The 102,603-nt window shown below is 66.5% G+C and carries 91 protein-coding genes, 2 tRNA genes and 1 pseudogene; 34 read left to right on the forward strand and 60 right to left on the reverse strand.

Annotation, left to right across the window (positions count from 1 at the left end):
• The coding region (locus ACM6JT_RS15780; protein ID WP_414856807.1) for a hypothetical protein at positions 1-357 on the reverse strand (357 nt) is incomplete at its 3' end.
• Between the two features lie 323 nt (positions 358-680).
• The gene (locus tag ACM6JT_RS15785; RefSeq protein WP_414856808.1) at positions 681-2,159 is read right to left on the reverse strand and encodes a diguanylate cyclase; all 1,479 of its coding nucleotides are present in this window, start codon (positions 2,157-2,159) and stop codon (positions 681-683) included.
• A 293-nt stretch (positions 2,160-2,452) separates the two neighbouring features.
• Here ACM6JT_RS15785 and ACM6JT_RS15790 point away from each other — a divergent pair, with 293 nt between their 5' ends.
• The 5 genes from ACM6JT_RS15790 to ACM6JT_RS15810 are packed head-to-tail and all read left to right on the forward strand — an operon-like array spanning position 2,453 to position 5,055.
• Positions 2,453-2,869: a PAAR domain-containing protein gene (locus ACM6JT_RS15790; protein ID WP_414856809.1), complete on the forward strand. Its 417-nt coding sequence runs from the start codon at positions 2,453-2,455 to the stop codon at positions 2,867-2,869.
• A gap of 3 nt (positions 2,870-2,872) precedes the next feature.
• A complete protein-coding gene (locus ACM6JT_RS15795) occupies positions 2,873-3,376 on the forward strand; it encodes a DUF4123 domain-containing protein (RefSeq protein WP_414856810.1) in 504 nt (167 codons plus the stop codon).
• Positions 3,369-3,845, forward strand: a complete 477-nt coding sequence (locus ACM6JT_RS15800) for a hypothetical protein (RefSeq protein WP_414856811.1) — start codon at positions 3,369-3,371, stop codon at positions 3,843-3,845. Before ACM6JT_RS15795 ends, ACM6JT_RS15800 begins: the two co-directional genes overlap by 8 nt.
• The gene (locus tag ACM6JT_RS15805; RefSeq protein WP_414856839.1) at positions 3,802-4,332 is read left to right on the forward strand and encodes a restriction endonuclease fold toxin 5 domain-containing protein; all 531 of its coding nucleotides are present in this window, start codon (positions 3,802-3,804) and stop codon (positions 4,330-4,332) included. The genes ACM6JT_RS15800 and ACM6JT_RS15805 overlap by 44 nt, the downstream gene beginning before the upstream one ends.
• Before the next feature lie 12 nt (positions 4,333-4,344).
• Positions 4,345-5,055, forward strand: a complete 711-nt coding sequence (locus tag ACM6JT_RS15810; RefSeq protein ID WP_414856812.1) for an immunity 52 family protein — start codon at positions 4,345-4,347, stop codon at positions 5,053-5,055.
• A 42-nt stretch (positions 5,056-5,097) separates the two neighbouring features.
• Here the strand turns inward: ACM6JT_RS15810 and ACM6JT_RS15815 are convergent.
• Positions 5,098-5,265: pseudogene (locus ACM6JT_RS15815) on the reverse strand (DNA adenine methylase); the annotation flags it as partial.
• A gap of 203 nt (positions 5,266-5,468) precedes the next feature.
• Between ACM6JT_RS15815 and mutS the strand changes: the two are divergent.
• Positions 5,469-8,126 carry a DNA mismatch repair protein MutS gene (gene mutS, locus ACM6JT_RS15820; RefSeq protein WP_414856813.1) on the forward strand — a complete coding sequence of 886 codons (2,658 nt, stop codon included), beginning with the start codon at positions 5,469-5,471 and terminating at the stop codon, positions 8,124-8,126.
• On the forward strand, positions 8,107-9,378 hold the full coding sequence (locus ACM6JT_RS15825; RefSeq protein WP_407970704.1) for a hypothetical protein: 1,272 nt from the start codon (positions 8,107-8,109) through the stop codon (positions 9,376-9,378). Before mutS ends, ACM6JT_RS15825 begins: the two co-directional genes overlap by 20 nt.
• Here ACM6JT_RS15825 and ACM6JT_RS15830 read toward each other — a convergent pair.
• Positions 9,358-9,900: an FKBP-type peptidyl-prolyl cis-trans isomerase gene (locus ACM6JT_RS15830; protein ID WP_034183585.1), complete on the reverse strand. Its 543-nt coding sequence runs from the start codon at positions 9,898-9,900 to the stop codon at positions 9,358-9,360. The genes ACM6JT_RS15825 and ACM6JT_RS15830 overlap by 21 nt on opposite strands.
• 32 nt (positions 9,901-9,932) lie before the next feature.
• On the opposite strand from ACM6JT_RS15830, the gene ACM6JT_RS15835 reads away from it, so the two are divergent.
• The gene (locus ACM6JT_RS15835; protein ID WP_034183584.1) at positions 9,933-11,153 is read left to right on the forward strand and encodes a cupin domain-containing protein; all 1,221 of its coding nucleotides are present in this window, start codon (positions 9,933-9,935) and stop codon (positions 11,151-11,153) included.
• A 56-nt stretch (positions 11,154-11,209) separates the two neighbouring features.
• Positions 11,210-11,455 (forward strand): hypothetical protein, encoded by a 246-nt coding sequence (locus ACM6JT_RS15840; protein ID WP_011657350.1) that lies wholly within the window; start codon positions 11,210-11,212, stop codon positions 11,453-11,455.
• Positions 11,456-11,761: 306 nt separating this feature from the next.
• Here the strand turns inward: ACM6JT_RS15840 and ACM6JT_RS15845 are convergent, their stop codons facing one another.
• From ACM6JT_RS15845 to ACM6JT_RS15890, 10 genes are all read right to left on the reverse strand, one after another.
• Positions 11,762-12,538: an MBL fold metallo-hydrolase gene (locus tag ACM6JT_RS15845; protein WP_414856814.1), complete on the reverse strand. Its 777-nt coding sequence runs from the start codon at positions 12,536-12,538 to the stop codon at positions 11,762-11,764.
• A gap of 4 nt (positions 12,539-12,542) precedes the next feature.
• The gene (gene bamC, locus ACM6JT_RS15850) at positions 12,543-13,685 is read right to left on the reverse strand and encodes an outer membrane protein assembly factor BamC (RefSeq protein ID WP_034183582.1); all 1,143 of its coding nucleotides are present in this window, start codon (positions 13,683-13,685) and stop codon (positions 12,543-12,545) included.
• Positions 13,686-13,796: 111 nt separating this feature from the next.
• A complete protein-coding gene (dapA, locus tag ACM6JT_RS15855; RefSeq protein ID WP_034183581.1) occupies positions 13,797-14,702 on the reverse strand; it encodes a 4-hydroxy-tetrahydrodipicolinate synthase in 906 nt (301 codons plus the stop codon).
• A 46-nt stretch (positions 14,703-14,748) separates the two neighbouring features.
• A complete protein-coding gene (locus ACM6JT_RS15860) occupies positions 14,749-15,351 on the reverse strand; it encodes a class I SAM-dependent methyltransferase (protein ID WP_414856815.1) in 603 nt (200 codons plus the stop codon).
• A gap of 14 nt (positions 15,352-15,365) precedes the next feature.
• Positions 15,366-16,568 carry a tryptophan--tRNA ligase gene (locus ACM6JT_RS15865; protein ID WP_012328807.1) on the reverse strand — a complete coding sequence of 401 codons (1,203 nt, stop codon included), beginning with the start codon at positions 16,566-16,568 and terminating at the stop codon, positions 15,366-15,368.
• Positions 16,569-16,576: 8 nt separating this feature from the next.
• Positions 16,577-17,239, reverse strand: a complete 663-nt coding sequence (locus ACM6JT_RS15870) for a site-2 protease family protein (protein ID WP_034183579.1) — start codon at positions 17,237-17,239, stop codon at positions 16,577-16,579.
• Positions 17,240-17,290: 51 nt separating this feature from the next.
• The gene (locus ACM6JT_RS15875; protein WP_034183578.1) at positions 17,291-17,923 is read right to left on the reverse strand and encodes an L-threonylcarbamoyladenylate synthase; all 633 of its coding nucleotides are present in this window, start codon (positions 17,921-17,923) and stop codon (positions 17,291-17,293) included.
• 72 nt (positions 17,924-17,995) lie between these two features.
• Positions 17,996-18,826 carry a 3',5'-nucleoside bisphosphate phosphatase gene (locus tag ACM6JT_RS15880; RefSeq protein WP_034183603.1) on the reverse strand — a complete coding sequence of 277 codons (831 nt, stop codon included), beginning with the start codon at positions 18,824-18,826 and terminating at the stop codon, positions 17,996-17,998.
• Between the two features lie 82 nt (positions 18,827-18,908).
• Positions 18,909-19,799, reverse strand: a complete 891-nt coding sequence (locus tag ACM6JT_RS15885) for an alpha/beta fold hydrolase (protein WP_217589375.1) — start codon at positions 19,797-19,799, stop codon at positions 18,909-18,911.
• 216 nt (positions 19,800-20,015) lie between these two features.
• The gene (locus tag ACM6JT_RS15890) at positions 20,016-20,873 is read right to left on the reverse strand and encodes a ferritin-like domain-containing protein (RefSeq protein WP_034183576.1); all 858 of its coding nucleotides are present in this window, start codon (positions 20,871-20,873) and stop codon (positions 20,016-20,018) included.
• 143 nt (positions 20,874-21,016) lie between these two features.
• Here ACM6JT_RS15890 and ACM6JT_RS15895 point away from each other — a divergent pair, with 143 nt between their 5' ends.
• The 3 genes from ACM6JT_RS15895 (at position 21,017) to ACM6JT_RS15905 (ending at position 22,997) form a co-directional block, all read left to right on the forward strand.
• Positions 21,017-21,541 carry a gamma carbonic anhydrase family protein gene (locus ACM6JT_RS15895; RefSeq protein ID WP_034183575.1) on the forward strand — a complete coding sequence of 175 codons (525 nt, stop codon included), beginning with the start codon at positions 21,017-21,019 and terminating at the stop codon, positions 21,539-21,541.
• Between the two features lie 25 nt (positions 21,542-21,566).
• The gene (gene hslO, locus ACM6JT_RS15900; protein WP_034183574.1) at positions 21,567-22,517 is read left to right on the forward strand and encodes an Hsp33 family molecular chaperone HslO; all 951 of its coding nucleotides are present in this window, start codon (positions 21,567-21,569) and stop codon (positions 22,515-22,517) included.
• Between the two features lie 129 nt (positions 22,518-22,646).
• Complete coding sequence (locus ACM6JT_RS15905) at positions 22,647-22,997, forward strand: hypothetical protein (protein ID WP_243564700.1); 351 nt, start codon at positions 22,647-22,649, stop codon at positions 22,995-22,997.
• Between the two features lie 86 nt (positions 22,998-23,083).
• On the opposite strand, the gene ftsB is transcribed toward ACM6JT_RS15905, so the two are convergent.
• The 9 genes from ftsB to ACM6JT_RS15950 form a co-directional block, all read right to left on the reverse strand.
• A complete protein-coding gene (gene ftsB / locus ACM6JT_RS15910; RefSeq protein WP_034183572.1) occupies positions 23,084-23,509 on the reverse strand; it encodes a cell division protein FtsB in 426 nt (141 codons plus the stop codon).
• Positions 23,510-23,590: 81 nt separating this feature from the next.
• Positions 23,591-24,874, reverse strand: a complete 1,284-nt coding sequence (gene eno / locus ACM6JT_RS15915; RefSeq protein ID WP_011352544.1) for a phosphopyruvate hydratase — start codon at positions 24,872-24,874, stop codon at positions 23,591-23,593.
• 106 nt (positions 24,875-24,980) lie between these two features.
• Positions 24,981-25,835 carry a 3-deoxy-8-phosphooctulonate synthase gene (gene kdsA, locus ACM6JT_RS15920; protein WP_034183571.1) on the reverse strand — a complete coding sequence of 285 codons (855 nt, stop codon included), beginning with the start codon at positions 25,833-25,835 and terminating at the stop codon, positions 24,981-24,983.
• Positions 25,832-27,490, reverse strand: coding sequence for a CTP synthase (locus ACM6JT_RS15925; RefSeq protein ID WP_034183570.1), 1,659 nt, complete (start codon positions 27,488-27,490; stop codon positions 25,832-25,834). Before ACM6JT_RS15925 ends, kdsA begins: the two co-directional genes overlap by 4 nt.
• A gap of 180 nt (positions 27,491-27,670) precedes the next feature.
• A complete protein-coding gene (locus ACM6JT_RS15930) occupies positions 27,671-28,516 on the reverse strand; it encodes an alpha/beta fold hydrolase (protein WP_034183569.1) in 846 nt (281 codons plus the stop codon).
• 137 nt (positions 28,517-28,653) lie between these two features.
• Positions 28,654-31,137, reverse strand: a complete 2,484-nt coding sequence (locus ACM6JT_RS15935) for a DNA internalization-related competence protein ComEC/Rec2 (RefSeq protein WP_414856816.1) — start codon at positions 31,135-31,137, stop codon at positions 28,654-28,656.
• Positions 31,138-31,194: 57 nt separating this feature from the next.
• The gene (locus tag ACM6JT_RS15940) at positions 31,195-31,983 is read right to left on the reverse strand and encodes a TatD family hydrolase (protein WP_407970711.1); all 789 of its coding nucleotides are present in this window, start codon (positions 31,981-31,983) and stop codon (positions 31,195-31,197) included.
• A gap of 66 nt (positions 31,984-32,049) precedes the next feature.
• Positions 32,050-32,808, reverse strand: a complete 759-nt coding sequence (gene lolD / locus ACM6JT_RS15945; protein ID WP_371287048.1) for a lipoprotein-releasing ABC transporter ATP-binding protein LolD — start codon at positions 32,806-32,808, stop codon at positions 32,050-32,052.
• Positions 32,801-34,054: a lipoprotein-releasing ABC transporter permease subunit gene (locus ACM6JT_RS15950; RefSeq protein WP_034183566.1), complete on the reverse strand. Its 1,254-nt coding sequence runs from the start codon at positions 34,052-34,054 to the stop codon at positions 32,801-32,803. The genes lolD and ACM6JT_RS15950 overlap by 8 nt, the downstream gene beginning before the upstream one ends.
• A 162-nt stretch (positions 34,055-34,216) precedes the next feature.
• Between ACM6JT_RS15950 and ACM6JT_RS15955 the strand changes: the two genes are divergently transcribed.
• The 5 genes from ACM6JT_RS15955 to ACM6JT_RS15975 all read left to right on the forward strand — a co-directional run bounded on the left by ACM6JT_RS15955 (position 34,217) and on the right by ACM6JT_RS15975 (position 40,936).
• On the forward strand, positions 34,217-35,281 hold the full coding sequence (locus tag ACM6JT_RS15955; protein ID WP_152603989.1) for a regulator: 1,065 nt from the start codon (positions 34,217-34,219) through the stop codon (positions 35,279-35,281).
• Positions 35,282-35,295: 14 nt separating this feature from the next.
• Positions 35,296-36,993 (forward strand): single-stranded-DNA-specific exonuclease RecJ, encoded by a 1,698-nt coding sequence (recJ, locus tag ACM6JT_RS15960; RefSeq protein WP_414856817.1) that lies wholly within the window; start codon positions 35,296-35,298, stop codon positions 36,991-36,993.
• 152 nt (positions 36,994-37,145) lie between these two features.
• Positions 37,146-38,250, forward strand: a protein-coding gene (gene prfB / locus ACM6JT_RS15965) for a peptide chain release factor 2 (protein ID WP_105392842.1) whose coding sequence is annotated in 2 segments (ribosomal slippage) — positions 37,146-37,226 and positions 37,228-38,250 — 1,104 coding nt in all. Because the reading frame shifts where the segments join, the coding sequence is not laid out codon by codon here.
• An 84-nt stretch (positions 38,251-38,334) separates the two neighbouring features.
• Positions 38,335-39,861, forward strand: coding sequence for a lysine--tRNA ligase (lysS, locus tag ACM6JT_RS15970; RefSeq protein WP_414856818.1), 1,527 nt, complete (start codon positions 38,335-38,337; stop codon positions 39,859-39,861).
• A gap of 346 nt (positions 39,862-40,207) precedes the next feature.
• Positions 40,208-40,936: a glycine zipper 2TM domain-containing protein gene (locus ACM6JT_RS15975; protein ID WP_034183562.1), complete on the forward strand. Its 729-nt coding sequence runs from the start codon at positions 40,208-40,210 to the stop codon at positions 40,934-40,936.
• Positions 40,937-41,058: 122 nt separating this feature from the next.
• Here the strand turns inward: ACM6JT_RS15975 and iscX are convergent, their stop codons facing one another.
• The 12 genes from iscX to ACM6JT_RS16035 all read right to left on the reverse strand — a co-directional run bounded on the left by iscX (position 41,059) and on the right by ACM6JT_RS16035 (position 50,181).
• Positions 41,059-41,268 (reverse strand): Fe-S cluster assembly protein IscX, encoded by a 210-nt coding sequence (gene iscX, locus ACM6JT_RS15980; RefSeq protein ID WP_034183561.1) that lies wholly within the window; start codon positions 41,266-41,268, stop codon positions 41,059-41,061.
• 17 nt (positions 41,269-41,285) lie between these two features.
• On the reverse strand, positions 41,286-41,627 hold the full coding sequence (fdx, locus tag ACM6JT_RS15985; RefSeq protein WP_034183560.1) for an ISC system 2Fe-2S type ferredoxin: 342 nt from the start codon (positions 41,625-41,627) through the stop codon (positions 41,286-41,288).
• A gap of 88 nt (positions 41,628-41,715) precedes the next feature.
• Complete coding sequence (gene hscA / locus ACM6JT_RS15990; protein ID WP_034183559.1) at positions 41,716-43,584, reverse strand: Fe-S protein assembly chaperone HscA; 1,869 nt, start codon at positions 43,582-43,584, stop codon at positions 41,716-41,718.
• 54 nt (positions 43,585-43,638) lie between these two features.
• Positions 43,639-44,166, reverse strand: a complete 528-nt coding sequence (gene hscB, locus ACM6JT_RS15995; RefSeq protein WP_105392859.1) for a Fe-S protein assembly co-chaperone HscB — start codon at positions 44,164-44,166, stop codon at positions 43,639-43,641.
• A gap of 94 nt (positions 44,167-44,260) precedes the next feature.
• Positions 44,261-44,584, reverse strand: coding sequence for an iron-sulfur cluster assembly protein IscA (iscA, locus tag ACM6JT_RS16000; RefSeq protein ID WP_011885413.1), 324 nt, complete (start codon positions 44,582-44,584; stop codon positions 44,261-44,263).
• Positions 44,585-44,652: 68 nt separating this feature from the next.
• On the reverse strand, positions 44,653-45,060 hold the full coding sequence (iscU, locus tag ACM6JT_RS16005; RefSeq protein WP_006481982.1) for a Fe-S cluster assembly scaffold IscU: 408 nt from the start codon (positions 45,058-45,060) through the stop codon (positions 44,653-44,655).
• A 68-nt stretch (positions 45,061-45,128) separates the two neighbouring features.
• Positions 45,129-46,352, reverse strand: a complete 1,224-nt coding sequence (locus tag ACM6JT_RS16010; RefSeq protein ID WP_034183558.1) for an IscS subfamily cysteine desulfurase — start codon at positions 46,350-46,352, stop codon at positions 45,129-45,131.
• A gap of 65 nt (positions 46,353-46,417) precedes the next feature.
• Positions 46,418-46,957 (reverse strand): Fe-S cluster assembly transcriptional regulator IscR, encoded by a 540-nt coding sequence (iscR, locus tag ACM6JT_RS16015; RefSeq protein ID WP_009691731.1) that lies wholly within the window; start codon positions 46,955-46,957, stop codon positions 46,418-46,420.
• 112 nt (positions 46,958-47,069) lie between these two features.
• Positions 47,070-47,552 carry a low molecular weight protein-tyrosine-phosphatase gene (locus ACM6JT_RS16020; protein WP_414856819.1) on the reverse strand — a complete coding sequence of 161 codons (483 nt, stop codon included), beginning with the start codon at positions 47,550-47,552 and terminating at the stop codon, positions 47,070-47,072.
• Positions 47,553-47,653: 101 nt separating this feature from the next.
• Positions 47,654-47,881 carry a hypothetical protein gene (locus ACM6JT_RS16025; RefSeq protein WP_034183556.1) on the reverse strand — a complete coding sequence of 76 codons (228 nt, stop codon included), beginning with the start codon at positions 47,879-47,881 and terminating at the stop codon, positions 47,654-47,656.
• A gap of 129 nt (positions 47,882-48,010) precedes the next feature.
• Complete coding sequence (locus ACM6JT_RS16030) at positions 48,011-49,423, reverse strand: lactate utilization protein B (RefSeq protein WP_034183555.1); 1,413 nt, start codon at positions 49,421-49,423, stop codon at positions 48,011-48,013.
• Between the two features lie 35 nt (positions 49,424-49,458).
• Positions 49,459-50,181 (reverse strand): (Fe-S)-binding protein, encoded by a 723-nt coding sequence (locus ACM6JT_RS16035; protein WP_034183554.1) that lies wholly within the window; start codon positions 50,179-50,181, stop codon positions 49,459-49,461.
• Positions 50,182-50,363: 182 nt separating this feature from the next.
• Between ACM6JT_RS16035 and ACM6JT_RS16040 the strand changes: the two genes are divergently transcribed.
• A complete protein-coding gene (locus ACM6JT_RS16040) occupies positions 50,364-51,173 on the forward strand; it encodes an IclR family transcriptional regulator (RefSeq protein WP_034183553.1) in 810 nt (269 codons plus the stop codon).
• A 100-nt stretch (positions 51,174-51,273) separates the two neighbouring features.
• Here ACM6JT_RS16040 and pbpG read toward each other — a convergent pair whose 3' ends face one another.
• A complete protein-coding gene (gene pbpG, locus ACM6JT_RS16045; RefSeq protein WP_105392836.1) occupies positions 51,274-52,440 on the reverse strand; it encodes a D-alanyl-D-alanine endopeptidase in 1,167 nt (388 codons plus the stop codon).
• Positions 52,441-53,094: 654 nt separating this feature from the next.
• Between pbpG and ACM6JT_RS16050 the strand changes: the two genes are divergently transcribed.
• Positions 53,095-53,661: a phasin family protein gene (locus ACM6JT_RS16050; protein ID WP_034183551.1), complete on the forward strand. Its 567-nt coding sequence runs from the start codon at positions 53,095-53,097 to the stop codon at positions 53,659-53,661.
• Positions 53,662-53,867: 206 nt separating this feature from the next.
• On the opposite strand, the gene lpdA is transcribed toward ACM6JT_RS16050, so the two are convergent.
• The 3 genes from lpdA to aceE form a co-directional block, all read right to left on the reverse strand.
• On the reverse strand, positions 53,868-55,634 hold the full coding sequence (gene lpdA / locus ACM6JT_RS16055) for a dihydrolipoyl dehydrogenase (RefSeq protein ID WP_407970715.1): 1,767 nt from the start codon (positions 55,632-55,634) through the stop codon (positions 53,868-53,870).
• Positions 55,635-55,908: 274 nt separating this feature from the next.
• The gene (gene aceF / locus ACM6JT_RS16060; RefSeq protein ID WP_414856820.1) at positions 55,909-57,555 is read right to left on the reverse strand and encodes a dihydrolipoyllysine-residue acetyltransferase; all 1,647 of its coding nucleotides are present in this window, start codon (positions 57,553-57,555) and stop codon (positions 55,909-55,911) included.
• Positions 57,556-57,623: 68 nt separating this feature from the next.
• Positions 57,624-60,320 carry a pyruvate dehydrogenase (acetyl-transferring), homodimeric type gene (gene aceE, locus ACM6JT_RS16065; protein ID WP_034183548.1) on the reverse strand — a complete coding sequence of 899 codons (2,697 nt, stop codon included), beginning with the start codon at positions 60,318-60,320 and terminating at the stop codon, positions 57,624-57,626.
• A 273-nt stretch (positions 60,321-60,593) separates the two neighbouring features.
• Here aceE and fixL point away from each other — a divergent pair, with 273 nt between their 5' ends.
• The 4 genes from fixL (at position 60,594) to ACM6JT_RS16085 (ending at position 67,168) form a co-directional block, all read left to right on the forward strand.
• Complete coding sequence (gene fixL, locus ACM6JT_RS16070) at positions 60,594-63,110, forward strand: oxygen sensor histidine kinase FixL (protein ID WP_414856821.1); 2,517 nt, start codon at positions 60,594-60,596, stop codon at positions 63,108-63,110.
• Positions 63,107-63,745: an oxygen response regulator transcription factor FixJ gene (fixJ, locus tag ACM6JT_RS16075; protein WP_006493245.1), complete on the forward strand. Its 639-nt coding sequence runs from the start codon at positions 63,107-63,109 to the stop codon at positions 63,743-63,745. Before fixL ends, fixJ begins: the two co-directional genes overlap by 4 nt.
• A 229-nt stretch (positions 63,746-63,974) precedes the next feature.
• Complete coding sequence (gene folD, locus ACM6JT_RS16080) at positions 63,975-64,835, forward strand: bifunctional methylenetetrahydrofolate dehydrogenase/methenyltetrahydrofolate cyclohydrolase FolD (RefSeq protein ID WP_414856822.1); 861 nt, start codon at positions 63,975-63,977, stop codon at positions 64,833-64,835.
• Between the two features lie 245 nt (positions 64,836-65,080).
• A complete protein-coding gene (locus ACM6JT_RS16085) occupies positions 65,081-67,168 on the forward strand; it encodes a M3 family metallopeptidase (protein ID WP_407970716.1) in 2,088 nt (695 codons plus the stop codon).
• Positions 67,169-67,231: 63 nt separating this feature from the next.
• On the opposite strand, the gene dinB is transcribed toward ACM6JT_RS16085, so the two are convergent.
• Complete coding sequence (dinB, locus tag ACM6JT_RS16090) at positions 67,232-68,395, reverse strand: DNA polymerase IV (protein WP_414856823.1); 1,164 nt, start codon at positions 68,393-68,395, stop codon at positions 67,232-67,234.
• A gap of 137 nt (positions 68,396-68,532) precedes the next feature.
• On the opposite strand from dinB, the gene ACM6JT_RS16095 reads away from it, so the two are divergent.
• Entirely contained in the window at positions 68,533-69,225 is a 693-nt protein-coding gene (locus ACM6JT_RS16095) for an aspartate/glutamate racemase family protein (protein WP_217589365.1), read from the forward strand.
• 107 nt (positions 69,226-69,332) lie between these two features.
• On the opposite strand, the gene ACM6JT_RS16100 is transcribed toward ACM6JT_RS16095, so the two are convergent.
• Positions 69,333-69,409: transfer RNA gene (locus tag ACM6JT_RS16100), tRNA-Met, on the reverse strand.
• Positions 69,410-69,714: 305 nt separating this feature from the next.
• Between ACM6JT_RS16100 and ACM6JT_RS16105 the strand changes: the two genes are divergently transcribed.
• Positions 69,715-71,064 carry a tyrosine-type recombinase/integrase gene (locus tag ACM6JT_RS16105; protein WP_414856824.1) on the forward strand — a complete coding sequence of 450 codons (1,350 nt, stop codon included), beginning with the start codon at positions 69,715-69,717 and terminating at the stop codon, positions 71,062-71,064.
• 65 nt (positions 71,065-71,129) lie between these two features.
• On the forward strand, positions 71,130-73,196 hold the full coding sequence (locus ACM6JT_RS16110) for an acyltransferase family protein (RefSeq protein WP_414856825.1): 2,067 nt from the start codon (positions 71,130-71,132) through the stop codon (positions 73,194-73,196).
• Here ACM6JT_RS16110 and ACM6JT_RS16115 read toward each other — a convergent pair.
• From ACM6JT_RS16115 to ACM6JT_RS16140, 6 genes are read right to left on the reverse strand one after another with little or no spacing between them, the layout of a single operon-like run.
• Positions 73,162-74,187 (reverse strand): hypothetical protein, encoded by a 1,026-nt coding sequence (locus ACM6JT_RS16115; protein ID WP_414856826.1) that lies wholly within the window; start codon positions 74,185-74,187, stop codon positions 73,162-73,164. The genes ACM6JT_RS16110 and ACM6JT_RS16115 overlap by 35 nt on opposite strands.
• Positions 74,184-74,678, reverse strand: coding sequence for a DUF2514 family protein (locus tag ACM6JT_RS16120; RefSeq protein ID WP_414856827.1), 495 nt, complete (start codon positions 74,676-74,678; stop codon positions 74,184-74,186). The genes ACM6JT_RS16115 and ACM6JT_RS16120 overlap by 4 nt, the downstream gene beginning before the upstream one ends.
• Positions 74,675-75,094 (reverse strand): lysozyme, encoded by a 420-nt coding sequence (locus ACM6JT_RS16125; protein ID WP_414856828.1) that lies wholly within the window; start codon positions 75,092-75,094, stop codon positions 74,675-74,677. The genes ACM6JT_RS16120 and ACM6JT_RS16125 overlap by 4 nt, the downstream gene beginning before the upstream one ends.
• Positions 75,081-75,359: a holin gene (locus tag ACM6JT_RS16130; RefSeq protein ID WP_414856829.1), complete on the reverse strand. Its 279-nt coding sequence runs from the start codon at positions 75,357-75,359 to the stop codon at positions 75,081-75,083. The genes ACM6JT_RS16125 and ACM6JT_RS16130 overlap by 14 nt, the downstream gene beginning before the upstream one ends.
• Entirely contained in the window at positions 75,356-75,688 is a 333-nt protein-coding gene (locus ACM6JT_RS16135) for a holin (protein WP_414856830.1), read from the reverse strand. Before ACM6JT_RS16135 ends, ACM6JT_RS16130 begins: the two co-directional genes overlap by 4 nt.
• A gap of 25 nt (positions 75,689-75,713) precedes the next feature.
• Positions 75,714-76,793 (reverse strand): hypothetical protein, encoded by a 1,080-nt coding sequence (locus tag ACM6JT_RS16140; RefSeq protein WP_414856831.1) that lies wholly within the window; start codon positions 76,791-76,793, stop codon positions 75,714-75,716.
• A gap of 61 nt (positions 76,794-76,854) precedes the next feature.
• On the opposite strand from ACM6JT_RS16140, the gene ACM6JT_RS16145 reads away from it, so the two are divergent.
• The 3 genes from ACM6JT_RS16145 (at position 76,855) to xth (ending at position 78,738) form a co-directional block, all read left to right on the forward strand.
• Positions 76,855-77,637, forward strand: coding sequence for a hypothetical protein (locus tag ACM6JT_RS16145; RefSeq protein WP_414856832.1), 783 nt, complete (start codon positions 76,855-76,857; stop codon positions 77,635-77,637).
• Positions 77,638-77,660: 23 nt separating this feature from the next.
• Positions 77,661-77,885: a helix-turn-helix transcriptional regulator gene (locus tag ACM6JT_RS16150; protein WP_414856833.1), complete on the forward strand. Its 225-nt coding sequence runs from the start codon at positions 77,661-77,663 to the stop codon at positions 77,883-77,885.
• 76 nt (positions 77,886-77,961) lie between these two features.
• Positions 77,962-78,738 (forward strand): exodeoxyribonuclease III, encoded by a 777-nt coding sequence (xth, locus tag ACM6JT_RS16155; protein ID WP_034183542.1) that lies wholly within the window; start codon positions 77,962-77,964, stop codon positions 78,736-78,738.
• Positions 78,739-78,760: 22 nt separating this feature from the next.
• On the opposite strand, the gene ACM6JT_RS16160 is transcribed toward xth, so the two are convergent.
• From ACM6JT_RS16160 to glnA, 4 genes are all read right to left on the reverse strand, one after another.
• The gene (locus ACM6JT_RS16160) at positions 78,761-80,878 is read right to left on the reverse strand and encodes a prolyl oligopeptidase family serine peptidase (protein ID WP_217589364.1); all 2,118 of its coding nucleotides are present in this window, start codon (positions 80,876-80,878) and stop codon (positions 78,761-78,763) included.
• Between the two features lie 89 nt (positions 80,879-80,967).
• A complete protein-coding gene (gene ntrC, locus ACM6JT_RS16165; RefSeq protein ID WP_243564711.1) occupies positions 80,968-82,485 on the reverse strand; it encodes a nitrogen regulation protein NR(I) in 1,518 nt (505 codons plus the stop codon).
• A gap of 46 nt (positions 82,486-82,531) precedes the next feature.
• Positions 82,532-83,674 carry a nitrogen regulation protein NR(II) gene (gene glnL / locus ACM6JT_RS16170; RefSeq protein WP_034183539.1) on the reverse strand — a complete coding sequence of 381 codons (1,143 nt, stop codon included), beginning with the start codon at positions 83,672-83,674 and terminating at the stop codon, positions 82,532-82,534.
• A 160-nt stretch (positions 83,675-83,834) separates the two neighbouring features.
• Complete coding sequence (glnA, locus tag ACM6JT_RS16175; RefSeq protein WP_034183538.1) at positions 83,835-85,250, reverse strand: type I glutamate--ammonia ligase; 1,416 nt, start codon at positions 85,248-85,250, stop codon at positions 83,835-83,837.
• 405 nt (positions 85,251-85,655) lie between these two features.
• On the opposite strand from glnA, the gene ACM6JT_RS16180 reads away from it, so the two are divergent.
• On the forward strand, positions 85,656-86,120 hold the full coding sequence (locus ACM6JT_RS16180; RefSeq protein WP_414856834.1) for a rhodanese-like domain-containing protein: 465 nt from the start codon (positions 85,656-85,658) through the stop codon (positions 86,118-86,120).
• Positions 86,121-86,230: 110 nt separating this feature from the next.
• On the opposite strand, the gene ACM6JT_RS16185 is transcribed toward ACM6JT_RS16180, so the two are convergent.
• From ACM6JT_RS16185 to hrpA, 5 genes are all read right to left on the reverse strand, one after another.
• Positions 86,231-87,046 (reverse strand): competence/damage-inducible protein A, encoded by an 816-nt coding sequence (locus ACM6JT_RS16185; protein ID WP_034183536.1) that lies wholly within the window; start codon positions 87,044-87,046, stop codon positions 86,231-86,233.
• A complete protein-coding gene (locus ACM6JT_RS16190; RefSeq protein WP_034183535.1) occupies positions 87,043-87,870 on the reverse strand; it encodes an EI24 domain-containing protein in 828 nt (275 codons plus the stop codon). Before ACM6JT_RS16190 ends, ACM6JT_RS16185 begins: the two co-directional genes overlap by 4 nt.
• A 111-nt stretch (positions 87,871-87,981) precedes the next feature.
• On the reverse strand, positions 87,982-88,956 hold the full coding sequence (locus ACM6JT_RS16195; protein WP_105391895.1) for a sterol desaturase family protein: 975 nt from the start codon (positions 88,954-88,956) through the stop codon (positions 87,982-87,984).
• A 16-nt stretch (positions 88,957-88,972) separates the two neighbouring features.
• Positions 88,973-89,962, reverse strand: coding sequence for a beta-propeller fold lactonase family protein (locus tag ACM6JT_RS16200; RefSeq protein ID WP_034183533.1), 990 nt, complete (start codon positions 89,960-89,962; stop codon positions 88,973-88,975).
• A 180-nt stretch (positions 89,963-90,142) separates the two neighbouring features.
• Positions 90,143-94,342: an ATP-dependent RNA helicase HrpA gene (gene hrpA / locus ACM6JT_RS16205; protein WP_131946356.1), complete on the reverse strand. Its 4,200-nt coding sequence runs from the start codon at positions 94,340-94,342 to the stop codon at positions 90,143-90,145.
• A 23-nt stretch (positions 94,343-94,365) separates the two neighbouring features.
• Here hrpA and argA point away from each other — a divergent pair, with 23 nt between their 5' ends.
• Positions 94,366-95,745 carry an amino-acid N-acetyltransferase gene (gene argA, locus ACM6JT_RS16210; RefSeq protein ID WP_034183531.1) on the forward strand — a complete coding sequence of 460 codons (1,380 nt, stop codon included), beginning with the start codon at positions 94,366-94,368 and terminating at the stop codon, positions 95,743-95,745.
• 51 nt (positions 95,746-95,796) lie between these two features.
• Entirely contained in the window at positions 95,797-96,072 is a 276-nt protein-coding gene (locus ACM6JT_RS16215) for an oxidative damage protection protein (protein ID WP_006478357.1), read from the forward strand.
• Positions 96,073-96,180: 108 nt separating this feature from the next.
• Here ACM6JT_RS16215 and ACM6JT_RS16220 read toward each other — a convergent pair whose 3' ends face one another.
• The 3 genes from ACM6JT_RS16220 to ACM6JT_RS16230 all read right to left on the reverse strand — a co-directional run bounded on the left by ACM6JT_RS16220 (position 96,181) and on the right by ACM6JT_RS16230 (position 100,658).
• Positions 96,181-97,599, reverse strand: coding sequence for an MFS transporter (locus tag ACM6JT_RS16220; protein WP_105391893.1), 1,419 nt, complete (start codon positions 97,597-97,599; stop codon positions 96,181-96,183).
• A gap of 102 nt (positions 97,600-97,701) precedes the next feature.
• A complete protein-coding gene (locus ACM6JT_RS16225; RefSeq protein WP_414856835.1) occupies positions 97,702-98,910 on the reverse strand; it encodes a CaiB/BaiF CoA transferase family protein in 1,209 nt (402 codons plus the stop codon).
• On the reverse strand, positions 98,907-100,658 hold the full coding sequence (locus tag ACM6JT_RS16230; RefSeq protein ID WP_414856836.1) for an acyl-CoA dehydrogenase family protein: 1,752 nt from the start codon (positions 100,656-100,658) through the stop codon (positions 98,907-98,909). The genes ACM6JT_RS16225 and ACM6JT_RS16230 overlap by 4 nt, the downstream gene beginning before the upstream one ends.
• A 173-nt stretch (positions 100,659-100,831) precedes the next feature.
• Between ACM6JT_RS16230 and ACM6JT_RS16235 the strand changes: the two genes are divergently transcribed.
• Positions 100,832-101,734, forward strand: coding sequence for a LysR family transcriptional regulator (locus tag ACM6JT_RS16235; protein WP_414856837.1), 903 nt, complete (start codon positions 100,832-100,834; stop codon positions 101,732-101,734).
• A gap of 194 nt (positions 101,735-101,928) precedes the next feature.
• A tRNA-Val gene (locus tag ACM6JT_RS16240) sits at positions 101,929-102,003 on the forward strand.
• 119 nt (positions 102,004-102,122) lie between these two features.
• Here the strand turns inward: ACM6JT_RS16240 and ACM6JT_RS16245 are convergent.
• Positions 102,123-102,603, reverse strand: a 481-nt coding sequence (locus ACM6JT_RS16245; protein ID WP_414856838.1) for an aminotransferase class III-fold pyridoxal phosphate-dependent enzyme, incomplete at its 5' end; no start/stop codon positions are given.

The following is a 102,603-nucleotide window of genomic DNA, read 5'->3' on the forward strand; positions in this document are numbered from 1 at the left end:
GCCATGCGTGCCAATATTGGAGTTCCAGTCGACGGTCATCTGCACCTGCTGCCAATTGACAGCTGCTTGGATAATCGTGCCGAATCGCATGTTGGGAAACACCCGCTCAAGCTCATGCCACGGGACGGCCTGATGGGTTACCGGATGCATCGGATTTACCAAAATGAGCACTTGCTCCGGACTGCCTTGTGGCTCGAACGGAACTATTCGCCCTATCGTGATCGCGCCAGCGCTCCCTCTCCCCGGAAACAACGAGACACTACCACCGACCTTGCTAGCATCAACACGTTCTGCGTCGATAGTAACCCTTCCATACCAGCCCATTGCCGCAAAATCCCCTATCCATTGCCCGAGCATTCGAATCCTCGATGGTTGGTTGCCTCAAATCGTGATTGCCAACTACCTGTCAACTATGGCAACTAGTGTAAGTCGGCGGCAACCATGGCAGTCAAGTTAGGACGTCGCGCATGGAAACGCGGTACGGCGACCAAAGCGACTTTCCCGCCACCACCATCAGGTCGGTTGCCATCGTCCAATGCGCCCCATAGTTCAGGGGATGGAATGATAAGCGTAAGGCTTGTCCAGCAAGGCTTCCGCCCCTTGCTGTAGCAAATCTGTAGCACACAAAAAAGCCCGCTCGACGCGGGCTTTCGTATTCTTGAACCTACCAAATCGCCCCATCAAGCTGCTACGTGCGACGTAGCGACCTTGTTCCGCCCGGTTAACTTTGCGTAGTACAGCGCCTCGTCTGCCACCTTGATCACCGCGCTTGGCTCACCATCTTGATCCGACGTCCACGTCGCCAGGCCAATGCTGGCCGTCACGCGTCCATATTCGCTGCCGGCGTGCTCAAGTGCCAGATCGTCGATCGCTGCACGAATCCGTTCGGCAATCTGCGCGGCTCCGGTCTGCGGCGTGTCTGGGAGCAGCACGACGAATTCCTCCCCGCCATAGCGAGCCGCTGTATCGACCGGGCGTCGGATGCTCTCGCCGATACAACGGGCGACCGCAGCCAGCGCATCATCCCCTGCCTGATGGCCGTAAGTATCGTTGTAAGCCTTAAAGCGGTCGACGTCGACGAACAGCAGCGAGAAGACAGAATGCGCGCGTCTGGCGCGACGCCACTCCCGGTCCAACACCTCCCCGAAGCTGCGGCGATTGTTCAGGCCAGTGAGCCCGTCGGTGCGTGCAAGCAGCACCAGTTCGGACTCAGCACGCATACGACGCCGCAGTTGCCCACTGAGCAAGATCGACAGCGCGATGAAAGCAGCGCCGAAGGTGGCTACTAATGCGCCGATTGTTACGGCGCGGTGCCGCCACGCGGCATAGATGTCCTGCTCGGCTTCTGCCACCATGATGATCAGCGGCAGCTTGGGCAGGTGCTTGAAGTAGTAGAGCCGGCGCACGCCGTCGATTGAGGCGGTCTCCGAGAACACCCCCTCTGGTGCGGACTTGAACCGCTGGAAAGTCGCGGCCTTGCTGATGTCGCGGCCGACGATACCCTCTTTGTACGGTTGACGCATCACCATGATGCCGTCCGTGCCGATCAGTGAAATCGAACCGTGCTGTCCGAGCGACAGGCCAGAGAACAGTTGGTGGAAGTACTCAAGGTTGAGGCCGATCAGCGCGATGCCGGCAAACGAGCCATCCGGGTTCGAGATGCGCCGCGACAGTGCAATGCTCGGCGTGCCGCCGCGCAGGCGCGATGCAAACGGATCGCTGACATAAAGACCAATATTCGGGTTATCGCGATGCACCGTGAAGTACTTCCGATCGGCGAAATTCCCCTTGCGCGGCACGTCGTTGGCCGAGTCCAGGATGATGTTGCCCCCTGCATCGAGCACCAGCATTGAACCGATGAATTTGGCACTCATTGCGTGGTCGAACAGCACGGCTCGGCGCACCGCGGGCGCTGCCGCCATCACGTCAGGCCGCTGGAAGCCATGGATCACCTGCTGCAAGGACAGGTCGTAGAGTTCGAAGTTACGCTCAATGTCGCGCTCGGCCATGAGGCCGAGATTGCGCGATGTTTCGCTGGCGCGTTCGAGCGCGTCGTGGCGACTCTGGAACAGCTGCAGCACGCACAGGCCCATCAGCGCGCAGGCGATCACGATGCCGACTGGCACGATCAAATAGGGGGCCGCCTTCCGAGAATGCATGGTCTCCTCATCGCAAAATGAGCCTCGCCGGACGCTGGGCCTTTTCCGCATACTAAATTGGACGGGCATATTTGCAAGCGCGGCGTGAAACAGACCGGAAATCCCAACTCATGCAATGCCGTCGAAGCTACGAGGAAAACCCGACCAGCGAATAACAACTATATGTCTGAGCGATGACAACACGTTCAGCAGGCTCCGTTAACACGAGTTGACGGGCCCCGCCCCTCCCTGACGATCGACTGTTCTCCCGAAAATGGTAAATTCATACGAAAACCAGACCTACGAGAGAACATATGGCCCGAGCCATGATCTGCGTCGGCGATACGACGACGCATGGCGGCCGCGTGCTGGAGGGCACCGCGACCGCAACCATTGACGGGAAACCCATTGCCGGCGTCGGGCACAAGGTACTTTGCCCGCAGTGCAAGGGGGTCTTTCCGATCCTGCCCGCGACAGGTCGGCGATATCCACACACTTTTGACGGGCGCGAAACCGCCATCGAGGGCATGAAGACCGCGTGCGGGGCGACACTGATCGCATCGCAGTCGTCCGCCACGCTCGACGACGTCGGATCTGGCGAAGCGACGACTGGCGGCGCAGTCGCGGCCGTCGCCGCTACTGCAGCAGCGCTCACCCCCTCGCCAACGCTCTGCCTCGAATGCCTGAAAGCTGCGGCCGAGAATGCCGCGACGATGATCGCGCGCGGGTAGCACATGACCGGAAATTCGATCGAAGCATTCTTCTTCAAGCGGCAACAGCAGTTGACCATGCAGGTGCACCTGTACGCGCTTGTCGACGGCCTTCTTTACGCCGACGCGGCCGACGGTTCATCCCTGCAACGATCACAGTCGGCCGCCGCTCTGTTCGACAGCACACCCGACGCGTCGCTGGCCGATGCCGGACCGTGGCTAGTCGACTACGAGCGCGCATCCGGCAATACCCGCCGGACGCTTTCTGCCATGGCCGGCAGCTCCACGGGCGTGTCCTGGCTGATCAGCGCATATCCGATTGAATCGCTCGCCGACGAGCTGCGCCACCATCTCGACGTACGCTTGCCGGATGGGCGCACCGCCCTGCTCCGCTTCTACGATGCCCGCATCATGGCCGACGTCGCGTCGCTGATGGAATTCACGCAGCGCATGCAATTCTTCGTGCCGACGTTCAACTGGCTCGTCGAAGTGAATGGAAAACTAAGGGGAGTACACCCGCATGCTTGAGCTGACAAGCGAACAGGTCGCCGGCCTTGCCGAGATCGACGCGCGCGGATACGTCGAGCGCGTCAGGCAGGATCTCGTCAAAGCTGATCCAAAACTCGCCGACGACAGCACACTGCCCACGCGGCTTTGGAACGCATACGTAGCTGCGCGTCAGCTCGGCATCCATGCAGACGAAAACGTCGAGGCGTTTCTGCGAATCGAAGCGTACGCGCCGAGCTTCTACACGAAGCCAGCCACGCGAGCGTGGCTCATGCGGCCCGGCCGATCACCAGACGAACGGTTTCACGATTACCTTCGCGTCATAAAGTGGCGTGTCGAACATCCGGAATACAACGGGGGACTTGAGAATGGCAGCAGCACTTCCACTACTGGAGGGGGTATTGGCGGAACTTGGGCCGGTCTTGGCGCGAGCTGGCGCCGCCTTGTTGGGTGGGGTAGGACTGGCGGGGACAGCGAGCCTGTCAAGTGACACGCCGAAGGACGAGAGCAAGGCAAAGACCGACGCCAAGGCCGTACCGCGTACCGGAGAGAAGTGCAAGAAGTGCCCGCCGGAGGAAACGGGCAAGGCAGAGAACAAGAGGCACCATATGTCCAACCACGCTCGCGAGTATCAAGGTCGCATCACGGGACGGCCGTACAGCAACGAGGGTGGATGGAACGAAGAATGGCTGTTCCAAGGCGTTTATTTCGACGGCTTTTTGCCAGCAGACTGCATGCTCCAAGAAGCCAAGTCGCGCTATGCCAGGTTCCTTCAGCGCGATGACGACGGCGAACTTGAACCCGCCGATTGGTTCAAAGGCTGGCCCACGACCATCTCGGACATTTCGCGACAGGCCAACGCGATCAAGCCGTTCCCGCCAACGCGATTGACGTGGTACTTTGAAGAATCAGAGGTGCGAGAGTTTCTGCTCAAAGAGTTGATGCGAAACTCGGTCCTTTCCGTTGTACAACCGTAACCCGATATCAAGATGGACTTCAGCCTTCAGTTCAGGGACGCTTCACTTGCCCCGACAGACTTCGAACAGATTCTGTCGCGCATTCACGTAGTCACCTCCACGATGGGTGCAATCGATCCGAACCTAGGGACATGGTTTGCGCAAGGCGAGAGCGTAGACGAAGCACTACTCTACCCGGCGTTCGAAGACGGCAAGCCGTCGACTGCCCTCCTCGCGGTCCTAAAGCATGAGTTTTCAGCCGATCCGTCGCTCACGTTCGTTGCGCTGTGGAATGGGAATCAGAACAAGGGGCAAGGTGCGTCCCTCGCGTGCCACGTCGGCGAGAATGTCGGCCCAAACTCATTCGATGCAAAAATTTCCGATGCTGCGGTGCTAACGAACATTGCATCAGTTCAGCAAATTGTTAAAGCCACGGTGGTTGCATTCAATCCCGCTTACGTTTCCGTCTCACCACGGAGCTACGCCACTAAGCAGGTATTCGACGACAAGCCGGGAGTCGGGTGGATGATCTATTTGCCAAAGGTCATCACGCAACAGCAGGTGCCAGAAGCCCGCGATCTCATCCCGGTTCCGGAGGCAGGAAAACTGCAGACCGGCACCATCATCGTCAGCACAACCGATGCCCCGTTCTCGATGAAGAACCCCGAGCACATCGAGACGGCAAACCGGATCGAGATCCGACTCGTTGAGCAAGATCTCCTCCCCGCCTTCAAGGATCTGTAAGCGCGATGCCGGTGCGATCCGTTGCGCCGGCATCATCGGTGAGAACAACCCTACAGGCTGCGCCGCGTCATCCCAACTGAAGATAATCGACTCGTTTCGTTCAGCAGTCCGCCCCCCTCCGCCAACGGTGTACTGGCTCGGTACAGTCTCGATATGGAATTCATCGAACGTCCACCGAATGTCGGGATGATCGTTCAGACTCGCGATCGCACTCCTCGTGTCGCCGCGGGGTGCTTGTGCCCCGCCCCACCCCATGCACCCGGTCTCGCATCTCGCCCTCGGACGGGTCATCTTGTCAAAGGACGCACATAGTCGTATCGAGCGATCCACAGGCCGATCGGCCAACTTCGAGCGTAATCGTCGGGGCCACTGGTAAACTCGGGCAACCCAAGCAACAACTTCATGCCTGACCTATGACCACGCTGTCGCCCGAGGCCTTTGCAGGCCACACTCCAATGATGCAGCAGTACCTGCGCATCAAGGCCGACCATCCCGACACCCTCGTGTTCTACCGGATGGGCGACTTCTACGAGTTGTTTTTCGAAGATGCCGAAAAGGCCTCGCGCCTGCTCGACCTGACCCTCACGCAGCGCGGCGCCACAGCCGGCACGCCGATCAAGATGGCCGGCGTGCCGCATCACGCGGTCGAGCAGTATCTTGCGAAGCTCGTGAAGATGGGCGAATCGGTCGCGATCTGCGAGCAGATCGGCGATCCGGCCACGTCGAAGGGCCCCGTCGAGCGCAAGGTCGTGCGCGTCGTCACGCCCGGCACGCTGACCGATGCCGCGCTGCTGTCCGACAAGAACGACGTCTACCTGCTCGCGATGTGCACGGGCCACAACAAGCGCGGCGTCGCGGTCAACATCGGCCTCGCGTGGCTGAACCTCGCAAGCGGTGCGCTGCGGCTCGCCGAAATCGAACCCGAGCAGCTCGGCGCCGCGCTCGAGCGCATCCGGCCGGCCGAAATCCTGACGGCGGACGGCGCAACCGACGCCGTGCCGGCAGGCACGGGCGCAACCAAGCGCGTGCCGGCGTGGCACTTCGACATCGCGTCGGGCACGCAACGCCTGTGCGACCAGCTCGATGTCGCGAGCCTCGACGGTTTCGGTGCGCATTCGCTGACGAGCGCCTGCGGCGCGGCCGGTGCGCTGCTGCTCTACGCAGCAGCCACGCAAGGCCAGCAACTGCGGCATGTGCGCAGTCTGAAGGTCGAGAACGAAACCGAATACATCGGGCTCGATCCGGCCACGCGCCGCAACCTCGAACTGACCGAGACGCTGCGCGGCACCGAGTCGCCGACGCTGTATTCGCTGCTCGACACCTGCTGCACGACGATGGGCAGCCGCCTGCTGCGTCACTGGCTGCATCACCCGCCGCGCGCGTCGGTCGCCGCGCAGTCGCGCCAGCAGGCGATCGGCGCGCTGCTCGATGCGCCGGCGAATGCAAGCCTCGACGCACTGCGCAGCGCGCTGCGCCAGATCGCCGACGTCGAACGGATCACCGGGCGTCTCGCGCTGCTGTCCGCGCGCCCGCGGGACCTGTCGAGCCTGCGCGACACGTTCGCCGCGCTGCCGGCGCTGCGCGAGCGCATCGGCGCGATCGTCGCGAATGCGGATGCGCTCACCCGTGTCGACGCGGCGCTCGCGCCGCCCGCCGAATGCCTCGACCTGCTGACGAGCGCGATTGCGCCCGAGCCGGCCGCCATGGTGCGCGACGGCGGCGTGATCGCGCGCGGCTACGACGCCGAGCTCGACGAGCTGCGCGACATCTCGGAGAACTGCGGGCAATTCCTGATCGATCTCGAAGCGCGCGAACGCACGCGCACCGGCATCGCGAACCTGCGCGTCGAATACAACAAGGTGCACGGCTTCTACATCGAGGTCACGCGCGGCCAGACCGACAAGGTGCCCGACGACTACCGCCGCCGCCAGACGCTGAAGAACGCCGAGCGCTACATCACGCCCGAACTGAAGACCTTCGAGGACAAGGCACTGTCCGCGCAGGAACGCGCGCTGGCGCGCGAGCGCGCGCTGTACGACGCGGTGCTGCAGGCGCTGCTGCCGTTCATCCCCGAGTGCCAGCGCGTCGCGTCGGCACTCGCCGAGCTCGACCTGCTCGCCGCATTCGCAGAACGCGCACGCGCGCTCGACTGGGTCGCGCCGACCTTCACCGACGAGATCGGCATCGAAATCGAACAAGGCCGCCACCCGGTCGTCGAAGCGCAGGTCGAGCAGTTCATCGCGAACGACTGCCGGTTCGGCACCGAACGCAAGCTGCTGCTGATCACCGGTCCGAACATGGGCGGTAAGTCGACGTTCATGCGGCAGACCGCACTGATCGCGCTGATGGCTTACGTCGGCAGCTACGTGCCGGCGAAGTCCGCATGCTTCGGTCCGATCGACCGGATCTTCACGCGCATCGGCGCGGCCGACGATCTCGCGGGCGGCCGTTCGACGTTCATGGTCGAGATGACCGAGGCCGCGGCGATCCTCAACGACGCGACCCCGCAAAGCCTCGTGCTGATGGACGAGATCGGCCGCGGCACGTCGACGTTCGACGGCCTGGCGCTCGCATGGGCCATCGCGCGCCACCTGCTTGCGCACAACGCCTGCTACACGCTGTTCGCGACGCACTACTTCGAGCTGACGCAACTGCCGGCCGAATTCCCGCACGCAGCCAACGTGCACCTGTCGGCCGTCGAGCATGGCCACGGCATCGTGTTCCTGCACGCGGTCAACGAAGGCCCGGCGAACCAGAGTTACGGCCTGCAGGTCGCGCAGCTCGCGGGCGTCCCGGCGCCCGTGATCCGCGCCGCGCGCAAGCACCTCGCCTATCTCGAACAGCAGTCGGCGGTACAGCACACGCCGCAACTCGACCTGTTCAGCGCGCAGCCGGTGGTCGCCGACGATTTCGAATGCGCGGACGCGCCGGCGCTGCCCGACACACCGCATCCGGCGCTCGAGAAGCTGCGCGACATCGACCCCGACGATCTCAAGCCGCGCGAAGCGCTCGACCTGCTGTACGAGCTGCGCACGCTGGTCCGGTCGCACGATGCCGACGGGCACGCGTAAGCGCATCCCGCGGCGCCTGCCGGCCCGCGCCGCCGCCACGCTCGCCGCGGCGGTACTGGCGCTCGCGCAGGCCGGCGCGCTGGCAGCGCCGCCGAAGCGTGCCACCGCGCCCTACTCGTTCGCGGTCGTGTCGGGCGTCATCAACGTACCGGCGGACGAACCGGCGACCCAGCGGCTGCTCGATTCGATCGCGCGCGAGCGCAACCTCGCTTTCGTCGTCTATGCGGGCGATCTCAAGGGCTCGAAGGAAGCGTGCCGCGATGCGCTGTATTCGCAGCGCGGCGCGATCCTGGACGCCGCACGCGTGCCGCTCGTCTTCATCCCCGGCCACGACGACTGGGTAACGTGCAACACCGTGGCCGGCGGCAACTACGATCCGGTCGAACGGCTCGACTTCCTGCGGCAGACGCTGCTCGCCGATTCGGCGCTGCCCGACCCGGGCGCGCTGCAGATCACGCGGGAAAGCGAGATCGCCCGGTTCCGGCCGTATCGCGAAAACGCACGCTGGATGCGCGACGACATCGTCTATGTCGCACTCAACGCACCGGCGCCGAACAACCACTTCCTGACGGCCGGCGGCCGCAACGGCGAATTCGAGGACCGCGTCATCGCGAACGGGTTCTGGATCGATCACGCAGCCGAATACGCGAAGCGGCGCGAAGCGCGTGCGATGGTGGTGATTTTCGAAGGCGATCCGCAATTCGAACGCTATGAACGCTCGGAGCGGTTCGCGTGGCTGCGTTTCAACCGGCCGCGCGTGCGCGACGGCTTCCGCGAGTTGAAACGAACGCTGGTGAAGGCGGCGACGACGTTCCGCGGCCCGATACTGGTGCTGCACGCGAGCGGCGAACCGCTCGCGAACGGCTTTCTGATCGATCGACCGCTGCGGACCGACGACGGCGACCTGGTGGGAAACGTGACGCGCGTCGCGATCGGACCGCGCCATCCGGTGAATCAGTGGGTAAAGGTGAGCGTGTCGCCGGCACGGCAGACGATCTTCAACGTGAGCCTGCAGGAGGTACCGAAGAACCTGCCTGTGCCGCCCGCGCTGCCGCTCGTGCCGCACGACGATGTCCCGCTGCCGCAGATGCCGGAAATCCCCGCGTTGCCGGCGCTGCCCGACTCGTCGGCGGTCGCGCCGCCGCTGCAGGGTGACGGCGCCGCACCCGGCGGCGCGTCGTGGCCGGCACCGCCCCCTGCATCGGGGTCGGCGCCCGGCCTGCCTGCGAGCTCAGTGCAGGGTGCGCCCTGACGGCGATTCGCCGTCTTCGTCTTCGTCCTCGTCGACGATCTCGAGCCCTTCCGCGCCATGCGCGTGCTCGTGCTCGATTTCGTCTTCGGTTGCTTCGCGGACGTCCTTCACCGTGAGTGCGAAACGCAGCGCCATGCCTGCCAGCGGGTGATTGCCGTCGAGCACGACCTTGTCTTCGGCGACGTCGGTGACCGTATAGATCAGCGAATCGACGTCCTCGTCGCCGTCTTCCGGCGTGCCTTCGAACTGCATGCCCACTTCGAGCGGCTCGGGGAAGCGATCGCGCGGCTCGATCTTCACGAGTTCGGGATCGTAGTCGCCGAACGCGTCCTGCGGCTCGAGCTGAATCTGCGCCTGGTAACCCGGCTCGTGCCCGTCGAGCTGTTCCTCGATCTTGGGGAACGTGCCATCATAGCCGCCGTGCAGATAGACCATCGGCTCGTCGCTTTCCTCGATCAGATTGCCCTGTGCATCCGACAGCTTGTAAGTGACCGATACGACGGTGTTTTTTGCGATTTTCATCCAATTCTCCCAAATACAAGTCTCATTATACGATGCGCAACCGGTCTCAAGCCGAACCGCGGGATGCCGCTGCCGCCCCGCTCGGCGCGCCGCCTTCCGATCTTCCCACACCATTGCTCGGCGGTCTCACGCCGGCGCAATTCATGCGCGGCTACTGGCAAAAGAAGCCGCTCCTGATCCGCCAGGCGATCCCCGGCGTTGCGTCGCCGGTCACGCGCGATGCGCTGTTCGAGCTCGCATCCGACTATGACGCGGAATCGCGACTGATCACCCATTTTCGTAACAAGTGGCAACTGGCGCACGGGCCGTTCGAGCCCGACTCGCTGCCGGCCGTCACGCGCAAGTCCTGGACCCTGCTCGTGCAGGGGCTCGACCTGCATGTCGACGCGGCACGCGCGTTGCTCGACCGCTTCCGCTTCATCCCGGACGCGCGGCTGGACGACCTGATGATCTCGTATGCGACCGACGGCGGTGGCGTCGGCCCGCACTTCGATTCATACGACGTATTCCTGCTGCAGGTCGAAGGCCGGCGCCGCTGGCGCGTCGGTGCGCAGAAAGACCTGTCGCTGCAACCGGACGTGCCGCTGAAGATTCTCGAAAACTTCGAACCGAGCGACGAATGGGTGCTGGAGCCCGGCGACATGCTGTATCTGCCGCCGCACATCGCGCACGACGGCGTCGCAGAAGGCGAATGCATGACCTGCTCGATCGGCTTCCGGGCCCCGTCCGCGGGCGAGCTGGGCGCCCAGTTCCTGTACTACCTCGCGGAGCGCGGCGGCCTGCGCGACGGGAACGGCGACGACCTCTACCGCGATCCGAAGCAGCCGGCCGTCGACACGCCCGCGCAGCTGCCTCCGGCGATGGTCGAACGCGTCGCCGAGATCGTCGACGCAATCCGCTGGCGCAAGCGCGACGTCGCCGAATTCCTCGGCTGCTACCTGAGCGAGCCCAAGCCGAACGTCGTATTCGATCCACCCGCACGTCCGCTGACCGAGGCCGCGTTCGTCGCGCAAGCGTCACGCCGCGGCGTATGTCTCGACAGAAGGGCCGCATTGATGTATAACGCGCGATCGTACTTCATTAATGGCGAGGAAGGACCGCTCGAGCAGGCCGGCGAATGGCTGCCCGAACTGGCCAATCAACGCCAGGTGGAGGCGAAACGGTTTGTAACACTATCTCAGGTTCCCTCGATGACAGCCTTGTTGCACGAGTGGTATCGTGCGGGCTGGATACGGGTCGGAAGCCGGAATTAGTGTGAGTCGCCCCGTATGCCCATACAGATCAAATTCTGTATGGGAAAGACAACGTATTGACCCCGCATTTGTCGACGGTCGATAGGAAAGTGCATATAATTTCCGCCCAAGCCGTAGGGAAGATTCACGCTCTAGAAGTGCGTCTCCACCAGCGGCCCAGGTCGGTGTTGGAGCACATTACCGGTATTGTTTCGCGCTGTTGCTTACCTTTAACCATAAAAGGACGTGATCATGAAGAAATCCCTCCTCGTAGCTTCCCTGTTGGCTGCTGTTGCACTGGCTGCTTGCAACAAGAGCGCTGATCAAGCTGCTTCGTCGGCTGCAAGCGACGCAGCTGCTGCTGCTTCGTCGGCTGCTTCGGCAGTTGCTGGTGCTGCGAGCGACGCTTCGGCTGCTGCTTCGTCGGCAACGGCTGCTGCGAGCGACGCTGCTGCTGCAGTGGCGTCGGCTGCTTCGGCAGCGACGGCTGCTCCGGCTTCGGGCGCAAGCCAGTAAGCCTCAGCGTCAGCTGAAAAAAAACCGGCCCGAGGGCCGGTTTTTTTACGTCTGCAGGTTCCGGATCGATCGCCCGTCCGCCGCACCGGGCCGCCGCAGCGGCCCTGCCCCGCTCATCCGAGCATCAGCCAGTCGAATCCCGCGTCCTGCGTGGCCACGACCACCTCCTCCCCGCTCGTCCCCAGCACGCCGGCAAACGCCCGGCGCGCCAGTTCCGGCAGGTTGTTCTGCTGGCTCAGGTGCGCCGCGACCAGGTGCTTGAGGCGGCTGCGTTCGAGCGACGCGAGGATGTCGGCCGCCGCGTCGTTGCTCAGGTGGCCGTGGTTGCCGCCGATCCGCGCCTTCAGCGACTGCGGATAGCGGCTCGCGGCCAGCATCGCGGGGTCATGGTTGGATTCGAGCACCAGCGCGTCACAGCCGCTCAGGACGGCCGTGATGTGCGGCGTGGCCATTCCGACGTCCGTCAGCACGCCGAGCCGGCTGCAGCCGTCCATGAAGACGAACTGGAGCGGTTCGCGCGCATCGTGAGGGACCGTATAGGGCATGACGGCCAGATCGCGTATCGCGGCCGTCTCGTCGCCCCACAGCACGTGGAGATCGACATCGGCCTCGTCCGCGCCGACCGCGCGCGCGGTGCCCCAGCTCATGTAGAGCGGCAGCGACGCACGCCGGGCGAGCGTCAGCGCGCTGCCGACGTGGTCGCTGTGTTCATGGGTGATGAGGATCGCATCGAGATCATCGATGCCGAGATTCAGTCGGCCGAGCCGACGCTCGACCTCCTTGGCAGAAAAGCCGCAGTCGAGCAGCACGCGGGTGGTCGTCGTGCCGCTCGAGGCCTCGACGACCAGCGCGTTGCCTTCGCTGCCGCTTCCGAGGCTGGCGAATCGCACGCGCTCAGTTCAGCTGCGCATGCAGCAGCGAAATGATCCGCTGCGCGTCCGACGAGTTGTCGACCTGCCCGTTTGCGCCGACCACCGCGACCTGTGTACCGCCGCCTTGCGCGCGCACGTTGACCAGGAATTCCCGGCCCGGCTTCGCCGCCGACGGACCGCCGTAGAACAGCTTGCCGAACAGGCCGTCGCGCTTGAGCTCTTCCATCGAATTCGCATAGCGCACGGTATATACGCCCTTCTCGCGGTCGCGATTGTCGACCGTGAAGTTCGTACGGTCGAGCGCGAGGCCCACGCGCAGCCACGCACGGTCGAACGACTCGGCCAGCTGCAGCGTCGCTGCGCCGCTGCTCGTGTCGCCGACCTGCGCCGGCGCCGTCGCGGGACGTGCATCGGTCAGCAGTTGCTTCGCCTGCGCGTCGGTCAAGCCGAACTTCTGCATCAGCTTCGACAGGAACACGGCTTCGAGCACCGGGTTGCGCGGACGCTCTTCCCAGCGCGACGACGTGCCGCCCTGCGGGCCGACCATCATTTCTTCCATCGCGCTATGCGTGATCGAGATGTCGGTATTGCCGTCCGACGTGCGGTTCACGAGCGTACGGAAACGGTCGCGCGTGCCGGACGAGTACGCGAAATCGATGACCTTGCCGATCGTGCGGCGGAACCAGTCGTCGGGAATGTTCGCGCGGTTCTCGGCCCAGTCGGTGGCCATGATGCCCGTCGACGGCGCGTCGGTCTTCAGCGAGAAGCCGTTCTCCTGCCAGAACTCCTTCAGGATCGGCCACAGCTGCTCGGGCGTCCGGCCATCGACGACGAGCCAGCGGCGATCGCCGTCGCGCTCGATGTGCATGCCGAGAGGATCCTGCGCGCTCGGGATGCCGTCGGTCGCGTTGCCGGCCTGCGTCGTGGCCCGCGGCGGCAGCGTGCCGAGCCCCGCGTTGGTCGGCGGCGCGACGAACTGCTGGGTCGTCGGCACCGGCTTCAGGTCGCTCGGCACCGCGAGCGGCGGCGCCGAACCGGTGTTCTTGTAGTTGACCCGGTCGGGAGCCAGGTAGTCGTTCAGCGTATCGCAGCCAGCGAGCGCGCCCAGCGCCAGCGCCACCATCGACATCTGGATGGCGCGAGAGGAAAAGGCGAAACGTTTCATGAAATCCTTCGTCTTGCTTGAACGCTCGTCAGGAGCGGCGCCGGACGGAGCCGGCCGGTGCGGGTTGATCAGGGGTCGAGCCGGCGGCCGCAGGACGCGGCCGCCTCGGCATCAGGCGAGGACGCCGGCCTCGACGAGGGCCGAACGCACGGCGTCGTGGTAGCGCTCGTCGAGCGCCGTGAGCGGCAGCCGGATGCCGCCCTGCATCTTGCCCATCGCCTGCAGTGCCCACTTCACCGGAATCGGGTTCGCCTCGATGAACAGGTTCTTGTGCAGCGACAGCAGCTTCATGTGCAGTTCGCGGGCCGTCTGCACGTCGCCGGCCAGCGCCGCGCGGCACAGCTCGCTCATCGCGCGCGGCGCGACGTTCGCCGTCACCGAGATGTTGCCGTGGCCGCCGAGCAGCATCAGCGCGATCGCGGTCGGATCGTCGCCGCTGTAGATCGCGAAATGCTTCGGCGCGGCCTTGATCAGGTGCGCGGCGCGATCGATGTTGCCGGTCGCTTCCTTCACGCCGATGATGCCCGGCACCTGCGCGAGACGCAGCATCGTCTCGTTCGCCATATCGGCGACCGTGCGGCCCGGCACGTTGTACAGGATCACCGGCAGGTCGACCGCTTCGGCGATCGTCTTGAAGTGACGGTACATGCCCTCCTGCGTCGGCTTGTTGTAGTACGGCACGACCTGCAGCGTCGCGTCCGCACCGACCGATTTCGCGTGCTTCGTCAGCTCGATCGCCTCGGCGGTCGAGTTGCCGCCCGCGCCCGCGATGATCGGGATGCGTTTCGCCGCATGCTCGACCGCCGTGCGGATCATCAGGATGTGCTCTTCGACGTTGAGCGTTGCCGACTCGCCGCTCGTACCGACGACGACGAGCGCATCGGTGCCTTCCGCGATGTGCCAGTCGATCAGTTTGCGAAACGCCGGCAGGTCGAGACTGCCGTCTTCGAGCATCGGGGTGACGATCGCGGGGATGCTGCCGCGGATTTGAATGCCGTCTTGGGTGCCGTTAGCCATGAAACGCGATTGAATGTGTACCGGTAAACGTTGAGATTGTAGCGGATTAGCCGGGCAGTTCGTAACGTGGAATTCCCGCCCCCGCCTTCGGGGTCGCGCCCTCGCGCACCGCGCAGAGACGCTGGACGAACGCCTCGCGCGGCGCGGCGACGAAACCGTCCTCGTACGCGACCACCCGCAGGCGGCCGTGCACGGCGTCCAGCAGCTCGCCCGGGGCGAGCAGGAACGCGGGGTTGGACGGTTTGCCGACCGTTTCGTTTCCTTGCGCGAAAGTTTCGTAGATGAGCACGCCGCCCGGCGCAACCGCATCGAGCAGATGGGGCCAGAGCGGACGATGCAGATAATGGGTGACGATCACGGCGGCAAACCGCTCGTCGGCCGGCAGCGGCCACGGCGCGCCTTCGAGATCGGCGTCGCGCGCATCGACGCCCACGATTGTGCGCAACGCGGCCAGCGCGGCCGGGTCGCGGTCGAGCGCGACGACCGGATGCCCGTGCGACGCGAACCAGCGCGCATGGCGGCCGCCGCCCGCAGCGACGTCGAGCACCGCGCCGCCCGTCGGAACGAGCGTCGACCACCGGGCGACCCAGCGCGACGGCTCGGCCTGTGCGACGTGGCCGCCCGCGGCGGCGATGACGGATTCGTTCATGCGCGCGGACCGGATCAGTTGTACGACAGGCCCATCGCGTCGCGCACGTCGCGCATCGTTTCCGTCGCGTACTTGCGCGCCTTGTCGCAACCGTCCGCGACGATCGCGCGCAGCAGCGACGGATCGTCCATGTACTTCTGCGCGCGCTCGAGCATCGGCTGCTGCTCACGCAGGATGCCTTCGACGACCGGTTGCTTGCAGTCGAGGCAGCCGATGCCCGCCGAGCGGCAGCCCTTCTGCACCCACTCGTGCGTCGCTTCGTCCGTGTAGACCTGGTGCAGCTGCCACACCGGGCACTTGTCGGGATCACCCGGATCGGTGCGGCGCACGCGCGCCGGATCGGTCGGCATCGTGCGGACCTTCTTCGTGATCGTGTCGGCGTCTTCACGCAGGCCGATCGTGTTGCCGTACGACTTGGACATCTTCTGGCCGTCGAGGCCCGGCATCCGGGACGCTTCGGTCAGGAGCGCCTGCGGCTCGACGAGGATGATCTTGCGCGCGCCTTCGAGATAGCCGAACAGGCGCTCGCGGTCGCTCATCGACAGGCTCTGCGATTCCTGCAGCATCGCACGCGCCTGTTCGAGCGCCTCGTCGTCGCCTTCCTGCTGATACGCGTTGCGCAGCTCGTGATAGAGCTTCGCGCGCTTGCCGCCGAGCTTCTTCGCGGCCTCGAGCGCCTTCTCCTCGAAACCCGGCTCACGACCGTACAGGTAGTTGAAGCGGCGCGCGATCTCGCGCGTCATCTCGACGTGCGGCACCTGATCCTCGCCGACCGGCACGAGCGAGCCGCGATACAGCAGGATGTCGGCCGCCATCAGCACCGGATAGCCGAGGAAGCCGTAGGTCGACAGATCCTTGTCCTTCAGCTTCTCCATCTGCTCCTTGTAGGTCGGCACGCGTTCGAGCCAGCCGAGCGGCGTGCTCATGCCGAGCAGCAGTGCGAGCTCCGCATGCTCGGGCACCTTGCTCTGGATGAACAGCGTCGCCTGCGCCGGATCGATGCCGGACGCGAGCCAGTCGATCAGCACGTCCCAGACGTTCTTCTCGATGACCTCGGGAGTCTCGTAGTGCGTCGTCAACGCATGCCAGTCGACGACGCAGAAGAAGCACGGGTACTCGGACTGCAGTTTCACCCAGTTTTTCAGCACGCCGTGGTAATGACCGAGGTGCAGCGACCCGGTGGGTCGCATGCCGGAGAAAATACGTTCTGGGAACATGATTGTCGTTAGAAAAGCGAGGCGAATGGGGACAGGATGGCGCTCAGCACGGCATAGCCGACGTTGACGAGCGGGCGCAGCCAGAAGTTCGTCAGCACGCCCGTCGCGACCAGCACGAGGACGATGATGAAACCGTACGGCTCGATGCGCGACAGCGCGATCGATTGCTTCGGCGGCAGCAGCGCCGCCAGGATGCGGCCGCCGTCGAGCGGCGGCAGCGGAAACAGGTTCAGCACGCCGAGCACGAGGTTCGCGCTGACGCCGGCAAACGCCATCCGCGTGAAGAACGGTTCGTCGACGCCGACCGCGGGCAGCACGAGGGTCAGCAGGCCCCAGATCAGCGCCTGCACGAAGTTGCAGGCCGGGCCCGCGAGCGCTACCCACAGGCTGCCCCAGCGCGGATCGCGAAGGTTGCCGAACGAAACCGGCACCGGCTTCGCATAGCCGAACAGGAACGCGCCGCCCGTCAGGAAATACATCGCGAGCGGGATCGCGATCGTGCCGATCGGATCGATGTGGCGCATCGGATTGAACGACACGCGCCCCATTACGTAGGCGGTGTTGTCGCCGAGCAGGCGGGCGGCGTAGCCGTGCGCGGCCTCGTGCAACGTGATCGCGAAGATCACGGGCAGCGCGTAGACGGCGATGGTCTGTATCAGGGAAGCATCCATATCGCGTTATTGTAACAAGCGCCTTCGCGCAAAAAACGGAACGTCGCGCGCTTACGCGGCCGAGAGTCCGAACGGTTCGAGCGCGCCGCGCCCCGCGCGCACGAGTTCCGGCGCGTCGCCCGTCAGGTCGATCACCGTCGACGGCTCGCGCGGGCACGCGCCGCCGTCGATCACGAGATCGACCTGTTTCTCGAGCCGCGCACGGATGTCTTCGGGATCGTTGAGCGGCTCGTCGTCCGGCGGCAGGATCAGCGTCGTGCCGAGCAGCGGCTGGCCGAGCGATTCCAGCAGCGCGAGCGTGATCGCGTGATCGGGCACCCGCAACCCGATCGTCTTGCGCGACGGGTGCGACAGCCGGCGCGGCACTTCCTTCGTCGCCTGCAGGATGAATACGTACGGGCCCGGCGTCACCGACTTGATCTGCCGGTACTGGCGGTTGTCAACCATCGCGAAGTTGGCGAGCTCCGACAGGTCGCGCACGAGCAGCGACAGGTGCTGTTTCTCGTCGAGGCCGCGAATCCGGCGCACCCGCTCGACCGCATCCTTGTCGTCGAGATGGCACGCGAGCGCATAGCTCGAATCGGTCGGCATCGCGATCACGCCGCCCTTGCTGACGATCTCGACGGCCTGCTTGATCAGGCGCGGCTGCGGATTATCCGGATGAATCCTGAAGAACTGGGACATGGAAGCAGGTAAAGAGGGAGAAGTCGGATGCGCGCGTCGGCCACGACGCGGGCGACGGGCAACCGCCCGGTGTCAGAGCCAGCGCTCCCAGACCGGTGTCAGGTCGGATGGCAGCGGCGGCAGGCTGCCGAGCTCGACGCGGCCCTCGCCCGGCGCGTGGAAATCCGAGCCGCGCGACACTTCGAAGCCGAAGCGGCGGGCAACGTCCGCATATTCGCGGTACTGGTCGGGCGTGTGGCTGCCCGTGATGACCTCGATCGCGCGGCCGCCCAACTCGATGAACTCGGCGAAGAACGCGTCGAATTCGACGGGCGTATAGCGGTAACGGCCCGGATGCGCGACCACGGCTTCGCCGCCCGCCGCGCGGATCCACCCGACCGCATCGGACAGCGCGGCCCAGCGATGCGGGACGAACCCGGGCTTGCCGTCGCCGAGCAGGCGGTCGAACACGTCGGACGTCGATTCGGCGTGGCCGTGCTCGACGAGAAACCGCGCGAAGTGCGTGCGCGAGATCAGGTCGGGATTCGATACGTACTTCAGCGCGCCTTCGTACGCGCCGGGGATGCCGAGCGTCTCAAGTTGCGCACCGATCGCCACCGCGCGCGCCGCGCGGCCGTGGCGCGTGCGGTACAGGCCGTCGACGAGCGTCGGGTTCGCGGGATCGATGTTCAGGCCGACGATATGCACGGTGCGCGATGCCCACGTGACCGAAATCTCGACGCCGCTCAGGTAGCGCATGCCGAGCGCTTCCGCCTCGCTGCGCGCCTCCGCCTGGCCGCCGATCTCGTCGTGGTCGGTCAGCGCCCACAGGGTCACGCCGCCGGCATGGGCGCGGCGCGCGACGTCGGCAGGCGACAGCAACCCGTCGGAAACATTCGAATGGCAGTGGAGATCGGCGTTCATTGTCGGCATGGCAGGTAAGGCTTCATTCTACTGCAATGCGGCAATTGCACCGCCAGCCTGCCCCGCCGCCGCCGTCGCGGACCTACGCGCAGAATGCCTCGATCAGCGCCGCGATCTGCTCGGGCTGGTCGTGATGCACCATGTGGCCGGCATCCTCGACGAGCTTCTCGCGCCAGTCGGGGAACGCGTTGAAACGCGCCTTGAATTCCGGCAGCGGGATGTCGCCGGCGAGGTGCGCGAGCGTCGGCGAATTGACGGCCTCGACGTGCAGCACCTTCGCGCGCACCTGCGCCCAGGTGGCCATCACCTCGTCGAGCCGGTACAGCAGCGGCCCCGGCATCTTGTGCGCGGGGTCGGCCAGCAGGTGGTAGAGGCCGTCGTCGCCGCGCTTCGACCAGTGCGCGGCGAGGAACGCGGCGCGGCGCGGGTCGAGCCGCGGATTGGTCCTGGTCAGGCGCGCCGCCACGTCGTCGAGGGACGCGTACGGGCGCAGCGCGGGCGGCTCGCGCAGTTCGTCCAGCCAGCCGCGCAGCCGGCGCGGCGCCTGCCCGGCCCGCGCCGGCGCGAGCCCGAAACCCTCGAGGTCGACCACGCGCCGCACGCGTTCCGGCCGCGCGCCCGCGTACAGGCACACGACGTTCGCGCCCATGCTGTGTCCGACCAGGTTGACTTCGCCGGTCGGCGCATAGTGATCGACGAGCGCATCGAGGTCGCCCAGGTATTCGTGGAACCAGTAGTGGCCGCCGCCCTGTCGCGCGACCGGCCAGTCGGACAGCCCGAAGCCACGCGCATCGGGTGCGATCACCTGCCAGTCGCCCGCGAGCGCATCGACGACGAACTGGAACGACGCCGCGACGTCCATCCAGCCGTGCAGCATGAACAGCGTCGGCGCATCGGGCCGGCCCCAGCGCCGAACATGCAGCTTCACGCCGCGCACCGTGACGAAATCGGAAACAGAACTCGACGCACTCATTGCAGCCGCCAGAAAAAAGAATGATCGTTCGATTATAGCGGTGGTGCCACAGTTCAGGCGGTCGGCATTCGAGGCACTTCTCTAGCGTAGCGGCGGTGCGAGGGCCGGCCGGACCGGCCGCGCGTCCCGCCGGGAAACGCGATCCGCCGGGCGAGCGGGCCGGCCGGCGGCGGCACGCGTGCGGCGACAAACGATACGCAGCCGGACGCGATCCGGCTAACGCGCCGCATTTCCGGCCGCTGCGTCCTGCGCGGCCAGTTCGTCGAGTTCGGCCTGCTCGAATCCGGCGTCACGACGCGCATCGAAGTTGAACGGGCCGCGCAGTCGTGGCGCGTGGTATTGCTCGGCAAGCTGGCGGTAGGCCGACACCGGATCGCGGCCGGTTTCGTCGCACAGATGCCGGAACCAGCGGTTGCCGATCGCGACATGACCGACCTCGTCGCGCAGGATCACATCGAGGATCGCAGCCGACGCATCGTCGCCCGCCTGTACGAGCCGCGCACGGATCGGCGGCGAAGCATCGAGCCCGCGGGCCTCGAGCGTGCGCGGCACGAGCGCCATGCGCGCCAGCACATCGCCCTTGGTCCGCTCGCACATCTCCCACAGCCCGTTGTGCGCGGGAAAATCGCCGTACGCATGCCCGAATGCTGCCAGCCGGTCGGACAGCAGCGTGAAGTGATAGGCCTCCTCGGCCGCGACCTTCAGCCAGTCCGCATAAAACGCGTCCGGCAGGCCCGCAAAGCGCCAGACCGCATCGAGCGCCAGATTGATCGCATTGAATTCGATATGGGCGAGCGCGTGCAGCAGCACCGCGCGCCCTTCGGGCGAACGCATGCTGCGCCGCTCGAGCTGGCGCGGCTCGACCAGCGTCGGACGTTCCGGGCGCCCGGGCAGGCCGGCCGGTTCACGCAGTTCGAGCGACGGTGCGATCGCGGCCTGCCCGGCCAGCAGCGCGTCGTACAGCGAACGCACCTGCGCGGCCTTGGCCGCGGGTTCGGATGCGCGCAGCGCGTCGAGCGCGGCGTGGCGCACGCAAACCGGCGCATGACCGAAAGAAGAAGACTCCATGCTCATAAACGGGGACACCCTGCATGCGCATCGCGGGAGCGCACGCACGCGACGGTTTACAATATGCGATCGTTCCGCGGCGCCATGCGCCGGGCAAACCAGACGCGCCATTCTACCGGCGCCCATCACCGAAGAGACAAGGAGACTCCGTGACGATCTACAAGCTGGGCGATACGGCCCCGACGATCCACGAAAGCGTATTCGTCGCCGATACGGCGGCCATCATCGGCAAGGTCGTGCTCGAGGAAAACGCGAGCGTCTGGTTCGGCGCGACGATACGCGGCGACAACGAGACGATTGCCGTCGGCGCCGGCAGCAACGTCCAGGAAGGCGCGGTACTGCACACGGACCCCGGTTTTCCGCTGACGATTGCCGAAAACGTGACGATCGGGCACCAGGCGATGCTGCACGGCTGCACGATCGGCGAAGGTTCGCTGATCGGTATTCAGGCGGTGGTCTTGAATGGAGCGGTCATCGGCCGCAACTGTCTGGTTGGTGCCGGTGCGGTCGTGACGGAAGGCAAGACGTTCCCGGACAATTCGCTGATTCTCGGCGCACCGGCGAAAGTCGTGCGCGAGCTGTCGGCGGAAGACATCGCGCGGCTGCGCGCGAACGCGAAGACATACGTCGAGCGGCGTGCGCATTTCAAGGAGCAACTCGTGCGGATCGGGTGATTCGCGCGGATTTCAAGGAAGAAGAGTGAGCGACCAGTTACAGAAATTCATGTTCAATGCGGCGCCCGTGCGCGGCGAGATCGTTTCGCTGCGCAATACGTGGCAGGAAGTGCTCGCCCGCCGCGACTACCCTGCCCCCGTGCGCACGGTGCTCGGCGAGATGATGGCCGCGTGCGCGCTGCTGTCCGCGAACCTGAAATTTCACGGCACCCTGATCATGCAGATCTTCGGCGACGGGCCGGTCCAGATGCTGGTCGTCCAGTGCGGTTCGGATCTGTCGATGCGGGCCACCGCGAAGTTCTCCGGCGACGCGGCGCAAACGATCGGCGACGACACGAGTTTCGCGTCGCTCGTCAACGCGAGCGGCCACGGCCGCTGCGTGATCACGCTCGACCCGGCCGACAAGCTGCCGGGCCAGCAGCCGTACCAGGGCATCGTGCCGCTGAACGGTGTCGACGGCCCGCTCGAATCGGTATCGCAGGTGCTCGAGCATTACATGCACCACTCCGAGCAGCTCGACACGCGGCTGTGGCTCGCGGCCGATCGCGACCGTGCGGTCGGCATGCTGCTGCAGAAGCTGCCGGGTGACGGCGGCATCGTGCCGCGCAACGCAGAAACCGATATCGACACGTGGGAGCGCGTCTGCACGCTCGGCGGCACGCTGTCCGCGAAGGAGCTGCTCGAAGTCGAACCGGAAGTCGTGTTCCGCCGGCTGTTCTGGCAGGAGAACGTGCAGCACTTCGAGCCGGCCGGCACGCGCTTCCAGTGCTCCTGCTCGCGCGAGAAGGTCGGTGCGATGCTGCGCATGCTCGGCCGCGACGAAGTCGACAGCGTGATCGTCGAGCGCGGCCACGTCGAGATCCACTGCGAGTTCTGCAACCAGCGCTACGAATTCGATCCCGTCGACGTCGCGCAGTTGTTCGCGGCGCCCGGCGTCGAGACCGGCATCGCGCCGGCAACCGGCCAGCGTCACTGAGCGGCGCGCCCGATGCCCGCCGTCCGGGCGCGGGCGCATAATGACGCACGAGCGCCGCACGCACGACGCCGAAGGCTCGGCCTTCGGCGCAAGCCGCTTCCCGCCGTCGGCGCGCTGCAGGAGAAACACATGAATCGCCCGTTTCGCACCATCGTCCTGACGAGCGTTGCCGCCGGCACGCTCGCGCTTGCCGGCTGCGCGATGCCGCCGCCGCCCTCCACGATCCTGAGCCGCCTGCCCGAACCGGGCGCATCGGGCGGCCAGCCGCCCGCGCTGTCGAGCGCCGAACGCAAGCGCTACGACGAGATCGACCGGCAGGTGCTGCGCGAACAGAACAGCGCGATGGCGGCCGAGGCAGCCGCGCGCGCGTGGGCCTATTATTCGCCTCCGCCCGTGACCGTCTATGGCGGGTATTACGGCGGATGGGGAAATCGCTGGGGAACGGGCATCGGCTACGGCTATCCGGGCTGGTGGTGGTAAGCGATCGCCCGGACGATTGAACACCCGCAGGAAATAAAAAAGCGCGGCATTTCCCGCGCTTTTTCAATGGGTTCGAGCTGCCGCGCTCAGTGATGCGCGGCCTTGCCCTTGTCGCCGCCATGATGCCGCGACGGCTTCGCGATCGACTGCGGATTCGGCACGACACGCACCGGCGCCGCCGACACGGCACCGCGCGTCGACGTGTTCGAAGGCGTGTTGTTCAGCGGCACCGCCGGTGCATTCGGCGACACGAACTGCACGAATACTTCGCCGTCCTTCACCATGCCCATCTCGTAGCGCGCGCGCTCCTCGATGGCCGCTGTACCGCCCTGCAGATCCTGCACTTCGCCTGCGGTCCGCTCGTTGCGCAGCTTCTCGTCCGCATTCTTCTGCAGCTGGTCGCCGAGCTGCTGACGCAATTCATGCACCCGCAGCCAGCCGCCGTGTCCCCACCATAGGGGGTACTGAATGAGCGCCAGCAAGGCAATCAGGACGACAGTGACAAGCCGCATGTAAGAGACGCAGATATAAGAAGCGCCGCTCCGCGCACATGCACAGAGCGGCGTCGATATGACGAACCCGATATTAGCGCGTTAGCGCAGATTATAGAAAGCCGATTTACCCGGGTAGCTCGCGATGTCGCCGAGATCTTCCTCGATGCGCAGCAGCTGGTTGTACTTCGAGATGCGGTCGCTGCGCGACAGCGAACCCGTCTTGATCTGACCGGCGTTCAGGCCGACCGCGATGTCCGCGATCGTCGAATCTTCCGTTTCGCCCGAGCGGTGCGAGATCACGGCCGTGTAGCCCGCGCGCTTCGCCATTTCGATCGCCGCGAACGTTTCGGTCAGCGTACCAATCTGGTTGATCTTGATGAGGATCGAGTTCGCGATGCCCTTCTCGATGCCTTCCTTCAGGATGCGCGTGTTCGTGACGAACAGGTCGTCGCCGACGAGCTGCACCTTCTTGCCGAGGCGATCGGTCAGCAGCTTCCAGCCTTCCCAGTCGCTTTCGTGCATGCCGTCCTCGATCGACACGATCGGGAACTTGTCGGCGAGCGTCGCGAGGTAGTCGGTGAATTCGGCCGACGACAGTTGCAGGCCTTCGCCCGCGAGCTGGTACTTGCCGTCGTGGTAGAACTCGGATGCCGCGCAGTCGAGCGCGAGCAGCACGTCCTCGCCCGCACGGTAGCCGGCCTTCTCGATCGCCTGCAGGATCGTCGACAGGCACTCGTCGTTGCTGCCGAAGTTCGGCGCGAAGCCGCCTTCGTCGCCGACTGCCGTGCTCATGCCGCGGTCGCTCAGGATCTTCTTCAGTGCGTGGAACACTTCCGCGCCGCAACGCAGGGCTTCACGGAACGTCGGCTGGCTCACCGGGACGATCATGAATTCCTGGATGTCGAGGCTGTTGTTCGCGTGCGCGCCGCCGTTGACGATGTTCATCATCGGCACCGGCAGCTGCATTGCGCCCGAACCGCCGAAATAGCGGTACAGCGGCAGGCCTGCCTCTTCGGCGGCAGCCTTCGCGACGGCCATCGACACGGCCAGCATCGCGTTCGCGCCGAGGCGCGACTTGTTGTCGGTGCCGTCCAGCTCGAGCAGCGTCTTGTCGAGGAACGCCTGTTCCGACGCGTCGAGGCCCATGATGGCTTCGGAGATTTCGGTGTTGATGTGCTCGACTGCCTTCAGCACGCCCTTGCCGTTGTAGCGGCCGGCTTCGCCGTCGCGCAGTTCGATCGCTTCACGCGAGCCCGTGGACGCGCCCGACGGCACCGCCGCGCGGCCCATCGTGCCCGATTCGAGCAGCACGTCGCATTCGACGGTGGGGTTGCCGCGCGAATCCAGAATCTCGCGGCCGATGATATCTACGATTGCACTCATGGGTTTCCTCTGAGAATGACGATGGATTCTTCAAACTGCGACGGCGCGCGTGCCGGAACCGCTTTCGCTACTGACGCGCGAAGCCGCCGCAAGGTTCATTCGATCTTTAATTGAAATCGTTTTCCAGGAACGGGTTGCGCTTCACCGCCTGGTCGAGCGTGACGAGGGTCTCCAGCAGCGCGCCCATCCGGTTCAGCGGCACCGCGTTCGGGCCGTCCGACTTCGCCTCGGCCGGATTCGGGTGCGTTTCCATGAAGAGGCCCGCGACGCCCGTCGCGACCGCCGCACGCGCGAGCACCGGCACGAATTCGCGCTGGCCGCCCGAGCTCGTACCCTGCCCGCCCGGCAGTTGCACCGAGTGGGTCGCGTCGAATACGACGGGCGCGTTCGTTTCGCGCATGATCGCGAGCGAACGCATGTCCGACACGAGATTGTTGTAGCCGAACGAGACGCCGCGCTCGCACGCCATGAAGCGGTCTTCCGACAGCCCCGCTTCACGTGCCGCGTCGCGCGCCTTGTCGATCACGTTCTTCATGTCGTGCGGCGCGAGGAACTGGCCCTTCTTGATGTTGACGGGCTTGCCCGAGCGCGCGCATGCGTGGATGAAATCGGTCTGGCGGCACAGGAACGCGGGCGTCTGCAGCACGTCGACGACCGACGCGACCTGCTCGATCTCTTCGATCGAATGCACGTCGGTCAGCACCGGCAGGCCGAGCTGGCGCTTCACCTCGGACAGGATCCGCAGGCCCTCGTCCATTCCGAGGCCGCGAAACGACTTGCCCGAGCTGCGGTTCGCCTTGTCGTACGACGACTTATAGATGAACGGCACGTTCAGCTTCGCGCAGATCTCCTTCAGGCGGCCCGCCGTGTCGATCGTCATTTGCTCCGATTCGACGACGCAGGTACCCGCGATCAGGAAGAAAGGCTTGTCGAGACCGACCTCGAAATCGCACAGCTTCATGCTTTCACTCCGCGCGCTTGCTTGTTGGCGAGCGCGGCTTCGACGAACGACTTGAACAGGGGATGACCGTCACGCGGCGTGGACGTGAATTCCGGGTGGAACTGCACGCCGACGAACCACGGGTGCATCGAGCGCGGCAGCTCCATCATTTCCGGCAGATCCTCGCTCGGGGTACGCGCGCTGATGATAAGGCCGCCGCTTTCGAGCTGGGGCACGAAGCGGTTATTGACTTCATAACGGTGGCGATGACGCTCGTTCACGTCCTTGCCGTAGATTTCTTCCGCCATCGTGCCGGGCTTGATCGGGCAGCGCTGCGAGCCGAGGCGCATCGTGCCGCCGAGATCGGATTCCTCGGTGCGCGTCTCGACCTTGCCGTCGCGGTCGTACCACTCGGTGATCAGCGCGACCACGCGTTCCGGCGTGTCCGGATCGAATTCCGTGCTGTTCGCCTGCTTCAGGCCGACGACGTCGCGCGCGAACTCGATCACCGCGAGCTGCATGCCGAGGCAGATGCCGAGATAAGGCACCTTCGCCTCGCGCGCATAGCGGATCGCCGCGATCTTGCCTTCGGTGCCGCGACGGCCGAAACCGCCCGGGACCAGCACCGCGTCGAGGTGCTTCAGGCTGTCGACGCCGTTCGTCTCGATCTCTTCCGAGTCGATGTACTCGATGTTGACCTTGGTCGACGTGTGCAGCGACGCGTGACGCAGCGCCTCGATCAGCGACTTGTACGATTCGGTCAGGTCGACGTACTTGCCGACCATGCCGATCGTCACTTCGTGCTTCGGGTTCTCCAGCTTCTCGACGAGTTCCGACCACATGCTCAGGTCGGCATCGTGCGGCGTCAGCTTCAGCTCGTCGCAGATGATCTTGTCGAGGCCCTGGTCGTGCAGCATCTGCGGAATCTTGTAGATGCTGTCGGCGTCCCACACCGAGATCACGGCGTCTTCCGGCACGTTCGAGAACATCGAGATCTTCTTCGATTCGTCGTCGGGGATGCGGCGATCCGCGCGGCACAGCAGCACGTGCGGCAGGATGCCGATCTCGCGCAGCTTCTGCACGCTGTGCTGGGTCGGCTTCGTCTTCAGCTCGCCGGCCGTCGCGACGTACGGCACCAGCGTCAGGTGCACGAAGCACGCGCTGTTGCGGCCGAGGCGCAGGCTCATCTGGCGCGCAGCTTCAAGGAACGGCAGCGACTCGATGTCGCCGACCGTGCCGCCGATCTCGACGATCGCGACATCCGGCTCGCCGCAGGTGGCCGATGCGGCCCCGCGCTCGATGAACGCCTGGATCTCGTTCGTGATGTGCGGAATGACCTGCACGGTCTTGCCGAGATAGTCGCCGCGGCGTTCCTTGCGGATCACCGATTCGTAGATCTGGCCGGTCGTGAAGTTGTTGGCCTTGCGCATCTTCGTGCTGATGAAGCGCTCATAGTGGCCGAGGTCGAGGTCCGTCTCCGCTCCATCTTCCGTCACAAACACTTCGCCGTGCTGGAACGGGCTCATCGTGCCGGGGTCGACGTTGATGTAGGGATCGAGTTTGAGGAGGGTGACTTTCAGACCGCGCGATTCGAGGATCGCGGCGAGGGAAGCGGCGGCAATGCCCTTGCCAAGGGAAGAAACTACGCCGCCGGTGACGAAAACATATTTGGTCATCGCTGGATGCTCGCGGGAAAAACGGATTATACCGTAAAGCCCGCCCTTTTCTCAGCAACTGACGTGATGATCGCGCCCTTTCGGGCGGACCCGCGCCAACCGCGCGCCGGGGGGAGAACCGGCCGGCCGGTCGGCGCGGCGGGCACCCGCCGCGGCGCGTACCAGCCGCCGGACGAAGCGTCAGGCGCGCCTCGCGAGCGGCGCGCCGCCCTGCGACACACCGCCCTCTTCCGCCTTCAGCGAATTCAGCATCCGCTGCAATGCACGGGCGGTCTCGAGCGGCCGCTCCATCGGGAACAGGTGGCTGCCCTCGAGCCATTCGACGCGCCCGCGCGCCGCACGGCGTGTCGCGTCGAGCCCGACCTGCCGCACCTCGCGCGAACGCGTGCCGGCGAGAAAACCGATCGGCACCGGCGCGCCGTGCGCGAGCCGCGGGCCGAGCGTGTGCGGCAGCGTCCGGTAGATCAGGTATTCGACCTGCCGGTCGAACGCGAGCGCACGCTCGCCGTCGGCACCGGCCTGCGGAATGCCGTAGTCGATGTAGTCGGCCAGCATCCGTTCGTCCCAGCGCGCGAACGCGGGCTTCTCGCGGAAATGCCGCCAGACTTCGTCGCGGCTCACCCAGTGCGTGCGCCGGTTGCGGGTCGCGGCGGCCGGCGACAGCCGCTCGTCGAGCCCCGCCCACTGGCTCGCGCGCAACGCGCCCGCACGCCAGCCCGCGATGATCGGCGAATCGATCATCACAACGCCGCGCACCCATTGCGGCTTCTTCAGTGCGGCCATCAGCGACAGGTAGCCGCCGAGCGAATGGCCGACCAGCCAGACGGGACGCTCGTAGCGGCTGCCGATGTCGTCGAGCAGTTGCTCGACGAGATGCGGCCAGTCGCGCGTCACCGGGTAGCGGCGGTCGTGGCCGATCCGCTCGATGTAGCGCAGCTCGTAGTCGTCGGCCAGTTCGGCGAAGATCGTCCGGTACGTCGACGCCGGAAAGCCGTTCGCATGCGAGAAGTGGAGGATGTCCTTCAAATGCCGATGTCTCCTTTGTCGACGGGAGTGAGTGCTTTGGCACCTACTCCCGCCCCATGCTTCGCGTTCTGCCGGGCCCGTGCTTCGGCACTTTTCGCGGGGCCCCTGCATTCTCTATAAACCGGCCCTCGCCCCGCTCAACGGTCCATCCAGTACCGCCGCCGTACGTCGCGATAACGCTCGAATGCGAACCCGCCGTCGGCCGGTGCGACGTCGAACCGCACGGCGCCGTCGCGATCGGTGCGCGGCAGCGGAATCCCGCGTGCCTCGTAGCGCGCGAGGACGGTCCGGTGCGGATGTCCGAAACGATTGCGATAGCCTACAGGAAATACCGCGACGCGCGGCCCGACCGAATCGAGGAAAGGCTCGACAGACGACGTGCGGCTGCCGTGGTGCGGAACGACCAGGATCTGCGCGGCCAGCGCGTCGCGCGCGGCGTCCACGAGCTGGCGTTCGGTGCGTGCCTCGATGTCGCCCGTCAGCAGCGCGGACGTGCCGCCCGCGTCGATGCGCAGCACGCACGATTGCCCGTTCGACGCGCCCGTGCCCGGGCCGCCCGGTGGCCAGAGCATCGTGAAGACGACGCCGTCCCAGGTCCAGCGCTGCCCGGCCGCGCACGGCAGCCGGTCGACGACGCCGGCGGCCGTCGCGTCGCGCCACAGCCGGTTCTTCGGCGCAATGCCGGCCAGCAGCTGGCGCACGTCGGCTGCCGCATAGACGGCCGGCGCGCCGCCCGCGTGATCGGCGTCCGCGTGACTGAGCACGAGCGAATCGATCACCGCGATGCCGCGCGAGCGCAACGCCGGCGCGACGATCCGCGCGCCGGCATGCGTCGACTCCGCGCCCGGCCCCGCATCGAACAGCAAGGTTCGGCGTGCGGTCTCCACCAGCACCGACGCGCCCTGCCCGACGTCGAGCACGGTCAGCCGGAAGCCGCCCGGCGGCGGTGCATCGGATGCCGGCGCGACGAGCGGCAGCCACGTGAGCGGCGCCGCCCAGCGCAACGGCCAGCCGCGCGGCATCAGCGCCCATGCGACGCCCACGCACGCAAGCGCCAGCACCGGCCAGTCGGGCATGCGCAGCCAGAACACGCCGGCCGGCCAGTCGGCGAGATACCCGAGCAGCGTCATCATCGGTTCGAGCGCCGCATGCGCAAGCCGGAACGCGTACGCATCGAGAGGTGCAGGCAGTGCGATGCCGGCCAGCACGATCGGCGTCACGACCGTGCTCACCCAGGGAATCGCGAATGCATTGCCGAACGGGCCAGATAGCGAAATCTGCGCGAACCACGCCGCCGTCAGCGGTGCGAGACCGATCGTCACCGCGTACTGCACGCGCGTGGCCTCGGCGATACGGCGCGCGGCGCGCGTGCCCCACGCGCGCAACCGGCTCGACAGGCCGGCCGTGTCGTTGCCCTCCTCGCCTTGCGCGTCGACCTCGCGCGCCGCGCGCCAGCCGGCGACGGTCAGCAGAATGACGGCGACCGCCCCGAACGACAGCCAGAACCCGGCCGACAGCACGGCCCACGGATCGGCAAGCAGCACGCCGCCGAGCGCCGCGCACAGCACCGCCGACGTCGGCACGCTGCGCCCGGCCAGATACGCGATGCCGCCGGCCGCGATCATCCACCACGCACGCTGCGCCGGCACGTTGAAACCGGCGAGCGCCGCATAGCCGGCCGCGGCCGCCAGCGCGGCAAGCGATGCCGCATACGGCGCCGGCAACACGAGCGTCGCGGCCCGCGCACGCCAGCGCAGCCGGCGCCAGACCATCGACACCAGCCCGCCCGCGATCGCGCCGACGAGCCCGACGTGCAGGCCGGAGATCGCGACCAGATGGCTCGTACCCGTGTTGCGCAGCACGCGCCAGTCGTCGTCGCCGATGCCGGACTGGTCGCCGATCGCGAGCGCGGCGACGATGCCACGATGGCCGGCGTCGACACCGAGCGTCTCGCCGATGCGCGCCCGCAGCACGTCGCGCAGCCGATCGATCGATGCACGCCAACCCGATGCATGCGCATCGAGCAATACCGACCGCCGCGGCGCGCTGACGTAACCGATCGCGCGAATGCCTGCGGCAAGCCACGCCGCCTCGCTGTCACGCACGCCGGCATTGGCCTCGGCGTGCGGGCGCTTCAGGCGCACGACGAAGCGCCAGCGCTGCGCGGCACGCAGTTCGGGAAGCGGATTGCGCGTCGCGGATGCGCCATACACGCGCCACGACAGCCGGATCAATGGCGGGAAACGGGCCAACCCCGCATCGTTCGACTCGACCGCGAGCAGCAGCCGCGCGCCCGTGTCGTCGACGACGGGCAGCCCCCGGATCACGCCGGTGACGACGATGTCGCGCCCTTCCCAGTCGACGGGCAAGCTGTCGCGCAGCCGCCATTCGGCCCGCGCCGCCGCGTAACCGAACCCCGCCACGCAGGCCGCGAGCGCGCACAGCATCCATCCGAGCGCGATGGTCGTGCGCGTGCGCCGGCGACGCATGCACCACGCACCCAGCGCCTCGCAACCGGCAAGCACGACCGCACAGATCGTCCATGCGATCGCGCCCGGCAACGCCGCCTGCCGCTGCAGCACGACGACGCCGAGCGCGAACGCGATCCACCACACGCGCATCGCGCCTCCTCGTCGACCTGGCGCCGCCATTGCGAATGCGGCGCCTTCCGGCAACGATTATGCGGACGAAAGTGCGAGTCGCGGCAGCGCGGCGAGCGCGTTAGCCGAAGTGGATAGGCCGAGTGAGCTGGCGTCGATACCGCGCAGTTCGGCGAGCACGTCGCCGATGCGCGGCACCTGGTCGGGCGTGTTGCGGGATTTGTACGCCCATTCGGGCGCGATGTCGGGCGCGTCCGTCTCGACGACGATCGCGTCGAGCGGCAATTGCGCCGCAAGCCGGCGGATCTGCAACGCGCGCGTGAATGTCACGTTGCCGCCGAAGCCGAGATGCAGCCCCTGCGCGAGATACGCTTCGGCCTGCTGGAAACTGCCGTTGAATGCATGCGCGATGCCGCGCCGCACGCCGAAGCGGCGCAGCCCCGCGAGCACGCGGTCCTGCGACTTGCGCACGTGGCACAGCACGGGCAGGTCGAATTCGCGCGCCAGCTTCAGCTGCCCCTGGTAGAAGAACTGCTGCCGGTCTTCGTCGAGCCCCGGCACGAAATAGTCGAGGCCGATCTCGCCGATCGCGACGAAGCGCGGATCGTCGAGACTCGCTTCGATCTCCATGCGCAGCCGGTCGAGATCCTCGTCACGCGCGTGCGGCGTATACATCGGATGGATGCCAAGCGCATAGACGGCGCCCGGCGTGCGCTGCGCAAGTTCGCGCACCGTCGTGAAGTTATCGCGCCCGATGCTCGGGATCACGATGCGCGACACGCCGGCCGCGCGTGCCGCCTGCGCGACCGCGTCACGATCGGCGTCGAACTCGGCGGCATCGAGATGGCAGTGCGTATCGATCCACATGACGGCATTCCTGTACCCCTCGCGCCGCGCCGGGACGAACCCGGCGGCCCGGCCAGGGGTGTTGGCTTACACCGGCAGCGCCGGCTCCTCGTGCAGCACGCCGTCACGCAGCCGCATGATGCGGTCGCAGCGCGCGGCGAGATCGGGATCGTGCGTGACGATCACGAAGCTCGTTTCGAGCGTCTCGGACAGTTCGAGCATCAGGTTGAACACCGTGTCTGCCGTCGTGCCGTCGAGGTTGCCGGTCGGCTCGTCGGCGAGCACGCACGCGGGTTTCGTGACCAGCGCGCGCGCGATCGCGACGCGCTGCCGCTCGCCGCCCGACAGCTCGCCCGGCCGGTGCTTCGCGCGCGGGCCGAGACCGACGCGTTCGAGCATCGCCTGGGCCTGCGCGCGCGCGTCCTCGGTCGTCATCCGGCGGATGCGCAGCGGCATCGCGACGTTGTCGAGCGCGGTGAACTCGGGCAGCAGGTGATGGAACTGGTAGACGAAGCCGAGCGCGCGGTTGCGCAACTCGTTGCGCTCGCGCTCGGCGAGTTGCGTAAACGGCTTGCCGAGCAGCGACACTTCGCCCGCGCTCGGCTCGTCGAGCCCGCCCAGCACGTGCAGCAGCGTGCTCTTGCCCGAACCCGACGCACCGACGACGGCGAGCTTCTCGCCGCGCCGCACCGTCAGTTCGGTATTGTTGAGCACCTGCACGTTGAAGCCACCCTGCACGAACGCCTTCGTGATCCCGCGCGCCTGAAGCACGTATTCCTGCATACCTGCCGAATCCTGTCTGTTGTGTTGTTCTGAATCCGCGAATGCGGTTGCGCGGTCATTCATAGCGGAGCGCCTCCGCCGGCTTCACCTTCGCGCCGCGCCAACTCGGATAGAGCGTCGCGACGGCCGACAGCGCGAATGCGATCAGCCCGATCCGGATCACGTCGCTCGCGACGAGTTCCGACGGCAGCTCGCTGATGAAGTACACGGACGGCGGCAGGAACTGCACGCCGAACAGGTGCTCGATCATCGGGATCAGCCAGGGGATGCTCCACGCGATCAGGCAGCCGAGCGCGACGCCCGACGCCGTGCCGACGAAGCCGATCGTCACGCCCTGCACGACGAAGATCTTCATGATCGACCCCGGCTGCGCGCCGAGCGTGCGCAGGATCGCGATGTCGGCCTGCTTGTTGGTCACGGTCATCACGAGCGACGACACGAGGTTGAACGCGGCCACCGCGATGATCAGCGTCAGGATGATGAACATCATCCGCTTCTCGATCTGCACGGCCGAGAACCACGTCTTGTTCTGCTGCGTCCAGTCGCGGATGTACAGGCTGCCCGACAGCGTATGCGACAGCTCGACCGCGACCTGCGGCGCCTTCTGCATGTCCGTCAGCCGCAGCCGCACGCCGGTCGGCGCAGCCATCCGGAACAATGCCTCGGCGTCGCGGATGTTGATCATCGCGAGCGTGCTGTCGTATTCGTAGTGGCCCGACTCGAACACGCCGACGACCGTGAACTGCTTCAGGCGCGGCATCATGCCGGCCGGCGTGATCGAGCCTTCGGGCGCGACCAGCGTGACCTTGTCGCCGACCGTTACGCCGAGGTTGCCGGCGAGCGCGTCGCCGAGCACGATGCCGAACTGGCCCGGCACGAGCGCGCCGAGCTGCCCGGCCTTCATGTCCTTGCCGATGTCGGACACCTGCGGCTCGAGCGTCGGCTCGACGCCGCGCAGCATCACGCCGCTCACCGCGTCCTGGCGCGTGAGCAGCGCCTGCGCGTCGACGTACGGCGCCGCGCCGACCACCGACGGATTGCGGCGCGCTTCCTGCGCGGTCAGTTGCCAGTCGGGCATCGAGCCCGTCGGCGAGAACACCTCGACGTGCGCGAGCACCGACAGCATGCGGTCGCGCACTTCCTTCTGGAAGCCGTTCATCACCGACAGCACGACGATCAGCGCCGCGACGCCGAGCGCGATGCCGAGCATCGATACGAGGGCGATGAAGGAAATGAAGCCGTTGCCGGTCGTGCGTTTGCCGGCGCGCGTATAGCGCCAGCCGATCTGCCATTCGTACGGAAGTTTCAAGCGAATCCTTTCTGCTGGTTACGGCGGGAAGGCGCCCCGCGGCCGGACCGCCGCCCGGCGGCGGCCACCGGCCCGGGCCCGGTCGAAAAACGGCCGCCGGACGCGAACGGGCCGTCTGCCGGCCCGATCACGCGCGCAGTTTGCCATACAATGCGCACCATCATGCACGACCGACGCCTCCATTTTCTCGTTCCGTTCGCGCTGCCGTCGGCGGCCGATGCGGCCTCGTCCCTGCACACGCTGGACAGCCCCGCGCTCGAAAAGTTGCTCGCCCGCGCACGCCTCGTCGAGCGCGTGGCCGGCGAGGACTTCCAGCGCACGCTGCCGCACGAGCGCTGGCTGGCCCGCCAGTTCGGCGCGACCCAGGGCAACGCCGCGGACGAGGCGCCGCTCGCGCCCTACATGTTGCTGGCGGACGGCGGCGACCCCGGCGCACAAGCATGGGCATGCGTCGAGCCCGTGCACGTCGAAATCGCGCACGATCACCTGGTGCTCGTCGATCCGGCAGCCCTCGCGCTCGACGACGGCGACGCGGCCGCGCTGCTCGCGGTCGCGCGGCCGCTGATCGAGGAGCTCGGCGTGCGGCTCGAAGCGCCGAACCCCGCGCGCTGGTACCTGTCGAGCGAACAGCTCGCACGGCTCGCCGGCGCCGCGCCGCTGCGCGCGAGCGGCCGCAACATCGAGATCTGGCTGCCGCACGAGGCACACACGGGCGAACGCTCGCGGATGTGGATGAAACTGCAGAACGAAGTGCAGATGGCGTGGTTCCAGCACCCGGTCAACGAAGCCCGCGAGGCGCGTGGCCTGCCGGCCGTCAATTCGATCTGGTTCCATGCGCAGGGCACGCTGAAGCCGGTCGGCAAGCCGTTCGCGCGCGTGCTGTCCGCGTCGCCCGCCGCGCTCGGCCTCGCGCGCGCCGCGCAGGCCGAAGCCGGCGCCCCACCCGCCGCGTTCGACGCGCTGCCCGCCGGCGACGGCGCGACGCTCGTCGAACTGCCGGCGTTGACCACCCCATTCATCGAACAGGACTGGGCGCGCTGGCACGACGGGCTCGCCGCGCTCGAGCGCGACTGGTTCGCGCCGGTGCTCGCCGCGCTGCAGAACGGCGCGCTCGCCAGCGTCGAATTCACGCTGTGCGGCGATACAAGCTCCGTGACGCTGCACGCGACGCGCGGCGACCTGCGCAAGTTCTGGCGCCGCCGTGCGCTCGCCTCCCTGTTCGAATAACAAGCAGACCCCGAATGACCCGGATCGTTACCCGCCCCGTCGCGCCCGCCGACGCCGAAGTGCTCGCGCGCCACGGCCTGCATCCCGTCCTCGCGCGCCTGTATGCGTCGCGCGGCGTGCAGTCCCCGACCGATATCGAGACCGCGCTTGCGCGCCTCGTCCCGCCCACCGAGCTGAAGGGCTGCGCCGACGCGGCGTCGCTGCTTGCCGACGCGATCGCCGACAAGCGACGCCTGCTCGTCGTCGCCGACTACGACTGCGACGGCGCGACCGCGTGCGCGGTGGCGGTACGCGGCCTGCGGATGTTCGGCGCTCAGATCGACTACCTGGTACCGAACCGCTTCGAATATGGCTACGGCCTCACGCCCGAGATCGTCGAGCTCGCGGCCGCGCGCAAACCCGACCTGCTGATCACCGTCGACAACGGGATCGCGAGCGTCGCGGGCGTCGAAGCCGCGAACGCGCGCGGCATCGACGTGCTCGTGACCGACCACCACCTGCCCGGCGACGCGCTGCCCGCTGCCCGTGCGATCGTCAACCCGAACCAGCCCGGCTGCGCGTTCCCGAGCAAGCACATCGCCGGCGTCGGCGTGATGTTCTACGTGCTGCTGGCGCTGCGCGCCGAACTGCGCCGGCGCGGCGCATTCGCGAGCAAGGAAGCGGAGCCGCGCCTGGACGGCCTGCTCGACCTCGTCGCGCTCGGCACCGTCGCAGACGTCGTGCGGCTCGACGGCAACAATCGCGTGCTCGTCGCACAGGGGCTGCAGCGGATCCGCAACGGCCGCATGCAGCCGGGTGTCGCCGCGCTGTTCCGCGCCGCCGCGCGCGAAGCGCGCACCGCGTCGGGCTTCGACCTCGGCTTCGGCCTCGGTCCGCGGCTCAACGCCGCGGGGCGGCTGTCCGACATGTCGCTCGGCATCGAATGCCTGATCACCGACGACATCGGCCGTGCGTGGGATCTCGCGCAGCAGCTCGACGTGATGAACCGCGAGCGCCGCGAGATCGAGGCCGGCATGCAGCAGCAGGCGCTCGCCGATCTCGCCGACGTCGACCCGGCCGACGCGTGCACGATCACGCTGTTCAACCCCGCATGGCACCAGGGCGTGATCGGCATCGTCGCCGGGCGGCTCAAGGAAAAATTCCACCGCCCGTCGTTCACGTTCGCGCACGCGGACGACGAAGGCAAGCGGGTCAAGGGGTCGGGCCGGTCGATCGCCGGCTTCCACCTGCGCGACGCGCTCGACCTCGTGTCGAAACGCGAACCGGACCTGATCGTCGCGTTCGGCGGCCATGCGATGGCGGCCGGTCTCACGCTCGATACCGAGAACGTGCCGCGCTTCGCGGCCGCGTTCGAGGCCGTCGCACGCGAATGGCTGTCCGACGACGCGCTCGCCCGCGTGATCGAGACCGACGGCGAACTCGAAGACGCTTACTTCACGCCGCAGTTCGTCGGGCTGCTCGACGAAGCCGTCTGGGGGCAAGGCTTTCCGGCCCCGCTTTTCTCGGGCGAATTCGACGTCGTGTCGCAATCGCTCGTGAAGGAAAAGCACCTGAAGCTGCAGCTTGCGCGCGGCCGCCAGCGCTTCAACGCGATCTGGTTCAACCACACCGAGCCGCTGCCGGCGAGCGCGCTGATCGCGTACCGCCTCGTCGCCGACACGTGGAACGGCGTCACGCGCGTCCAGTTGATCGTCGAACACGCGGCCGGCTGAGCACGGGCCGCCCGGCCCGCAGTGCCCGCCGATGCATGCACGCCGCACCGGACGGGGCCGCGGCACGCGTGCGAGCACCGTTTGCGTCACCGGGCAACCCTGCCGATCGGCTATAATTCCGCTTTTTTACGAAGCAAGAAAAGCGAACGATCATGGAAGCGGAACGTCTCAACGCGATCGAAAGCTCCCTGCTCGACCTGCGCAACCGCGCGGGCGAGCTCCGGGGGTATCTTTGACTACGACGCCAAAGCTGCGCGTCTGACCGAAGTCAACAAGGAACTCGAAGACCCGAACGTCTGGAACGATTCGAAGAACGCCCAGGCACTCGGCCGCGAGAAGAAGCTGCTCGAAGGCGTCGTCACGACGCTGACGGCGCTCGATAGCGACCTGCGCGACGCGCTCGACCTGTTCGAGCTGGCCCGCGAGGAAGGCGACGAGGACACGCTCGTCGCGTCGGAAGAGGATGCCGCGAAGCTCGAGGCACGCGTTGGCGACATCGAATTCCGCCGGATGTTCTCGAACCCGGCCGACCCGAACAACTGCTTCATCGACATCCAGGCCGGCGCCGGCGGCACCGAGGCGTGCGACTGGGCGTCGATGCTGCTGCGCCAGTACCTGCGCTACTGCGAACGCAAGGGCTTCAAGGCCGAAGTACTCGAAGAGTCCGACGGCGACGTCGCCGGCATCAAGAACGCGACGGTCAAGGTCTCGGGCGAATACGCATACGGCTTCCTGCGCACTGAAACAGGCATCCACCGTCTCGTGCGCAAGTCGCCGTTCGATTCGTCGGGCGGCCGCCATACGTCGTTCTCGTCGGTGTTCGTGTATCCGGAAATCGACGACTCGATCGAAGTCGAGATCAACCCGGCCGACCTGCGCATCGACACGTACCGCGCCTCGGGCGCCGGCGGCCAGCACATCAACAAGACCGACTCGGCGGTGCGGATCACGCACATGCCGACCGGCATCGTCGTGCAGTGCCAGAACGACCGCTCGCAGCACCGCAACCGCGCGGAAGCGATGGCGATGCTGAAGTCGCGCCTGTACGAAGTCGAGATGCGCAAGCGCCAGGCCGAGCAGGACAAGCTCGAATCGAGCAAGACCGACGTGGGCTGGGGCCACCAGATCCGCTCGTACGTGCTCGACCAGAGCCGCGTGAAGGACCTGCGCACGAACGTCGAAATGAGCAACACCCGTGCGGTGCTCGACGGCGATCTCGACGACTTCATCAGCGCGAGCCTCAAACAGGGCGTGTAAGCGCCGCGGCGCGCACCTGGCCAGGTCGCGCCGCCCTTGCCCTTCCCGTTTGCGTTGCCGCACCCAATCCGAATTCCGACCATCATGACCGAACCGACCCAAACGCAGCCCGCCGTCGCAGCGGACGAAAACCAGATCATCTCCGAGCGCCGCGAGAAGCTGCGCGCCTTGCGCGAGCAAGGCGTCGCCTACCCGAACGACTTCCGGCCGACGCACCACGCAGCCGATCTGCAGGTGAAATTCGCCGACTCGGACAAGGCCGCGCTCGAAGCGAGCCCGGTCGAGGTGTCGGTTGCCGGCCGCATGATGCTCAAGCGCGTGATGGGCAAGGCAAGCTTCGCGACGGTGCAGGACGGTTCGGGCCAGATCCAGTTCTTCGTGACGCCGAACGACGTCGGTGCGGAAACCTACGACGCATTCAAGAAGTGGGACCTCGGCGACATCGTCGCCGCGCGCGGCGTGCTGTTCCGCACCAACAAGGGCGAGCTGTCGGTCCAGTGCAAGGAGCTGCGCCTGCTGTCGAAGGCGCTGCGTCCGCTGCCGGACAAGTTCCACGGCCTCGCCGACCAGGAAATGCGCTACCGCCAGCGCTACGTCGACCTGATCGTCACGCCGGAAACGCGCGATACGTTCCGCGCGCGGACCAAGACGATCGCGTCGATCCGCAAGTTCATGGATTCGGCCGACTTCATGGAAGTCGAGACGCCGATGCTGCACCCGATCCCGGGCGGCGCGGCCGCGAAGCCGTTCGTCACGCATCACAACGCGCTCGACATGCAGATGTTCCTGCGCATCGCGCCGGAGCTGTACCTGAAGCGCCTGATCGTCGGCGGCTTCGAACGCGTGTTCGAGATCAACCGCAATTTCCGGAATGAAGGCGTGTCGCCGCGTCACAACCCGGAATTCACGATGATGGAGTTCTACGCCGCGTACACCGACTATCGCTGGCTGATGGACTTCACCGAGCAGCTGATCCGCCAGGCGGCGATCGATGCGCTCGGCACCGCGACGATCCAGTATCAAGGCCGCGAGCTCGACCTCGCGAAGCCGTTCCATCGCCTGACGATCACGCAGGCGATCCAGAAGTACGCGCCGCAGTACACCGACGGCCAGCTGTCGGACGACGCGTACCTGCGCACCGAACTGAAGCGCTTCGGCGTCGACGTCGGGCAGCCGGCGTTCCTGAACGCGGGCATCGGCGCACTGCAGCTCGCGCTGTTCGAGGAAACGGCCGAAGCGCAGCTCTGGGAACCGACGTTCATCATCGACTACCCGGTCGAGGTGTCGCCGCTCGCACGCGCATCGGATACGGTGCCGGGCATCACCGAGCGTTTCGAGCTGTTCATGACCGGCCGCGAGATCGCGAACGGCTTCTCGGAGCTGAACGATCCGGAAGACCAGGCCGCACGCTTCAAGAAGCAGGTCGAGCAGAAGGACGCGGGCGACGAGGAAGCGATGTTCTTCGACGCCGACTACATCCGCGCGCTCGAATACGGGATGCCTCCGACCGGCGGCTGCGGGATCGGCATCGACCGCCTCGTGATGCTGCTGACCGACAGCCCGACGATCCGCGACGTGCTGCTGTTCCCCCATCTGCGCCGCGAAGACTGACGGCCGCGCCCGTGCGCGCCGCACCCCGTGGCGCGCACGCCTCAGCTTTGTAACGACGCGTAAATCCCGCCAGCCGGCGTCCGCCGGCCTTCGTTCCTCCCCCGTTTTATTCCCTTGTCGCGACGGCCTGCTCAGGGTTTTCCCGGCAACAATCGCCGGCGCCCTGCTGCAATTCGTTACACCTTGATACGGTGCGCCCCTCGCCGCTCGACGACACTCCTTTTGCGTCACCACGCATGACAACGGGACCAGAACGAGGCGCCGGAACGCCGAGTCTGCTCGATCCCGAAGCGTGGGATCCGGCCCGGCGCCGACGTGCCGATCCGGATCGACATTGGAGAAAAAAATGGACAACCAGAATCAGACCACGCCGCAAAAGCAACGCCTCCATCCGCTGATCGCCACTGCAGCGGGCGCCGTCATCGTCGCCAGCCTCGCGGCGACAGCAGCGATCACGGGCGTATTCCCGAAGGCCAGCAGCAGCAACGAACAGAACGGCCAGACCCAGGCCGCGCTGATCGCGTCGCAGCCGGCCGTCGATACGGCCGCGGCCGCCAGCGCCGCGCTGGCCGCGCAAGCCCGGCAGCAGGCGGCCGAACAAGCCGCCGCGCAGCAGAAGGCGATCGCGCAGGCCGAACCGAAGCCCGCGCCGCGCCCGGCGACGACGCACCGCCGTCATACGCAGGCACCGCAGCCGCCGCAATATGCGCAGCAGCCGTCGGCGCCCGCCCAGGCAGCCTACTGCCAGAGCTGCGGCACGGTCGTCGCGATCACGCAGACGCGCACGCCGGGCCAGAGCTCGGGGATCGGCGCCGTTGGCGGTGCCGCTGCCGGCGGCCTGCTCGGCAACCAGTTCGGCAACGGTAACGGCCGCACCGCGATGACGATCATCGGCGCGCTGGGCGGCGGTCTCGCCGGCAACCAGGTCGAGAAGCAGGTACGCGCGGAAACCGACTATCAGGTGCAAGTGCAGATGGAAAGCGGCGCGACGCGTACGTTCACGTACCACAACCCGCCGCCGTTCGGCCAGGGTCAGCGCGTGCGGATCGAGAACGGCACGCTGGTCGGCGCGTAAGCGGCCGCTGCCCACGCGTCGTGCCCGGGCAAGCGACCTGAAAACGAAAACGGCTCGCGAGCGATTGCTCACGAGCCGTTTTCTCATTGGAGCCGCGTGCGCCATTGCGGCGCACGCCGTGCTCAGTCTTCGTCGTCGAAGTCCGATTCGTCGATCCAGTGCGCCTGGATCGCTTCGAGGATCTTCTCGCCGGAATGCTTCGGATCATCGTCGAAGCCGTCGAGTTCAAGCACCCATTGGCGCAGGTCGACGAAGTTGATCCGCTGCGGGTCGATGTCCGGGTACTTGTCCGCCAGCGCAATGGCTAGTTCGCGCGAATCGGTCCATTTCATCGCCTGCCTCCGGTTTGTCAGTGATTTTCCTTCGCGTGGTTGATCGAGTACTTCGGAATCTCGACCACCAGGTCCGAATCTTCGTTCACGATCGCCTGGCACGACAGGCGCGACGTCGGCTCGAGGCCCCACGCCTTGTCCAGCAGGTCGTCCTCGTCCTCCTCGGACGGCGCCAGATCGTTGAAGCCCTCGCGGATCACCACGTGGCACGTCGTGCACGCGCACGACTTCTCGCATGCATGCTCGATCTCGATTCCGTGGTCGAGCAGGTTGTCGCAGATACTCTTGCCGGGCGTCGCGTCGATCACTGCGCCGTCCGGGCACAGTTCGACGTGAGGCAGCACCACCAGTTGAGGCATGTCCGTTCCGTCAGTCAGGGTGCGGCGACAGGCGCCGCACGGTTCATTATCGCGCGGGCCGTCGCCGGCCGATGCGCAGTTCGTCAGTTCAGATCTCGTCGAGCCGGCGGCCCGACAGTGCGCGCTTGATGCTCTTGTCCATCCGGCGCGCCGCGAATTCGTCGGTGCCGTCGGCCAGCGTCTTGGTCGCCGCTTCGATCGCATTCGTATCGTCGCCTTGCGCAACCGCGCGCAGCGCCGCGGCGAGCGCGTCGATCTGCGTGCGCTCGTCCGCATCGAGCAGTTCGCCGTCGGTCGCCAGCGCGGCCTGCGTCGCCTCGAGCATCCGCTCGGCCTCGACCTGCGCTTCGCGCAGCGCGCGTGCGCGCATGTCGATTTCGGCGGTCTTGAAGCTGTCCTCGAGCATCTTCGCGATGTCGTCGTCGGCGAGGCCGTACGACGGCTTCACGACGACCGACGCCTCGACGCCCGACAGCTGTTCGCGTGCGAACACCGACAGCAGACCGTCCGCGTCGACCTGATAGGTCACGCGAATCCGCGCGGCGCCGGCCGTCATCGGCGGAATACCGCGCAGCTCGAAGCGCGCAAGCGACCGGCAGTCGGCGACGAGCTCGCGCTCGCCCTGCACGACGTGGATCGCCATCGCGGTCTGGCCGTCCTTGAAAGTCGTGAATTCCTGCGCGCGTGCGATCGGAATCGTCGAGTTGCGCGGAATGATCTTCTCGACGAGGCCGCCCATCGTCTCAACGCCGAGCGACAGCGGAATCACGTCGAGCAGCAGCCAGTCGTCGCCGGTGCCGCGATTGCCCGCGAGCAGGTCGGCCTGGATCGCAGCACCGAGCGCGACGACCTGGTCCGGATCGAGGTTCACGAGCGGCGGCTGGCCGAAATATTTCGCGACTGCGTCGCGAATCACCGGCATGCGCGTCGCGCCGCCGACGAGCACGACGCCCTTGATGTCGGCCGGCGTCACCTGCGCGTCGCGCAGCGCCTTGCGGGTCGGTGTGAGCGTGCGCTGCACGAGCGGCTCGACGAGCGATGCGAACGTGTCGTGCGAGACCGTCTGCACGACGTGCGCGCCGCCCGACAGCGTCACGTCGAGCGACGCCTGCGGCGCGGACGACAGCGCTTCCTTCAGCACGCGCACGCGGTCGAGCAGCAGGCGCACGTCCTCGGGCGCGAGCGTCCTTGCGTCGATACCGGCCTGCGCGAGCACGTGACCGAACAGCGCGTGATCGAAGTCGTCGCCGCCGAGTGCGGAATCGCCGCCCGCGGCCAGCACTTCGAACACGCCCTTCGTCAGCTTCAGGATCGACAGGTCGAACGTGCCGCCGCCGAGGTCGTACACCGCGTAGAGGCCTTCGGACGCGTTGTCGAGGCCATACGCAATCGCCGCGGCAGTCGGTTCGTTCAGCAGGCGCAGCACGTTGAGGCCCGCGAGACGCGCGGCATCCTTGGTCGCCTGGCGCTGCGCTTCGTCGAAATACGCGGGCACCGTGATCACCGCGCCGACCAGATCGTCGCCGAGCGAATCTTCGGCGCGATAGCGCAGCGTCGCGAGAATCTCGGCCGACACTTCGACCGGGCTCTTCACGCCGTCGACGGTACGGATCTGCACCATGCCCGGCGCGTCGACGAATTCGTACGGCGCATTCGCCGCGCCTTCGACCTCGGCCTTGCCGCGGCCCATGAAGCGCTTGACCGACACGATCGTGTTGCGCGGATCGGTCGCGGCCTGCTCTTTCGCTTCGTGGCCGATGCGGCGGCCGCCCTTCTCGAGGTAGCGGACCACCGACGGCAGCAGCACGCGGCCCGCTTCGTCCGGCAGCACTTCGGCCACGCTGTTGCGCACGGCCGCGACGAGCGAGTTCGTCGTGCCGAGATCGATCCCGACGGCGAGTCGCCGCTGGTGCGGCGCCGGCGCCATGCCCGGTTCGGAAATTTGCAGTAAAGCCATCTTGGTTCGTTCGGGCGCTCGGCCCGTTTGCTGCGCGTGCCGCAAGGCACGCGGTTAAGTTTCGAGGCGCTCGATCTGCGTGCCCACTTCCGACGCGACACGTTCGATGAACATCAGCTGGCGCACGGCCTCGGCGGCCGCCTGATCGGCGCCGCTGTCGAGCAGCGTGCCGAGGCGCTCGACGCGTACGCGCTTCTCGTCGCGCAACTCGGCGAGCAGCGTGTCGAGTGCGTCGACGTTGCGGGCGGCCGCGGCATCCTCGATGCCCTCGCGCCACTCCATCTGCTGCATCAGGAACGCCGGTTCCATCGCGGTGTTGCTTTCAGCGCCGATGTCGACGCCGCGCAGCGACAGCAGATAGGACGCGCGCTTCAGCGGATCGCGCAGCGTGCGGTACGCCTCGTTCGCGCGGGTTGCCCATTGCATCGCGATGCGCTTTTGCGCGTCGCCGGCCGCCGCGAAGCGGTCCGGATGCACCTGCGTCTGCACCGTCCGATAGGCGGCGTCGAGCGTCGCCTCGTCGAGCGCGAATTGCGCCGGCAGGTGAAACAGGTCGAAATGGCTGTCTTTCAGCGAGACCATCGTCGCGTTCAATTCCGGTTCGTCGCGCGGCAAACGCCGCACATTAAAAAGGCGGCCCGTGCCGCCTCTTGCCCGCATTGCGCGGAGATCCGCGTCACACGCGGAACGATTCGCCGCAGCCGCACTCGTCCTTCACGTTCGGGTTGTTGAACTTGAACCCTTCGTTCAGGCCTTCGCGGGCAAAGTCGAGCTCGGTGCCGTCGATGTACGCGAGGCTCTTCGGATCGACGACGACCTTCACGCCATGGCTCTCGAACACCTGATCCTCGGGAGCCAGCTCGTCGACATACTCGAGCTTGTACGCGAGCCCCGAGCACCCGGTCGTGCGAACGCCAAGCCGCAGGCCAACACCCTTGCCGCGACGGACGAGGTATTTCTGGACGTGCTGTGCTGCTTTTTCGGTCAGTGTAATTGCCATGATGTCCTTGCGCGACGCGCCACCGGGACCCGCCGCGTTCCTTCTGAACCCAACCCGCTCGATGCCGCTCAGGCCGCTGCCTGATCGCCTTCCTTCGTGTCGTGGCGCTTCTTGTAGTCGGCCACGGCTGCCTTGATCGCGTCTTCCGCGAGGATCGAGCAGTGAATCTTCACCGGCGGCAGCGCGAGCTCTTCGGCGATCTGCGTATTCTTGATCGACAGCGCCTCGTCGAGCGTCTTGCCCTTCACCCATTCGGTCACGAGCGAGCTCGACGCGATCGCCGAACCGCACCCGTAGGTCTTGAACTTCGCGTCTTCGATCACGCCGTCCGCGCCGACGCGGATCTGCAGCTTCATCACGTCGCCGCAGGCCGGCGCGCCGACCATGCCCGTGCCGACCGTGTCGTCGTCCTTCGCGAACGAACCGACGTTGCGCGGGTTTTCGTAGTGATCCAGAACCTTGTTGCTGTAAGACATGACTCAGACTCCTTGACTCGTTACGTCTGCGTGCGCGAATCCGCCCGCGGATATGTTCAGTGTGGCGCTTAGTGAGCGGCCCATTCGATCGTCGACAGGTCGATGCCTTCCTGGTGCATTTCCCAGAGCGGCGACAGTTCGCGCAGCTTCGCGATCTTGCTGTTCAGCAGATTGATCACGAAGTCGACTTCCTGCTCCGTCGTGAAGCGGCCGACCGTGAAGCGGATCGAGCTGTGCGCGAGCTCGTCGTTGCGGCCGAGCGCACGCAGCACGTACGACGGCTCCAGCGACGCCGACGTACATGCGGAGCCCGACGAAACCGCGACGTCCTTGATCGCCATGATCAGCGACTCGCCTTCGACGAAGTTGAAACTGATGTTGAGGTTGTGCGGGACACGGTGTTCCATGTCGCCGTTCACGTACGTTTCCTCGATTTGCGACAGGCCGCGCAGCAGCTTGTCGCGCAGCATGCGGACGCGCTCGTTCTCGGTCGCCATTTCTTCGCGCGCGATGCGGAACGCTTCGCCCATGCCGACGATCTGGTGCGTCGCCAGCGTGCCCGAACGCATCCCGCGCTCGTGGCCGCCGCCGTGCATCTGTGCCTCGATGCGCACGCGCGGCTTGCGGCGCACGTACAGCGCGCCGATGCCCTTCGGGCCATAGGTCTTGTGCGCCGAGAACGACATCAGGTCGACCTTCAGTTTCGCGAGGTCGATCCCGACCTTGCCGGTCGACTGTGCAGCGTCGACGTGGAACACGATGCCCTTCTCGCGACAGATTTCACCGATCGTCTCGATGTCCTGGATCACGCCGATCTCGTTGTTCACGTGCATCACCGACACGAGGATCGTATCGGGGCGCAACGCGGCCTTGAACACGTCGAGGTCGAGCAGGCCGTCATCCTTCACGTCGAGGTAGGTGACTTCGAAACCGTCGCGCTCGAGCTCGCGGCACGTATCGAGCACGGCCTTGTGCTCGGTCTTCACCGTGATGATGTGCTTGCCCTTGCCCTTGTAGAAGTTCGCGGCACCCTTGATCGCGAGGTTGTCCGATTCCGTTGCGCCGGACGTCCAGATGATCTCGCGCGGATCCGCGTTCACAAGTGCGGCCACCTGCTCGCGCGCTTCCTCGACCGCACGCTCCGCGTCCCAGCCGTAAGCGTGGCTGCGCGACGCCGGGTTGCCGAACTGCTCGCGCAGGTACGGCACCATCTTGTCGACCACGCGCGGATCGACGGGCGTCGTCGCGCTGTAATCCATATAGATGGGCAGGTGGAGAGTCTCTTGGGTCATCTGTCGCTCCGGGTATTCTGTGCAGGGACTATGTGCGTTATGGGGTATGGCGGGCGCCTTCGCGCTCACGAACTCGCGATGTTGAACACCGAATTGGGGCCGAGCGGCATCGTGCGCACGGGCTCGGCCGGTGCGGCGACGGGCTCCGGCGTACGCCGGTCGCGCAGCACCGCGGGTGCGCCCTCGCGTGCGCGCTGCTGATCGACGAGATCCTGCAGCGACACGGAATCGAGGTATTCGACCATCTTCTGGTTCAGGGTCGACCACAGCTCGTGCGTCATGCAATGGCCGTCGGGCTGCTTCGAGCCGTCGCACGTGCCTTTGCCGCCGCACTGCGTGGCGTCGAGCGGTTCATCGACCGCGATGATGATGTCGGCAACGGTGACGTCCTGCGCGCGACGCGCGAGGTTGTAGCCGCCGCCCGGGCCGCGCACGGATTCGACGATTTCATGCCTGCGCAGCTTGCCGAACAGCTGTTCGAGATACGAGAGCGAAATCCGCTGGCGCTGGCTGATGCCTGCAAGCGTCACCGGGCCCTGCTCCTGGCGCAGTGCCAAGTCAATCATCGCCGTGACGGCGAAACGGCCTTTGGTGGTGAGTCTCATGGTGTCTAGGGGACTGCAATCTTGACGATTTTGGTCAAGTATAAATATTTGACAGATTTAGTCAAGTATCCATGCCTTTGATAGGGTATTCGCAGATCGCTGAATACCGCGATCAGCGCTGCGTGCGGGCCCGAAGCGTCTGCAGCAGGCCCGCGCACGCGCGTTCGACCTGATCGAGCACCTGTTCGAAGCCCTGCGCGCCGCCGAAATACGGATCGGACACTTCCGTTTCAGACGAGTCCGGCGCGAATTCCATCAGCAGGCGCACCTTGTCGCGATGCTGCGGCGGGCAGCGGCGGTGCAGTTCCGCAAGATTCGCTTCGTCCATCGCGAGCAGCAGGTCGAAACGCTCGAAGTCCGCCGCACTCACCTGCCGCGCGCGCAGCGCCGACAGGCCGTAGCCGCGGCTGCGCGCGGCAGCCTGCGCACGCGTATCGGGCGGCTCGCCCACATGCCAGTCGCCGGTGCCGGCCGAATCGATCGCGATCCGGTCCGCCAGCGCGGCAGCGTCGACCTGGTGGCGCATCACGCCTTCCGCGGTGGGCGAGCGGCAGATGTTGCCGAGACAGACGAAACAGATCGCAACGCGGGTCATCGCACTATCGGAAAGCCGCGGCGGACCGCGTGGAACAAGAACGCGCCATTATACAAAGGCGCCCGAAATCGCGCCGCCGCGCAAAGCGACGGCGCCCAGCATTACAGCGCCTTCGGCGCGGCGAGCACGACGTCGCCGGATGCCGCCGGCAGCGGCTTCGCCGCGTCGTCGACCAGCCCGAACGACACCGCGCGCGCCAGTTCGGCAGACGCCTGGTGAACCGCGAGCGGGCCGCGCGCCGGCGCATCGGCCATCGCATGCAGATAGGCAGCCGCGGCCAGCGGGACGACGATTGCCAGCGGCCAGTACATCGATATTGTCTTTTTCATGATGCGGACCTCCTTGACCTCGTTCCCCGAAAACCGATTCCGGGGACTACAGACAAGATTCTATAGACCGCATCTATCGAGATAAATATGTAAATAGCGAACGCACTGTTGTCGCCGGATGAACAGTGCTCAGCCGAGGTGGCTTTTCGATGCCGCGTACAGTTCGCGGAACGTGCGCCCGGTCGGCGTCGGCATGTCGCGCGTATCCATCCAGCCGCCCATCATCGGCAGACGCCGCAGCATGCCGCCGTTGCCGCCCAGCCGCTCGAGGACGCGCACCGCGAGCTTGGTCGTCAGCGCGTACAGCGTCGGCCGCCGCGCGACGAAGCCCCATGCGGCGAGCGCGGTCCGCTCGCGCCACGGCCGCAGGTGCCGCTCGACCTGTTTCTCGCGCAGCGTGCGCAACAGGTGCGACAACGGAATCCCGACCGGGCACACGCTGTCGCATTCGCCGCACAGCGTCGCGGCCTGCGGCAGGTCGAGCGTGCTCTCGAGCCCGACGTAGCTCGGCGTCAGCACCGACCCCATCGGCCCCGGGTAGACCCAGCCGTACGCATGGCCGCCGACCTTCTGGTAAACCGGGCAGTGGTTCATGCACGCGCCGCAGCGGATGCAGCGCAGCATCTCCTGGAACTCGCCGCCGATCAGGCCCGTGCGGCCGCCGTCGACGAGCACCACGTAGTTGTGCTCGGGGCCGTCCTCGTCGCCCGGGCCGCGCGGCCCGGTCAGCAGTGAAAAATAGTTCGACGTCTTCTGCCCCGTCGCGGAGCGCGGCAACAGGCGCATCGCGGTCGCCAGATCCTCGAGCGTCGGCAGCACCTTCTCGATGCCCGTCACCGCGACATGCACGCGCGGCATCACCGTGCACATCCCCTCGTTCCCTTCGTTCGTCACGATCGCGACCGAACCCGTCTCGGCAATCACGAAGTTGCCGCCCGTCACGCCCATGTCGGCCGACATGAAATGCGGGCGCAGCACCTCGCGCGCCTCGCGCGTCATGTCCGGAATCTCGGTGAGCCGCGCGCGATGGTGCGTGCGCGCGAACAGGTCGGCGATCTCGTCCTTGTCCTTGTGCACGACGGGCGCAATGATGTGGCTCGGCGGTTCGTTGTCGTTGATCTGCAGGATGTATTCGCCGAGATCCGTCTCGATCGACTGCACGCCCATCTCCGCGAGCACCGCGTTCAGACGCATCTCCTCGGACACCATCGACTTGGTCTTGATGACCTTCTTCACGTCGTGCCGGCGCGCGATGTCGGCCACGAGCCGCGCGGCATCCGCGGTCGTTTCGGCGAACAGTACCGTCGTGCCGCGCCGCGTCGCCTCGCGCTCGAATGCGTCGAGCCACACGTCGAGGTTCTCCAGCGCGCGGTTGCGGCGCGCCTTGAGCGCGGCGCGCGTGGCCGGGAAGTCGATCGCGGTCATCGCGTCGGCGCGCGCGGACACGAACTTCGTCGACAGCTTCTTCAGGTTCTGCTGCAGGCGCTGGTCGGCCAGCTTCTGGCCGGCGCGCGCCTTGAAATGCATCGATTGGACTTGCATCGCGGTATCGGGGGAAAAGTGAGCGGAACCGGGCGTCAGACGTCGCCCGCCAGCACCTGCGCGACGTGCAGCACGCGCGTGTCGCGGTCGCCGGTGCGGCGCAACCGCCCTTCGATGTTCAGCATGCAGCCGAGATCGCCCAGCACGACGGCGCCCGCGCCCGACGCACGCACGTTCGCGCATTTCTCGTCCGCGATGGCGGCCGAAATATCGCCGTACTTGACCGCGAACGTGCCGCCGAAGCCGCAGCAGTGCTCGCAGTCCTTCATCTCGGTGACCGCGATGCCGCGCTGCGCGAGCAGCGCGCGCGGCTGCGCCTTCACGCCGAGTTCGCGCAGGCCCGAGCACGAGTCGTGATAGGTGACGGGCCCGGTGAATTCACCGGGCTCGAGCGAGACCTTGGCGACGTTCGCGAGGAAATCGGTCAGTTCGTAGACTTTCTGCTGAAAGCGCGCGTAGCGCCCCATCAGTTCGGGGTCGTCGCGGAACAGGTCGCCGTAGTGCGTGCGTATCATCCCGCCGCACGAACCCGACGGCGCGACCACGTAATCGAACTGCTCGAACTCGCGCAGCGTCTTTTCCGCGAGATCGCGCGCCAGCGCGCGCTCGCCGGAGTTGTAGGCCGGCTGGCCGCAGCAGGTTTGCGCGGGCGGCACGATCACCTCGTAGCCGGCGTCGCGAATCAGCTTGAGCGCCGAGAAACCGATTTCGGGGCGCATCAGATCGACCAGGCAGGTCACGAACAAACCGACTCGCATACGTGCTCCTTCGAGAAAACGGCTCTCATTATCCGCCGTTTGGCCGGCAAGACCAACGCGGGCTTGCGCGCAAGCCCGCGCGGCGCGAAGCGAGGACTTCCTCGAACGGCGTTCGCTTTTTTCACAATACGAGATACAATCAGCCCAACACCGCCTGACGCGTCAACCGATTCCTCCCCGACATGAGCCAACCCACCCCGGATTCAAAAACGTCGATCCAGGTGATCGAACGCATGATGCGGCTGCTGGACGCGCTCGCCGCGCACAGCGACCCCGTCAGCCTGAAGGAGCTTGCGCAGCGGACGGAGCTGCATCCGTCGACCGCGCACCGCATCCTCAACGACATGGTGACCTGCCGTCTCGTTGACCGCTCCGATCCCGGCACGTACCGCCTCGGCATGCGGCTGCTCGAGCTCGGCAACCTCGTGAAGGCGCGCCTGTCGGTGCGCGACGCGGCGCTGATGCCGATGCGCGAGCTGCACCGTCTCACCGGGCAGACCGTGAACCTGTCGGTGCGCCAGGGCGACGAGATCGTCTATATCGAGCGCGCCTATTCGGAGCGTTCGGGGATGCAGGTCGTCCGCGCGATCGGCGGCCGCGCGCCGCTGCACCTCACGTCGGTCGGCAAGCTGTTCCTCGCGGCCGACGAAACGTCGCGCGTGCGCGCCTATGCAACGCGCACGGGGCTGTCCGGCCATACGCAGAACAGCATCACCGACATCGCGAAGCTCGAGCGCGAGCTGACGATCGTCCGCCAGCAATCATGCGCACGCGACAACGAGGAGCTGGAGCTCGGCGTGCGCTGTATCGCGGCCGGCATCTACGACGATTCTGGCAAGCTCGTCGCGGGCCTGTCGCTGTCGGCACCGGCCGATCGCCTGCAGGACGCGTGGCTCGGCCAGTTGAGCCGCACGGCGCTCACCATCTCGGAATCGCTCGGCTATCGGCCGGCGCCCGCGAAGGATGCGGACGGGCTGCAGCGGCAGGCATAAGCCGCCTTCACCGCCGCGGTTCTCTCCAACGAAAAAACCCCGCGATTGCGGGGTTTTTTCTTGCAGCTAATCGGCGAGGCGGCGGGACCGCCGCCGGCGATCAGGTGCCGCCGTTCGGCGTGTTGGCCGCCGTCAGGCGCTCGCCGCCGCCGGCATCGAGCCAGTTGCGCAGGCGTGCCGCGTCGGCGAAGCGCGAATACTTGCCGTACGAATCGAGCAGCACGATCACCATCGGCCGGCCATGGATCGTCGCCTGCATCACGAGGCACTCGCCCGCTTCGTTGATGAAGCCGGTCTTCTGCAGGCCGATGTCCCACGAGCCGTTGCCGCGGATCAGCGCGTTCGTGCTGTTGTAGGCGAGATTGCGCTTGCCCGTGTACACCTCGTAGCTGCGATCGGTCGAGAACTGGCGGATCATCGGGTACTGGTACGCCGCATTGACCATCTTCACCAGATCGCGCGCGCTCGACACGTTCGAGCTCGACAGGCCGGTCGAATTCTCGAAATGCGTATCGGCCATGCCGAGCGCCTTCGCCTTCGCGTTCATCGCAGCGATGAACGCCGGACGGCCGCCCGGGTAATAACGCGACAGCGCGGCGGCCGCGCGGTTTTCCGACGCCATCAGCGCGATATGCAGCATGTCCTCGCGCGACAGCACCGAGCCGACCGACAGGCGCGAGCCCGTGCCCTTCTCGTAGTCGCGGTCTTCGTCGGTGACTTCGATCTGGTCGGTCATCGGCGTCTTCGAATCGAGCACGACCATCGCCGTCATCAGCTTCGAGATCGACGCGATCGGCACGACGGCATGCGAATTCTTGTCGAACAGCGGCTCGCCGGAATTCTGGTCGACGACGTACGCGACGCTCGAGCGCAGCGCGAGCGCGTCCGGCGTGTCGTGCAGGCCGAACGCCTGGCCGACGGTCGGACGGCGCGGCTGGAACGCGATCTGGCGCACTGCGCCGCGGTGGCCGCCGTGCACGCCCGCTGCGAGCGTCATGCGCTTGCGCGACGCTTTCGCGCGCGGCGCATCGGCCGCGGCGACCTTGGCGGATTGGCTGGATGCGGCCTTGACCGACTTCTTCTTCGCGGACGAAGCAGGAGCGACGGCCTTTTTCTTGGCGGCTTGTTGGGTCTTCGCAGTGGCGGCAAAGGCGTCAGCGGGCGCGACGGACGCGGCGGTCGCCAGCAAGGCGACGGCGACCGACACAGCCGCGCCGAGCGTCATGCTCTGCAACAATCTGCGCGGTGAAAACGATTCGGCTTTCATTGGGGTCTGGACAAAGCGGGCGGGAGGTTTCCGCAAGTGTAGTTAAAGCTTAAAAAAAGAGCAATATTAGGCACTTACCGATCGTCGTTAAACCGGAATGTAAGGGTCGGCCAACCTCAGACCAATCGACCCTCCCGCTCCCATCGAAAAAAATCATGGGAAGCACTGCCCGACAGCGCCCGTCTCCCGATTACCACACGGTTAATTGAGATAACGTCACTTTCGGGGCAATTTAAAGCGGGGAAACTACGTATCCGGCGCTCGGGGCGTGCCTGCAGCGCCTCTTGACCATGACGACGGCACGTCGCCACGGCATGCGCATCGAAACGGCGCGTTTTCGACAGGAACGGAAGGATAACGTTCCACGAGCCTGTCAGGTTTACCTGTGCGTGCTCATGGTGCGCTGCGCCTGCCCCGCGCCCGTGCGCACCATTTGGGATCGAGCGTGAAACCGATTCCGAACGGCCATGATAACTCGTTGTTTTATCGATAATTTGTCACGATTGTGCAACGCACAAAAAATACTTGACATCCGTTTTCTCTGCCCTAAAATACGTTTCATTGCTGCGTTGCACAAAGGACGCGCATCCGAGGTTCCCCATCGTAGTGCCCCTTTACCCTGCGATCGACGCGATCGCTTTTCAGGAGCTTGACATGTCCTTGCTGACCCCCGAGCAAATCGCCGCCGCACAGAAAGCCAACCTCGAAAGCCTGTTCGGTCTGACGACCAAGGCGTTCGAAGGCGTCGAAAAGCTGATCGAACTGAACCTGCAGGTCGTGAAGTCGACGCTGGTCGAGAGCCAGGAAAATGCACAGCGTCTGCTGTCGGTGAAGGACGCTCAGGAACTGATCGCACTGCAAGCGAGCCTGTCGCAGCCGGTCGCGGAAAAGGTGCTGTCGTACGGCCGTCACCTGTACGAAATCGCATCGTCGACGCAAGCCGAGTTCACGAAGGTTGCCGAAGCGCAATTCGAAGAGCAGAACAAGAAGGTCCAGGCACTCGTCGACAACGTCGCGAAGAACGCCCCGGCCGGTTCGGAAACGGCTGTCGCCGCGCTGAAGTCGGCACTGAACGCTGCGAACACCACGTACGAAACGGTTCAAAAGGCAACGAAGCAAGCCGTCGAGATCGCTGAAACGAACTTCAACGCTGCTGCTGCCGTCGCAACGAAGGCTGCCACCGCCGCCGCTGCGCGTCGTTCGAGCAAGCCGGCCGCGTAAGCGTCCCCTGCTCCTGAAAGAGCCGCGCCCAGCGCGGCTTTTTCGTTTCCGGCGCCGGAAACGGCGCGAACCGGCCGCCGTTCGCTACGCTAGAACAGCCGTTTGATCGTCGCGCCGGCAGCGAGCAAAAGAAGAACGCCGCCGCCCGGATTGCCCGGGCGGCGGCGTTCTTCATGGCCGGCGCATGACCGGCCGTGCCGGTCGCGTTACTTCTTGCGTTGCGGCGGCAGGTCCGTACAGACGCCTTCGTACAGCTCGGCGGCCATGCCAATCGATTCGCCGAGCGTCGGGTGCGGATGGATCGTCTTGCCGATGTCTTCCGCGTCCGCGCCCATCTCGACGGCGAGGCACACTTCGCTGATCAGGTCGCCCGCGTTCAGGCCGACGATCCCGCCGCCGATCACGCGATGGGTTTCCTCGTCGAAGATCAGTTTCGTGAAGCCTTCGTCGCGGCCGTTCGCGATCGCGCGGCCCGAAGCGGCCCACGGGAACACCGCCTTGCCGTACTTGATGCCTTCGGCCTTGCACTGGTCTTCCGTCTTGCCGGCCCACGCCACTTCCGGATCGGTGTACGCCACCGACGGAATCTGCAGTGCGTCGAAGTACGCCTTCTCGCCGTGCGCGGCTTCCGCTGCGACGTGGCCTTCATGCACGGCCTTGTGCGCGAGCATCGGCTGGCCGACGACATCGCCGATCGCGAAGATGTGCGGGACGTTCGTGCGCATCTGCTTGTCGACGTCGATGAAGCCGCGATCCGTGACGGCGACGCCGGCCTTGTCGGCACCGATCTTCTTGCCGTTCGGACTGCGGCCCACCGCGACGAGCACGAGGTCGTAGCGCTGCGCTTCCGCCGGCGCCTTCTCGCCCTCGAACTTCACGTAGATGCCGTCTTCCTTCGCTTCCGCGCCGACCGTCTTGGTCTTCAGCATCACGTTGCCGAAGCGCTTCGCGTTGTACTTTTCCCAGACCTTCACGAGATCGCGGTCCGCGCCCATCATCAGGCCGTCCATCATTTCGACGACGTCGATCTCGGCGCCGAGCGTCGCGTACACCGTCGCCATTTCGAGGCCGATGATGCCGCCGCCGATCACGAGCATGCGCTTCGGCAACTGGCGCAGTTCGAGTGCGCCCGTCGAATCGACGACGCGCGGGTCTTCCGGCATGAACGGCAGCTTCACGGCCTGCGAGCCCGCGGCGATGATCGCCTGCTTGAACTTGACGACCTTCTTGCCGTTTTCGCCCTGCACTTCCATGTGATACGGATCGACGAATGCGCCAACGCCCGTGACGACTTCGACCTTGCGCGCCTTCGCCATGCCGGCGAGGCCCGTCGTCAGCTTCTTGACGACGCCGCCCTTGAAGTCGCGCAGCTTGTCGAGGTCGACTTCCGGCTTGCCGAACGTGATGCCGTGCGACGCGAGCGCCGCGGCTTCGTCGATGACGAGCGCCGTGTGCAGCAGCGCCTTCGACGGGATGCAGCCCACGTTCAGGCACACGCCGCCGAGCGTCGAGTAGCGTTCGACGAGCACCGTCTTCATGCCGAGATCGGCTGCGCGGAACGCGGCCGAGTAGCCGCCGGGGCCGGCGCCGAGCACGAGCATGTCGCATTCGACGTCGACTGCGCCGGCGTAGCTGCCGGCTTGCGGCGCGGGTGCCGGGGCGGCTGCGGCCGGTGCCGGAGCAGCCGCTGCGGGCTTGGCCGGTTCGGGTGCTTTCGCGGGTGCGGCGGCGCCTGCCGATGCTTCGACGATGGCGATGACCGTGCCTTGCGAGACTTTCTCGCCGGCCTTGACCTTGACTTCCTTGACGGTGCCGGCGACGTCGCTGGGCACTTCCATGGAGGCTTTGTCCGATTCGAGCGTGATGAGCGTCTGCTCTTTTTCGATCACGTCGCCCGGCTTCACATTGACTTCGATGACATCGACGCCGCTGAAATCGCCGATATCCGGAACCTTGACTTCGATGAGACTCATTACTGTCCCCTTCTTGATTAGCTGCAGACAGAGGGGGGAGAAACCCGCGGGAGAACTACGGCCTGGCAAAAGAACGGCGACCTGGGGCAGAACCACCTTTGCCGTCCGCCCAAGGACGCGCCTTTCTTTTGGTTACTTTTCTTTGGAAGACAAAGAAAAGTGACCGCCGCCCCGCGCAGGGGCGACGCTGGCAGACCGTCAGGAAAACAAGTTCAACGACGAAGCGTGGATAACCAACATAAACCCCACGCCCCCGCGAGCACCTCCCCGCTCATCAAAGAACGATGCGTCGGAAATCGCCGAGCAACGCGCCGAGATACGCATTGAACCGCGCGGCTTCCGCGCCATCGATCACGCGATGGTCATACGACAGCGACAGCGGCAGCATGAGACGCGGCACGAACTGCTTGCCGTCCCACACCGGCTTCATCTGCCCGCGCGACAACCCGAGGATCGCCACTTCCGGCGCGTTGATGATCGGCGTGAAGTTCGTGCCGCCGATCCCGCCGAGCGACGAGATCGAGAAGCAGCCGCCCTGCATCTGATCCGGCTTCAGCTTGCCTTCGCGCGCGGCCTTCGACAGGTCGCTCATTTCCTTCGCGATGTCGACGAGGCCCTTCTTGTCCGCATCGCGGATCACCGGCACGACGAGGCCGTTCGGCGTATCGGCGGCGAAACCGACGTGGAAGTACTGCTTGAACACGAGGTTGTCGCCGTCGAGGCTCGCGTTGAAGGTCGGGAATTTCTTCAGCGCGGCGACGACCGCCTTGATCACGAACGCGAGCATCGTGAACTTCACGCCCGCCTTCTCGTGCTCCTTGTTCAACTGGACGCGCAGCGCCTCGAGATCGGTGATGTCCGCTTCGTCGTTGTTCGTGACGTGCGGGATCATCACCCAGTTGCGATGCAGGTTCGCGCCCGAGATCTTCTTGATGCGCGACAGCGGCTTCGCCTCGAACGGGCCGAACTTCGAGAAGTCGACCTTCGGCCAGGGCAGCAGGTTCAGCTCGCCGCCGCCTGCCGGCGCGGCCGCTGCCGCGCCCGGTGCTGCGCGCTGGCCCGTCATCACGCCCTTCACGAAGCCCGTGACGTCGTCCTTCGTGATGCGGCCCTTCGGACCCGAGCCCTGCACGCGTGCGACTTCGACGCCGAGTTCGCGCGCGAACTTGCGCACCGACGGCGACGCGTGGCTGGCGCGGTATTCGCCCGGCGGCGCTGCGGCAGGTGCGGCGGCAGCCGGTGCCGGCGCAGCCTTCGCGGGTGCGGCGGCGGGTGCCGGAGCCGCTGCAGCAGCGGCCGGTGCCGGTGCGCTCGCCTGCGGTGCGGCAGCCGGTGCGCCTGCGGCTTCGAGCAGCACGATCAGCGCGCCTTCCGACACCGAATCGCCCACCTTCACCTTGATGTCCTTCACGACGCCGGCAGCCGGGCTCGGCACATCCATCGTCGCCTTGTCCGATTCGAGCGTGACGAGCGACTGCTCCTTCTCGACCGTATCGCCGACCTTCACGCCGATCTCGATCACCGGGACGTCCTTGTAGTCGCCGATGTCGGGCACCTTCACTTCGAGCGTGCCGCCGGCCGCTGCCGGTGCGGCAGCCGGTGCAGCCGCGGCCGGTGCCGGCGCTGCTGCCGGAGCCGGGGCTGCTGCCGGCGCAGCTGCGCCGTTCGGCTGTGCGGCCGCGCCGCCTTCGAGCAGGATGATCAGCGTGCCTTCCGACACCGAGTCACCCACCTTCACCTTCACTTCCTTGACCGTGCCCGCCGCGGGGCTCGGGACGTCCATCGTCGCCTTGTCGGACTCGAGCGTGACGAGCGACTGCTCGGGCTCGACCGTGTCGCCCGCCTTCACGAGCACTTCGATGACGGGCACGTCCTTGTAATCGCCGATATCCGGCACCTTCACTTCGATCGCTTGACTCATCTGTATCTGTCTCCATGGCCGCGCGCGCTCCTCGCGGAAGCGACGCGCGACATCACACGGCGTGTGCGTTAAACGGTCATCGGGTTGGGCTTGGACGGATCGAGGTTGTACTTGGCGATCGCGTCCGCGACCACCTTGCGCTCGATCGTGCCTTCGTCGGCCAGCGCGTTGAGCGCCGCGACGGTGACCCAGTGACGGTCGACCTCAAAGAAGTGACGCAGCTTCTCGCGGGTATCCGAGCGGCCGAAGCCGTCCGTGCCCAGCACGACGAAGCGGCGATCGATCTGGCCGCGAATCTGGTCGACCAGCGCGCGGACGTAGTCGGTCGATGCGATGACCGGGCCCTGCGTGTCCTTCAGGCACTTCTGCACGTGCGACAGGCGACGCTCCTCGGTCGGATGGAGCAGGTTCCAGCGCTCGACCTGGTGGCCTTCGCGCGCGAGCTCGGTGAAGCTCGGCACGCTCCACAGGTCGGCGGCGACGCCCCAGTCGTTCTTCAGCAGGTCGGCGGCAGCGATCACTTCGTTGAAGATCGTGCCCGCGCCGAGCAGCTGGACGCGCGGCGCCTTCTTGTCGGCATCGGCCTTCCTGAACGCGTACATGCCCTTGATGATGTCGGCCGCCACGTGCTCGCCCTGCGGAATCGCCGGGTGCTCGTAGTTCTCGTTCATCACCGTGATGTAGTAGTACACGTCTTCCTGGTCCTGCACCATGCGGCGCAGGCCGTCCTGGATGATCACGGCCAGTTCGTAGCCGAAGGTCGGGTCATAGCTCACGCAGTTCGGCACCGATGCCGCCCACAGGAGCGAGTGGCCGTCTTCGTGCTGCAGGCCTTCGCCGTTCAGCGTCGTGCGGCCCGCGGTACCGCCCAGCAGGAAGCCGCGCGAGCGCATGTCGCCCGCGGCCCATGCGAGGTCGCCGATCCGCTGGAAGCCGAACATCGAGTAGAAGATGTAGAACGGCACCATGATCTCGCCGTGCGTCGAGTACGACGTCGCCGCCGCGATCCAGTCGCACATGCCGCCCGCTTCGTTGATGCCTTCCTGCAGGATCTGGCCGGTTTCCGATTCCTTGTAGAACATCAGCTGGTCGGAATCTTCCGGCACGTACTTCTGGCCTTGCTGGTTCCAGATGCCGATCTGGCGGAACAGGCCTTCCATGCCGAACGTGCGCGATTCGTCCGGGACGATCGGCACGACGCGCTTGCCGAGCGCCTTGTCCTTCAGCAGGATGTTCAGGATCCGCACGAACGCCATCGTCGTCGAGATCTCGCGGCCTTCGCCCGTGCCCTTCAGCAGCGGCTCGAACGCGTCGAGCGCCGGTACCGGCAGCGACGTCGCCTTCTCGCGGCGGTGCGGCAGGTAGCCGCCGAGGTCCATGCGCTGCTTGCGCATGTATTCGAGTTCCTTCGAGCCTTCCTCGAATTTCAGGTACGGCACGTCGGCGATCTGCTCGTCGGTGATCGGCAGGCGGAACTGGTCGCGGAACTTCTTCAGTTGCTCGACCGGCAGTTTCTTCTGCTGGTGCGTGATGTTCATCGCCTGGCCCGACTCGCCCATCCCGTAGCCCTTGATGGTCTTCGCGAGGATGACGGTCGGCGCGCCCTTCGTGTTGCTGGCTTCGTGGAACGCCGCATAGATCTTGTGCGGATCGTGGCCGCCGCGGTTCAGCGCCCAGATGTCGTCGTCCGACCAGTCGGCGACCAGCGCCTTCAGCTCGGGCGAGTTGAAGAAGTGCTCGCGGACGAACGCGCCCGATTCCGACTTGTACGTCTGGTATTCACCGTCGACGACTTCCATCATGCGGCGCATCAGCGCGCCCGTCTTGTCGCGCGCGAACAGCGCATCCCAGCGGCTGCCCCAGATGACCTTGATCACGTTCCAGCCGGCGCCGCGGAATTCCGATTCCAGTTCCTGGATGATCTTGCCGTTGCCGCGCACCGGGCCGTCGAGACGCTGCAGGTTGCAGTTGATCACGAACACGAGGTTGTCGAGCTTCTCGCGGCTCGCCATCCCGATCGCGCCGAGCGATTCCGGTTCGTCCGTCTCGCCGTCGCCGAGGAACGCCCACACCTTGCGGCCTTCCGTCGTCGCGATGCCGCGCGCCTGCAGGTACTTCATGAAGCGCGCCTGGTAGATCGCCATGATCGGGCCGAGACCCATCGACACGGTCGGGAACTGCCAGAAGTCCGGCATCAGCCACGGGTGCGGGTACGACGAAATGCCGTTGCCGTCGACTTCCTGGCGGAAGTTGTCGAGCTGCTCTTCCTTCAAGCGGCCGAGCAGGAACGCGCGCGAATACACGCCCGGCGACGAGTGGCCCTGCACGAACACGAGATCGCCGCCGTGCTGGTCGGACGCTGCGTGCCAGAAGTGGTTGTAGCCGACGTCATAGAGCGTCGCGGCCGACGCGAACGATGCGATGTGGCCGCCGACGTTCGTGTCCTTGCCTGCACGCAGCACCATCGCCAGCGCGTTCCAGCGCGTGTACGAACGGATGCGGTGCTCGATGTCCTGGTCGCCCGGAATCTTCGCCTGGGCTTCGACCGGAATCGTGTTGATGTACGGGGTATTCGCGGAAAACGGCAGGTGCTCGCCGTGCATGCGGGCGAACTCGATCTGCTTTTCGATCAGGTAGTGCGCGCGGCCGGTGCCCACGGAGGAGATCACGCCATCGAGCGACTCCAGCCACTCAACGGTTTCTTGCGGGTCGTCGTCACGTTCGGCGGCGACATATTTCATCACTTCGTTCGGTACAGCGGACATTCTCGTCTCCTGGGTCCTGGAATGTGAGGATCGCTCTCGTGCAGACGACGCGACGCGACCGGCTGCGGGCAAGCTCCAGCGGATTGTAATGAGCGTGCGCGGGCCCGCGCAACAAAATTTTCGAATCGTGAGATCTTTTCTCGTAATGCGGAATATTGCTGCGCCGCACCCATGCTTCGGGGCTCCGCGGCACGTCCCGGCGGCATAAATCCGTTTCCGTTCAACATATCCGGTATGGGTTTTCCATGTATTGCGCTGCGCTACAATCCTGCCATGTTGACCGATCGGCTTTTCGCACGCTCGGCGCGACCGTCGGGCCCGCCGGCGGAGTCGCAGCCGTCCCGTTGGCACCACGGACCGTGGTGGTCCAATTCCTATTTGCTGACACCGCTGCTGTCGATTCTCGTGTTCCTCGTGGTGATGAGCCTCATCCTGTGGAGCCTCAATCGCCGCGAACAGCAGCAGCAGGAAGACACCCTCTTCCGTAACGTCGCGTGGGCGCAGCAGCAGATCCGCCTGTCGATGACGGGCGCGCAGGAGCAGCTCCAGGCGCTGTCGCGCGATCTCGCGTCGGGCCGCCTCGACCAGAACGCGTTCCAGATGGCCGTCGCGGACGTGATGCAGACGCATCCGGAAATCCTCTACCTGAACTGGTACACATCGCCCGGCGTGCAGCGCTGGCCGGCCGTGCATCCGCCGCTGCTCGGCCAGCGGCTCGCGAAGCCCGGCGACGCGCAGATGCAGGACGCCGTGCGCGGCGCCTATGACGAAGCGCGCAGCACGCGCCGCCAGGCCTATTCGCCGCTGATCTACGACGACTTCGGCAACGGCTTCATCACGCTGCAGACACCCGTGATGCGCGGCGACCGCGAATATCTCGGCTCGATCGCCGCGGTGTTCTCGGTCGAAGGCATCCTGAAGCACGACATCCCGCAGGAGCTGTCGTCGAAGTACAAGATCTCGATCACCGACTCGAACAACCGCGAGCTGTCGTCCACGTCGACGCGCCCGCGCCTGCCGCGCGACTCGCACTACGACCTGCCGCTCGATCCGCCCGGCCAGGGGCTGACCGTGCGCGTGTACGCGTTCCCGCAGCTCACGAACCTGACCAACAACACGCTCGTGTGGCTCGTCGCGGGGCTGTCGTGCTTCGTGCTGTGGAGCCTCTGGAGCCTGTGGAAGCACACGCGCCAGCGCTTCGAGGCGCAGCAGGCGCTGTACGCGGAAGCGTTCTTCCGCCGTGCGATGGAAAACTCGGTGCTGATCGGCATGCGCGTGCTCGACATGCACGGCCGCATCACGCACGTGAACCCCGCGTTCTGCCGGATGACCGGCTGGGACGAAACCGACCTCGTCGGCAAGGTCGCGCCGTTCCCGTACTGGCCGCGCGACGCTTACCCGGAAATGCAGCGCCAGCTCGACATGACGCTGCGCGGCAAGGCGCCGAGCTCGGGGTTCGAGCTGCGCGTGCGGCGCAAGAACGGCACGCTGTTCCATGCGCGCCTGTACGTATCGCCGCTGATCGACAGTTCCGGCCGCCAGACGGGCTGGATGTCGTCGATGACCGACATCACCGAGCCGAAGCGCGCGCGCGAGGAACTCGCGGCCGCGCACGAGCGCTTCACGACGGTGCTCGAAAGCCTCGACGCCGCGGTGTCGGTGCTGGCCGCCGACGAGGCCGAGCTGCTGTTCGCGAACCGCTACTACCGCCACCTGTTCGGCATCCGCCCCGACGGCCATCTCGAACTGTCGGGCGGCGGCTTCGACCGCGCGCAGGCATCGTCCGACTCGATCGACATGGTCGATGCGTTCGCGGGCCTGCCGGCCGCCGCGCTGACGAGCAGCACCGCCGATGCGCAGGAGGTGTACGTCGAGAGCATCCAGAAGTGGTTCGAGGTGCGCCGCCAGTACATCCAGTGGGTGGACGGCCACCTCGCGCAGATGCAGATCGCGACCGACATCACGACCCGCAAGAAGGCACAGGAACTCGCGCACCAGCAGGAAGAGAAGCTGCAGTTCACGAGCCGATTGATGACGATGGGTGAAATGGCGTCGTCGATTGCTCACGAATTGAACCAGCCGCTCGCCGCGATCAACAACTACTGCTCGGGCACGCTCGCGCTCGTCAAGAGCGGCCGCGGCACGCCCGAGTCGCTGCAGCCCGCGCTGGAAAAGACCGCGCAGCAGGCGCTGCGCGCGGGGATGATCGTCAAGCGGATCCGCGAATTCGTGAAGCGCAGCGAGCCGAAGCGCCAGCCGGCGCGCGTCGCGGACATCGTCGCCGACGCGGTCGGGCTCGCCGAAATCGAGGCCAGGAAGCGCAGGATCCGGATCGTCACGGAAATCCTCGCAAGAATGCCTATTATTTATGTCGACCCCGTGCTGATCGAGCAGGTGCTGATGAACCTGATGAAGAACGCGGCCGAGGCGATGGCCGACGTGAAGCCGGCGTCGGCGGACGGCGTGATCCGCGTCGTCGCCGACATCGATGCGGGATTCGTCGACATCCGCGTGATCGACCAGGGTCCGGGCGTCGACGAAGCGACCGCCGAACGCCTGTTCGAACCGTTTTACAGCACCAAGTCCGATGGCATGGGCATGGGGCTGAACATCTGCCGTTCGATCATCGAATCGCATCGGGGGCGTCTGTGGGTGGTCAACAACGTCGAGCCGGATGGCCGCATTTCCGGCGCGACGTTCCACTGCAGCCTGCCCATTGGGGAACCCGCTGATCTCGGCCAAGGGGGGCGCGAGGCATCGGCATCACATACCGTAACGGGAGAACTATGAATAGCCCTGTCACCACCACTCAGGAAACCGTCTTTGTCGTCGACGACGACGAGGCCGTACGGGACTCGCTGCGCTGGCTGCTGGAGGCGAACGGCTATCGCGTGCAATGCTTCTCGAGCGCCGAGCAATTCCTCGATGCATACCAGCCTGCGCAGCAGGCCGGCCAGATCGCATGCCTGATCCTCGACGTTCGGATGTCGGGCATGAGCGGCCTCGAACTGCAGGAACGCCTGATCGCCGACAACGCCGCGCTGCCGATCATCTTCGTCACCGGTCACGGCGACGTGCCGATGGCCGTGTCGACGATGAAAAAGGGTGCGATGGACTTTATCGAGAAACCGTTCGACGAAGCCGAGCTGCGCAAGCTCGTCGAGCGGATGCTCGACAAGGCCCGAAGCGAGAGCAAGAGCGTCCAGGAACAGCGCGCCGCGAGCGAACGCCTGTCGAAGCTGACCGCGCGCGAGCAGCAGGTGCTCGAACGGATCATTGCGGGCCGCCTGAACAAGCAGATCGCCGACGATCTCGGCATCAGCATCAAGACGGTCGAAGCGCACCGCGCGAACATCATGGAAAAGCTCAACGTCAACACGGTGGCCGACCTGCTGCGCCTCGCGCTGTCGAAGAAACAGGCCTGAGCGCTCGCCGGCCGCGGCGGCACTGCCCGCCCGGCCCGCAGCCGCCCCGCGCGATGCGGCCCACTCGCGCGGCGGCGGCCTTTCCTCCCGGCGCGCGAGCGCCGCGGCCATGACGCTTTCCGCTTATTCGCTGTCGGACGGCAGCAGGCGAACGGTATAATTGCGTGTTTTGCTGCGGCGCTTCGGTGCCGTACGCACGCATTCCAACTTCCCGGCAGGACCCACCACCATGACAGCCCTCCTCATCGACGGCAACGCCCTTTCGAAGACCTTGCGCGCGCAGGCCGCCGAACGCGCCGCCGCCCTGACCGCACGCGGCCACCAGCCCGGCCTCGCGGTGATCCTCGTCGGCGAGAACCCGGCGAGCGAAGTCTACGTGCGCAACAAGATCAAGGCGTGCGAGGACAACGGTTTCTTCTCGCTGAAGGACGCGTACCCGGCAACGCTGTCGGAAGCCGACCTGCTCGCACGCATCGACGAGCTGAACCGCGACCCGAAGATCCACGGCATCCTCGTCCAGCTGCCGCTGCCGGCGCACATCGACAGCCACAAGGTGATCGAGGCGATCGCGCCGGAGAAGGACGTCGACGGCTTTCACGTCGCGAACGCCGGCGCGCTGATGACTGGCAAGCCGCTGTTCCGCCCGTGCACGCCGTACGGCGTGATGAAGATGTTCGAGGCGCACGACATCGCGCTGCAGAGCGCGAACGCGGTCGTGATCGGCCGCTCGAACATCGTCGGCAAGCCGATGGCGATGCTGCTGCTCGAAGCCGGCGCGACCGTGACGATCTGCCACAGCAAGACGCGCGACCTCGCCGCGCACACGCGGCAGGCCGACGTCGTGGTTGCCGCGGTCGGCAAGCGCAACATCCTGACGGCCGACATGGTGAAGCCCGGCGCGACGGTGATCGACGTCGGCATGAATCGCGACGACGCGGGCAAGCTGTGCGGCGACGTCGATTTCGCGGGCGTGAAGGAAGTCGCCGGCCACATCACGCCGGTACCGGGCGGCGTCGGCCCGATGACCATCACGATGCTGCTGATCAACACGATCGAAGCCGCCGAGCGCGCTGCCGCCGCGGCTGCCTGACCCCTGCCCGTTCAGCCGGCGCGCGGTTCCGTGCGCCGGCGTCTCGCCAGCCGCACCACACCGGCAGCACCACGCCGGCTGCACGTTGCTCGACGGCCTTCCCCCGCATCCGACCCTGCGTCAATCGCGCCGTTAGAAACTAACGATTGGAAAGCGCACGATGCGCCCCAATAATGTCGGTATCGGGCGCCATCGCGCCGTTACCCTTTTCATCCCGGTTCATCCGGCAACAGACAGGGAGTCTTATGTCCGCCAGCGCCAACACCAATCCGCTCCTCGACTTCTCCGACCTGCCCCGCTTCGGCGAAATCCGTCCGGAACACGTGACGCCCGCGCTCGATACGCTGCTCGACGCAGCCAGCCGCGCGGTCGAGGCCGCGAGCGCGCCCGCGACGCCGTCGACCTGGGCCGCCGTCGTCGAGACGGTCGAGCAGGCGACGGAGCCGCTCGGCCGCGCATGGGGCATCGTCGGTCACCTGAACGCGGTCGCCGACACGCCCGAGCTGCGGGCCGCATACGGCGAGAACCTGCCGCGCGTGACCGAGTTCTGGTCGAGCGTCGGCCAGAATCTCGCGCTGTACGAGAAATACAAGGCGATCGCCGCGAGTGCCGAATACGCGACGCTGTCCGCCGAGCGCAAGAAGATCCTCGACAATGCACTGCGCGATTTCCGCCTGTCGGGCGCCGAACTGCCCGAAGACCGGAAGCCGCGCTTCGCGGAACTGCAGGAACAGCAGGCCGCGCTGTCGAAGGCGTTCTCCGACCACGTGCTCGACGCGACCAACGCGTACGCGTATTTCGCGCAGGACGAGGCCGAACTGGCCGGCCTGCCCGGCGACGCGATCGAAGCCGCCCGCGAAGCCGCGCAGAAGGACGGCAAGGACGGCTGGAAATTCACGCTGCACTTCCCGTCTTACTTCCCGGTGCTGCAGTACGCGGACAACCGCGCGCTGCGCGAGACGCTCTACCGCGCCTATGCGACGCGCGCGTCGGAACTCGGGCCGCAGTACGGCGGCGGCAACGCCGAATGGGACAACACGGCAATCGTCGCCGACGAGCTGAAGCTGCGCCGCGAAGAGGCGCAGATGCTCGGCTACCGCAACTTCGCCGAAGTGTCGCTCGCGCCGAAGATGGCCGAATCGCCGCAGCAGGTGATCGCATTCCTCGAGGATCTCGCGACGCGTGCGCGCCCGCACGCGGACAAGGACTGGGACGAACTGCGCGCATTCGCCGCGAAGGAACTCGGCCTCGCCGAACTCGCGCCGTGGGACGTCGCGTACGCGGCCGAAAAACTGCGCCAGCAGCGCTATGCGTTCTCGGAAAACGAGGTCAAGCAGTACTTCCCGGAGCCGGCCGTGCTGAAGGGCCTGTTCACCGTCACCGAGACGCTGTTCGGCGTGCGGATCAAGCCGGACGACGCACCGGTGTGGCACAAGGACGTGCGCTTCTTCCGCGTCGAGAACCGCGACGGCTCGCTCGTCGCGCAGTTCTATCTCGACCTGTACGCGCGCGAAGGCAAGCGCGGCGGCGCATGGATGGACGACGCGCGTTCGCGTGCGAAGCGCGGCAGCACCGTGCAGACGCCGGTCGCGTACCTGACCTGCAACTTCTCGGCGCCGGTCGGCGGCAAGCCCGCGTGCTTCACGCACGACGAAGTCATCACGCTGTTCCATGAGTTCGGCCACGGGCTGCATCACATGCTCACGCGCGTCGACGAGCTCGGCGTGTCGGGCATCAACGGCGTCGAATGGGATGCGGTCGAGCTGCCGTCGCAGTTCATGGAGAACTTCTGCTGGGAATGGGACGTGCTGTCGTCGATGTCGTCGCACGTCGACACGGGCGCCACGCTGCCGCGCGAACTGTTCGACAAGATGATCGCCGCGAAGAATTTCCAGAGCGGGCTCGGCACGCTGCGCCAGATCGTGTTCTCGATGTTCGACATGCTGCTGCACGTTGACTTCGACCCGGCGGGCTCGACCGGCGTGACCGCGTTCGCGCGCGAGATCAACGAGCGCTATCACGTGATCCCGCAGGCGGCGTTCTCGCGCTGGCCGAACACGTTCAGCCATATCTTCGCGGGCGGTTATGCAGCCGGCTACTACAGCTACAAGTGGGCCGAGGTGCTGTCGGCCGACGCGTACGCGGCGTTCGAGGAAGCGGCCGCCGCGAGCGGCAGCGTGCTCGACGCGGCGACCGGCACGCGCTATCGCCGCGAAATCCTCGAGGTCGGCGGCAGCCGTCCGGCGATGGATTCGTTCAAGGCATTCCGCGGCCGCGAGCCGGAAATCGATGCGCTGCTGCGCCACAACGGGATGGCCGCGCCCGCGCACTGAGCACGCCGCGCCGCCCGGCCCTTCGGGCTGCATCGAAAGGCACCGCTTCGGCGGTGCCTTTTTTCATGGTGCGGGCGATGCGTCGTCGAACAGCGAGAACTGCCCGTGACGCTCGGCCGTGTCCTCGTCGATGCGTACGCCGACGCCGAGCAGCCGCACGGCCTGCGCGCGCCGTTGCAGCCCCTTCGCGAGCAGCGTGACGGCCGTAGCCGCATTCGTCGCGTCGGCCACGCACTCGACCGTCGTGCGCTGGAAATCGGCGAAGCGGATCTTCACGTACAGCTTGCGGATCGACCGCGCGGCACCCGCGCGCGCGATTCGTGCGTCGAGCTGCACGACCAGGCGGCGGATTTCCTCCGCGCATTGCTCGAGCGTCGTCAGGTCGGTCACGTAAGTCGTCTCGACGCTGACCGATTTGCGCTCCTGGTCGGCCTGCACGGGCCGCTCGTCGATCCCGCGCGACAGCTCGTACAGCCGCCGCCCGAACGCGCCGAATTCGCGGTGCAGGTCGATCAGCGGCCAGTCGCGCAATTGCGCGCAGGTCTGGATGCCGAGCCGGTCGAGCCGCGTGGCCGTCACCTTGCCGACGCCGTGCAGCTTGCGCACCGGCAGCGCCGCGACGAACGCGTCGATCTCGTGCGGCCGCACGACGAACAGGCCGTCGGGCTTGTTCCAGTCGGATGCGATCTTCGCGATGAACTTGTTCGGCGCGACGCCGGCCGACACGGTCACGCCGACGGTGTCGTGCACGCGCTGGCGGATCTCCCGCGCAATCAGCGTCGCGCTGCCCTGGCACCGCTCGGACCCGCTGACGTCGAGGTACGCCTCGTCGAGCGACAGCGGCTCGACATCCGGCGTGTAGTCGCGATAGATCGCCATGATCTGCCGCGACGCCGCGCGGTACTTGTCCATCGCGGACGGCAGGATCAGCAGGTCCGGGCACTTGCGCATCGCCAGCGCCGACGACATAGCCGAATGCACGCCGTAGCGCCGCGCCTCGTAGTTGCAGGTCGCGATCACGCCGCGCTGGTCGGGCCGGCCGCCGACCGCGAGCGGCCGATTGCGCAGCGACGGGTCGTCGCGCATCTCGACCGACGCGTAGAAGCAGTCGCAATCGCAGTGAATGATCTTGCGCATGCGCGGCAGCGCGTCGCCAGGCGGCGGTGCGTGCGGATCGGCAGGCGGAATGGTGGTCGGGTTCACGGTGCCGATACTGTACAAAAACACAGTGCCGGTTTCAACTGTCGCGTGCAGCCGCGCCCGGCTGCGCCGTACCGGCCCGCTTTGCGCGGATCGTACCGGCCGTGCGCGGAGAGCGGCGCCTATACTCGTCTGCCGCGACACACGAAACGCAAAGGTGACGAATGAAGACGATCGGACTGATCGGCGGAATGAGCTGGGAATCGTCGGCCGAGTACTACCGGATGATCAACCGGCATTCGAAGGCGCTGCATGGCGGGCACCATAACGCGAAGAGCGTGCTGGTGACGGTCGATTTCGCGGAGATCGAAGCGCTGCAGCGCACGCACGACTGGGCCGCGCTCGGCGAACGGATGGCCGACGCCGCGCGGCAGCTCGAAGCGGCCGGCGCCGATCTCGTCGTGCTGACGACCAATACGATGCACCGCGTGCACGACGCGATCGAAGCCGCGGTGACGCTGCCGTTCCTGCACATCGCCGATCCGACGGGCACCGCGCTGCGCGACGCGGGCGTCGAGCGCGTCGCGCTGCTCGGCACGCGCTATACGATGGAGCTACCGTTCTATGCGGACCGGCTGCGCGAAAAGTTCGGGATGGACGTGCTCGTACCGGACGAACGCGGGCGCGACGACGTGCACCGGATCATCTACGACGAGCTGTGTCACGGCGTCATCTCGCCCGAATCGCGCGCGACGTACGTGACGATCATCGAAGGACTGGTGAAGCGCGGTGCGCAGGCCGTGATCCTCGGCTGTACGGAAATCACGCTGCTGATCGGCGCGGACGACTCGCCGCTGCCGGTATTCGACACGACCGCGCTGCATGCGAAGGCGGCCGTTGAGTGGGCTGCGCAATAGCGACGCGCAACGACGCGCGCGCAGAAAACAAAAAACCCGGCACGAGGCCGGGTTCCTGTCGACGAAGCGCGCATCGGTCACTTGCGCTGCACATCGTCTGGTGTGCTTGGTTGCGGGGGTAGGATTTGAACCTACGACCTTCGGGTTATGAGCCCGACGAGCTGCCAGACTGCTCCACCCCGCGTCAGAGAAATAAATTATAGGGTGAGGGAGTACTTACGTCAACACTTTTGTCACAATTTCTTCTCCCCTCCCCGATCCAGCGATGCGTGACACCTTCGCCGCGTCGCGCATCGCGCGCGTTCGCGCCGCGTGCTCGCGGTAAGATGGCGGCCTTCGCATTCACCCCGCACGCATACTCCCGTTCATGAAAATCGCCACCTGCGATCTAGATTACCGACCGCACTGGACCCTGAATGAACGCAGCACAACGCTAAACCCCTTTCCCGACAAGGGAATTCGTTAGCGCTGGTTAGCGTTTGACCCCTGTTGACACATTGGTTTCGGGTAGCTGGTCGGGTAGCTAGAATCACCCAACTACCCACGAGGAACGATATGGCTAGGCAAACGAATGTGCTCGACGACATGCAACTGCGGCGCTGGATCGCGGCGGCCGAACCGGTCGCAAAGTCCGACGGCGACGGACTGACCTTCACCCTTTCCGCCAGCGGCACCGCGGCGTGGATCCTGCGCTACCGGCTGGCCGGCGGACGCCGGCGCGAGTTGACGCTCGGCAACTACCCCGATCTGTCGCTCGCAGCCGCGCGCAAGGCGGCCCGCGCGCACCGCGTCGCGATCGACAACGGCGCTGATCCGGCCGCCGCGAAGAAGACCGAGCGCGCGGCGTCGGCCGCCGCTTGGACCGTCAACGAGCTGGTCGCCGATTTCCGCGTGAAGCGGTTCGCGCAGGACATCGAGAAGCCGCTCGCCGCGAACACGATCTATTACCGCGAGTGGGATCTCGACAACGTCGTCGTACCGAAACTCGGTTCGTTGGAAGTGCGCCGCGTGACGCCAGCCGACATCGTGCAGGCCGTCGAGGACGCCGGCCGCGGCTGGACGATGTCGAAGCGGATCCTCACCACGATGAAGCAGGTATTCGCTCACGCGTGCGGCCGCAAGATCATCCCGGCGAATCCGTGCGCCGGCGTCGAGCTGACGGCGATCATGGGTGCCCGTCCGAAGGTCAAGCCGCGCGTGATGCTGGCCGTCGACGAGCTGGCGAAGATCCTGCCCGGGATCGACGACACGATCGGCCGCGCGAACGGCTTGATGCTGCGTGTGCTGCTCGCGACGTGCGTGCGCACGAACGAGCTCGTCAAGGCCCGGAAAGAATTCATCGACCTGCAGCGCGGCACCTGGTTCGTCGCCGACGAGACGGTCAAGACCCGGAACGGGTTCCTCGTGCCGCTCGTGCCGCTCGTCGCATCGTGGATCGAGGAACTGGTCGCCCTGTCCGGTGATTCGCCGTGGCTGCTGCCGGCGCGCGGCCAGCAGCGCATCAACCGGCTCGGCGACACCCACGTCGGGAACACGACGCTATGGGCGGCGATCGACCGTGCGTTCCTGCGTGGCGGCCTCGAAGTCCGGCGCTTCACACCGCACGATACGCGCAGCACGGCAAAGGGCCACATGATGAATATGGGTATCCCGAAGGGGATCACCGAGATCGCCCTGAACCACAAGCTCAAAGGGATGGAAGGAATCTACGACGTGCGCCAGGAGATTCCCGAGCGCCGCGCGGCGCTCGAAAAGTGGGCCGAGTTTGTCGGCGCGTGCGCAGACGGTCGCGAGGCCGAGATCATTCCAATTCGACAGCCGTTGGCGGCGGTCGCGTAGACCGCCATTTTGGGGGCGCAACACCGTCCTGTAAAATCCGCACCATTCTGAGAACCGGTACGACAATGCGCCCTGAGAAAAAACCTTTTCACGCCCCGTACATTGATGGCCTGCGCGCAATCGCCGTCCTGTCCGTGGTCATCTACCACCTGAATCCGAAGTGGCTTCCGGGCGGCTTCGCGGGCGTCGACGTGTTCTTTGTGATCTCCGGATTCGTCGTGGCGATGTCGGTGAGCGAGCTCGGCAACCCGGGTCTCGGCAAGTTCCTGTCGTACTTCTACGCGCGACGCCTGGTGCGCATCGCACCGGCGCTCGTCGTCATGCTGCTTGTGACGTTCATCGCTTCCGCGCTGTTCATTCCCGAAGCGTGGCTTTCGTCATCGAATCAGCGGACCGGTATGTTCGCGTTCCTAGGCCTGTCGAATTTCATTCTCTCGGCCAACACCGGAAACTATTTTTCGCCAGTCGCGGAATTCAACCCGTTCACGCATACCTGGTCGCTCGCCGTCGAAGAACAGTTCTATCTGGTATTCCCGTTGCTGTTCGTCCTGTGGCTGCGCGGCCGCCGCGCGCTGTCCGTGACGATTTTCGCAATCGCGTTAGTCGCGTCTTTCGTGTGCGCGATCTGGCTCGGCCGCACGAACGAAACGCTTGCCTTCTACATGATGTGGTCCCGCTTCTGGGAACTTGGCATCGGCGTGCTGCTGTTCCAGATCATGCATGCGCGTGGGCATTCCTTCGACATGGAAAGCCCATACCGCCCGTGGTTCGCCGTAGTCGGCGACCTCGGCCTCATCGCTCTTGGCGCGGGGTTGATCACGGCGCGCCCGGAATCGGCGCCGTTCCCTGCGTGCGTTCTCCCTGTTGCGGGTACGGCGATGATCCTCGGGGCGCTGCACGGCCGACGCGGCGGCGTTGCCCATATCCTGCTGACGCGGCGAGCGATGAAGTACCTCGGCAAGATCTCCTACTCGCTGTATCTCTGGCATTGGCCTGTCTTTGTTCTGTTCCGCTGGACCGTCGGTCTGGAATCGCCCGTATGGCAAGCAACGGCGCTTGCGCTTGCCGGCGCCCTTTCGGTGCTGTCTTACCATTTCGTCGAGCAGCCGCCGCGAAGCATGGCGCGCAGGGCAAAGAAGCCTGCAACGATCGCCGCCGGCCTCGCGCTCGTGGCATGCGGCTACGTGGCGTCCTCGGCCATCGCTTCGAACCAGCCGCGTATCTCCCTGAGCACCGTTACGCAAAACACCGCACTCTGGTATCCCGAGGGACCAAGCGGCGTCCAGGCACCCAACGGTTGCGCGGTCGCTTCGTCATTGCGCAATTTCTCAGGCGGCGCCGTGTTCGTGCGCGAACGGACGGGGTGCAATGCCGCACCGACGTTCGCGCACAATGTATTCGTCATTGGAGATTCACATGCGATGGCGTACACCGGAATGCTCAAACAATTCGCCGCGCGCACCGGCGCTACGATCTACGCCTATAACGTGGGCGGCTGCCCTTTCATGAGCCTGCAGCCGTGGGCGCCCGGCCGCGATGACACGTGCAAGGCGTTCGGCGATGCCGCCGTGGCCGACATGCTCCCGAAGATCAAATCGGGCGACGTGGTGCTTCTAGCGTCGCTGCGCCTGCCGCGTATGGTCGACCAGTGGGCGGTGTTCGGTGTGGAGTCGGCAAAGAACGCTGTGTTCAGTGAAGCCGCGCAGCAAGGCCGCGATGCCGGCGTGCGCGCTGCTGTCCCTGTCCTGCGGCAGTTTGCCGACCGCGGCGCGCGCATTGTTCTCGAAGCGCCGACACCAATGCTCGAGAGCATCCCGTATCGCTGTGCTGACTGGTTCAACAGCAGCAATCCGATATGCGCGCAGGGCCTTTCCGTCCCGCGCTCGCTGCTGGAAGACTTGCGCGCACCGATTCTCGCGGCGTACGTGCAGATCGGGCATGCGGTTCCCGGCGTTCAGGTATGGGACTCGATGCCGACGCTTTGCCCAGGCTCAGAGTGCCATGCTTACCGCGATGGCAAACCGATCCTGTTCGACGGCGATCACCTAAGCTATTTCGCGAACATGCTGTTGTTGCCATCGTTCACCACGCTCGTCGTCAACGGGGGCGACGTGCACGCAGCGAGCCGCTAGCGGTCATTGTGCTACCCGAGAACGACGAGCTCGCGACGCAATATACAGTCGTCGTAGATGCAAATTTCTTGCGAACAACAGGCGTGCCGATCGCCGGGGCTCCGGATGTACCAGGCCACGACGCGCCCACGTTAGCTACATAGGTGCCAAGCCCTTCGTAAGTGGCGGAAGTCACGGACACGCCCGCGCCGTATGTCGTCGTATTGGTCGCGCTATTCGGCGTGAACTGAGCACTACATTGGATGTCCCAATCTCCGGCCCCCAACGAGATGCTAGATACGTTGGCGACAACGCCATTTGTCAAGGACACGCCAGAGAGATTTGTCGGTGACGGAAAATCACCGATGCTTCCGGCAGCCGCATCGTCGTTCGTCGCGGTCGCCTTGATGCCGACCGTCGACGACGGAGTGATCAGGCCCGACGCGTTGACCGTCGTGAACGACGCAGCATTGCTCCCGCCCGTAATCGCCGTCTGCACGTAGGCAGTCGTCGCGACCTTCGTCGTATTGTCGCCAGCCGTTGCGGTGGTCGCCGTGGCCGCGCCGAGCGCCGGTGCGCTCAGGCTGGTGATGTCGGTATTCGCACCGCTCGCGGCCGCGCCGAGCGACGAGCGCGCCGCGCTTGCGGTCGCGGCCCCGGTACCGCCGTTCGCAACCGGCAGCGGGTCAGCGACGAATGCATAGGCGCCGGCGCCGGTGCGCTTCAGGAAGCCGGTGCCCGAGAACCCGGTGATGTTGTCGAGGCATGCCCCCGCCGCAGCGCTGCAGCCCGTGCCGCCCTTGGCGACAGTTGCGACTGGCAGGTCCGACACCGCGAGCGCGCGGAACGTGGGCGCGCCAGACGCTGCGGCGGGACCGGCGAATACAGTGCCGGCGGATACCGACGGCCAGGTCGGCACCGACACCCAATTGATCAGCGTCGACGGAACCATCGTCGCCGCGTGCGCGGCCGACATCAGCGCGAGCAATGCGCCGGCGAGAATCTTTTTCATTGTGTGCCCTTCGTCACGTTGGAAATGGTTAGCGCGTCGTAGTCGCGCTCGCACTGCTTGCCGGCGATGCCCCGCTCGTCAGCGATTTTCGCCAGATCTCCCGCGCGCTCGTCAGCCCGGCCGAGCACGTCGGCAAGCAGATCGAGGGCGTCGCCGGTTGCCGGGCTTCCGGCGGCAGTGGCGGAATGGCGGGCGGCTGCGACGAGTTGATCGACCCGCTGCTGCAGGCCGCCAGCGGCAGCGCGAGCAGCAAAAGCATCCGCGAGCGCGGCAGTACGTTGTTGGTTCGCATCGTTTGCGATCTCCGATTGCGCCGCGGTGCGGCGTTGTTCTTCGGCGCGCGCCGCCGCTACGGCTACGAGCTGCGCCTTCTGCGCTGCGGTAGTCGTCGCGCGCACGCCGTCGGCGTGGCCCTTGAAATAGCAGCCGCCGGCCGTGATCGCGAGCGCGATGATGACGGCCAGCCAGACGCGGGGATCGAGGATCGTCATGCGCCGCTCCGCATCATGTCGGCAAGGCGCTTTGCCCGGTCGCCCACCTGCCCGGCCCACTTCGATGCGAGCATGCCGCTGGCCGCCGCCGCATAGTCGCCCCGCTTCATCGCGGCGAGCGTGTTCACGAACGTCAGCAACTTGCCCTGCATGTTGAACACCATGTTCATCACGACGCGCTGGCGTACCGGATCCAACGATCGCCACCACGGCAGATTGCGATCGAGCCATGCCTCGGTTTCGGCGACGTCGTTCTGGTACATCAGATCGATCTCGTTGTCGCGGAACCCTTTGTCGGTGAGGTTGCGGCCGATGCCGCCCGACACCTTGCCGACCGTATCAACGTAGATGCGCGCACGGCGCCCTTCATCGAGCGTGAGCTCGGCTTTCAGCTTGATCGGGTCATAGCCAGCCATGCCGCCCTCCCTTCTTGTGCCAGTAGACGACGCGCGCGACGATCCAGACGCACACGATCGCGAGCCCGACCAACATCAGCGTTTCGGGCATGTCGATCGCGTACGGCATGCGAATCGGCTTGAACAGGTTCACCGCCGACGCGAGGCCGATGATTGAGAAACCGAGCGTGCCCCACCAGCCGGTGACGAACACGTTCGTGACGGCGATCCACATGCAGAACAGCAGCACGACGAGATTCGCGAGATAGAAGATCGTGACCATCATTGCCCCCCAAGGAAGCGTCGTTTCAGGGCCCCGATGATGTCGGCTGTGTTGATTTCCTTGAACAGCTCTTTTGTGATCGCCAGGCCGAACAACCCGACGAGAAAGCCGATCGCCTGCTGCGCGCCGCTGTCCGCGATCGCGAACCACGCAACGATCAGCGGCCCGCCGTAGTACGCGACGGCCGCGCCAGAGAGGAACGAAACGACTTTCTGTTTGCGGGTCAGCCCTTCGCCGATAAACCCGAGCGCGATGAGCGATCCGATCGCGCCGGGTAGCAGCTTCCAGAGAAGCGCGCCGACGGCCGCCGTGCTGGTGGTAGGTTCAGCCATTATTTGACCCTCGAGCGTTGAGCCATCACGACAGCTTCTCCACATTGAAATACACCTTGTACGTGGGGCTCGTAGTTACGCCAGAGAAGTCGACGCGATAACTGATATACGTTCCCACCGCGCAGTACACGACCTGATCCCACGATGTCCAGCCGGTGTTGGACGCGACCGAAGTAGGATTGACCGTATTGGTGTTCTGCCCGTCGTTCCACTCCATGTGCGGCGTCACGAGCCCGCCGGCGGAACCGGCACCCGTGATCACGAGATAGCCTGACAATCGGTACAGCCCCGACTCAAGGACTGCGTAGGGCGTGATAGCGGCGGAAGCCACGGCGCCGGTTTGAGCCTGGAACGTCTTGGAAGCCCATCGCCCCGGCAGCGCTGGCACGACGAGGTTGGGCAATTCCGGATAGGACGCGCCATTTGCACCAAGCACTGAGTGCAGCACGTTAGGCCCGAGTGTGCCGCCAACGGTCCCGGGCGTGCCGATGTTTGCCCATCCGCACCCGTTGTCCACAGCTTGGAACCAGCAACCGGCCGGCCAGAATTGCCGGAAACTGTAGTCGAAGACGATGCCGCCACCGCCCGGCGGCGTGCCAAATATGTGCACGCCTACGAAGCCGCACGAGTCGGCCGCGCGCAGGTGGATCCCGGTGTTCGCGACCGCGGACGACATTTGAATGGTTGTCTGCGTGAACAGGTGGTAATCCGACGTCGAATCGGCCGCGCCGTCTAGCACGATCCCCTTCACGCCTGCGACGTCCGGGTTCTTGATCGTCGTGTTGTGCCAGCTGTTCTGAATTGCGTCGGTCAGGCCGACACCCGGGAATGTTGGATAGGCCGCCGATTGAATCGCAGCCCCCGTATGCCCGTAGATCGTCAGGTTGCGGCAATCTCCGTTCGAAGCCGAGTACGTAATGATGCCGTGCGTCGCGATCATGTTGCAGTCGATCGCGACATTCTGGACGCCCCACCCGATGACAGGGCCTTGCACCTGAAGCACCGGCGCTGCCACGCCAACCCACTTGATCTTGACCGTCGGCTCGCTCGTAAAGCCAGAGAATCCGAAATCTGTGAGCCCGGAATTTCCGACTGCGCGAAGCACGATGCCGTGCTTCGTCGACGCCGTGCTCGAGTTCCCATTTCCGATCTGGATCGACTCGTTGATGAGGTACCACCAGACGCGCCCGTTGCCGCATGCGCAGCCGCAGATTCAGGAAGCGCTCGCCGACTGCACAATCTCGCTCGACCCGGCCGACTGGTTCGACCTCGACGACCCGATCGTGCGCCCGGTCTACGTCGAGCTGCCGGCGGCCGCGCGGCGGCTGTACCGCGACATGGAACGGCAGATGTTCATGGAGATCGACGACAGCCCGATCGAGGCCATGAACGCAGCGAGCAAGACGATGAAGTGCCTGCAGCTCGCGAACGGCGCCGTCTACAAGCAGGAGGACGACGGCCGTGACACCGCGCCGTGGCACGAGGTGCACGACCTGAAACTGCAGGCGCTCGAGGAAATCGTCGAGGAAGCGGCCGGCATGCCGGTGCTCGTCGCCTACCACTTCAAGTCGGACCTCGCGCGGCTGCAGCGCGCGTTCCCGCGCGGGCGTCAGCTCGATCACAACCCGCAGACGATACGCGACTGGAACGCCGGCAAGATCCCCGTGATGTTCGCCCACCCGGCCAGCGCCGGCCACGGCCTGAACCTGCAGGACGGCGGCAACATCCTCGCGGTATTCGGCCACTGGTGGAACCTCGAGGAATACATGCAGATCGTCGAGCGGATCGGGCCCGTGCGCCAGCTGCAGGCCGGCCACCGCCGCCCCGTTTTCATTTACCCGATCATCGCGCGCGACACGATCGACGAGGACGTCGTCGAGCGCCGCGAAACGAAGCGCGCCGTGCAGGACATCCTGCTCGACGCCATGAAACGCCGCGCGGGCCGCTGACGCGCAGACCAGGAGCAACCACCATGCCGCACACGCCTTTTCAAACCCCGGCCCCGACACCGCCTGCGAAGCTCTACAAGGTTCGCTACGTGATGGGCCTGCTCAGTATCTCGAAGACCACCGTCTACCGGCTGGTCGACGCTGGTAAGCTTCGTCTCGTCAAACTTGGCACCCGTTCCAGCTACATCACCGCCGAGAGTGTGGACGCCCTACTCGAGCAGTTGAAGCAACAAAATCGGAATGGGTAGCTAGACGGGTAGCCAAATGCAATTTCAAGCTACCCGCTTCCCGGAAACACCCGTCACACAAGGCGATGTATAATAGATGAAGATTGCCACCTGGAACGTCAACTCGCTCAACGTCCGCAAGCAGCACGTGCTCGACTGGCTCGCGCAAAGCGGCACCGACGTGCTGTGCCTGCAGGAACTGAAGCTGCCGGACGAGAAATTCCCGCGCGCCGATCTCGAAGCGATCGGCTACCGCAGCTGGTTCACGGGCCAGAGGACCTACAACGGCGTCGCGATCCTCGCGCGCGACACGCTGTCCGTCGACGAATCGGACATCGTGCGCAACATTCCCGGCTTCGACGATCCGCAGCAGCGCGTGGTCGCCGCGACGATCGACGGCGTGCGCATCGTGTCCGCCTATTTTCCGAACGGCCAGGCGCTCGACTCCGACAAGTTCGTCTACAAGATGCAGTGGCTCGACGCGCTGCACGCATGGCTGAGCACCGAGCTGCAGCGCCACCCGAAGCTCGCGCTGCTCGGCGACTACAACATCGCGCCGGAAGACCGCGACGTGCACGATCCCGCGAAATGGGAAGGCCAGAACCTCGTGTCGCCGCAGGAACGCGCGCACTTCACGAAGCTGATCGAGCTCGGCTTCGTCGATGCGTTCCGCCGCTTCGAACAGCCCGAGAAGACCTTCACGTGGTGGGACTACCGGATGATGGCGTTCCGCCGCAACGCGGGGCTGCGCATCGACCACATCCTGCTGTCGCCGGCGCTCGCCGCAACCTGCACGTCGTGCGAGGTCGACCGCACGCCGCGGACGTGGGAACAGCCGTCCGACCACACGCCCGTCGTCGCGGTCGTCGGCTGATCGCGCAGTAGCCCGCGCGCGTTCAGCGCCGCGCGGGCGCCGGCCCGAGATGGGCCCACAGGAACCCGAATTCGGCCGCGTCGGATTCGGCGCGTTCCAGATCGTCGGCGCTGCCGTGGCCGCCGTCGGTGTTCTCCCAGTACCACACCCGTTCGTGACCGAGCGCATGCATGCGCGCGGCCATCTTGCGCGCATGCGCGGGATGCACGCGATCGTCGCGCGTCGACGTCGTCAGCAGCAGCGGCGGATACGCGACGCCTTCGCGCACGCGGTGATACGGCGAATACGCGGCCAGCGCCGCGCCCTCGCGCGGATCGTCCGGGTCGCCGTATTCGTCGAGCCACGCGGCGCCCGCGTGCAGCTTCGGATAACGCCGCATGTCCAGCAGCGGCACGCGGCACAGCACCGCGCCGAACAGCTCCGGCCGCTGCGCCATGCACGCGGCGACCAGCAGCCCGCCGTTGCTGCCGCCCTCGATCCCGAGCTGCGCGGCGGTCGTCACGCCGGTGGCAGCCAGATCCTCGGCCACCGCGATGAAGTCGTCGAACGAACGCTGCCGGTGTTCGCGCTGCGCGTCGACGTGCCAGCGCGGCCCGAACTCGCCGCCGCCGCGGATGTGCGCGAACGCCAAGACGCCGCCGCGCTCGAGCCACCCGATGCCGAACGCATCGCTGTAGCCCGGCAGGTTCGGGATCGCAAAGCCGCCATAACCCGACAGCAGGCACGGCCGCGCGACGCGCGCGGCGCCGCCGGGCGCATCGAGGGCGTCCAGCGCATCGCGCGGCCCGATCAGCGTGTACGGCACCACCGTGCCGTCGCGCGAGCGCGCGCTTGCACGACGCACGACGAGCCCGGCCGCATCGAACTGCACCGGCGGCCGGTCGAGCAGCACGCGGCGCGACGGCGCATCGGCCGCGCGATCGGCAAGATCGGCCAGCCAGCATTCGGGCGGATCGAGATAGGTGTCGACGTCCACGTAGACTTCGTCGTTCAGCGTCGACTCGACGGGCTCGACGTCGATCTGCGCGTCGCCCGGCCAGTCGAACGGCCGCGCATCCCACGTCCACGTGCCGTCGTCGGCCTGCCGCGGCTGCCACAGCATCGTGCGGTTGTGCACGTCGTCGAGCCAGCTCGCGATCAGCATCGTGCGCGTGTGCGTCCACGTGCAGGCGGACGTCGACGGTTGCGGCGCGAACAGCGTCGTGAGCTCGCGCGACCCGGCCAGGAACGCCTGCTCGCGGATCGCGAGCAGCGAGCCGCCCGCATGGCGCACGCCGCCGCAGTCCCAGTCGAGGCGCGGCTCCAGCACGAGCCAGCCTTCCCAGAACCCGACCTCGACATGCGTCGGCACGTCGTAGCGCGCCCACTCGCCCGCGTCCGTCAGCCGGTACGCATGCGCGTCGAAGAAATCGACGCTGCGCCATGCGACGTGGCGGTTGTCGATCGGATCAAACCCAGCGCCCGCGCTGATATCGTCGGGTTCGCCGCGGAATACGACGGGCGCGTCGGCAAGCGGCGTGCCGCGCGCCCAGCGCCGCGCTTCATACGGATAACCGGCCGCGGTCGTATGCGCTTCGCCGCGATCCCAGCTCACGTAGACGGTATCGCGGTCGATCCAGCCGATCGTGTGATGCCCCGGCTCGTCGATCGTGAAACCGCCATCGACGAAACGGCGCTCGACGAGATCGAACTCGCGCACGACGACCGCGTCGGCGCCGCCCGGCGACAGCGACAGCAGCGCGCGATCGCCGTCCGGATACAGGATCGCGTCCTGCTCGAACACCCACGACTCGCCCTCCTCGGCACCGAGCGCGTCGACGTCGAGCAGCGTTTCCCACGCCGGACGGCCGGCGCGCCAGTCGTCCCAGCGCGTGCGGCGCCACAGCCCCTTCGGATGGAGATCGTCCTGCCACAGGTCGTAGGCCCAGTCGCGCCAGCGGGTCGGAATCACCGGGCGTTCGCGCGGCAGATACGCTTTCGCGAGACGCGCCGTGAGCGCGCGAAATGCGTCGTCGTCGCGCAGCGCGGCGCGCGTGCGCGCATTCTGCTCGTCGACCCACGTGCGGGCGCGCTTGCTGTCGAGCGCTTCGAGGAAACGGAACGGGTCGGCCCCGGCGGGCCAGCGGAAGGAATCGGACATTGCGGATCGGCGGATTGGGAAACTGCGTGCAAACCGCGATTATGTCCGATCGCGGCATGCGCGACGCCCGCGCATGCCGCGAATCGTGCTCAGGGCTCCAGGTGCAGTTCCTGGATCTTGCGCGTGATCGTGTTGCGGCCGATGCCGAGCCGCTCCGCGGCCTCGACCTTGCGGCCGCGCGTGAAGTCGAGCGCCTCGCGGATCACGGCCGCCTCGAAGCGGCGCGCGAGCTCGTCCATCACGTCGGCCGAGTTCTCGCGCAACAGCCGCGCGACTTCGGTGCGCAGGCCATGCTCCCACACCGGATAGCCGGCCGGCGCGCCGCCGCTCGGCGCGGCCGCGACAGGCGCGGATGCCACCGGCGCCGCACCGATCATCGGTTGCGCGAGCGCGGCATCGCCGCTGCTGCCGCGCGCATCCGCGCCGTCGCCCGTCGCGACGACCGGAGCACCGGTCGGCACGAGGTCGGGCGGCAGGTCCTTGATCTCGACCGTCTGCGCGGGCGCCATCACGGTCAGCCAGTTCGCGAGGTTCTCGAGCTGCCGCACGTTGCCGGGAAACGCCAGCGACGTCAGGTACGCGAGCGCATCGTCGGACACGCGCTTCGGCTCGACGCCGAGATCGCGCGCGCTCTTCTGCAGGAAGTGGCGCGTGAGCAGCGCGATGTCCTCGCTGCGTTCGCGCAGCGGCGGCAGGCGCAGCCGGATCACGTTGAGCCGGTGGTAAAGGTCTTCGCGGAACAGCCCCTGCCGCACGCGCGATTCGAGATTCTGGTGCGTCGCGGCAATCACGCGCACGTTCGCGCGCAGCGGGTTGTGCCCGCCGACCCGATAGAACTGCCCGTCCGACAGCACGCGCAGCAGGCGTGTCTGCAGGTCGAACGGCATGTCGCCGATTTCGTCGAGGAATAGCGTGCCGTTCTCGGCCTGCTCGAAGCGGCCCTGCCGCGTCGTCTGCGCGCCCGTGAACGCGCCACGCTCATGGCCGAACAGCTCGGATTCGAGCAGGTCCTTCGGAATCGCCGCGGTGTTCAGCGCGATGAACGGCCCGTTCGCGCGCGGGCTGTGACGGTGCAGCGCACGCGCGACGAGTTCCTTGCCGGTGCCCGATTCGCCGGTGATCAGCACCGTCGCGGCCGAATGCGACAGGCGGCCGATCGCGCGGAACATGTCCTGCATCGCGGGCGCCTGGCCGAGCATCTCGGGCGCCTCGGCGACGCGCTCGTCCTGCGGCGCACCGCCGCGCAGGCTTTCCTCGACCGCGCGGCGAATCAGCTCGACCGCCTTGTCGACGTCGAACGGCTTCGCGAGATATTCGAACGCGCCGCCCTGGAACGCCGCGACGGCACTGTCGAGATCGGAGAACGCCGTCATGATGATGACGGGCAGGCCCGGCAGCCGCTCGTGCATCGCCTGCAGCAGCTCGAGGCCCGAGCCGCCCGGCATGCGGATGTCGGACACGAGCACTTGCGGCGTCTCGTGGTCGAGCGCGGCCAGCGCGTCGCGCACGTTCGCGAAGCTCTTCGTCGCGAAGCTGTCCCGGGCGAGTGCCTTTTCAAGCACCCAGCGGATCGATTGGTCGTCGTCTACTATCCAGATCGGCTTCATAGGTCGGTCAGGTATGGGTGAATCCGGTGAATCGTGCTGTCGCCGCTCAATGGTCGAGCGGCAGCAGAATCTGAAATTCGGTACGTCCGGGCCGGCTCTCGACCTCGATCATCCCGTCGTGCTGCTGCACGAACGTCTGCGCGAGCGTGAGGCCGAGGCCGCTGCCGTCGTCGCGCCCGGACACGAGCGGATAGAAGATCCGGTCGCGGATCTCTTCCGGAATGCCGGGCCCGTTGTCGATCACGTGCAAGTCCAGTGCCAGCTTGTACAGGCGCTTCGCGATCGTGATCTTGCGCGCGATGCGGGTGCGCAGCTCGATCTTCGCGTCGCCCTGCGCGATCCGTTCGCGCAGCGCCTGCGCGGCGTTGCGCACGATGTTGAGCAGCGCCTGGATCAGTTGCTCCTTGTCGCCGCGCAGATCCGGCACGCTCACGTCGTAGTCGCGCTCGATCGTGAGCCCGCGCGGGAATTCCGCGAGCATCACCGCGCGCACGCGTTCGCACACTTCATGAATGTTCACGTCGCCGACGATGTGCGGATGCCGATGCGGCTCCAGCAACCGGTCGACGAGCGTCTGCAGGCGGTCGGACTCCTTGATGATCACCTGCGTGTATTCGCGCAGCTCGCCGCGCTCGCGCTCGCCGAGCTCGAATTCGAGCAGCTGGGCTGCGCCGCGAATTCCGCCGAGCGGGTTCTTGATCTCGTGCGCGAGGTTGCGGATCAACTGCTTGTTGACCGCGGTCAGGTCGTGAATGCGCTCCTCGCGATCGGTGCGCGACTGACGCTCGTTCTCGAACAGCTCGACGAGTACGAAATCGGGCGCGGTCTCGAGGAAGCCGACGATCGCGTGCACGTGCAGCGGTTCGCGGCCGGGCCGGTCGAGCACGGTATCGAGGTGCGTCGCGTGAAAGCGCTCCTCGCCGATCGCGGTGATCGTCGATGCGAGCTCGTTCGCGTTCGGAAAAATCTCGCCCCACGGCCGCTGCGCGAGCTGCCTGCGCGAGATGTCGAGCATCGCCTCCGCCGACGGGTTCGCGAACGCGATCCGCAGCGTCTTGCGGTCGAGCACGATCACGACCGTCGGCAGCGCTTCCAGCCCCGCAAGCAGGCCCGAACGCGCAAGCCGCTCGTCGTCCGTCAGCCGCTCGGGCTGCCCCGTCTTCGCCTTGATCAGATTCTTCAGAACCATCTGCGTGCTTGTCGCGCCTCAACGGGCCAGAAAATGAAAATCGTCGGAACAAAAAAGGGACGGCTGGACGCCGCCCCTTTCAGACTCCGCCGCTCCCGCCGCAGGCTGCGCGACGGGAACGAACCGGCAAAAAGGCGCTGAATCGAAGCGCCATCGCCGATTACAGCGAGTAGTACATCTCGAACTCGATCGGGTGCGTCGTCATGCGGAACTTCGCCAGCTCCTGCTCCTTCAGCGCGAGGTACGCATCGATCATGCCGTCCGTGAACACGCCGCCGCGCGTCAGGAACTCGCGATCCTTGTCGAGTGCTTCGAGTGCCTGGTCGAGGCCCGCGCAGACGGTCGGGATCTTTGCATCCTCTTCCGGCGGCAGGTCGTACAGGTTCTTGTCCGCTGCTTCGCCCGGATGGATCTTGTTCTGGATCCCGTCGAGGCCGGCCATCATCAGCGCCGTGAAGCACAGGTACGGGTTCGCCATCGGATCAGGGAAGCGCGTTTCGATGCGGCGGCCCTTCGGGTTCGACACGTGCGGAATGCGGATCGATGCCGAACGGTTGCGTGCCGAGTAGGCCAGCTTGACCGGTGCCTCGAAGTGCGGGACCAGACGCTTGTACGAGTTCGTCGTCGGGTTCGTGATCGCGTTCAGCGCACGGGCGTGCTTGATGATGCCGCCGATGTAGAACAGCGCCAGTTCCGACAGGCCGGCGTAGCCGTTGCCCGCGAACAGGTTCTGGCCGTCCTTCCAGATCGACTGGTGAACGTGCATGCCCGAACCGTTGTCGCCGACGACCGGCTTCGGCATGAACGTCGCCGTCTTGCCGTACGAGTGCGCGACGTTATGGATGATGTACTTCGACCATTGCGTCCAGTCCGCACGCTGCACGAGCGTCGAGAACTTCGTGCCGATTTCGTTCTGGCCCTGGCCCGCCACTTCGTGGTGGTGCACTTCGACCGGGATGCCGAGCTGTTCGAGCAGCAGGCACATTTCCGAACGCATGTCCTGGAACGTGTCGACCGGCGCGACCGGGAAGTAGCCGCCCTTCGTGCCCGGACGGTGGCCCGTGTTGCCGCCTTCGAATTCCTTGCCCGACGACCACGGCGCTTCTTCCGAGTTGATCTTCACGAAGCAGCCCGACATGTCCGTGTTCCACTGGACCGAGTCGAAAATGAAGAATTCCGGTTCCGGACCGAAGTAGGCCGTGTCGCCGATGCCCGTGCTCTTCAGGTACGCTTCGCCGCGCTTCGCGAGCGAACGCGGATCGCGCTCGTAGCCCTTGCCGTCGGCCGGCTCGACCACGTCGCAGGTCAGCACGAGGGTCGACTCTTCATAGAACGGGTCGACGAATGCGGCGCTCGGGTCCGGCATGAGCAGCATGTCCGACGCCTCGATGCCCTTCCAGCCCGCGATCGACGAACCGTCGAATGCATGACCGCTTTCGAACTTGTCTTCGTCAAACGCCGAAACCGGCACCGACACGTGCTGTTCCTTGCCGCGCGTATCCGTGAAGCGGAAATCGACAAACTTGACGTCCTCGTCCTTCACGAGCTGCATGACGTCGGCGACGGTTTTACTCATAACCTCTTCTCCTGATTGAACAATTCCGGCGGACTGGGAACCGCCTCGTTTATCGAGCTGATCGGGGTCTTGCTTTGGCGCAGCGCGCCCCGATTCGACCGAATTCTATAAAGCAGCTTCCGTGCCACCCATGCGCAAGACTGGCACGAATCGCGCCGGCGCTCGCCGCGACGGGGCTGCGCTGCGCGATTCCGGGGCCTGGCGCCGCACCGGCCATCAACCGGAAGCACCGTAATGGTGCAATCTTCGCGATGCGCCGCGCCCGTCGAATCATTCTGGTGCATGCGTGCAATTCTGCACTCTTTTGGTGAGCGCGTGTGCGGTGCGTCCACCGTACCGCATGCGGACATCCGCGCCGCGGCGCCGCGCTAGAATGTTCGTTTGACCGATCAGGAGACTCCCACCATGAGTACGCTCGACCAGCTTTACGCGAAGGCCGACGAACGCCGCGCACAAGGCGCGCTCAACTACGCCGGCGCGCTGCTGCCGGTCGAGGCATTCGAACTGCTGCAGCTCAACCCGTCGGCGCGCCTCGTCGACGTGCGCACCCGTGCCGAACTCGACTGGATCGGCCGCCCGCTCGTCGGCGACGGCCAGTACCTGCACCTCGAATGGACGCGCTACCCGGGCGGCGTGCCGAACGCCGAATTCGTCAACGAACTGAAGGCGGCCATCGCGCCCGATACGCCCGTGCTGTTCCTGTGCCGCAGCGCCGCGCGCTCGAAGCTCGCCGCGGTCGCGTCGTCGCAGGCCGGCTTCACGAAGGCGTTCGACCTGCTCGAAGGCTTCGAGGGTGCAAAGGACGCCGAAGGCCACCGCAAGACGGTCGACGGCTGGTGCTTCCGCAAACTGCCGTGGATCGGCGCCTGACGGCGCACGCGCCCGACCGGTTGCGACAGCTTCATCGTCGAGCCGGGCGATGACATGCCGATGACGGGCCGCATTGCGCGGCCCGTCGCTTTTTGTACGCCCGCTCCCGGTCAGGCGCGCGACGTGTCGGGCTCGACGACGTCGCCGCCGAGCAGGTGCACGCCTTCGCGCAGCTTCACGAACGCGGCCGCGACCGCTTCCGGCTCCCCTTTCACGCCGAGGTCGATGTGACGGCGCGCGTAGATGCCGCCGCGCTCCGTATCGCCGACGCTCGGCAGGCTGAACACACGCACGCCCGGGAAGTCGCGCTCGATGCGCTCCATCAGCGGCGTGAGCGTCGATTCCGGCAGCTCGAACACGTACAGCGAGCGCTCCGCGTGCGGCGTCGCGTGATGCAGGTGCGCGTATTTCGTATCGAGCACCCATTCGATCATCGGCCAGGCCATCACCGGGAAGCCCGGCACGAAATGCAGATCGCCGACCGAGAAGCCGGGAATCCGGTTATAGCCGTTCGGGATGATCGTCGCACCCACCGGGAACACACCCATGTTGAAGCGGTGCTGGTTCTCCGGCGAGTCGAAGTCGACAGGCGTGGCCGGATCGGCATGCGTTTCCCGGATCCGCTCCGAGATCAGCACCTTCGCTTCCGGATGCAGTTCGAGCGGCACGCCGAGCGCGGCGGCCGCGCACTGGCGCGTGTGGTCGTCCGGCGTCGCGCCGATGCCGCCCGTCGAGAACACGATGTCGCCCGACGCGATCGCGCGTGCGAGCGTCGCCGTGATGCGTGCCGGATCGTCGCCGACATATTCGGCCCAGTCGAGCGCGAGGCCGCGCGCGCCGAGCAGCTCGATGACCTTCGCCAGATGCTTGTCCTGCCGGCGGCCCGAAAGGATTTCGTCGCCGATGATGATGATGCCGATGCTCATGCCTGCCCCATGTCGATTGCGGTGGCGCGCGCGCTCGCGCGCAGGTCCTCCAGCGCGCGCAGGCAATAGTGCCCGAACCACAGCGCCGAGAAGACGAGGATGAAAGCGTAAACCCAGATCATGGCCGCCGCGACGAACGGGAACAGCACCATCATCCAGACCGACGATACCCATACGAAGGTAGGCACGGTGCCGAGCAGCCCGGTCGCGACGCCGATGCCGATCAGCGGCCAGCGATGCTGCCGCACGAGCGCGCGGCGCTCGTCGCGGCTCGCGTGCAGCGCGAGCGCGTCGTAGGTCATCACGCGGTAGGTGAGCCAGCCCCAGATCACCGGCGGCAGCAGCGCGAAGAACGGCGGGATCAGCCACAGCGGAATCGTGACGACGAGCACGACGACGCCGGCCAGCGCCGCCCACAGCGAATTGAACACGCTGCCGAAGAAAGTGCCGCCCCGCTTCGCCTCGAGCGCCGCGAACTGCCGGTTCGACAGGTGCTTGATCACGACCGGCATCGAAATCGTCGCGATCAGCAGCAGCACGGTCAGCACGATCAGCGGAATCGCGAGCGACACGACCACGAACGGCGCGACGACCGCATGCAGCTGCGACATGCCGATCATGTCGAACGCGCGATACAGCGCGGCCGTCAGCACGAAGCCGTCGAGCGCGCCGCGCGCGAGGTCCAGCAGCGTCTGCCACGAGAACCACAGCAGGACGCCCCACAGGACGGCCGAGACGAGAAACGGCATCAGGGTGAGCCAGAGCATGCGCGGGTGCAATGCGCTCGCCAATGCCCGGACGAAGGAACGCAGCAAATCGTTCATGCGAGCCTGTATCGACGGAGAAAAACGGGGAAAGGATAAACCACGCGGCCCGCATGCGCCAAAGCGCATGCGGGCCGCGTGGGAGAGCCGCTCAACGGGAGAGTGACCGGGTCAGGCCGACGCCGCGCCGCGCTTCGCGGGGGACAGGCGCCGGAAGATTCGCACGAACGCGAGGCCGTGCTGCGCCCAGAAGCCTTCGCCGTAGGACACGCCGTCGACCTGTTCGCGGATGCCGGTCGGTTCGACCGTGCGGTTCCACGACGCGGTGCCGAACATCATGTCCCACCACGGGAACAGCACGCCGAAGTTGCAGCCGTACTTGGTGCCTTCGTGGCCGTAGCCGACCGCGTGGTGGCGCCGATGGAAGATCGGGCTCACGAGCAGGCGCTCGCCGAGCCAGCCGAACGACAGCCGCGCATTCGTATGCTGGATGCTCTGCATGAAGTTCGTGAACGCGGTCAGCACGACGAACTGCGACGGCGTCACGCCGATCACGAGCGCGATCGCCGCGAAGAAGCACGACTGGATCACGTCGTCGAGCAGGTGGTTGCGGTCGTCGCACCACAGCGACATCTGCCGCTGGCTGTGGTGCACGGCGTGCAGCTCCCACCAGATGCCGAACTTGTGCTGCCAGCGGTGATACCAGTAGCCGGCGAAGTCGAGCACGACGAGATAGATCGCGAACGCGACGATCGGCTGCGAGGTCACGCCCGGCCACAGATAGTCGAGGTTGACGTTCGCGACGCCGTGCAGGCGCAGCCATGCCTGGAAGTTGTCGAATACCGGCTGCAGCGCGAAGAAGAAGAACAGCGTGTAGATGCCGAGCTTCGAGATCGCCGTATAGATCACGTCGACCCGCACCGCGCGGCGGTTCTTCCAGCGTTCGACCGGCAGCAGCGCCTCGAGCGGGCGCAGCAGCGCGAACATCAGCACCATCTGCAGCGCGCCGATGATCACCCAGTACAGCGCGTCGTAGGTGTCCTCGTCATAGTCCATCAGGTTGAACTTGAAGAGGAGCGGCTGCACGACGTCGACGTACAGCCAGGTCTGGATGTCCGACACGAACGCATCGATCAGGTGCAGCATCGTTCGCCCCCGCCCGTTACGCGCCGTTTGCCGCCTTCCACGGCGCGCGGTCGTAGAAGTAGATGCCGTGCGGCGAGCGGCCGACGGAGATCGTCTGCACCAGCTTGCGCGACGCCAGGTCGATGATCCCGACCTTCTTCGCGAAGCGGAACGTCACCCACAGCGTCTTCTTGTCGGCGGACAGCTCCATGTCGTCGGGGCCCGGCAGCAGGCCGGTGATGTCGCCGACGTTGGTGAGCGTGTTCTCGTCGATGATGCTGATCGTGTTCGCGACCCGGTTCGTCACCGCGACGTGCGTGCCGTCGGCGAGCGAGCGGAAGTTGTGTGCGCCCTTGCCGGTCTGGATCGTCTTCACAACCTTCTGGTTGCGCCAGTCGACGACCGCCACGTAATCGGCGCCCGTCATCCCGACGAGCAGGTACTTGTCGTCCGGCGTGAGCCACAGGCCCGCCGGCACCTTGCCGACCGGCATCTTCCACTTGACCGTCTGGGTAGCGAGGTCGACCGCCGCGATCTCGCCGGACACCTGCAGCGACACGAGCACCGTCTTGCTGTCCTTCGTAAACGCGAGGTGGCTCGGCATTACCGCGAGCGGCAGGCGCTTCGCGATCTTCAAGTCACGGCCGTCGTAGCTGTAGATGTCGAGGCGATCGAGGCGCAGCCCGGTCGACACGAACCACTTGTGATCGGGCGAGAAGCCGAGCTGGTACGGATCCTCAATGCCTTCGACCGTGCGTTGCAGCTTGCCCGTCTTCGGATCGACGAACATCAGGCTGTTCGAGACCGAATTCGCGACGATCAGCGACGAATTGTCGGGTGCCGCCATCAGGTGGTGCGGTTCCTTGCCGGTCGGCATCGTGCCGACGACCTCGCGGGTCTGCTGATCGATCAGGGAAAGCGTCGCTTCGGCCGAATTGAGGACGATCACGTTATTCGCGTGTGCGGCGGGCGCCAGTACGGCGGCGGCCAGCGCGAGCGTGCGGCCGAGGGAAAGGAAAGTGCGCATGAAGACTCACGTCGTGGAACAACCGTCATTGTAAAACGCTCAACCGGCCTCGCCGGTTGACCGAAATCGGCGTTGCGCCACTTCGACGCATGCCGCGGCGACCGGACAGGCCGGCGCGGCATGCGCAGTACGGGCGGCCGGGGCCGGCCGCCGGTGCGGGCCTGGAAAACCGATGTTGCGCTAACGCTGCATCGACTCCCAGACCTTGTGCAGACGCTTGACAGAGACCGGCATCGGCGTGCGCAGTTCCTGCGCGAACAGCGAAATTCGCAGTTCCTCGAGCAGCCAGCGGAATTCCGCGAGCCGCGGGTCGGCGACGCCGCCGCGCTGCGACACCGCGCGCTGGTACTGCTGGGCAAGCGGCAGCAGGTCGGCTGACTGCTTCGCGTCGCGCGCCGGATCGGCCTTCAGCTTGTCGATCCGCAGCGCGATGCCCTTCAGGTAGCGCGGGAAGTGCGCAAGCTGCACGTAAGGCGTATCGATCACGAAGCGCTTGCCGACCAGCGCGGCGAGCTGCTGCTGCAGATCGGCGTGCGCCTGCGCGAACGGCTTCGCCTGCGCGAGTTTCTTCACGAGACCCGCGTATTCGGCGAGGATCTGCCCGACCAGCCGCGCGATTTCCTGCGCGAGCAGGTTCAGGCGGCTGCGGCCCTCGTCGCGCCGCGCGTGGAAGCTCGCGTCGTCGTCGGGCAGCGGGTCCTGCAGGCACGCGCGGTCGAGCGCCGTGTCGATCAGCTGGTCGCGCAGCTCGTCCTGCGTGCCGAGCGACATGTACTGCATCGCCATCTCGCGCAGGCCCGGCAGGTTCTTCTCCAGGAACTTGATCGGCTCCTTCAGCTGCAGCGCGAACAGCCGCCGCAAGCCGGCCCGGTGGATGCGCGCGGCCTCCTCCGGCGAATCGAACACCTCGACGTCGCAATGCGTGCCGCGGTCGACGAGCGCCGGGTAGCCGTACAGCGTCTGGCCGCGCCGGCGGATCTCCAGCAGCTCGGGGAGCTTGCCGAAATTCCACGTCGTCAGGTTCTCGTACAGCGCCGTCGCGCCGGCTTCCGCCGGTGCCGCCGTCTGCGGCGCCGCGCCCTTGCCGGCCTTCGCGCCGCGGCCGGCGGCACCGGCCGCGGCGGCGGGCGCCGTGGCCTGGCCGGCTGCCGGACCGGCATCGGCCTCGCCGCCGGTCGAGATCGTCGACGCCGCGGCGATCTTCTGGAACTGCTGCTGCGCCTGCGCGCCGAGTTCCTGGCGAAGCTGCGCGAGATTGCGCCCCATCGCGAGCTGGCGGCCGTGCTCGTCGATCACCTTGAAGTTCATGAACAGGTGCGCGGGCAGCGTCTCGAGCTTGAAATCGGCCGTCTTCATCGCGACCTGCGTCTCGCCGCGCACGTCGGCGATCAGCGCCTCGACGAGCCCGCCCGCGCCGAAGCGCTCGCGCCCCATCCGCTCGACGAAGCCGGCCGCATACTCGGGCAGCGGCACGCAGTGGCGGCGCAGCTTCTGCGGCAGCGACTTCAGCAGCAGCTGCACCTTTTCCTTCAGCATCCCCGGCACGAGCCACTCGCAGCGGCGCGCGTCGACCTGGTTCAGCGCGTACAGCGGCACCGCGAGCGTCACGCCGTCGCGCGGCGTGCCGGGCTCGAAGTGGTACGTGAGCGCCATCTCGACACCGGCCATCGTCGCGCGCTTCGGGAACAGCTCGGTCGTCACGCCGGCCGCCTCGTGGCGCATCAGGTCGTCGCGCGACAGGTACAGCAGCCGCAGCTTGTCCTCGGGCTGGCCGCCCTGCTTCACCTCGTCGCGGTACCAGCGCTCGAACGCGACGCCCGTGTGGATCCCTTCCGGAATCGCCTGGTCGTAGAACGCGTAGATCAGCTCGTCGTCGACCAGCACGTCCTGCCGGCGCGACTTGTGCTCGAGCTGCTCGATGTCGGCGAGCAGCTTGCGGTTGTGCGCGAAGAACGCGAGCTTCGTGTCGAACTCGCCTTCGACCAGCGCGCCGCGGATGAACAGTTCGCGCGCACGCACCGGATCCTGCTTGCCGAACGCGACGCGCCGGCGGTGGTAGATCGGCAGCCCGTACAGCGTCGCGCGCTCGTACGCGCTGACCTGCGCCGGGCGCTTTTCCCAGTGCGGCTCCGACAGCGATTTCTTCAGCAGGTGCGCGCCGATCTTCTCGACCCATTCGGGCTCGATCTTCGCGAGGCAGCGCGCGTACAGCCGGCTCGTCTCGACGAGCTCGGCCGCCATCACCCAGCGGCCGGCCTTCTTCGCGAGCACGGAGCCCGGCCACAGGTAGAACTTGATCCCGCGCGCGCCGAGATAGTGCGGATCGTCGTCGGCCTTCAGGCCAAGGTTGCCGAGCAGGCCCGTCAACAGGGCCAGATGAACCTGTTCGTAGGTCGCCTCGACTTCGTTGAGCCGCCAGCCGTGCTCGCGCACGACGGTCAGCAACTGCGAATGGACGTCGCGCCACTCGCGCAGCCGCAGGTGCGACAGGAAGTTCTGCCGGCACGCGTCGACCAGCTGGCGGTTCGACTTCTTGTGCGCGACGGCTTCCTCGAACCAGGCCCAGATCTTCAGCCACTGCAGGAATTCGGAACGCTCGTCGGCGAACCGGCGGTGCGCCTGGTCGGCCTGCTCCTGCGCTTCGATCGGCCGGTCGCGCGGGTCCTGCACGGACAGCGCGCTCGCGATGATCAGCACCTCGCGCAGCGACTGCTGGTCGCGCGCGGCAAGAATCATCCGGCCCACGCGCGGGTCGAGCGGCAGCCGCGCGAGTTCGCGGCCGAGCGGCGTCAGCGCGTTGTCGTCGTCGACCGCGCCGAGCTCGTTGAGCAACTGGTAGCCGTCCGCGATCGCGCGGCCCGGCGGCGGCTCGAGGAACGGGAACGATTCGATCGCCGTCAGGTGCAGCGACTTCATCCGCAGGATCACCGACGCGAGCGACGAGCGCAGGATTTCCGGATCGGTGAAGCGCGCACGCGCCTGGTAGTCGCTTTCCTCGTACAAGCGGATGCAGACGCCGTCGGCCACGCGGCCGCAGCGGCCCGCGCGCTGGTTCGCGGCGGCCTGCGAGATCGACTCGACCTGCAGCTGCTCGACCTTGTTCCGGTACGAATAGCGCTTTACGCGTGCGAGACCGGTGTCGACGACGTAGCGGATGCCCGGCACCGTCAGCGACGTTTCGGCGACGTTGGTCGCGAGCACGATGCGGCGCGCGTTCGACGCCTTGAACACCTTGTCCTGGTCGGCCGCCGAGAGCCGCGCAAACAGCGGCAGGATCTCGGTGTGCGGCGGATGGTGCTTGCGCAGCGCCTCGGCCGCCTCGCGGATCTCGCGCTCGCCGGGCAGGAACACCAGCACGTCGCCCGGGCCTTCGCGACACAGCTCGTCGACCGCGTCGACGATCGCGTCCATCAGGTCGCGCTCGGCCTCGCGCGCGGTCTTCACGCGGTCGCGGCCGGCCGTGCCTTCGGCATTTTTCACGGCCGGGCGATCCTCGGCCACAGGGCGGTAGCGCATCTCGACCGGATACAGCCGCCCGCTCACCTCGATCACGGGCGCCGGGCGCTCGTCGGTGCCGAAATGGCGCGCGAAGCGATCGGCGTCGATCGTCGCGGACGTGACGATCAGCTTCAGGTCCGGCCGCCTCGGCAGGATTTCCTTCAGGTAGCCGAGCAGGAAGTCGATGTTCAGGCTGCGCTCGTGCGCCTCGTCGATGATCAGCGTGTCGTACGCTTTCAGCAGCGGGTCGGTCTGCGTCTCCGCGAGCAGGATGCCGTCCGTCATCAGCTTCACGGACGCGCCCGGCGCAAGGTTGTCGGTAAAGCGCACCTTGTAGCCGACCACCTCGCCGAACGGCGTGCCGAGCTCCTCGGCGATCCGGCGGCCGGTCGACGACGCGGCGAGCCGGCGCGGCTGCGTATGGCCGATCAGGCCCGTGCCGCCGGCGCCGAGGCCGCGGCCGAGATCGAGACAGATCTTCGGCAACTGCGTGGTCTTGCCCGAGCCGGTTTCGCCGCAGACGATGACGACCTGATGACCGGCGATCGCGCGTGCGATTTCGTCGCGCTTGCCCGACACGGGCAGGCTCTCGGGGTACTTGATCGGCGGAACGGGATTCGGTGCGACGGCGGCGCGCGGCGGACGCTCGCGGCGCGGGGTGCGTGCATCGGGTGCGTTCGTCGTGGCCGGCTGGCGCGCATCGCCGCGGCGTTCGTCGCCGCGTGGCCCGCGTGGCCCGCGTGGCGATTGGCCCGCCTGCTTTTCCTGCTGCTGGCGCGGCGCCTGGCCCTGCTGCTGGCGCGCATCGGCCGCACCATCCGGGTGCCGGGCCGACGGCGCTTTGGCCCGCGTCGGCGCGGGACTTTTAGGTACATTCGACATGGGGGCGCATTATAATCCCGCCCATGAATTCCCAAACCGACCTCCCTCCCGCCCAGACCGGCGCCGCGACGCCGCCGGCCGCAGACGATTCGGCCGTCAGCCACGCGCAGTTCGTCGACTGGATGCGCTCCGTCGCGCCCTATATCCACAAGTTCCGCAACAGCACGTTCGTCGTGGGGTTCGGCGGAGAAGTGGTGCAGCAGGGGCTGCTGAACGCGCTCGTGTCCGACATCGCGCTGCTGCAGGCGATGGGCATCCAGATCGTGCTCGTGCACGGCTCGCGCCCGCAGGTCGAGGAGCAGCTGAGCCTGCATGGTGTCGAATCCGAGTTTTCGCACGGCCTGCGCATCACCGATGCGCGCGCGCTCGAATCCGCGAAGGAAGCGGCCGGCGAAGTGCGTCTCGACATCGAGGCCGCGATCAGCCAGGGTCTGCCGAACTCGCCGATGGCGCACGCGCACATCAGCGTCGTGTCGGGCAACTTCGTGACCGCGCGGCCGGTGGGGATTCTCGACGGGGTCGATTTCGCGCATACGGGCATCGTGCGCAAGATCGACGCCGAATCGATCCGCCATTCGCTCGCGAGCCGCAAGCTCGTGCTGCTGTCGCCGCTCGGTTTCTCGCCGACCGGCGAGGCGTTCAACCTGTCGATGGAAGACGTCGCGTCGGCCGCCGCGATCGCGCTGCGCGCCGACAAGATCGTGTTCCTGACCGACGGCCCCGGCATCGTCGACGACGAAGGCGGGCTGATCCGCGAAATGTCGCTCGACGCGGCGGCCGAGCTGCTCGATTCCGGCAACATCCAGGGCGACGACGCGTTCTTCCTGAAGCACTCGATCCGCGCGTGCCGCGGCGGCGTGACGCGTGCGCACCTGATTCCGCAATCGCTCGACGGCAGCATGCTGCTCGAACTGTTCCTGCACGACGGCGTCGGCACGATGATCTCGTACGAGAACCTCGAAAGCCTGCGCGAAGCGACGCCGGACGACGTCGGCGGCATCCTGTCGCTGATCGAGCCGCTCGAGTCGGACGGCACGCTGGTGCGCCGCGGCCGCCATCAGATCGAACGCGACATCGACCACTTCTCGGTGATCGAGCACGATGGCGTGCTGTTCGGCTGCGCGGCGCTGTATCCGTACCAGCAGGAGAAGATCGGCGAGATGGCGTGCCTGACGGTCGCGCCGGAAGCGCAGGGCTCGGGCGACGGCGAGCGCCTGCTCAAGCGCATCGAGCAGCGCGCCCGCGCGCGCGGCCTCACGCACATCTTCGTGCTCACGACGCGCACCGAGCACTGGTTCCTCAAGCGCGGTTTCGTCAAGGTCAGCGTCGACGACCTGCCGGAAGACCGCCGCAAGCTCTATAACTGGCAGCGCAAGTCGCTCGTGCTGATGAAACAGCTCTGAGCGGCGCAAGACGCCCGCCCTCCCCCAGTCCGATTACAGGAGAAGTACACGATGGCCCGTATGATTCAATGCGCGAAGCTCGGCAAGGAAGCCGAAGGTCTCGATTTCCCGCCGCTGCCGGGCGAACTCGGCAAGCGCATCTATGAAAGCGTCTCGAAGGAAGCCTGGCAGGGCTGGCTCAAGCAGCAGACGATGCTGATCAACGAAAACCGCCTGAACATGGCCGACCCGCGGGCACGCCAGTACCTGATGAAGCAGACCGAGAAGTACTTCTTCGGCGACGGCGCGGACCAGGCGTCCGGCTACGTGCCGCCGACGGAAGGCTGATGACGTGATGCGTGGAATCGGCAGCCTGCCGGCCGCCTGATCCAGAGAAAACGGCACCGTGTATCGCACGGTGCCGTTTTTCATTTTGGGTCGCGCGATCGACGCGACTCAACCGGCCGGTTTCAGCGCGCCGCCGTCGCCCGGCTGCTGCGGCCCGCCGCTCGCGCTTTCGGCGCTTCCGCCTTCGGCACCCCATTCGGCCGCATCGCTGCGCTCGGCGGTCGACAGCTCGTCCGCGCGATAGCCGGTGCGGTTCAGCAGCGCCAGCATGCAGGCAAGCGACACGAGCGCGTAAAGTCCCGACGCGACCGCGACGCCGACGATGCTGCCCGTCGAATTGAGGATCGCCTGCGCGAGCACGGGCGTGCCGCCGCCGACGACGAGCGCGCTCAGTTGATACGCGAGCGACAGGCCCGTGTAGCGGATGTTCGCCGGAAACACGCGCGCGAGCACGCCGCCGACCGCGCCGTAGAACATCGCGGACGGAATCGTCGAGATGCACATGCCCGCGACGGCCACCCAGTACGAGCGCGTCGCGAGCGCATGGAACATCACGGGCATCAGCACGATTTCCGGAATCAGGATCCAGCACATCGCGCGGCGCATGTCGATCTTCGACACGAACCACGCGCCGACCGGCTGCATCAGGAACTGCACGACGAGCGAGATCGACAGGATGCCGAGGAACGTGCCCTGCGCGTAGCCGAGCTCCTTGGTCGCCCACGACAGCGCGAACGTGCTGCGGAAATACGTGACGTTGATCACCGGCAGCGTGCCGGCCGCGAGCAGCACGACCACCCAGTGATCGCGCACGACCTCGCGCAGCGGCAGCTTCACCGTGCGCTTGCGCGCAAGCACGCGCTGCATGTCGGCCGATTCCTCGAGCTTCAGCCGGATCACCATGCCGATGATCACGAGCACCGCCGACAGCAGGAACGGAATGCGCCAGCCCCACATCAGGAACGACGGCGTCGGCAGCGCGCTCAGCGCGAAGAACGCGGCCGTCGCGAGCAGGTTGCCGGTAGGCGAGCCCTGCTGCGCGAACGCCGCGTACAGGATGCTGCGGTGCTTGGGCGCGTTCTCGCTCGCGATTAGCACCGCGCCGCCCCACTCGCCGCCGACCGCGATGCCCTGCAGCACGCGCAGCACGACGAGTCCGGCCGGCGCCCATACGCCGATCTGCGCATAACCCGGCAGCAGGCCGATGCCGGTCGTCGCGAGGCCCATCATCACCAGCGTGATCACCAGCGCGGTCTTGCGGCCGACGCGATCGCCGAGATGCCCGAACACGATCCCGCCGAGCGGCCGCGCGGCGAAGCCGGCCCAGAACGTGACGAACGCGAGCAGCGTCGCGACGCCGGGGTCCATCGTGCTCGAAAAGAACACCTTGCCGAACACGAGCGCCGCGGCCGTGCCGTAGATGTAGAAGTCGTACCACTCGATCGTGGTGCCGACGAACGCCGCGAAGGCGGCGCGCCCGGGCCGCGGCTGCGGCTGAACGGCGGGCGGGGATTGCGGACGGCTCATCGATGTCTCCAGGTTGGTGTTCGGGGGCGCGACTGCCGCGCGCCTTTCCCGGTTGGCCGGCATTGCGCCGCCGGCCGGCGGCGTTGTGTCGGTCGGGTGCACCTAGTCGGGCGCCTGGCCGGGTGCCGTTTTCAGCACGCCGGCATCGAGCAGTTGCTGTTGAAGCGCGCGATCGACGCCGAGCCGATCGAGCACCGCGCGCGTGTCGCGGCCGAGCGCGGGCGGCGGCGTTCGATAGGTGGCCGGCGTGCGCGACAGCTTCACCGGCGACGCGGTGCCGCGATACGCACCGATCTCGACGAACAGGTTCCGGTGCAGCGCATGCGGATCGTGCGCGACGTCGGCCACCGTTCGCACCGGCCCGCACGGCACGCCGGCCGCCATCAGGTCGCGCGCGAGCGGCTCGCACGCGTGCGCGGCGAGCCGTGCTTCCAGTTCGGCCTTCAGCTCGGGCCGGTGCGCGCAGCGGCTGCGGTTGTCGACGAAACGCGGATCGCCTGCGAGCGCCGGCGCGCCGAGATGCGCGACGAGCCGCGCGAACTGCCGGTCGTTGCCGACCGCGAGGAAGATCGGCACGGTCGCCGTGCAGTAGCTGTCGTACGGCGCGATGTTCGGATGCGCGTTGCCGCTGCGCGCCGGTACGCGCCCCGAACCGAAGAAGTTCGGCAGGTGCGGATGCAGCAGCGACACGCCGCAGTCGTACAGCGCGATGTCGATCGACTGCCCGCGCCCGCTCTTCTCGCGCTCCGCCAGCGCCAGCAGGATGCCCGCGAGCGCGTTGAGCCCGGTCACCATGTCGACGATCGGCAAACCGATGCGCGTCGCGTCGCCGTCACACTCGCCGTTGACGCTCATCAGCCCCGCCATCGCCTGGATCACCGCGTCGTAGCCGGGCAGCCCGCCGAGCGGACCGTCCGCGCCGAAGCCCGTCACCGCGCAGTGGATCAGGCGCGGGAAGCGCGGCTGCAGGTCGCGCGCATAGTCCATCCCCCAGCGCGCGAGCGTGCCGGGCTTGAAGTTCTCGACGAGCACGTCGGCGTCTTCGAGCAGGCGCCACAGGATCGCGCGCCCTTCGTCGCCCGACAGGTCGAGCGCGAGCCCTTCCTTGTTGCGGTTGACGCCCATGAAGTACCACGCGGTATCGCCGAGGAACGGCGGCCCCCAGCCGCGTGTTTCGTCGCCGTCCGGCGGCTCGATCTTGACCACCGTCGCGCCGTGGTCGGCGAGCGCCTGCGTGCAGTACGGGCCGCCGAGCACGCGGCTCAGGTCGACGACCTTCAGGCCGTCCAGCGCGCCTCGCGTCGCGTTCATCGTTCGACCTCCGGCAGCAGGTCGAGCGCCGTGTCGAGCGCGATCGGCGTGCCGCGCAGCAGCGCGTCGAATGCGGCCGATTCGTCGTCGCGCGACGCCGGCGCGAACGGATCGACCGGCAGCAGCTTGTGGCGCACGATCAGGTGCGCGAGCGCGAGGCGCCGGAAATCCGGCGCGAGCCGCACGCCCTCGCAGGCCATCAGCACGGCCGCGCTCGTGTAGTACAGCGCGGATGCGGCCTGCCGCACGCGCGAATCGTCGCCTTCGGCCGCGACCCGCGCGAGCGCATCGCATGCGCGCGCGAGAACGCGCCGCAGCGCCTCGCGGCTCGCGTCGGGCAGCGGCGCCGCGCCGAGCCGGTCGCCGAGGAACGCGCGCAGTGCGTCGAGCGCGTGCTCGCGCTGCGCGGCCCGCGCGACGTCGAGCGCGACGATGTTGCTCGTGCCCTCCCAGATCGAGCCGAGATGCGCATCGCGCACGACCCGCGCATCGCTCCACTCTTCGATGTAGCCGGTGCCGCCGCGCACTTCCATCGCGTCGCCCGTCACGCGGCGCGCATCGCGGCACGCACGGAACTTGATCAGCGGCGTCAGGATCCGCACGCAGCGTGCGGCCTGCTCGTCGCCCGCATCGGCCTGCGGCAACAGCAGCGCGATCTGCATGAACATCGCGCGCGCGGCCTCGGCCGGCAGCAGCATCTTCATCAACTGGCGCTGCATCAGCGGCATCTCGATCAGCTTGCGGCCGAACGCTTCGCGGTGCGCGGCGACGTGCAGCGCCTCGTTCAGCGCGCGCCGCATCAGCCCCGCCGCGCGCACGCCGTTCGACAACCGCGACATGTTGATCATGTCGGCCATCTGGTGGAAACCGCGGCCGATCTCGCCGATCAGGTAGGCCTGCGCGCCTTCGAGCGCGATCTCGCCGCTCGCCATCGACCGGCTGCCGAGCTTGTCCTTCAAGCGCACGATCCGGTAACGGTTGCGCGTGCCGTCCGGCAGCGTCTTCGGCAGCAGGAACAGCGCGAGGCCCTTGATACCGTCCGGCGCGCCGTCGGGCCGCGCGAGCACCATCGCGAGATCGGCATCCGCGTTCGAGCAGAACCACTTGTCGCCCGTCAGGCGCCAGACGGTCTCGCCGTGCGCATCGGTCTCGCGCGCCGCACGCGTCGCGATGCGGCCGACGTCGGAGCCGGCCGCCTGTTCGGTCATGAACATCGCGCCCTGGTACAGCGTGTCGAAATCGCGCGACGCGAGCATCGGCAGGTAACGCGCGACGAGCGCCGGATCGCCGAAGCGGCGCAGCGTGCGCGTCAGCGAATCGGTCATGCTGACCGGGCAGCACAGCCCGAATTCCGCCTGCACGAACAGGAACGTCAGCGCGTACTTGACGAGCGGCGGCACGGATTCGGGCTGGTGGCTCAGCGACGCGAGCCCGAGCTCCGAATACGCGACGCGTTCGAGCGCGACATACGCGGGATCCTTGTCGATCCGCTGCACGGCCTCGCCGCGCCGGTTGCGGTGCTCGAGCACGGGCGGGTGCTTGTCCGCGCGCGACGCCCATTCGTCGAGTTCGCCCGACACGCGCGCGCCGAGCGCACGGAGCTGCGGCTCGAGTTCGGCATAAGGCGCGTCGCCGAGATGCAGCTTCAGCAACGCGCCGAGATCGGGATCGGCGGTGAAGAAATCGATGCCCCGGCTGTCGGGGATGTTGGATGCGCCGGTATCCGGCGTGCGGGCGGTGTCGTTCATGCGTATGTCTCCTGGGTTGCCTGCACGTCGGCCGGACCTGACGCCGCGGCGCGCGGCCAGCCTTGTGCAAAGCCTTCCGCAGAGCGTAGGCGCGCGATCGATAAGCGTCCAATACAGGATTTATCCGGTACGATAGATATCGCTTATCGATGCCGACGCCGGGAGAAGACACCATGGAACTGAGGCAGTTGCGCTACTTCGTGGCGGTTGCCGAGGAGCTGCATTTCGGGCGCGCGGCGAAGCGCCTGTTCATCTCGCAGCCGGCGCTGAGTTTCGACATCCGCAAGTTCGAGGAAGCGCTCGGCGTGCAGCTCTTCTCGCGCACCAACAAGACCGTCGCGCTGACCAACGCGGGCGAGGTGCTGCTCGGCGAAGCGCGCCGGCTGCTGCTGCAGGCGGCCGAGGCCGAGCGCCTGACGGTGCGCTCCGCGTCGGGCCTCGCGGGCCGACTGCGGATCGGCTTTGTCCATTCGATGCTGTATCGCGGGCTGCCCGACGCGGTGCGGCGCTTCGAGGCCGACTACCCGGGCGTCGAGGTCGTGCTGAGCGAGATGAACACGCACGCGCAGGTGCAGGCGATCCAGCGCGGCCAGATCGATCTCGGTTATGCGCACTGGGGCCACTTCCCGCCCGAGGTCGAATCGGCGCCCGTCTATGCGGAACCGTTCGTCTGCTGCCTGCCGGCCGCGCATCCGCTCGCGCGCCGCAGGCAGGTCGCGCTCGCCGCGCTCGCGGCGGAACCGTTCATCCTGTTTCCGCGCGACGCCGCGCCGCACTATCACGACCTGATCATCGCGCAGTGCGTGAACGCCGGATTCAGCCCGCTGATCCGCCACGAGGCACGGCTGTGGCAGACGATCCTGTCGATGATCGAGTTCGGGATGGGCATCGCGCTGGTGCCGCGCGTGCTGCAGCAGGTGAAAAGCGACCGGCTCGCGTTCCGGCCGCTGAAGGATGCATCGCTCGAATCGCGCACGCTCGCGCTGAAGCGCAGCGGCACCGCCGAACCGGTGGCGCTGCGCTTCGCCGACTACGTACGCGCATCGATCGACGCACTGCCCGTGCTCGCGGGCTGAGCAGGAGGCCGGATTGCGCATGCTGCATGCCACATGCGGAACGCCGGTCAATCGAACGGCACCGCGCGACGGTTCGATCCTCGATCTCGTCGAGCCGTCGACGGCCGGCTGACCGATCGTTGCGCGGGCCTGAAAAAAATTTGCAGAAAGGGCTTTACGAACCCCAAAAGCTCTGACATAATTTCAGCTTCTTTGGGCGGTTAGCTCAGCGGTAGAGCACTGCCTTCACACGGCAGGGGTCACTGGTTCGATCCCAGTACCGCCCACCAAAGAATTCAAGGGCCTGCGTCTCACGACGCAGGCCCTTTTCGTTTTGGCGTCGCGCTTGTAGAATCGCGCGCATCCGGACAGCGGTGCCGGCGCGGCACCGCATCCACATGGCGCCGGCTTACCGCGCACACCCCACCCGCTCCGCCGTCGCATCAAACGCGCGCGTCGCCTTGTCGACGATCTCGTCGACCTCCGCCTCGCGAATCACGAGCGGCGGCGACAGCAGCATCCGGTCGCCGGTCGCACGCATGATCAGGTTGCCGTTGAAGCAGAAGTCGCGGCAGATCGTGCCGATATCGACATCCGCACCGAACCGCTCGCGCCTGCCGCGGTCGCGCGCAAGCTGAACGCCCGCGACCAGCCCCGTTCCCGCAATCTCCCCGACGATCGGATGGTCGCCCAGCGCGTCGCGCAGCCGGCGCTGGAAATACGGACCGATGTCGCTCTTCACGCGTTCGACGATCCCTTCGTCGCGCAGCAGCTTCAGGTTCGCGACCGCGACGGCCGCGGCGACCGGGTGGCCCGAGTACGTGAGGCCGTGGTTGAATTCGCCGTTGTCGATGATCGGCCGCGCAACACGCTCGTGGATCCCGACCGCA

Origin of the sequence: Burkholderia sp. IT-111MI5 (genome assembly GCF_949752865.1) — a bacterium.
In the GTDB taxonomy this organism is placed as follows: Bacteria; Pseudomonadota; Gammaproteobacteria; order Burkholderiales; family Burkholderiaceae; genus Burkholderia; species Burkholderia pyrrocinia_C.

Coding starts and splice junctions, on each gene's coding strand:
- ACM6JT_RS15785 (WP_414856808.1), bottom strand. CDS start 2,159: ATGCATTCTCGGAAGGCGGCCCCCTATTTGATCGTGCCAGTCGGCATC.
- ACM6JT_RS15790 (WP_414856809.1), top strand. CDS start 2,453: ATGGCCCGAGCCATGATCTGCGTCGGCGATACGACGACGCATGGCGGC.
- ACM6JT_RS15795 (WP_414856810.1), top strand. CDS start 2,873: ATGACCGGAAATTCGATCGAAGCATTCTTCTTCAAGCGGCAACAGCAG.
- ACM6JT_RS15800 (WP_414856811.1), top strand. CDS start 3,369: ATGCTTGAGCTGACAAGCGAACAGGTCGCCGGCCTTGCCGAGATCGAC.
- ACM6JT_RS15810 (WP_414856812.1), top strand. CDS start 4,345: ATGGACTTCAGCCTTCAGTTCAGGGACGCTTCACTTGCCCCGACAGAC.
- mutS (WP_414856813.1), top strand. CDS start 5,469: ATGACCACGCTGTCGCCCGAGGCCTTTGCAGGCCACACTCCAATGATG.
- ACM6JT_RS15825 (WP_407970704.1), top strand. CDS start 8,107: ATGCCGACGGGCACGCGTAAGCGCATCCCGCGGCGCCTGCCGGCCCGC.
- ACM6JT_RS15830 (WP_034183585.1), bottom strand. CDS start 9,900: ATGAAAATCGCAAAAAACACCGTCGTATCGGTCACTTACAAGCTGTCG.
- ACM6JT_RS15835 (WP_034183584.1), top strand. CDS start 9,933: ATGCGCAACCGGTCTCAAGCCGAACCGCGGGATGCCGCTGCCGCCCCG.
- bamC (WP_034183582.1), bottom strand. CDS start 13,685: ATGAAACGTTTCGCCTTTTCCTCTCGCGCCATCCAGATGTCGATGGTG.
- dapA (WP_034183581.1), bottom strand. CDS start 14,702: ATGGCTAACGGCACCCAAGACGGCATTCAAATCCGCGGCAGCATCCCC.
- ACM6JT_RS15860 (WP_414856815.1), bottom strand. CDS start 15,351: ATGAACGAATCCGTCATCGCCGCCGCGGGCGGCCACGTCGCACAGGCC.
- ACM6JT_RS15865 (WP_012328807.1), bottom strand. CDS start 16,568: ATGTTCCCAGAACGTATTTTCTCCGGCATGCGACCCACCGGGTCGCTG.
- ACM6JT_RS15870 (WP_034183579.1), bottom strand. CDS start 17,239: ATGGATGCTTCCCTGATACAGACCATCGCCGTCTACGCGCTGCCCGTG.
- ACM6JT_RS15875 (WP_034183578.1), bottom strand. CDS start 17,923: ATGTCCCAGTTCTTCAGGATTCATCCGGATAATCCGCAGCCGCGCCTG.
- ACM6JT_RS15880 (WP_034183603.1), bottom strand. CDS start 18,826: ATGAACGCCGATCTCCACTGCCATTCGAATGTTTCCGACGGGTTGCTG.
- ACM6JT_RS15885 (WP_217589375.1), bottom strand. CDS start 19,799: ATGAGTGCGTCGAGTTCTGTTTCCGATTTCGTCACGGTGCGCGGCGTG.
- ACM6JT_RS15890 (WP_034183576.1), bottom strand. CDS start 20,873: ATGAGCATGGAGTCTTCTTCTTTCGGTCATGCGCCGGTTTGCGTGCGC.
- ACM6JT_RS15905 (WP_243564700.1), top strand. CDS start 22,647: ATGAATCGCCCGTTTCGCACCATCGTCCTGACGAGCGTTGCCGCCGGC.
- ftsB (WP_034183572.1), bottom strand. CDS start 23,509: ATGCGGCTTGTCACTGTCGTCCTGATTGCCTTGCTGGCGCTCATTCAG.
- eno (WP_011352544.1), bottom strand. CDS start 24,874: ATGAGTGCAATCGTAGATATCATCGGCCGCGAGATTCTGGATTCGCGC.
- kdsA (WP_034183571.1), bottom strand. CDS start 25,835: ATGAAGCTGTGCGATTTCGAGGTCGGTCTCGACAAGCCTTTCTTCCTG.
- ACM6JT_RS15925 (WP_034183570.1), bottom strand. CDS start 27,490: ATGACCAAATATGTTTTCGTCACCGGCGGCGTAGTTTCTTCCCTTGGC.
- ACM6JT_RS15935 (WP_414856816.1), bottom strand. CDS start 31,137: ATGCGCGTGTGGTGGATCGCGTTCGCGCTCGGCGTCGTCGTGCTGCAG.
- ACM6JT_RS15940 (WP_407970711.1), bottom strand. CDS start 31,983: ATGTGGATCGATACGCACTGCCATCTCGATGCCGCCGAGTTCGACGCC.
- lolD (WP_371287048.1), bottom strand. CDS start 32,808: ATGAATGACCGCGCAACCGCATTCGCGGATTCAGAACAACACAACAGA.
- ACM6JT_RS15955 (WP_152603989.1), top strand. CDS start 34,217: ATGCACGACCGACGCCTCCATTTTCTCGTTCCGTTCGCGCTGCCGTCG.
- recJ (WP_414856817.1), top strand. CDS start 35,296: ATGACCCGGATCGTTACCCGCCCCGTCGCGCCCGCCGACGCCGAAGTG.
- lysS (WP_414856818.1), top strand. CDS start 38,335: ATGACCGAACCGACCCAAACGCAGCCCGCCGTCGCAGCGGACGAAAAC.
- ACM6JT_RS15975 (WP_034183562.1), top strand. CDS start 40,208: ATGGACAACCAGAATCAGACCACGCCGCAAAAGCAACGCCTCCATCCG.
- iscX (WP_034183561.1), bottom strand. CDS start 41,268: ATGAAATGGACCGATTCGCGCGAACTAGCCATTGCGCTGGCGGACAAG.
- fdx (WP_034183560.1), bottom strand. CDS start 41,627: ATGCCTCAACTGGTGGTGCTGCCTCACGTCGAACTGTGCCCGGACGGC.
- hscA (WP_034183559.1), bottom strand. CDS start 43,584: ATGGCTTTACTGCAAATTTCCGAACCGGGCATGGCGCCGGCGCCGCAC.
- hscB (WP_105392859.1), bottom strand. CDS start 44,166: ATGGTCTCGCTGAAAGACAGCCATTTCGACCTGTTTCACCTGCCGGCG.
- iscA (WP_011885413.1), bottom strand. CDS start 44,584: ATGGCAATTACACTGACCGAAAAAGCAGCACAGCACGTCCAGAAATAC.
- iscU (WP_006481982.1), bottom strand. CDS start 45,060: ATGTCTTACAGCAACAAGGTTCTGGATCACTACGAAAACCCGCGCAAC.
- ACM6JT_RS16010 (WP_034183558.1), bottom strand. CDS start 46,352: ATGACCCAAGAGACTCTCCACCTGCCCATCTATATGGATTACAGCGCG.
- iscR (WP_009691731.1), bottom strand. CDS start 46,957: ATGAGACTCACCACCAAAGGCCGTTTCGCCGTCACGGCGATGATTGAC.
- ACM6JT_RS16020 (WP_414856819.1), bottom strand. CDS start 47,552: ATGACCCGCGTTGCGATCTGTTTCGTCTGTCTCGGCAACATCTGCCGC.
- ACM6JT_RS16025 (WP_034183556.1), bottom strand. CDS start 47,881: ATGAAAAAGACAATATCGATGTACTGGCCGCTGGCAATCGTCGTCCCG.
- ACM6JT_RS16030 (WP_034183555.1), bottom strand. CDS start 49,423: ATGCAAGTCCAATCGATGCATTTCAAGGCGCGCGCCGGCCAGAAGCTG.
- ACM6JT_RS16035 (WP_034183554.1), bottom strand. CDS start 50,181: ATGCGAGTCGGTTTGTTCGTGACCTGCCTGGTCGATCTGATGCGCCCC.
- ACM6JT_RS16040 (WP_034183553.1), top strand. CDS start 50,364: ATGAGCCAACCCACCCCGGATTCAAAAACGTCGATCCAGGTGATCGAA.
- pbpG (WP_105392836.1), bottom strand. CDS start 52,440: ATGAAAGCCGAATCGTTTTCACCGCGCAGATTGTTGCAGAGCATGACG.
- ACM6JT_RS16050 (WP_034183551.1), top strand. CDS start 53,095: ATGTCCTTGCTGACCCCCGAGCAAATCGCCGCCGCACAGAAAGCCAAC.
- lpdA (WP_407970715.1), bottom strand. CDS start 55,634: ATGAGTCTCATCGAAGTCAAGGTTCCGGATATCGGCGATTTCAGCGGC.
- aceF (WP_414856820.1), bottom strand. CDS start 57,555: ATGAGTCAAGCGATCGAAGTGAAGGTGCCGGATATCGGCGATTACAAG.
- aceE (WP_034183548.1), bottom strand. CDS start 60,320: ATGTCCGCTGTACCGAACGAAGTGATGAAATATGTCGCCGCCGAACGT.
- fixL (WP_414856821.1), top strand. CDS start 60,594: ATGTTGACCGATCGGCTTTTCGCACGCTCGGCGCGACCGTCGGGCCCG.
- fixJ (WP_006493245.1), top strand. CDS start 63,107: ATGAATAGCCCTGTCACCACCACTCAGGAAACCGTCTTTGTCGTCGAC.
- folD (WP_414856822.1), top strand. CDS start 63,975: ATGACAGCCCTCCTCATCGACGGCAACGCCCTTTCGAAGACCTTGCGC.
- ACM6JT_RS16085 (WP_407970716.1), top strand. CDS start 65,081: ATGTCCGCCAGCGCCAACACCAATCCGCTCCTCGACTTCTCCGACCTG.
- ACM6JT_RS16095 (WP_217589365.1), top strand. CDS start 68,533: ATGAAGACGATCGGACTGATCGGCGGAATGAGCTGGGAATCGTCGGCC.
- ACM6JT_RS16110 (WP_414856825.1), top strand. CDS start 71,130: ATGCGCCCTGAGAAAAAACCTTTTCACGCCCCGTACATTGATGGCCTG.
- ACM6JT_RS16115 (WP_414856826.1), bottom strand. CDS start 74,187: ATGAAAAAGATTCTCGCCGGCGCATTGCTCGCGCTGATGTCGGCCGCG.
- ACM6JT_RS16120 (WP_414856827.1), bottom strand. CDS start 74,678: ATGACGATCCTCGATCCCCGCGTCTGGCTGGCCGTCATCATCGCGCTC.
- ACM6JT_RS16125 (WP_414856828.1), bottom strand. CDS start 75,094: ATGGCTGGCTATGACCCGATCAAGCTGAAAGCCGAGCTCACGCTCGAT.
- ACM6JT_RS16130 (WP_414856829.1), bottom strand. CDS start 75,359: ATGATGGTCACGATCTTCTATCTCGCGAATCTCGTCGTGCTGCTGTTC.
- ACM6JT_RS16135 (WP_414856830.1), bottom strand. CDS start 75,688: ATGGCTGAACCTACCACCAGCACGGCGGCCGTCGGCGCGCTTCTCTGG.
- ACM6JT_RS16145 (WP_414856832.1), top strand. CDS start 76,855: ATGAGGTACCACCAGACGCGCCCGTTGCCGCATGCGCAGCCGCAGATT.
- ACM6JT_RS16150 (WP_414856833.1), top strand. CDS start 77,661: ATGCCGCACACGCCTTTTCAAACCCCGGCCCCGACACCGCCTGCGAAG.
- xth (WP_034183542.1), top strand. CDS start 77,962: ATGAAGATTGCCACCTGGAACGTCAACTCGCTCAACGTCCGCAAGCAG.
- ACM6JT_RS16160 (WP_217589364.1), bottom strand. CDS start 80,878: ATGTCCGATTCCTTCCGCTGGCCCGCCGGGGCCGACCCGTTCCGTTTC.
- ntrC (WP_243564711.1), bottom strand. CDS start 82,485: ATGAAGCCGATCTGGATAGTAGACGACGACCAATCGATCCGCTGGGTG.
- glnL (WP_034183539.1), bottom strand. CDS start 83,674: ATGGTTCTGAAGAATCTGATCAAGGCGAAGACGGGGCAGCCCGAGCGG.
- glnA (WP_034183538.1), bottom strand. CDS start 85,250: ATGAGTAAAACCGTCGCCGACGTCATGCAGCTCGTGAAGGACGAGGAC.
- ACM6JT_RS16180 (WP_414856834.1), top strand. CDS start 85,656: ATGAGTACGCTCGACCAGCTTTACGCGAAGGCCGACGAACGCCGCGCA.
- ACM6JT_RS16185 (WP_034183536.1), bottom strand. CDS start 87,046: ATGAGCATCGGCATCATCATCATCGGCGACGAAATCCTTTCGGGCCGC.
- ACM6JT_RS16190 (WP_034183535.1), bottom strand. CDS start 87,870: ATGAACGATTTGCTGCGTTCCTTCGTCCGGGCATTGGCGAGCGCATTG.
- ACM6JT_RS16195 (WP_105391895.1), bottom strand. CDS start 88,956: ATGCTGCACCTGATCGATGCGTTCGTGTCGGACATCCAGACCTGGCTG.
- ACM6JT_RS16200 (WP_034183533.1), bottom strand. CDS start 89,962: ATGCGCACTTTCCTTTCCCTCGGCCGCACGCTCGCGCTGGCCGCCGCC.
- hrpA (WP_131946356.1), bottom strand. CDS start 94,342: ATGTCGAATGTACCTAAAAGTCCCGCGCCGACGCGGGCCAAAGCGCCG.
- argA (WP_034183531.1), top strand. CDS start 94,366: ATGAATTCCCAAACCGACCTCCCTCCCGCCCAGACCGGCGCCGCGACG.
- ACM6JT_RS16215 (WP_006478357.1), top strand. CDS start 95,797: ATGGCCCGTATGATTCAATGCGCGAAGCTCGGCAAGGAAGCCGAAGGT.
- ACM6JT_RS16220 (WP_105391893.1), bottom strand. CDS start 97,599: ATGAGCCGTCCGCAATCCCCGCCCGCCGTTCAGCCGCAGCCGCGGCCC.
- ACM6JT_RS16225 (WP_414856835.1), bottom strand. CDS start 98,910: ATGAACGCGACGCGAGGCGCGCTGGACGGCCTGAAGGTCGTCGACCTG.
- ACM6JT_RS16230 (WP_414856836.1), bottom strand. CDS start 100,658: ATGAACGACACCGCCCGCACGCCGGATACCGGCGCATCCAACATCCCC.
- ACM6JT_RS16235 (WP_414856837.1), top strand. CDS start 100,832: ATGGAACTGAGGCAGTTGCGCTACTTCGTGGCGGTTGCCGAGGAGCTG.